The sequence below is a fragment of the Sphingobacterium sp. UME9 genome, assembly GCF_014170215.1.
GTDB classification, from domain to species: Bacteria; Bacteroidota; Bacteroidia; order Sphingobacteriales; family Sphingobacteriaceae; genus Sphingobacterium; species Sphingobacterium paramultivorum.
In genome coordinates this window covers 1-115343 of record NZ_LZZP01000010.1, presented here as the reverse complement: position 1 = coordinate 115343, position 115343 = coordinate 1, and the positions used below count along the sequence as shown (strand labels likewise).

General features: G+C 39.4%; 103 protein-coding genes and 2 tRNA genes. 43 read left to right on the top strand and 62 right to left on the bottom strand.

Features of this window, described 5'->3' with window-relative positions; all coding sequences use genetic code 11:
- Nucleotides 1-29: 29 nt before the first annotated feature.
- From A9970_RS15825 to A9970_RS15810, 4 genes are read left to right on the top strand one after another with little or no spacing between them, the layout of a single operon-like run.
- Nucleotides 30-308 carry a helix-turn-helix domain-containing protein gene (locus A9970_RS15825; RefSeq protein ID WP_182982979.1) on the top strand — a complete coding sequence of 93 codons (279 nt, stop codon included), beginning with the start codon at nucleotides 30-32 and terminating at the stop codon, nucleotides 306-308.
- Nucleotides 295-618: a hypothetical protein gene (locus tag A9970_RS15820; RefSeq protein WP_182982978.1), complete on the top strand. Its 324-nt coding sequence runs from the start codon at nucleotides 295-297 to the stop codon at nucleotides 616-618. The genes A9970_RS15825 and A9970_RS15820 overlap by 14 nt, the downstream gene beginning before the upstream one ends.
- On the top strand, nucleotides 611-1165 hold the full coding sequence (locus tag A9970_RS15815) for a BfmA/BtgA family mobilization protein (RefSeq protein WP_182982977.1): 555 nt from the start codon (nucleotides 611-613) through the stop codon (nucleotides 1163-1165). Before A9970_RS15820 ends, A9970_RS15815 begins: the two co-directional genes overlap by 8 nt.
- Before the next feature lie 5 nt (nucleotides 1166-1170).
- Nucleotides 1171-2148 carry a DUF5712 family protein gene (locus A9970_RS15810; protein WP_182982976.1) on the top strand — a complete coding sequence of 326 codons (978 nt, stop codon included), beginning with the start codon at nucleotides 1171-1173 and terminating at the stop codon, nucleotides 2146-2148.
- Nucleotides 2149-2347: 199 nt separating this feature from the next.
- On the opposite strand, the gene A9970_RS15805 is transcribed toward A9970_RS15810, so the two are convergent.
- Nucleotides 2348-2539, bottom strand: a complete 192-nt coding sequence (locus A9970_RS15805) for a hypothetical protein (RefSeq protein WP_182982975.1) — start codon at nucleotides 2537-2539, stop codon at nucleotides 2348-2350.
- A 29-nt stretch (nucleotides 2540-2568) separates the two neighbouring features.
- Nucleotides 2569-3084 carry a helix-turn-helix transcriptional regulator gene (locus tag A9970_RS15800; RefSeq protein ID WP_182982974.1) on the bottom strand — a complete coding sequence of 172 codons (516 nt, stop codon included), beginning with the start codon at nucleotides 3082-3084 and terminating at the stop codon, nucleotides 2569-2571.
- 725 nt (nucleotides 3085-3809) lie between these two features.
- Between A9970_RS15800 and A9970_RS15795 the strand changes: the two genes are divergently transcribed.
- The 3 genes from A9970_RS15795 to A9970_RS15785 are packed head-to-tail and all read left to right on the top strand — an operon-like array spanning nucleotide 3810 to nucleotide 9797.
- Entirely contained in the window at nucleotides 3810-5213 is a 1404-nt protein-coding gene (locus A9970_RS15795; RefSeq protein WP_182982973.1) for a TlpA disulfide reductase family protein, read from the top strand.
- Nucleotides 5213-8425: a SusC/RagA family TonB-linked outer membrane protein gene (locus A9970_RS15790; protein ID WP_182982972.1), complete on the top strand. Its 3213-nt coding sequence runs from the start codon at nucleotides 5213-5215 to the stop codon at nucleotides 8423-8425. The genes A9970_RS15795 and A9970_RS15790 overlap by 1 nt, the downstream gene beginning before the upstream one ends.
- A gap of 13 nt (nucleotides 8426-8438) precedes the next feature.
- On the top strand, nucleotides 8439-9797 hold the full coding sequence (locus tag A9970_RS15785; RefSeq protein ID WP_182982971.1) for a RagB/SusD family nutrient uptake outer membrane protein: 1359 nt from the start codon (nucleotides 8439-8441) through the stop codon (nucleotides 9795-9797).
- Nucleotides 9798-9856: 59 nt separating this feature from the next.
- Here A9970_RS15785 and A9970_RS15780 read toward each other — a convergent pair whose 3' ends face one another.
- The 4 genes from A9970_RS15780 to A9970_RS15765 all read right to left on the bottom strand — a co-directional run bounded on the left by A9970_RS15780 (nucleotide 9857) and on the right by A9970_RS15765 (nucleotide 13150).
- Nucleotides 9857-10240 carry a hypothetical protein gene (locus tag A9970_RS15780; protein ID WP_182982970.1) on the bottom strand — a complete coding sequence of 128 codons (384 nt, stop codon included), beginning with the start codon at nucleotides 10238-10240 and terminating at the stop codon, nucleotides 9857-9859.
- 128 nt (nucleotides 10241-10368) lie between these two features.
- A complete protein-coding gene (locus A9970_RS15775) occupies nucleotides 10369-10974 on the bottom strand; it encodes a MauE/DoxX family redox-associated membrane protein (RefSeq protein ID WP_182982969.1) in 606 nt (201 codons plus the stop codon).
- 401 nt (nucleotides 10975-11375) lie between these two features.
- Nucleotides 11376-12464 carry a hypothetical protein gene (locus tag A9970_RS15770; protein WP_182982968.1) on the bottom strand — a complete coding sequence of 363 codons (1089 nt, stop codon included), beginning with the start codon at nucleotides 12462-12464 and terminating at the stop codon, nucleotides 11376-11378.
- Nucleotides 12461-13150, bottom strand: a complete 690-nt coding sequence (locus tag A9970_RS15765) for a hypothetical protein (RefSeq protein WP_182982967.1) — start codon at nucleotides 13148-13150, stop codon at nucleotides 12461-12463. Before A9970_RS15765 ends, A9970_RS15770 begins: the two co-directional genes overlap by 4 nt.
- 426 nt (nucleotides 13151-13576) lie before the next feature.
- On the opposite strand from A9970_RS15765, the gene A9970_RS15760 reads away from it, so the two are divergent.
- Nucleotides 13577-14605, top strand: coding sequence for a hypothetical protein (locus tag A9970_RS15760; RefSeq protein WP_182982966.1), 1029 nt, complete (start codon nucleotides 13577-13579; stop codon nucleotides 14603-14605).
- Nucleotides 14606-14637: 32 nt separating this feature from the next.
- Nucleotides 14638-14919: a hypothetical protein gene (locus tag A9970_RS15755; RefSeq protein ID WP_182982965.1), complete on the top strand. Its 282-nt coding sequence runs from the start codon at nucleotides 14638-14640 to the stop codon at nucleotides 14917-14919.
- Between the two features lie 152 nt (nucleotides 14920-15071).
- Here the strand turns inward: A9970_RS15755 and A9970_RS15750 are convergent, their stop codons facing one another.
- Nucleotides 15072-15404 carry a helix-hairpin-helix domain-containing protein gene (locus tag A9970_RS15750; RefSeq protein ID WP_182982964.1) on the bottom strand — a complete coding sequence of 111 codons (333 nt, stop codon included), beginning with the start codon at nucleotides 15402-15404 and terminating at the stop codon, nucleotides 15072-15074.
- Between the two features lie 313 nt (nucleotides 15405-15717).
- Here A9970_RS15750 and A9970_RS15745 point away from each other — a divergent pair, with 313 nt between their 5' ends.
- On the top strand, nucleotides 15718-16329 hold the full coding sequence (locus A9970_RS15745; RefSeq protein WP_182982963.1) for a hypothetical protein: 612 nt from the start codon (nucleotides 15718-15720) through the stop codon (nucleotides 16327-16329).
- 86 nt (nucleotides 16330-16415) lie between these two features.
- Here A9970_RS15745 and A9970_RS15740 read toward each other — a convergent pair whose 3' ends face one another.
- Nucleotides 16416-17726 (bottom strand): site-specific integrase, encoded by a 1311-nt coding sequence (locus tag A9970_RS15740; protein ID WP_182982962.1) that lies wholly within the window; start codon nucleotides 17724-17726, stop codon nucleotides 16416-16418.
- A gap of 247 nt (nucleotides 17727-17973) precedes the next feature.
- A tRNA-Glu gene (locus A9970_RS15735) sits at nucleotides 17974-18045 on the bottom strand.
- 140 nt (nucleotides 18046-18185) lie between these two features.
- Here A9970_RS15735 and A9970_RS15730 point away from each other — a divergent pair.
- Nucleotides 18186-20702 (top strand): family 20 glycosylhydrolase, encoded by a 2517-nt coding sequence (locus tag A9970_RS15730; RefSeq protein ID WP_182982961.1) that lies wholly within the window; start codon nucleotides 18186-18188, stop codon nucleotides 20700-20702.
- Nucleotides 20703-20890: 188 nt separating this feature from the next.
- On the opposite strand, the gene A9970_RS15725 is transcribed toward A9970_RS15730, so the two are convergent.
- The 3 genes from A9970_RS15725 to A9970_RS15715 all read right to left on the bottom strand — a co-directional run bounded on the left by A9970_RS15725 (nucleotide 20891) and on the right by A9970_RS15715 (nucleotide 26761).
- A complete protein-coding gene (locus A9970_RS15725; protein WP_182982960.1) occupies nucleotides 20891-23380 on the bottom strand; it encodes a TonB-dependent receptor in 2490 nt (829 codons plus the stop codon).
- 162 nt (nucleotides 23381-23542) lie between these two features.
- Nucleotides 23543-25471: a glucosamine-6-phosphate deaminase gene (nagB, locus tag A9970_RS15720; RefSeq protein WP_182982959.1), complete on the bottom strand. Its 1929-nt coding sequence runs from the start codon at nucleotides 25469-25471 to the stop codon at nucleotides 23543-23545.
- A 141-nt stretch (nucleotides 25472-25612) separates the two neighbouring features.
- Nucleotides 25613-26761, bottom strand: a complete 1149-nt coding sequence (locus A9970_RS15715) for a methionine aminotransferase (RefSeq protein WP_182982958.1) — start codon at nucleotides 26759-26761, stop codon at nucleotides 25613-25615.
- A gap of 72 nt (nucleotides 26762-26833) precedes the next feature.
- Between A9970_RS15715 and A9970_RS15710 the strand changes: the two genes are divergently transcribed.
- Entirely contained in the window at nucleotides 26834-27517 is a 684-nt protein-coding gene (locus tag A9970_RS15710; protein ID WP_153845338.1) for a peroxiredoxin, read from the top strand.
- A gap of 154 nt (nucleotides 27518-27671) precedes the next feature.
- On the opposite strand, the gene radA is transcribed toward A9970_RS15710, so the two are convergent.
- The 3 genes from radA to A9970_RS15695 form a co-directional block, all read right to left on the bottom strand.
- Nucleotides 27672-29057, bottom strand: a complete 1386-nt coding sequence (gene radA / locus A9970_RS15705; protein ID WP_182330535.1) for a DNA repair protein RadA — start codon at nucleotides 29055-29057, stop codon at nucleotides 27672-27674.
- 233 nt (nucleotides 29058-29290) lie between these two features.
- Nucleotides 29291-30451: a dipeptidase gene (locus tag A9970_RS15700; protein WP_182982957.1), complete on the bottom strand. Its 1161-nt coding sequence runs from the start codon at nucleotides 30449-30451 to the stop codon at nucleotides 29291-29293.
- Complete coding sequence (locus A9970_RS15695) at nucleotides 30448-32172, bottom strand: serine hydrolase (RefSeq protein ID WP_182982956.1); 1725 nt, start codon at nucleotides 32170-32172, stop codon at nucleotides 30448-30450. Before A9970_RS15695 ends, A9970_RS15700 begins: the two co-directional genes overlap by 4 nt.
- A gap of 197 nt (nucleotides 32173-32369) precedes the next feature.
- On the opposite strand from A9970_RS15695, the gene xseA reads away from it, so the two are divergent.
- Nucleotides 32370-33656, top strand: coding sequence for an exodeoxyribonuclease VII large subunit (gene xseA / locus A9970_RS15690; RefSeq protein ID WP_182982955.1), 1287 nt, complete (start codon nucleotides 32370-32372; stop codon nucleotides 33654-33656).
- A gap of 42 nt (nucleotides 33657-33698) precedes the next feature.
- Nucleotides 33699-33920 carry an exodeoxyribonuclease VII small subunit gene (gene xseB, locus A9970_RS15685; protein ID WP_182982954.1) on the top strand — a complete coding sequence of 74 codons (222 nt, stop codon included), beginning with the start codon at nucleotides 33699-33701 and terminating at the stop codon, nucleotides 33918-33920.
- Here xseB and A9970_RS15680 read toward each other — a convergent pair whose 3' ends face one another.
- The 10 genes from A9970_RS15680 to purD form a co-directional block, all read right to left on the bottom strand.
- Nucleotides 33921-34298: a hypothetical protein gene (locus A9970_RS15680; RefSeq protein ID WP_182330537.1), complete on the bottom strand. Its 378-nt coding sequence runs from the start codon at nucleotides 34296-34298 to the stop codon at nucleotides 33921-33923.
- 47 nt (nucleotides 34299-34345) lie between these two features.
- A complete protein-coding gene (locus A9970_RS15675) occupies nucleotides 34346-34990 on the bottom strand; it encodes an MgtC/SapB family protein (RefSeq protein ID WP_120335676.1) in 645 nt (214 codons plus the stop codon).
- Nucleotides 34991-35075: 85 nt separating this feature from the next.
- Nucleotides 35076-35789: a pirin family protein gene (locus tag A9970_RS15670; protein WP_182982953.1), complete on the bottom strand. Its 714-nt coding sequence runs from the start codon at nucleotides 35787-35789 to the stop codon at nucleotides 35076-35078.
- A gap of 98 nt (nucleotides 35790-35887) precedes the next feature.
- Nucleotides 35888-36634, bottom strand: coding sequence for an aspartate/glutamate racemase family protein (locus tag A9970_RS15665; RefSeq protein ID WP_153845331.1), 747 nt, complete (start codon nucleotides 36632-36634; stop codon nucleotides 35888-35890).
- 56 nt (nucleotides 36635-36690) lie between these two features.
- Complete coding sequence (locus tag A9970_RS15660) at nucleotides 36691-37674, bottom strand: DUF4973 domain-containing protein (protein ID WP_153845330.1); 984 nt, start codon at nucleotides 37672-37674, stop codon at nucleotides 36691-36693.
- 15 nt (nucleotides 37675-37689) lie between these two features.
- Complete coding sequence (locus tag A9970_RS15655) at nucleotides 37690-39747, bottom strand: RagB/SusD family nutrient uptake outer membrane protein (protein WP_153845329.1); 2058 nt, start codon at nucleotides 39745-39747, stop codon at nucleotides 37690-37692.
- Nucleotides 39748-39758: 11 nt separating this feature from the next.
- On the bottom strand, nucleotides 39759-42845 hold the full coding sequence (locus A9970_RS15650; protein ID WP_259655411.1) for a TonB-dependent receptor: 3087 nt from the start codon (nucleotides 42843-42845) through the stop codon (nucleotides 39759-39761).
- Nucleotides 42846-42856: 11 nt separating this feature from the next.
- Entirely contained in the window at nucleotides 42857-44308 is a 1452-nt protein-coding gene (locus A9970_RS15645; protein WP_220801627.1) for an IPT/TIG domain-containing protein, read from the bottom strand.
- Nucleotides 44309-45049: 741 nt separating this feature from the next.
- Nucleotides 45050-45121 (bottom strand) — tRNA-Glu (locus A9970_RS15640).
- 87 nt (nucleotides 45122-45208) lie between these two features.
- The gene (purD, locus tag A9970_RS15635) at nucleotides 45209-46483 is read right to left on the bottom strand and encodes a phosphoribosylamine--glycine ligase (RefSeq protein ID WP_120335670.1); all 1275 of its coding nucleotides are present in this window, start codon (nucleotides 46481-46483) and stop codon (nucleotides 45209-45211) included.
- A gap of 123 nt (nucleotides 46484-46606) precedes the next feature.
- On the opposite strand from purD, the gene A9970_RS15630 reads away from it, so the two are divergent.
- The 7 genes from A9970_RS15630 to idi all read left to right on the top strand — a co-directional run bounded on the left by A9970_RS15630 (nucleotide 46607) and on the right by idi (nucleotide 55113).
- Entirely contained in the window at nucleotides 46607-49291 is a 2685-nt protein-coding gene (locus tag A9970_RS15630) for a carboxypeptidase-like regulatory domain-containing protein (RefSeq protein ID WP_182982952.1), read from the top strand.
- A gap of 36 nt (nucleotides 49292-49327) precedes the next feature.
- Entirely contained in the window at nucleotides 49328-50092 is a 765-nt protein-coding gene (locus A9970_RS15625) for an enoyl-CoA hydratase/isomerase family protein (protein ID WP_159730038.1), read from the top strand.
- Between the two features lie 17 nt (nucleotides 50093-50109).
- Nucleotides 50110-50793, top strand: coding sequence for a hypothetical protein (locus tag A9970_RS15620; protein WP_182982951.1), 684 nt, complete (start codon nucleotides 50110-50112; stop codon nucleotides 50791-50793).
- Nucleotides 50794-50825: 32 nt separating this feature from the next.
- A complete protein-coding gene (locus A9970_RS15615) occupies nucleotides 50826-52562 on the top strand; it encodes a phospho-sugar mutase (RefSeq protein WP_182982950.1) in 1737 nt (578 codons plus the stop codon).
- Nucleotides 52562-53104 (top strand): NUDIX hydrolase, encoded by a 543-nt coding sequence (locus tag A9970_RS15610; protein ID WP_075990475.1) that lies wholly within the window; start codon nucleotides 52562-52564, stop codon nucleotides 53102-53104. The genes A9970_RS15615 and A9970_RS15610 overlap by 1 nt, the downstream gene beginning before the upstream one ends.
- 79 nt (nucleotides 53105-53183) lie before the next feature.
- A complete protein-coding gene (locus tag A9970_RS15605) occupies nucleotides 53184-54497 on the top strand; it encodes a nicotinamide mononucleotide adenylyltransferase (RefSeq protein ID WP_182982949.1) in 1314 nt (437 codons plus the stop codon).
- Nucleotides 54498-54573: 76 nt separating this feature from the next.
- The gene (gene idi / locus A9970_RS15600) at nucleotides 54574-55113 is read left to right on the top strand and encodes an isopentenyl-diphosphate Delta-isomerase (RefSeq protein WP_159730030.1); all 540 of its coding nucleotides are present in this window, start codon (nucleotides 54574-54576) and stop codon (nucleotides 55111-55113) included.
- Between the two features lie 75 nt (nucleotides 55114-55188).
- Here the strand turns inward: idi and A9970_RS15595 are convergent, their stop codons facing one another.
- From A9970_RS15595 to gcvP, 3 genes are all read right to left on the bottom strand, one after another.
- Entirely contained in the window at nucleotides 55189-56016 is an 828-nt protein-coding gene (locus A9970_RS15595) for an N-acetylmuramoyl-L-alanine amidase (protein WP_075990472.1), read from the bottom strand.
- A gap of 208 nt (nucleotides 56017-56224) precedes the next feature.
- Entirely contained in the window at nucleotides 56225-56881 is a 657-nt protein-coding gene (locus A9970_RS15590; RefSeq protein ID WP_182982948.1) for a hypothetical protein, read from the bottom strand.
- Between the two features lie 211 nt (nucleotides 56882-57092).
- The gene (gene gcvP / locus A9970_RS15585) at nucleotides 57093-59966 is read right to left on the bottom strand and encodes an aminomethyl-transferring glycine dehydrogenase (protein ID WP_182982947.1); all 2874 of its coding nucleotides are present in this window, start codon (nucleotides 59964-59966) and stop codon (nucleotides 57093-57095) included.
- Between the two features lie 575 nt (nucleotides 59967-60541).
- Between gcvP and ctlX the strand changes: the two genes are divergently transcribed.
- Nucleotides 60542-61492, top strand: a complete 951-nt coding sequence (gene ctlX, locus A9970_RS15580; protein WP_153845317.1) for a citrulline utilization hydrolase CtlX — start codon at nucleotides 60542-60544, stop codon at nucleotides 61490-61492.
- A gap of 158 nt (nucleotides 61493-61650) precedes the next feature.
- Here the strand turns inward: ctlX and A9970_RS15575 are convergent, their stop codons facing one another.
- From A9970_RS15575 to rpmB, 7 genes are all read right to left on the bottom strand, one after another.
- Nucleotides 61651-64836: a TonB-dependent receptor gene (locus tag A9970_RS15575; protein ID WP_182982946.1), complete on the bottom strand. Its 3186-nt coding sequence runs from the start codon at nucleotides 64834-64836 to the stop codon at nucleotides 61651-61653.
- A 297-nt stretch (nucleotides 64837-65133) separates the two neighbouring features.
- A complete protein-coding gene (gene bshC / locus A9970_RS15570; RefSeq protein WP_182982945.1) occupies nucleotides 65134-66723 on the bottom strand; it encodes a bacillithiol biosynthesis cysteine-adding enzyme BshC in 1590 nt (529 codons plus the stop codon).
- Between the two features lie 363 nt (nucleotides 66724-67086).
- Nucleotides 67087-68424, bottom strand: coding sequence for a 30S ribosomal protein S12 methylthiotransferase RimO (gene rimO / locus A9970_RS15565; protein ID WP_182982944.1), 1338 nt, complete (start codon nucleotides 68422-68424; stop codon nucleotides 67087-67089).
- Between the two features lie 18 nt (nucleotides 68425-68442).
- On the bottom strand, nucleotides 68443-69405 hold the full coding sequence (gene ftsY, locus A9970_RS15560; RefSeq protein ID WP_046672598.1) for a signal recognition particle-docking protein FtsY: 963 nt from the start codon (nucleotides 69403-69405) through the stop codon (nucleotides 68443-68445).
- Between the two features lie 139 nt (nucleotides 69406-69544).
- Nucleotides 69545-69706: a DUF4295 domain-containing protein gene (locus tag A9970_RS15555; protein ID WP_153845312.1), complete on the bottom strand. Its 162-nt coding sequence runs from the start codon at nucleotides 69704-69706 to the stop codon at nucleotides 69545-69547.
- Nucleotides 69707-69757: 51 nt separating this feature from the next.
- A complete protein-coding gene (gene rpmG, locus A9970_RS15550; RefSeq protein ID WP_002998409.1) occupies nucleotides 69758-69940 on the bottom strand; it encodes a 50S ribosomal protein L33 in 183 nt (60 codons plus the stop codon).
- Nucleotides 69941-70015: 75 nt separating this feature from the next.
- Nucleotides 70016-70249, bottom strand: coding sequence for a 50S ribosomal protein L28 (gene rpmB, locus A9970_RS15545; RefSeq protein ID WP_046672597.1), 234 nt, complete (start codon nucleotides 70247-70249; stop codon nucleotides 70016-70018).
- Nucleotides 70250-70466: 217 nt separating this feature from the next.
- Here rpmB and A9970_RS15540 point away from each other — a divergent pair, with 217 nt between their 5' ends.
- The 3 genes from A9970_RS15540 (at nucleotide 70467) to A9970_RS15530 (ending at nucleotide 72157) form a co-directional block, all read left to right on the top strand.
- Nucleotides 70467-70718 (top strand): signal peptidase, encoded by a 252-nt coding sequence (locus A9970_RS15540; protein ID WP_120335659.1) that lies wholly within the window; start codon nucleotides 70467-70469, stop codon nucleotides 70716-70718.
- Nucleotides 70702-71424, top strand: coding sequence for a DNA repair protein RecO (gene recO, locus A9970_RS15535; RefSeq protein ID WP_088159768.1), 723 nt, complete (start codon nucleotides 70702-70704; stop codon nucleotides 71422-71424). The genes A9970_RS15540 and recO overlap by 17 nt, the downstream gene beginning before the upstream one ends.
- A gap of 244 nt (nucleotides 71425-71668) precedes the next feature.
- On the top strand, nucleotides 71669-72157 hold the full coding sequence (locus tag A9970_RS15530; protein ID WP_182982943.1) for a DUF805 domain-containing protein: 489 nt from the start codon (nucleotides 71669-71671) through the stop codon (nucleotides 72155-72157).
- 134 nt (nucleotides 72158-72291) lie between these two features.
- Here the strand turns inward: A9970_RS15530 and A9970_RS15525 are convergent, their stop codons facing one another.
- Both A9970_RS15525 and A9970_RS15520 read right to left on the bottom strand, forming a co-directional pair.
- Nucleotides 72292-72486 (bottom strand): quinol oxidase subunit 4, encoded by a 195-nt coding sequence (locus tag A9970_RS15525; protein WP_088163406.1) that lies wholly within the window; start codon nucleotides 72484-72486, stop codon nucleotides 72292-72294.
- A 201-nt stretch (nucleotides 72487-72687) separates the two neighbouring features.
- A complete protein-coding gene (locus A9970_RS15520) occupies nucleotides 72688-72879 on the bottom strand; it encodes a cold-shock protein (RefSeq protein ID WP_046672593.1) in 192 nt (63 codons plus the stop codon).
- 162 nt (nucleotides 72880-73041) lie between these two features.
- On the opposite strand from A9970_RS15520, the gene A9970_RS15515 reads away from it, so the two are divergent.
- The 6 genes from A9970_RS15515 to gcvT all read left to right on the top strand — a co-directional run bounded on the left by A9970_RS15515 (nucleotide 73042) and on the right by gcvT (nucleotide 77435).
- Nucleotides 73042-73758 (top strand): SIMPL domain-containing protein, encoded by a 717-nt coding sequence (locus A9970_RS15515; RefSeq protein ID WP_075990460.1) that lies wholly within the window; start codon nucleotides 73042-73044, stop codon nucleotides 73756-73758.
- Between the two features lie 2 nt (nucleotides 73759-73760).
- Nucleotides 73761-74252, top strand: a complete 492-nt coding sequence (locus A9970_RS15510; RefSeq protein WP_075990459.1) for a DUF4112 domain-containing protein — start codon at nucleotides 73761-73763, stop codon at nucleotides 74250-74252.
- A 145-nt stretch (nucleotides 74253-74397) separates the two neighbouring features.
- Nucleotides 74398-74766 (top strand): DUF4359 domain-containing protein, encoded by a 369-nt coding sequence (locus tag A9970_RS15505; RefSeq protein ID WP_075990458.1) that lies wholly within the window; start codon nucleotides 74398-74400, stop codon nucleotides 74764-74766.
- 1 nt (nucleotide 74767) lies between these two features.
- Nucleotides 74768-75460, top strand: a complete 693-nt coding sequence (locus A9970_RS15500) for a pseudouridine synthase (RefSeq protein ID WP_153845310.1) — start codon at nucleotides 74768-74770, stop codon at nucleotides 75458-75460.
- Nucleotides 75454-76272 (top strand): DUF6929 family protein, encoded by an 819-nt coding sequence (locus tag A9970_RS15495; protein WP_182982942.1) that lies wholly within the window; start codon nucleotides 75454-75456, stop codon nucleotides 76270-76272. The genes A9970_RS15500 and A9970_RS15495 overlap by 7 nt, the downstream gene beginning before the upstream one ends.
- 80 nt (nucleotides 76273-76352) lie before the next feature.
- On the top strand, nucleotides 76353-77435 hold the full coding sequence (gcvT, locus tag A9970_RS15490) for a glycine cleavage system aminomethyltransferase GcvT (protein ID WP_153845308.1): 1083 nt from the start codon (nucleotides 76353-76355) through the stop codon (nucleotides 77433-77435).
- 29 nt (nucleotides 77436-77464) lie between these two features.
- On the opposite strand, the gene A9970_RS15485 is transcribed toward gcvT, so the two are convergent.
- The 3 genes from A9970_RS15485 to A9970_RS15480 are packed head-to-tail and all read right to left on the bottom strand — an operon-like array spanning nucleotide 77465 to nucleotide 78312.
- Nucleotides 77465-77695, bottom strand: a complete 231-nt coding sequence (locus A9970_RS15485; RefSeq protein WP_182982941.1) for a DUF6358 family protein — start codon at nucleotides 77693-77695, stop codon at nucleotides 77465-77467.
- A gap of 1 nt (nucleotide 77696) precedes the next feature.
- Nucleotides 77697-77996: a hypothetical protein gene (locus tag A9970_RS28510; protein WP_046672585.1), complete on the bottom strand. Its 300-nt coding sequence runs from the start codon at nucleotides 77994-77996 to the stop codon at nucleotides 77697-77699.
- Nucleotide 77997: 1 nt separating this feature from the next.
- A complete protein-coding gene (locus A9970_RS15480; protein ID WP_182982940.1) occupies nucleotides 77998-78312 on the bottom strand; it encodes a rhodanese-like domain-containing protein in 315 nt (104 codons plus the stop codon).
- 258 nt (nucleotides 78313-78570) lie between these two features.
- Between A9970_RS15480 and A9970_RS15475 the strand changes: the two genes are divergently transcribed.
- A complete protein-coding gene (locus A9970_RS15475) occupies nucleotides 78571-79875 on the top strand; it encodes a M20/M25/M40 family metallo-hydrolase (RefSeq protein ID WP_182982939.1) in 1305 nt (434 codons plus the stop codon).
- Here the strand turns inward: A9970_RS15475 and A9970_RS15470 are convergent.
- The 8 genes from A9970_RS15470 to surE form a co-directional block, all read right to left on the bottom strand.
- Nucleotides 79872-80372: a GNAT family N-acetyltransferase gene (locus tag A9970_RS15470; RefSeq protein WP_153845305.1), complete on the bottom strand. Its 501-nt coding sequence runs from the start codon at nucleotides 80370-80372 to the stop codon at nucleotides 79872-79874. The two genes, A9970_RS15475 and A9970_RS15470, sit on opposite strands and share 4 nt — an antisense overlap.
- Complete coding sequence (locus tag A9970_RS15465) at nucleotides 80369-80947, bottom strand: thiamine diphosphokinase (RefSeq protein WP_153845304.1); 579 nt, start codon at nucleotides 80945-80947, stop codon at nucleotides 80369-80371. The genes A9970_RS15470 and A9970_RS15465 overlap by 4 nt, the downstream gene beginning before the upstream one ends.
- 9 nt (nucleotides 80948-80956) lie before the next feature.
- Nucleotides 80957-82147, bottom strand: a complete 1191-nt coding sequence (locus A9970_RS15460; protein ID WP_182982938.1) for a M20 family metallopeptidase — start codon at nucleotides 82145-82147, stop codon at nucleotides 80957-80959.
- A gap of 13 nt (nucleotides 82148-82160) precedes the next feature.
- A complete protein-coding gene (locus A9970_RS15455; protein ID WP_153845302.1) occupies nucleotides 82161-82619 on the bottom strand; it encodes an SPOR domain-containing protein in 459 nt (152 codons plus the stop codon).
- Between the two features lie 20 nt (nucleotides 82620-82639).
- Nucleotides 82640-85927, bottom strand: a complete 3288-nt coding sequence (gene secA / locus A9970_RS15450) for a preprotein translocase subunit SecA (RefSeq protein ID WP_182982937.1) — start codon at nucleotides 85925-85927, stop codon at nucleotides 82640-82642.
- A 258-nt stretch (nucleotides 85928-86185) separates the two neighbouring features.
- Nucleotides 86186-87055 (bottom strand): menaquinone biosynthesis family protein, encoded by an 870-nt coding sequence (locus A9970_RS15445; RefSeq protein WP_159730012.1) that lies wholly within the window; start codon nucleotides 87053-87055, stop codon nucleotides 86186-86188.
- 48 nt (nucleotides 87056-87103) lie between these two features.
- Complete coding sequence (locus tag A9970_RS15440) at nucleotides 87104-87364, bottom strand: hypothetical protein (protein WP_182982936.1); 261 nt, start codon at nucleotides 87362-87364, stop codon at nucleotides 87104-87106.
- Complete coding sequence (surE, locus tag A9970_RS15435) at nucleotides 87354-88154, bottom strand: 5'/3'-nucleotidase SurE (protein WP_075990445.1); 801 nt, start codon at nucleotides 88152-88154, stop codon at nucleotides 87354-87356. Before surE ends, A9970_RS15440 begins: the two co-directional genes overlap by 11 nt.
- A gap of 542 nt (nucleotides 88155-88696) precedes the next feature.
- Between surE and kduI the strand changes: the two genes are divergently transcribed.
- The 3 genes from kduI to A9970_RS15420 are packed head-to-tail and all read left to right on the top strand — an operon-like array spanning nucleotide 88697 to nucleotide 91435.
- Complete coding sequence (kduI, locus tag A9970_RS15430) at nucleotides 88697-89542, top strand: 5-dehydro-4-deoxy-D-glucuronate isomerase (RefSeq protein WP_120335649.1); 846 nt, start codon at nucleotides 88697-88699, stop codon at nucleotides 89540-89542.
- 1 nt (nucleotide 89543) lies between these two features.
- On the top strand, nucleotides 89544-90665 hold the full coding sequence (locus A9970_RS15425; protein WP_182982935.1) for a DUF4861 family protein: 1122 nt from the start codon (nucleotides 89544-89546) through the stop codon (nucleotides 90663-90665).
- 5 nt (nucleotides 90666-90670) lie between these two features.
- On the top strand, nucleotides 90671-91435 hold the full coding sequence (locus A9970_RS15420) for an SDR family oxidoreductase (RefSeq protein ID WP_182333283.1): 765 nt from the start codon (nucleotides 90671-90673) through the stop codon (nucleotides 91433-91435).
- A 26-nt stretch (nucleotides 91436-91461) separates the two neighbouring features.
- Here A9970_RS15420 and A9970_RS15415 read toward each other — a convergent pair whose 3' ends face one another.
- From A9970_RS15415 to dnaN, 10 genes are all read right to left on the bottom strand, one after another.
- On the bottom strand, nucleotides 91462-92301 hold the full coding sequence (locus A9970_RS15415) for an SUMF1/EgtB/PvdO family nonheme iron enzyme (protein WP_182982934.1): 840 nt from the start codon (nucleotides 92299-92301) through the stop codon (nucleotides 91462-91464).
- Entirely contained in the window at nucleotides 92298-93080 is a 783-nt protein-coding gene (locus A9970_RS15410) for a hypothetical protein (RefSeq protein ID WP_182982933.1), read from the bottom strand. The genes A9970_RS15415 and A9970_RS15410 overlap by 4 nt, the downstream gene beginning before the upstream one ends.
- Complete coding sequence (locus A9970_RS15405) at nucleotides 93061-93816, bottom strand: hypothetical protein (RefSeq protein ID WP_182982932.1); 756 nt, start codon at nucleotides 93814-93816, stop codon at nucleotides 93061-93063. The genes A9970_RS15410 and A9970_RS15405 overlap by 20 nt, the downstream gene beginning before the upstream one ends.
- Nucleotides 93817-94039: 223 nt before the next feature.
- Nucleotides 94040-94615: a nicotinate (nicotinamide) nucleotide adenylyltransferase gene (nadD, locus tag A9970_RS15400; protein ID WP_075990440.1), complete on the bottom strand. Its 576-nt coding sequence runs from the start codon at nucleotides 94613-94615 to the stop codon at nucleotides 94040-94042.
- Nucleotides 94616-94619: 4 nt separating this feature from the next.
- Nucleotides 94620-95189, bottom strand: a complete 570-nt coding sequence (gene gmk / locus A9970_RS15395) for a guanylate kinase (protein WP_075990439.1) — start codon at nucleotides 95187-95189, stop codon at nucleotides 94620-94622.
- Nucleotides 95190-95191: 2 nt separating this feature from the next.
- Nucleotides 95192-96067 (bottom strand): YicC/YloC family endoribonuclease, encoded by an 876-nt coding sequence (locus A9970_RS15390; protein ID WP_153845292.1) that lies wholly within the window; start codon nucleotides 96065-96067, stop codon nucleotides 95192-95194.
- Nucleotides 96068-96151: 84 nt separating this feature from the next.
- On the bottom strand, nucleotides 96152-96724 hold the full coding sequence (locus A9970_RS15385; RefSeq protein WP_182982931.1) for a CAP domain-containing protein: 573 nt from the start codon (nucleotides 96722-96724) through the stop codon (nucleotides 96152-96154).
- Nucleotides 96725-96896: 172 nt separating this feature from the next.
- Nucleotides 96897-97544, bottom strand: a complete 648-nt coding sequence (locus tag A9970_RS15380) for a DedA family protein (protein WP_153845290.1) — start codon at nucleotides 97542-97544, stop codon at nucleotides 96897-96899.
- A 27-nt stretch (nucleotides 97545-97571) separates the two neighbouring features.
- Nucleotides 97572-98234 (bottom strand): DedA family protein, encoded by a 663-nt coding sequence (locus A9970_RS15375; protein ID WP_182330560.1) that lies wholly within the window; start codon nucleotides 98232-98234, stop codon nucleotides 97572-97574.
- Nucleotides 98235-98247: 13 nt separating this feature from the next.
- Nucleotides 98248-99369: a DNA polymerase III subunit beta gene (dnaN, locus tag A9970_RS15370; protein ID WP_088159749.1), complete on the bottom strand. Its 1122-nt coding sequence runs from the start codon at nucleotides 99367-99369 to the stop codon at nucleotides 98248-98250.
- Between the two features lie 209 nt (nucleotides 99370-99578).
- On the opposite strand from dnaN, the gene A9970_RS15365 reads away from it, so the two are divergent.
- From A9970_RS15365 to A9970_RS15335, 7 genes are all read left to right on the top strand, one after another.
- Nucleotides 99579-100724, top strand: coding sequence for an ATP-binding protein (locus A9970_RS15365; RefSeq protein WP_153845288.1), 1146 nt, complete (start codon nucleotides 99579-99581; stop codon nucleotides 100722-100724).
- A gap of 6 nt (nucleotides 100725-100730) precedes the next feature.
- Nucleotides 100731-102107 (top strand): regulatory iron-sulfur-containing complex subunit RicT, encoded by a 1377-nt coding sequence (locus tag A9970_RS15360; protein WP_182330561.1) that lies wholly within the window; start codon nucleotides 100731-100733, stop codon nucleotides 102105-102107.
- A gap of 53 nt (nucleotides 102108-102160) precedes the next feature.
- On the top strand, nucleotides 102161-102631 hold the full coding sequence (locus A9970_RS15355) for a gliding motility lipoprotein GldH (RefSeq protein WP_182982930.1): 471 nt from the start codon (nucleotides 102161-102163) through the stop codon (nucleotides 102629-102631).
- Nucleotides 102628-103677, top strand: a complete 1050-nt coding sequence (gene lpxK, locus A9970_RS15350; protein WP_182982929.1) for a tetraacyldisaccharide 4'-kinase — start codon at nucleotides 102628-102630, stop codon at nucleotides 103675-103677. The genes A9970_RS15355 and lpxK overlap by 4 nt, the downstream gene beginning before the upstream one ends.
- Before the next feature lie 151 nt (nucleotides 103678-103828).
- Nucleotides 103829-104197: a hypothetical protein gene (locus tag A9970_RS15345; protein ID WP_145328250.1), complete on the top strand. Its 369-nt coding sequence runs from the start codon at nucleotides 103829-103831 to the stop codon at nucleotides 104195-104197.
- Nucleotides 104198-104501: 304 nt separating this feature from the next.
- Nucleotides 104502-104885 (top strand): hypothetical protein, encoded by a 384-nt coding sequence (locus tag A9970_RS15340; RefSeq protein WP_182982928.1) that lies wholly within the window; start codon nucleotides 104502-104504, stop codon nucleotides 104883-104885.
- Nucleotides 104886-104949: 64 nt separating this feature from the next.
- Complete coding sequence (locus tag A9970_RS15335; RefSeq protein ID WP_182982927.1) at nucleotides 104950-105357, top strand: hypothetical protein; 408 nt, start codon at nucleotides 104950-104952, stop codon at nucleotides 105355-105357.
- A 146-nt stretch (nucleotides 105358-105503) separates the two neighbouring features.
- Here the strand turns inward: A9970_RS15335 and dnaA are convergent, their stop codons facing one another.
- Together dnaA and dxs are read right to left on the bottom strand one after the other, a co-directional pair.
- Nucleotides 105504-106928, bottom strand: coding sequence for a chromosomal replication initiator protein DnaA (gene dnaA / locus A9970_RS15330; protein WP_046672557.1), 1425 nt, complete (start codon nucleotides 106926-106928; stop codon nucleotides 105504-105506).
- Nucleotides 106929-107477: 549 nt separating this feature from the next.
- Nucleotides 107478-109406, bottom strand: coding sequence for a 1-deoxy-D-xylulose-5-phosphate synthase (dxs, locus tag A9970_RS15325; RefSeq protein WP_182982926.1), 1929 nt, complete (start codon nucleotides 109404-109406; stop codon nucleotides 107478-107480).
- A 160-nt stretch (nucleotides 109407-109566) separates the two neighbouring features.
- On the opposite strand from dxs, the gene A9970_RS15320 reads away from it, so the two are divergent.
- On the top strand, nucleotides 109567-110355 hold the full coding sequence (locus tag A9970_RS15320; protein ID WP_153845282.1) for a ScpA family protein: 789 nt from the start codon (nucleotides 109567-109569) through the stop codon (nucleotides 110353-110355).
- Nucleotides 110356-110388: 33 nt separating this feature from the next.
- Here the strand turns inward: A9970_RS15320 and thiL are convergent, their stop codons facing one another.
- Both thiL and nadA read right to left on the bottom strand, forming a co-directional pair.
- Entirely contained in the window at nucleotides 110389-111441 is a 1053-nt protein-coding gene (gene thiL, locus A9970_RS15315) for a thiamine-phosphate kinase (protein WP_182982925.1), read from the bottom strand.
- 228 nt (nucleotides 111442-111669) lie between these two features.
- Nucleotides 111670-112665, bottom strand: a complete 996-nt coding sequence (nadA, locus tag A9970_RS15310; protein ID WP_182982924.1) for a quinolinate synthase NadA — start codon at nucleotides 112663-112665, stop codon at nucleotides 111670-111672.
- Nucleotides 112666-115343: the final 2678 nt, after the last annotated feature.

Here is a 115343-nt window from a genome sequence, read left to right as displayed (position 1 = left end):
GCCGGTATTGTTCACAAAATTGGTATGCTATGGTATTTGACATCCTGACAAAAGAAGACTTGCAGCAGTTCAAGAAAGAACTGTTAGAAGAGATCACACAGGTCCTAAAACGAGAAAACTCAGCTGGCAGCGGAGACAAGGAATGGCTCCGTAGCAGGGAGGTCAGAAAGAAACTGGATATATCTCCCGGAACCTTGCAGAACCTACGGATCACGGGCATCCTACCCTTTAAAAAGATCGGAGGCAGCATGTATTATCGCAGCAGTGATGTCGATAAAATGATGGAAGGAGGCAATGGCAATGGATAACTGTATGCGGGATCATTGCTTTAGTTCATATTTGGAGCAAACTACAAAAGACAGCAGGTTGCTTCCATCTCACATCGGACTCCTTGCGGCAATGTTCTATTATCACCAGAAAGAACGTCCAGGAGATTTCTTTCATTCCAGCCGTAAAAAGCTGATGCATTTTTCGCGTATAAAGTCCACTGCGACTTATCACAAATGCCTTTCCGATCTCATCCTTTATGGCTATGTGGATTACATCCCCTCCTGGCATCCGACAAAAGCCAGCAGGTTCCGGTTTATCATCTACAATAATTCCGGTGGCAATGGCTAGACAGGATGAAAACACACGGTCTGTCCGCTTCCCGGTGGAAGTCGATGGCCGTCTGGCACTGCTCTCCCGTAAACTGGGCAGAACCAAGCGGCAATTGGTGATGGAGATGGTCGATTATTTTTACAGGAGCAAGAAAGACCCCGCTGACCTGAATGATGAGGTTCTGAAAAAAGAACTCTCCAGTGGAGTAAACCGGATCCTTTCCTTTATCCGAAAACAGGAGACCGACCTATTGGTTCCCTTGTATTCCATGCTGGACGAACTTGGAGCTGTAACCAAACAGCAATCGGGTCTAATAGATCTGATTTCCGACGAACAGCAGAAATCGTCTGAATTTCTGAAAACAAATACGGAATATCTTGGAAGTCTGGATAAAGTTCTTAAAAAAATATTTTTGGGTATTAAACAGAGGCAGGAATTAAAAGATGGCTTCAGAAAGATCCTTGAACATTACATTGCCCAGCGGGAAACACTGGGCTGGCCCGTATCTGCCGCAAAAAAAGAGGAACTGGCCAGACAAGTCAGGGAAGCACTGGATAAACTTTAGCCTTTATGTATATCAATATCACGGATTCCGAAACAGGGAACAACAAGGGTAGCTGTGGTGATCTTGTCGCCTATCTGGAAAAGGAAAACCGCCTGTCCGATAATAAAAAACAGGAACACTGGTTCAATGGCGGACGGAACAACATTAAACCGCATGAAGTACGCATCGAGATCGACGGCAATATTGCCAAACTGGGCATGGAGGACAGCAAATTCTTCCTGCTCAATATCAGCCCCAGCAGAAAGGAAATCGATTTCCTGCTGGCTACTTATGGCGAAGTGGGTGCAAAAGAAAAATTAAAGGAATACGCAGCACGGATCATGGATGAATATGCCCGCAATTTTAAACGCCCCGGAATTGAAAATAGCAAAGATCTGTTATGGTTCGCCAAATTGGAAAATTACCGTTATTATAACCATAAGGATCGTGAGGTCAAGCATGGAACAAAAAAAGCGGGACAGCGCAAAGAAGGCCCACAGATGCACATACAGGTCATTGTCAGCCGAAAGGACATTTCTAACCGTATCAAACTGAGTCCACAGAACAGATCCCGGGGCAGGAATGTGGAACATTCCAAAAAACTCGGTCAGTTTGACCAGATGGCTTTTAAGCAGTGCGGCGAGACTGTCTTTGATAGGATGTTCGGTTTTGACCGAAAACTGAAAGAAACATTGCAATATGCGAATATCATGAAGAACGGTAATTCTGATCAGAAGGCGAGGCTTCACACCTTTGAAAGGCTTTTGGGAAGAGGGGCTATTCCAAAAATGGAAGAAGGCTGGACCGATAGGATACTTTCTAACCCTGTTCAGGACAGATCTACCATACTTGGGAACATATTTTCCTCATTTGCCACAAATGGTCCGGGACTTCTGGATATTCTTCTTGATCCTGTTCAGGAGTTTGGTGGTCAGGGTACACCCACTGATGAAGAAGAAAGAAAACGAAAACGCAAAAAGAAAGGCAGGGGAAAGCGAAGGTAAAAGCTTATTTCGTTAATTTGGATAGAAGTGGCATAGCAAAAGAATCCCGCAGATGTAAAGAAATTATCCGCTGGATCATTGATCCGGCTCCTCCGGACCAACGTGCTTAATTTTTTCGGTAAATGTAGGATAGATATATGGTTAACTGAATATAAACAAAAACTTATATACATTAAAGAATATAAATAGATATCTACTACTACATATTGCTGGCGATATGGATATCCATCGTCACCGCTTCTGCAAATTTACCCATGATGGCACAAAGGTCAAGGGTATAGTAAACGCCGCTACGCACGGATCCCCTGCTGGCGCCCTTGACCCAATTGTGCCATCTTGCCTTTTGGTTGCCTAAGCGATGACAATGGGAAATAGTGTTCTTTTTCGCCATAATTAAGAGAATTAAAATCGATTAGTAACCTATATTCTCGCTTTATATAAATTTGTTCTATTTTTTGTAGGGTGTGGCCAAAACTCAACAAAATCAGATTTTTGGAGTTCAGTTGATAGACTACTTCCCTTATAAGTAAGATCATATTTTCTTATAATTCGCCGTATATCTTTAATTTCCATTTCAGTTCTCGTAGTAAAGTCAGGATCTCTCATTAAGATGAATTCAATAAGATACGGAATCGAAGGAGGTTCAGACAAGATTTTGCTATATTCAATATTGTTTTTATGATAGGACTCCAACATTTTACGATAGCCAAAACTTGGTTTGACAATTGTTGTAGTCAGCTTAATAAATGGTACATTAAAAAAACTACTAGCTTTTTCAATAGAAGGTATATCAAAGTCATATTTACCTTCTTTTAAGTACTGAATCCACCTTTTAGACAGCCCTATTATATTACCAAATTCCTCCAGTGTCAGTCCACTATAGCGTACTAAGATAAATATATTGTCTCTTGTTATTGTTGCACTAAATTTTTTCATGCAACAAATTCAAAATAAAAGTAATCTAAAAAAGCGCAAATAAATTCTCTTTTTTAGATTATTATCAATATCTTTATTTCAAAGATGCAATAATATGAGATTATAATTGAATCGAACAAGAAAATAGGTTATTAATTAGACAAATAACGAACTCTCGTAGCGGATTTGGCGATTTAGCAATGCGGGTGTGGGTAATGCGTCAATTTTCCTATCTTTGGGACATATAAATTCCTAGGGTAGGGTTGGCGCTTGCTTCATCTGAGCATTGCCCATGCTTTTCGAAGTATGGAACTGAAAGTCACACCCTAGGGTGGCAAGTAAAGGTTTCGCCAAAGCCTCGCTGTAAAGATAAGCCGGCAGTCAATCCATTTTTGCTGCTTCTCTGAGAGTTCTTAGAAATAAGAGCTGATGAGAAATGTAAGTAAACAAAATAAGCACCATTGTCTACCATTGCAAAATGGCAGCAATGGTGCTTATTTTGTTTTTCGTTCAAGCAGCAAACAATTACTGCAAAATTTAGCCTGTCCACCGGAATAGCCCTACATAATACCTATTAGACAGCCTCCCCTCCGTCCCGACCGAATTCGTCATAAATTTTCCAAGGGACTGAGGAACGGCATTTCTTATAACCCTAAAAACAGACCAATTTTCATCGAAAAAAATGAACGCTAAAAGCGTAAGGGGTAAACTATGCCCCAATTTTTCGACCATAAACAGACCATATTATGATCACACTTATACTTTTAATACTCAAAGATATTTTAAAGACACAGTCTCAAAGCTGGAACCGTCCGTTAATAGTAATTACAATCCTTTTTGTTTCTATGTTTAGTTTATCGGCTCAGACGCCCCGCAAGGACAGCGGGGCCGATGGGCTCTCCAGTCTCGTTGCGCTAAAACCGGGTGATAGGATCCCGGATGCGGTATGGAACCAGCCGCTCGAACTGAACTATTTTAATGGGAAAAAGAAAACAATCAAGTTCGCCGACCTGAAAGGGAAGCTGATATTATTGGATTTTTGGTCGACAGGCTGCCCGAGCTGCATTGAAGGTATCCCCGAGATGGAGTTGATCCAACAGCGCTTTAAGGATAAGGTACAAGTTGTCATGGTCAACAGCAAGCGCAATAAGGATACGCCTGAGCGGATACATAAGCGTTTTAAAAAATATAAAGAGGATTTTAATTACACGCCTGTATTGCCGACAATACTGAATGATACCTTGTTTACATCACTTCTTCCGCATAATACTTTGCCAACGATAGGGATTATCAATCCTGCGGGGCAATTTGTCATCAATTCATACGCAAGTTCTATAACAGAGGATATTATCCAGGATTTTTTAAAAACTGGAGTGTCAAGCCGGTTTATAGAAAAATCGGAAATCCAAAATCCTAAGCGGATAAACACACTGCCTTTAGTGGATACAACGGGACTTCTATTTTGCTCGGTGATGTCCGGGTATAGGGAAAATTATCTCGGTGTGTATCCCGCTGTGTCCTACAGCAAAGGAAGCTCGCTGTTTCAGGTGGGCAATTACTTTCTGAATACCTGTTATCAGTTGGCTTTTCCTGATGCATTCAAAGAGATACAATCGAGCCTTTTTGTTTTTGATGATCGTATCAATAAGGAATTTATCGATCTCATGTACGATTTTAAAACAACAAAAGGACAGTTTTGGTATCAGCTCTACCTGCGCGATAGTGTCACACAGGATTTAGCATTCGATTATTTTAGAAATGCTTTGATTCAACGATTTAATGTTGCTGTTGAGCGAAAAAAAGGTATTGTTGCGGCATACGCACTTTCTCTGGATGTATCGCGTCCAATATGGAAAACCAAGGGCGGAATGTATATGAATAGTGTGGATAAAGGCAATGAATCTTTGATCATGCAAAATATGCCCCTAAATGGTGTGATTGGTTTTATCAGGTCTGTTTTGGACAAGCCGGTAATTTTTGAGGGTAAAAGTGCCGAACGGATTGACCTGCGTTTGCCGGGAAACTTTCTTGATCTGGCTATCAAAGAAAAGATAGCTGCGCTGGAACAGCATGGCATAACGCTTACGCCAACACAATACAATGGTGAATATCCTTATTTCTACACCGTATCTACTAAACATACGAAGTAATGAGGGTGTTGTTGACAGCGCTTTTTACAAGCGTACTGTTTTTCATGGGCAAGGCTCAGGAAAAAATTTGGGTACAGGGTACAATTGTTTCAGCAAAAGATGGCAGGGAGCTAGTGGGGGCCTCTATACGGAACAAGACCTTGCATAATCAGGCTGCAAGTTCATTGCAGGGGAAATTTGCAATTCAGGTAGGTAATCATAAAGATTCTTTAATGATCAGTTGTGTCGGTTTCGTGGATAGGACAGTGGCTGCCGAATTTTTTGAGAAGCATAAGGTACTGGCTTTAAATGCTAAGGAGATTTATTTGGAAGAGGCTATTGTCAGCACCGGTTATCAGACATTGAAAGCCAATGAGGTGACGGGGGCTATTGATGTAGTCGATAATAAAATGCTCAGTCAGCAGGTGGGAACTAACATTCTGGATAGGCTCAATAACATGACAACAGCAATTCGTTTCGACAATCAGCCGATACAAAATGCTGACCTGCAGAAACTGAATATCTCTGTTCGAGGTTTGAGTACAATTAATGGAAATCTGGATCCGCTCATTGTGCTCGACGGTTTTATCTATGAGGGGGATATCAGTAATATTGATCCGGGTAATATTGAAAGTGTCTCCATCCTGAAAGATGCTGCGGCGAGTGCAATATGGGGCGCACGCGCGGGGAACGGTGTTATCGTCATGACTTCAAAAAAGGGCGCTTTTTCCAAGGAGCAGCAGACAAAAATAACACTCTCAAATACAATAATCCTGAAGGAAAATAGCGATCTGAATAAAATCTATCAGCTCCAAAATGTGGATTTTATAGCAGTGGAGAAATATCTTTTTGATAAGGGCTATTATGATTCGGAATTGCTATACCAGCCGTATCTGGCACAGTCGCCAGTGATCGACATATTGGATAGACGCAAGCGCAACCTTATTTCTCCGGCAGATTCGGCCAGCGGTATAGCTAAACTCTTGGGGCAGAATGGAAGACAAAACTATATGGATGCTTTTTATAATGTACCATTTGTCAATCAGCACGCACTGAATATCTCGGGCGGGGGGACACGCAACTCGTATGGGTTTGGTATAGGGTATACGGGGAATAAATCCGAACTGGATGCTTTTGATAGAAAGATCAATATCCAGCTGTCCAATAGTTTCAGACCTACCGACAATTTACAGTTGGATCTCCAGGTGCTGTATACCAATCAGGATAGCAGAAAAGGCAAACCTGAATTCTCATCGTTAAGCTATAGCAGTATGCAGGCGCCATACCTTCAGTTTCTAAATAAGGATGGTGGTGAAATCCCATTTGAAAAGGAATATAGGTCCAGTTATCTGAAGGAAAACTATACAAATGGTTATCTGCCATGGGATTACTATCCACTGTCGGAATACAGATATGCAAAAGACCGACGGCAGAACAATGAATGGTTTTCGAGCCTGAACCTGAAATATAAGGTATTACCTTACTTACACCTGAATGTCGGGGGACAGATTCAGCAGCAGCGTACTGAAAATAACGAATTGAATACTTTGGAAAGTTATGAAGCACGTAAGTGGATCAATGAATTTACCATCATCGGTACGGGTACCACAGCTACAAAATATAACATTCCACTTGGTGGTATAAAACGGTACTCCGCTGCCGAGGGCAAGTCTTATACGCTACGTGGTCAAATTGATTTTAACAAATCGATTGGTCGGCATCTGTTGGTCGGCATTCTTGGTGGCGAGGTACGGGAGAACAGATCGAACACAAATTCCTATACGGCCTATGGATACAATGAACTGCCGATGTCAAGCACTTCGGTAGACTTTGTAACTCGCTTTCCAACATTGCCGGATGATGGGATGCGACGGATACCGGGAGCGCCGCAATTTTTTAAAAATGTAAATCGATTTGTATCACTTTATACCAATATAAGCGACCGGTTTATGGACCGCTATGGTCTATCTATGAGTTTGCGTAAAGACGGCGCTAATATCTTTGGTGCTTCGACCAATGATAAATGGTCGCCGCTCTGGTCCGTAGGCGGATCTTGGGACATTCATAAGGAGGCTTTCTTTAAGCTGGCCCTGTTTGATTATCTAAAATTGAGGACAACCTATGGAACCAGTGGTAACGTCGATCTACGACGGTCGCCAGATCCAATTGCCTATATCGGTTCGGCAACTTATACCAGCTATCCAATGTATCAGATAAGTACCTTGAACGATCCCTTGCTAAAATGGGAAAGAGTAGCAACCACTAACTTTGGTCTTGATTTTTCAGTAAGAAAAGGAAGATTGTCCGGGCGTATTGACTATTATATAAAGAAAGGCAAAGATCTATACGGACTGAGCGAATACGATTATACGGCATGGGGCTTACAGGGTACAGTTGTCAAGAATTTGGCAGGAATGCGGGGACAAGGTTTTGATATTGACTTAAATTCAAAGAATATAAGCGGAAAGATCAACTGGGATACGCGAACGATATTAAGCTTGAATAGGAACAAAACAACGCAATATTACAATCTGCAAAACAGCGTCACATCCTTTCTCTCGAGCGGAAATACCATCACACCGATCGTCGGTAAACCACTGAACGCATTGGCTGCTTATAAATGGATGGGGTTGAATGAATTTGGGGAAGGGCAGGGCCTGCTGGATGGTCAGCTAAGTACAAACTATACCGCCATACGCAACCAGGCTAATGCGTCGCCAGAAGGAAATGAAAGTATCGTGTATTTTGGATCCTCCAAACCGCAGGTCTTTGGGAATATAATCAATACACTGGCTTGGAAGTCTTTGATTTTTTCTTTCAACGTCAGTTTTAAGGGGGACTATTACGTCAGACGTCCTGTGACGTCCTATTTTTCATTGTTTGCTAACGGTAAGGCCTATCCAGACTTTGATCAGCGATGGCAGCAGCCTGGGGATGAGCAATATACACAGGTTCCTGGTATGAAATATCCTATAAAATCATTGTCGGATGCATTCTATCAATATGCTGATATCAATGTCTATAAAGGGGATCATTTGCGGCTGGAATATGTTTCGTTGACCTGGCAAGGTAAGTATACCGTCGGAAATCGTGCATTTAATATGGGGCTGTCGGCAAACGCGGCCAATCTAGGGGTACTATGGCGTGCAAATAAGATTGGTATCGACCCGGAATTTCCGTACCGATTAAGTCCACCAAAGACATTTTCCATCGGATTAAAAATTGATTATTGATCTAATAACGTAAATGATGAAAAGATTTCTTAACATATTGTGGCTAGGGGTAGTTGTTTTCTTCTTGTCGGCCTGTCAAAAATATTTAGAGGTACAGTCAAACTATGGTTTGGCTGTACCCAATAGCTTGGACGACTTACAAAAGCTACTGGATGATAGCCAGATCATGAATCTAAAGTTTCCTTCTTTTGGGGAAGCTTCGGCAGATAATTATTACCTGAGCCAATCCGCATATGATGCATTGATTGACTATGGTCAACAGACTTATATCTGGCAGAATGATCATATGAATTTCGGAAATGACTGGTCCTCCTCTTATAATACGATTTACAATAGCAATCTTGTGTTGGACCGTATAAAAAAGAGCAATCGAAATGAAGGTAATGCTAATCAGTATGATGCCATTTATGCTTCTGCTAAATTTTATCGGGCGAGCCAATATCTGGCTTTATTATGGACCTATTCAAAAGCCTATACCCAAGAATCAAAAACAGATATGGGTATTGTGCTGCGGAACAGTTCGGATTTTCATGAGCAATCTTATCGGTCATCCATAGCGGAGTGCTACGAAAATGTAATTACAGATCTGAAAGAATCTAGTCTTATGCTTCCTGAGAAAACCAGTCATGTCATGCGTCCCAATAAGTATGCGGCTTATGCTACATTGGCTCGTGCTTACCTATCGATGCAGGTCTACGATTCGGCCTATTATTATGTTGATTTAGCCCTAAAGTACAATGTTGACCTGCTTGATTTTAATAATTTATCGGAAGTAAAGATGACAGCTTCCTACCCATTTACGATTTTTAATAAGGAGACTTTATTTTATGCTGAATTACTAGTAAGTATCAATTTGACAAGTTCGCGCGCATTGACCGATACGCTCCTGTATCGTTCTTATGACAGTAATGATTTACGCAGGTCAGCATACTTCAAAGTAGCAGCCGATGGAACGACTACTTTCAAAGGCAGTTACGCAGGATCTTCCAAGATGTTTTCGGGAATAGCAACGGACGAGCTGTATCTTATGCGTGCGGAATGCAATGTGAGAATGGGGAATGTAGAGGCAGGAATGGCAGACTTAAACCATCTACTCGGGTATCGCTATAAAACGGGCACATTTATTCCTTATGTGCTAAAAGACAAAAGAGAAGCACTGGCTTTAATCCTAAAAGAGCGAAGAAAGGAATTGCTGTATAGGGGGCTAAGATGGATGGACCTAAAGCGGTTGAATGCAGAAGGAGGGGAGATTTCAATAACAAGAAAACTAAATGGGCAATTGATTACTTTACAGCCAAACTCCAACGCTTATGCACTTCCTCTTCCTGAAGATATTATTAGATTGACGGGAATGCAACAAAATCCGAAATAAAGAAAATGTAGATACAAATAGGGAAGGGGCAGTCCGATCGGACTACCCCTTCCTTTCATTTATCCCCTATTGATTGGGGTAAATGTAGTTGAGCTGCTGCCACCGGTTCTAGATGGGATATAGTTTCCTCCAGAAGTTGCGGTAGCGCCAAGTTGAATCTTTGCTGGATTCAGCTGATCTGAAGAATTCAGATCAGATTCATCTACTACCTGAGAGCAAGCCATAACGTTTGCACTGTTACAGTCCTCATCATTGGGCGTGGTATTCCAACGCGAGGCATCTTTAACCTGATCCTCATCTTGAGGATTACCATGGAAGTAAATAGTCACAGGAGCTAAACTTTTTCCTGCATAAGCCTCAGCACCTTTAAATGCTGAGAATCCGATAATCATGGCTCCGCCTAATATCATGTAGCCATAATTGTTTAAAAATTTGGTTAGCATATTGCTACCCTCCTTTCTGTACTGCAGGCCAGTAATTGATTAGTGATAGTGCTGGCCTGCAAACTTTTGGTAAATAATTGCCGGTACAGACCTATGTACCGATCGTATGTGGATGCCAATAAGCCTTTTTAGGGGCCACTGGCAGTATTTTGCTCCCTATAATCGTAAATGCCGTTCGGTGTATACCAGCTATCATTTGTCCGCTTAAAGTGTATGCGTCCGTATGTAATGGCTCCTATTGTCATAAAACCTATCAGGAATAATGCGATGTTTGTGTTACTGGTCAATGTATGCTCACCATATTTGGCAGCTGTGTAGTGCAATAACCATCCAGTTATCGATAGGCCAAGAATAATGAGATTAAAGATCAAATGCGTTGTCCAGGAAATATTACTGAGAAAGCTGGTACACATACAGGGTTTCCTGTCATATACATTGAGGATGCCAAGACCGATATAGATACTAAAAACGATAATCAGTATGGTCGAAACTTTCCATCCCCATCCGCGTAGCCTTGCTGATGTCAACCCCAGTAATACGCCAACACCGATTTCTATAAGCGGAAGCAGCCAATAGAGGACCGGAGCCAGATAACTGATCAGGGGCTGCTGATCAAGGGCGATCTTGAATGCACCGAGCTGCCAGAGTTTCTCCATCCCTACATATACCCAAAAAAGTATCATTGCTGCCCGGATGAACTTATATATAATGTTGCCAGTTTTATTCCCTTCCATAGCCTTTATTATTTATATTGCAGTATTTATTATTTCTTTCCCTTGTTTTATTATTTTTCCTCGTTTCAAAAACAGGGCGCCATACCTGTCCCTTCATTGGATACAGCGGCCTGCTTGAGCGTCAGCTTCTACTTTCTCGTACGCTGTAAAACAAAGGTAGTATGGAAAATAGGCCGGCGCAGGTGTAGTGAAATGGTTAATTTAGAAAGTGCACCTGCCTCTATTCGATCTAAATGAATTGTGGGATGTAATGAAGATGTATTATGCGGCAAAAAGCTGGGGAGAAAATTCTTGGGGAAACAGTCGGTTATCGCATAATTATGGCTGTTTTTGATGGGTAGAATGAACACGTTTAGGTGGTGTAGCGGTGGAATACCCCCTGTTTTTTAAATTTTTGTGTTTTATTTATTTAAGTCAGGAAACTGTCTATTCAGTTCGTCAAGCATCGTATTCAATACCTTGCGGATACGGAGAGCAGTATGAAACTCAGCGCTTTTGTCCATCCTGGTCAGGCTATGCGCAGAAAGTAAGGTGCCTTCACGTGTTTTGACGAGCCTGGAAAACACTTCGGCAACTTCTTTTTTCTCTGACGACCACATAATGTTCGCCTTAACAGATATATGCATCCAAAGTTTGAGCTCTTTGCCATTAAAATTGCTTTGAATAAATTGTTGGGGATAATCCTGCATTGTTGCTGATGGAGAGATTTTTTCATCCTCCATGTACTCGCGCATCAACTTGAGAAGGCTCCTACGGTTGCTATCATACGCAAAGTCCGGGATACAGGAGAAATGTTTTGGGAAGCGTAACAGGGCATCCATAAAGGATGGGTCTGAATTGTACAGTTCTTTCCAGCGGTTGAAGAAGCCCATGTGGTTAAAATTGAAGTTGACCATCAGAATCAAAAAGCGGTAATGCCAGTTTTTACTCTGGCGTTTGTCGTCGGCCAATTGGCGCAGTGATTCGATCATTTTGAGTAGGTAATCCTGATGTCGGTATTGAATATAGGGAATCTTGCCATTTTCAAATAGGCTGTCCATAGCAGAATGGATCTCGGTGAGATAGGCTTTCGGTATGTTTTTCTGAGCTAACCTATCCAGGATATAGGGCATATTTGCATATATATATTCATGCATCCTCAGGTAATAATGCTCCGGCAGCGGCGTACAAGGATCAATATCTTTTTTAAAGAGATGTTCGATTCGCCCAAGTAATTCTTCCAGGGCAAATAGTGCTGTAGCATTTTCAATTTTACACTCTTTACAGTAGTTGTTCAGTAAAGAGTGTAGCCGCAACAATTGCGTGTGGTATAACCGTATGGCCTGACAGGCATTATCAACTTTGATGATCTCTCGGTATGCCTCTAGCGCGAGCGCAAAATTATTATTGCAGGCCCCTGTGATTTCACAAAAAAGCTTTGGGATATCCGTGTTCTTCAGATGAACTATGGCTTCTATGAGTATTGTCAACTTTTGTAAACTTACGATCATCTATACCTCCTTTTGATATCTTTGTGGTACCATGGCCAGCCAAATATCCCGGGATGCATTTGAAGTATGAGTGAATCTCCCTCATTGGTCTGTTCATGTAGTTTGGGACCCACATTAATGGAAACCTTTTCTTCCTGCCCTTCATACCTGAATGAAAACCACAGTTCATATATGTCACAGCAAACGGGGCATTTTTGTATAACAATGGCAGGTATGCGTACAGCTTTAGCATTTGGGATATGCTGGCAATTAGCTATGATCAGCAGCATACGGATATACCAGGTACATGCAATTATCATGATGGGAAATTGGATCCCATAAAGTTTGAAAACGTTTGTTTTTCTCCAGAAAAACAGATGTGCCATCGCGCAGACAATAAAAGCTATCGGTATACCTTTCTTTACAGCGACCCAAAACGGTTGCGAGCTGATCAGTAGCTGATAAGTTAGACGGTCAAATAAAGCAATACTACTGGCCTGGATACAGACAAAAAAGATAACAAAAAGCTGCATGACGCGCTCTTGGCCTCGGATTTCCAAAAAAGGGATGAACAATACCAGAATACCGATGCTGTACAAGCACTGCTCTTGCGTCGTTGCTCCAAAAAGCCCATACAAGGTAATCGATACAGCTATTGCAATAAATACATAATTACGGCTGAATGGTATTTTCTTTATCGTCCTCATGATCTATGGTTTAAAAATCAGTGAAGTTTTACTCTTTAAATTTACCCACTATAGCACGAAATAATAGTGAATATCCCCATCATTTCAATGAAGGTCAATTTTTTACAATGAGAGCTTATTTCCTTACAACGAAAGAGGAATTTAAGACAATACAGGAATAAATTTTCATCCGGCAGGGGAATTATTTGAACCAGAGAAGGATATAAAAGCATCGATTTAAGGTAGATGAATATTGTTTAATAAATAATTGGCTAAATTTATATAACAAAAATTTCATCAATATAGGAGTTTTTAGCGGCAGTTCACCGGCAATAGGTGGCTAGGTAATGTCGGATGAACCTGATAGGCGAAAGATATACAGAAAGAAAGTATAAATCTGATAAGTATGTAAGTTTTAATAGCGTTTTTCTAAAATGTCGTTTGTACATGAAAAGTTTTAACGAGAATAAATATCTGGATAATAGAAAATTGACCGTGCAGTATCCCAATGGGATTTGGCAATTGATCGCATCCTTCGTTTTTGGGGGATTCTGTTGGTATCTGGGGTACCGTGGAGCTTTGGCGGAATGGCTTTTAGACTGGCCTGTCACCTATAGCTATCTATTTTTTGTATTGATTGTAGCGATAATTTTCTTTTATATACGATTGGTTATCGTGATATTGGACAAAAGGCAAAACTGGCTGGTTAACCCAGAAAAACGCGCCGCTAGCCAATTGTTATTTTGCTGCATATTACCATCACTTTTGCTGTTCTGGATTATAGGCCCCGATCAGCTGGCTAAGGATGAATGGCTGCTATTTCCTTTAATGGTCATATTTTGCGGCATTTTGGTTCTGAATATGTGCTATACAGTTTATTTCTATGTCGCTATTAATCAAAGGCAGAGAAAGTTTCTTTTGGAACAGAAAGAAACTATCCTGCAGCAACAGTTAAAAATGAGAAATCTTGAGGAGCAGTTCGAGTTGTTTTCTCCGGATCTAGAGGAACTGAAGGAGATTCTGGAAACAGCTGAGGAAGATAAGGACGTCGATTCTATGGATGAAATGGACTTAGTACAGGTCAAATCCATTGATGTGGAGAAGGAAGTATTCCTGCTCAATAATAAAATCCTGTCACAAAAGATATTGTACAAAGATTTAGGGATTTTTACGTTTAAAAATAGCATCGTCAGCCTTTATCTGAAAAATGCAATGAATGAAAATCTGACCTGTGGCGAGCAGCGCAGCTTAAAGGAAGTTGTAAATATTACGAAGGGCTTTGTACAGAAGATAGACCGGGATAAGGCCATACCATTGGATATGATCCAGGCTTGTCACGGGTTGAAACGGGGTAGGTTGCGTATTGTGCTCAAAATACCGTTTGAGGGGCGGTATAATTTTGAGGTATCCGATAAGATTGCAAAACATATCAGAGAATGGGTCATGTTGCAGGTACCAATAGAAAAGGAGTTATAAAATAGAATAGGTAAACCAGAAAAGCTATTTCTATGGCGACCAATAAAAAATGTAGGGAAACCGGAAAGGTGATATTTGCTTCCTGGATAGAGGCCCGCCTTGTCATGCTCGACATTAAATGGAACTACTTTTTCAAAAGGGACGAAACAGGTCGCCGCATCAAGCACAGGCAGGGACGGCCTGTACAGCGTCGGGCATATTACTGTACATATTGCAGGGGATACCACCTGACCAAATGGGAAAAATCAAATTTTAACTCCTATACCGAGAAAAAATGGAGAAGGGATAAAGGAGAAGAAAATTCAGACTTATAAAAGCTTTACCCATACCATGTTCCTTATCCCCGATTTAAACGGCCACCCTTCTTGGGGCAGCCGCTTAAGGATTAGTTTATGGGGATTGTTTGAAAAACAATATCAAATTACGCATTTCAAGGAAGTTTTCAAAACCCGAAATTAAAAGCTTTCTATGTTCCCAGCTGCTTGATGAAGCCTACAATTTCGGAAAGAGATTTGTGACCCAGTCCATCTATTTCTGCGAGCTTCTCATACGAACAGGCCATCAGTTCAGCAACCGTCATTATTCCCTGCTTCTGGAGAGCGCTCACAGTCTTTGCACTGATCTCATGCCGGAAATAGTAAAGGTCGCTTTCAAGGATCATCTCATGGATATACCCGTTGTCACCCAAGATCCGCTGCAGTTTCATGGAAAGGTTCCGAAGTGAATTGTAATCCATCTTTCGAAGATCTAGCCTAGTTTTCACACCATCCAGATAGATATCAATTTCGTATTCTTTCATGTTTTCAGACGATTTGGTTATGTATTAATGGCTAACTGTTCCGACCGTTATCCTGCTGGAAATCAACATTTAAATTAGGCTAACTTGCATAATAATACCAAATTTATTCGACCAACTGCCATTTGACCATGTTCAAGCACTTAATATGCTCGATTACTTAAACCTGTAGGCCAAATCCTCCGCAGTTTTACCGACAAAAAGATCATATGATAAAGTTCTTTATCCAGGCTATTGCAGTCCGACACTTAAACCCTCATAGATTGTAAAATCAGATTTAAATTATTTATTTTAGCCACTTAAACCATAACGAACCATGAAGAGAAACCGATTGATTATTTTATTCTTTTTCCTCCTATTGTTTGTTTCCTGCAAGAAGGAGAATTCTGGACAGCACATGACTGGCAGCCTTAAAGGTAAATGGAAGTTAACCAGCTATGAAACGACCCTGTCCACCGGCGACAAAAATGAAAACAGTATTGCCCAGAATGAGAAGTTTCCTTACGAATATCTGAGTTTTGATGGATCTGACAGCGTATCACTACGCTTGACAACCCCTTACTTTGTCAGCCCTACAGCGAATGGTACTAATTGGAATCCTCCGGGTGCAGATGTAAGTATTAAAGATGGGAGCATCCAGACCGGAGAACCTATTTATTACCGCAAATATTATTATCAGCTCGCAGGAAACCGTCTCTTGCTCAAGGAAACCGGGACATTTAATCCATCCTTATGGGTAGAGAAATGGGGAAGCCCCGCGACAGGAATTGTCGATTCTCTCGCCGATTATTACCCAAAGCTCAGGACAGATATAGACTGTTGGGATGTATCTCTTGATGGAAATTCATTAAAATTACAGCAGCAAATCAGCTATGGCGGCAAAGATAGTTTTCGGTCCAAGGTGACAATGCTTTTTTCACGAGAATAAAGAAGAACAACGATTCCGCCATAAAGGGTGGATAACATATTTTTTTAATATGGAAGCGATACACGATGTACCGCTTCCTTTTGTTGTTATGCAATATTTCTACCCTTATGGCCTGCCTTTATAAAAGTAAACGCCTGAGGGGTACATAGCTCAGCTATTTTAGCTTGATTTTCAGGGACCGGTTTATTCTCGATTTTTCTTTCCAATCTGTCCATATCGACGGCAACCCTATTGTCCAATAACTTAGCATAATGCTGTGTAGTCTTGATATCCGTATGTCCAAGCATCTTGGAAACAGTTTCTATAGGTACACTATTTGCCAATGTAACAGAAGTCGCGAACGTATGGCGTGATTTATGGAATGTGAGTTCTTTTGTTATCTCACACAAATCCGCTATTTCCTTTAGATAACTGTTCATTTTCTGGTTGCTGAGAACTGGGAGGACCATATCCTTAGCTATGCACGGCGGATAATCACGATACCGTTCAACGACTTCAAGTGCTTTGGGAAGCAGAGGAATATTCGATGAGGTTTCAGTCTTTTCCCTGCTGGTGAAGATCCAGAGTTTTCCATCCACTCCCTCGGCTATATCGGTCCATTTTAATTTCTTTACATCGGCATAAGACAGACCGGTATAGCAACAGAAGACAAAAATATCACGAACATGTGCAAGACGTGTTATTTTGAAGTCCTTTTCTTCTATCCTCCGAAGTTCCGCATCTGTCAGAAATTCCTTCTCTTTTACTTTGGCCTTGATCTTATAAAAGGCAAATGGATCGTCCGTTATCCATCTGTGCGCGATACATACCTTGATGATCTTGCGAAGGTGCTTCATGTATTTTGCTGCCGACACAGCTGAACAGCCCATGGTAGCACGCAGAAAGAATTCGTACCCTGTGACAAAAGCATGGTCAATCTTTCTGGTGTCAATATCTGCCACCCTGAATTCTTTCTCTAGGTACCCACCAACATGGGAAAAAGAAGTCTTATACCCTTTAAGCGTATTGGCCTTAAACCCATTACCCAAAAGTGCTTCCATCTGTTCGTTGTGCGCCTTGAACACATCCAGGAAATTTTTGCGTTTGATATCCTTTCCCTGAAACCTAAGTTTAAGGGACTCTGCAGTAACCTCTTCTCCTGTCGCTATCATAGCGGTATGGAGCGTACTTACTTTACTCACAAGTATATCAAGGTAACTGTTCAGGGCTTTGACAGTTTCGGTGGTACCTTTTACCCGATTGGCTTTGGAATTCCATTTTGATGGTTCACATTCACGTCCCACCGAAGTCTCCTTTGGTAGGCCGTCGACGGTAATCCGCATGTAGATCGGTTTAGGGCCGTTAACATAATTTTTTGGTTTCTTCAGATAGAAGAGCAAGGAATAATTTGTACTCATGACAACATCATTTAAGTGAAACAAATGTAGCCTTGCAACTAAAACAGATCAAGATGTTTAAATTATGAACATATTGGTAATCAAACTGTTAAATATCTTTCAGTGAGTAGTCAACTCCAAGAAAATGACTCACTGAATGACTCACTTTTTTATTGGGAATTATTATAGGTTTTGTAGATACTGAAAAACAAAAAAGCCTGCAAATGTTTAATTTGCAGGCTTTTGTATGTTTTGACTTTTAGATGTGTAGCCCGTAGGGGAATCGAACCCCTGTTTCAAGAATGAAAATCTTGCGTCCTAACCCCTAGACGAACGGGCCGTTTTCTGTTTCGGTGTGCAAATATAGAAATATTTATAAATGTGTCAAAATTTTTATCTTTTTTTTATTCATATTTTTTAAAATAGATCATAAACCCCTCTAGAATAGCTATATTTAGAGTCATTGAAAAAGTAACCAACATGACTAATTTTAAAAAAATCAAAAAACCGCTACTCTATGCCGGACTAGGCTTGGCTTTATTAAGTCAGGAAGCCTATGCCCAGAAATCGAGTGCTATCGCAGATCAACTGCAACTGACCTGGAAGGTCAAAGACGGACAGAATATCCGTAAAAATCCGGTATCCACCCTAATTTTAAAAAACAAGGGGAAAAGTGCTGTTCAACTCAACGATTGGAGCCTCTGGTTTAATTTTATTCGCTCTATTGATCCCGATAAGGTCGACAAACGTTTTGCGATAGACCACCGAAACGGAGATCTCTTTCAGGTTAGCTTTAAGAAAAATAATTTTTTATTAAATGCGCAAGACACAGTCCACATCGATTTTATCACGACTGGACTGGTCAATTATACGGATGGACCAATTGGTCTATACCTAAAAAATAATAAGACTGGGCTTGCAACAAATATTTCGGATTATGCTGCGGTTAAAATTGCTCCCCAGTCGGAAGCGGAAAAAACGGATTACTTTGCTTATAAATACGATCAAAATAAGCTGGTAGAGGGTGCAGTAGCACAGCATATCATCCCTTTACCACGCAATATCAGCATCAATAATAACGAGAAATTCAACCTATCGACAGATACAAAACTGTTTGTTGACCATGAATTTGCTAGCGAAGGAGGCTTTCTGACAGACTTCCTGAACAGCTATTCAGGCGTTAAGCTAGCAGCTTCATCCAGTCCACAAGGCGGCATTGAAATTGTCAAAGCAAACAACTTAAAGCCCGAATCCTATCACTTGACGATTGGTGCTAAAGGTATACGAATAGAGGCTTCTGATAAAGCTGGTGCATTTTATGCCATACAATCGCTAAAATCGTTGATCAATCACAGTCAATGGAATAAAGCCACAAAATCGATCACATTACCATACGCTAACATTGAAGATAGCCCGCGCTATGGTTACCGTGGATTTATGCTGGATGCTGCCCGTAATTTCCATAGCAAAGCCGAGGTTTTAAGAATATTGGATCTCATGGCTTCTTACAAGTTGAACAAGTTCCATTTCCACTTCATTGACGACGAAGGTTGGCGATTGGAAATTCCGGCCCTACCCGAATTAACGGCTATCGGAGCCAACCGTTCGGCTAATTTTGAAGATGGAAAGGCAATACAGTCTGCTTATGGATCTGGCGCTACGGCTAAACCGCATCAATTCTACAGTGTTGCTGACTATATCGAAATTTTAAAATATGCTCAGGCAAGACATATAGACGTCATACCCGAGGTAGAAACTCCTGGTCATGCCCGCGCAGCGATCAAAGCAATGCGCGCGCGTTTTGCACATTACTCAAAACTTGGTGATAAACAAAAAGCGGAGGAATTCCTGCTGGACGATGCAGAGGACAAATCTGTTTATAATTCTGCACAAAACTGGAATGACAATGTCATGAACCCTGCCCTACCTTCAACCTATCACTTCCTGAGCAAGGTGATCGATGAAATCAAAGCGATGCATGATCAAGCTGGAGTTCCATTGACAATTATCGATTTGGGAGGCGACGAGACGCCAAGTGGTGTTTGGGAAAAATCGCCCAAGGTATTGGCCTTTATGAAGGAAAATAATATCGCCAATGTACTCGATGTATGGCCACTGTATATTACCAAAATTAATACCCTTGTTCAAGAAAAAGGGTTGACGATGTCTGGATGGGAAGAAATGGGTATGCGCAATAAAGGAAAAGGCATGGTTGTAAATGCCGATCTAGGAAAATCCGGCATCCACTTGAATGTATGGAACAATCTCCCTGGCCAAGGACAGGAAGACCTCGCTTATCGATTGGCAAATGCAGGATATAAAGTTGTTTATACGAGTGCTGCAAACAACTACCTGGATATGTCTTGGGACCGTGATTTTGCTGATCCAGGACACAGTTGGGTCGGTACGGTTAATCTGAATAGAACTTATTCGTTTTCTCCTGAAAATTTCTTCATCAATCTGCGCAAGGATGACACCGGAAAAGATCTTAGACCTGAGGCATACACCAATAAAGAACAGCTTACAGCGGAAGGGAAGAAAAACCTCCTCGGTATCAAAGGCGCCTTATGGGCAGAAAAGGTATCTACTGACCAGCGTCTTGAGGAAATGATATTTCCACGTTTAATAGCGATTGCTGATCGCGCGTGGGCACCCGAACAAACCTGGGAAAAAGGAAATTCTTTTGACGAGGCCACTTATCGTAAATCGTATACCTCTTTTATCAAAAAATTAGGCGAGGATGAATTGAGAAAACTGGATAGGATAAATGGAGGCTATACCTATCGACTTCCTAAAATTGGAATCAAGAAAGAGGGTAGCCAACTCCTTATCAATACCGATTATCCCGGTTTCAAAGTCTATTACAGCGACAACGGCAGTACGCCAACATTGAAATCCAAAATAGTGAACGGTCCAATACCATTCCAAACTGGGAAAAAATACTTATTTAAAGTATTTGATGCCAAAGGACGGTCAGGTGATGTGATCAGCTATTAATTCATTGGAACGCAAAATCATAAATGCTATTGGCATTGACAATAAAAAACGCCGTATAAAATAACATCAGTCACTTCAAAAATCGACTGTTTGAACTGGCACTTAAGCTGATAATGGCAAAATAGAATAAAAATAGGGCTGTCCAACTTCTTTGGACAGCCCTTCTATTTTATATAGATGTTGTATCCTTAAAACTTATAACTCAATGAAACAGCAGCATTTCTTGGATCGATCTGATTAATAAAACCACCTCGGAAGTATGAATTCAATCCAATCTCATTGGTGATATTATTTACAAAGACTTTCGCATCAAATTTGCGCCATTTGTATCCCACCTGTGCATTTAATGTAGTATATGCTGGCATATTGAAAGGTTCTGTACCATAATATTCGCCATGTCCATTTGGGGTTAAGCTATATTCGTTGACAGGTCGGTCTCCAACATAATAAACTCCGGCACTTAAACTCAGGTTCCGAAGAGCTCCTTGATTAAATACATATTGTATCCATGCATTTGCCGTATGTTTTGGAGCGTTCATCGGTGCGGATCCATCCATATAGGAAGGTGAATTTTTATATCGTGCATCTAAATAAGCATAGCCCAACATCACAGTCAAATTTTCCAATACACGACCGTTCAACTCTGCCTCAATACCATCGCGTACCAGATCCCCTGCCTTAAAGTATAATCCTGTAGGATCATTGGTTCCGGCCTTATACTCCGCATTGGTCAAGTTAGAGGTATAAATATGAAAATAGGTTAAATTGAAACGTAACCGATTATTCAGCCAATCGGATTTAATCCCGCCCTCAAATTGTTCGGTTTTAGAAGCACCTGCAGCTGTACCATCGGTTAATGGATTCGCAGCATTCCTTAAATTCGTTGAGTTTGTATAAGACCCAAATACATTAAAATTCTCAAATGGCGTAACAATCACCCCCGCCATTGGATTCCACGCAGACTCCCTTTTATTACCGTTTGATGTGAAATCTTTTGTTGTAATTTCGGAATAACGTAAACCTAATACAGCCTTAATGTATTTATTAAATTCAATAACGTCCTGCCCCATAAATCCTATAGAAGAATAATAACTTCGTACGGGAGTTCCTGCCGTATAGGCGATTTGCTTTCCTTTTCGCTGGTTACCCAAAGAATCGACATAGACAACCTCGGATAGATCATTTACCCAATCGCCGTGAATATCAATAATATCTATAACAGAACTATTTTGATCGGCTTTTTTCAAAAGAACATTTTTCTCCAATGGACTTAATTTTCCTGCAAAAGAAGTTGTTGTCGCATCAGCAATACGATAGTCCACCCCGGCTTGAACCAAATGTTTTACTTTACCCGTATAAAGATCTTTTCCGATCAAGTCAAACTGAAAAGTTTTATTCTTGTCATCGCGCAAGCTTTTGCTCATTGAGCGCGAGAATGTATTATATTGTTTTGCATCGTCTTTAATCAATGCGGAAGAAGATGATTGGTTATCAACCTGATAAGATGACGTTGCAATAGAAGCTCTGATGCTCCAGCGATCACTCAACTCATGATTGATCTGAGCCATAAAGCTCTTCATCTCTGTATTATTATTATCGGAATTGAAGCCCAAAAACTTATTGTTCGGGATAACATATAACGCATTCACCCCTTGCGAAGGATTTAAATTGACTGCGGAATTAACCGGCGTGCGATTATCGTTAAAATAATCACCCTCCAAAGTAATTGTCGTCTTATCCGTTGGTTTCCAAGCTAAGGATGGATTTAGATAAACACGGTTGGAGGATACACTTTTGCGGTAGCTATCACTACGTTCATAAGCACCATCCATTCGAAAAGCAACGGTCTCTTTCTTATCCAGTACCGTTTGGAAATCAAAGGTTGGGCGGAATTGCCCCCAGCTTCCTGCACGAACACCAATCTCTCCAGAATTCGTGAAATTAGGGGTTTTAGTGACCACATTAATTACCCCACCAGCATTACCAATATCCGTAATAACACCCTGTGTAACCGCAGCAGACCCTTTAATCATTTGAATAGACTCCACACCTTGCATATCAACGACTCCAGATGCAGTCTGAAATTGAGAGTCCATCCGCACACCGTTCTTCAATACAGGTACCCCTCTGAAACCACGTGTTGACAAAGATTCTTTAACACCGCCATAGGAACCAAACAAGGTTACACCCGGAATATTTCTTACAGCATCCGTCAACGTAAGAATACCCTGATCTTGAATTACCTTATTGGAGATGACAGAAATACTCTGAATTTGATCCGAAGGTTTTAATGGCATACGTGTAATCATTTCCAAGCCTTTTGGCTTTTTGTTGCGTTCACCAAACACTTCTACCTCATCAATTGCCTGCTCATTGCTCACTAGGGTGATTGGATCAATAATCACTTCAGGGCTCTTCGTGCTAAAAACATAATCGATAACGGTTGTCTGGTAGCCCATGTAAGTGAATTTAATCACCGTATTTTGGTCGACGCCATGCAGTCTAAAATGACCTCTATGGTCTGTACGAACCTTTTTATCTCCGATTGAAACGGTTACTGAACTTAAGGGATTATTTTGTGTATCGACGACTTTACCTTTGACGATTCCCGAGGTTTGACCATATACTGCACCTCCGATTAAAAATGTAGAAGCAAGAGCTAGTAAGTGTTTGTCCATGTTAATAATTTTGGGTAATTATTTTTATTTATTCTAAATAATAGCGCAAAGGTATAAAAAATAACCTATTTAGAATGATTAAAAACAAAAAAGTCCTGAACCACCTCAGGCTCAGGACTTTTTTATGTCGTCAGACAGTTATTTTATAGTCAGACAATTATTCTAGTCAAATTTCCATCTTACGAACGCTTCAATAGCTTCATAATTTGCAAGACCTAATTGGTCATATAAAGCTGCGGTTTCGCTTGTACGGTCTTCAGCACGTACCCAGAATTCACGTGGATCATCTCCAGGGAATACAGGTAAATCTTTTTGAGACTGGTGTTTGAAGATGGCTAAACGTTTGCGATAAACTTCTTGTGGAGATAACGGAACGGCCATTTGGATTTCGTGGATTGGATATTCATGCCATGCTCCTCTGTATAACCATAACCAACAATCTTTGGTCCACTCATCTGTTTTGCTCAATCTGCTCAATGCTTCAAACAAGATATCGAAACATACTTTATGCGTTCCATGTGGATCCGCAAAGTCACCCGCAGCAAATACCTGATGTGGTTTTACATGGCGCAACAATTCCATTGTTTGTTGAATATCATCTTCAAAAGATACATTTTTTGAGAACTTCTGTCTATCATAGAAGGGTAGATCCTGAAAATGGATATTTTCATCGGGCAAACCAACTAAACGAGCTCCCGCGATCGCCTCACCCTTACGGATCAATGCTTTGATTTTACGGACAAGTTCAGTATCGATCTGATTTGGTTTTTTTGTTGCAAAAATTGCTCTTTCCTCATCATAAATTCGACCGATCTGAGAAGCTTCCGCCTCTGCCCCTATTTGTTTTGCTAAATCTTCAGCAAACTCCAGATAACGTACGACATCATCATCCCAAACAGCTGTATTACCACAAGTTTGGTAAGCAACATGGACATTGTGTCCTTGGTCTGCCAGACGAATAAATGTACCCCCCATCGAGATGACATCATCATCAGGGTGTGGAGAAAATACAATTACATTTTTCTTCGCTGGATTGGCACGCTCAGGACGTTGTGAATCGTCAACATTGGGTTTACCTCCTGGCCATCCCGTGATCGTATGCTGAAGTTCGTTGAATATACGGATGTTGATATTATATGCCGGACCGGTCTCTGTAACCAACTTGGCCATCCCGTGTGCATTATAATCCTCGTCGGTAAGTTTCAGAATTGGTTTTTTGATCTCCAAAGCTAACCAAACGACTGCTTTTTTAATTAACGAAGGTGTCCAGGTAACATCTTCTGCCAACCAAGGAAGATCAAAACGTGTCAACAATGAAGCAGCAGCTTCATCAAGAATAAATTCAACGTTATCTGATAATTGAAGATAAGTTGCAGGAATCTCTGAGGAGATTTCACCTTCAACTGCTTTTTTAATGATCTCAGCCTTTGTTTCGGTCCAAGCCATTAAAATAATCTCTCTTGCTTTGAAGATTGTACCTACGCCCATGGTAATCGCTTTTGTTGGTACATTTTCTTTTCCACCAAAAGCACGGGAAGCATCGCGACGAGTCAAATCGTCCAACGTTACTACACGTGTACCTGAGTTAGGTGCAGAACCTGGCTCATTGAATCCGATATGGCCTGTACGGCCAATACCTAATAATTGAATATCTAAACCTCCTGCTGCTGTAATCTTCTGTTCGTAAGCCTCACAGAATGCATTTACTTGATCAGAAGCTAAGGTACCATCTGGAATATTTACATTGGCCGGATCAATATCTACGTGTTCGAACAAGTTTTTGTTCATAAAGGTCACATAGCTCTGATCAGCATCAGGTTGCATCGGGTAGTATTCGTCAAGATTGAAGGTAATCACGTTCTTAAAGCTTAAACCTTCTTCTTTATGCAAACGAATCAATTCTTGATAGACTTTTACCGGTGTGGCACCGGTAGCAAGGCCCAGAACAGCTTTCTCACCTTTCTCTTGCTTTGCACGAATAATTTCAGCAATACGATTTGCAACGTTTTTCGAAGCTGAATTTTGATCTGGATAGACGCTCACAGGGACTTTTTCGAAGCGCGTTTCTTCCAATAAATTTAATCTAGCCATTTTATGGGTATGTTGATAAACGTGAATTACAAATTTATAAAATTAGTACCTCAAGTTGAAGTAAAATTTTAATAAAGTGGTTCTTTCTTAGCGATATTTTAAATAAAACCTTTTAGCTATTCTTTTAGGTCAATAATACGATTATACCTTATTCAAAATCTCAACGGCTTTTAATAGCGTTTCATCCTTTTTAGCGAAACAGACCCGCAAAACTTGTTGATTTGTCGCTTCTTTATAGAACGCTGAAAGTGGGATTGTTGCAATTTTGTGTTGTCTAGTTAACGAACAAGCAAATTCAAATTCCTTCTCCTGACTGATAGCACTATAATCTATATTAAGGAAATAAGTTCCTTCGCAAGGAAGAATCTTAAACCGGGATTCCCTTAATCCATCCTTCAACAAATTCCTTTTCCGCTCAAAAAAATCCGATAGGCCTTTGACATAGCTTATATCCTCCAGATATGCTGCGATAGCGAATTGCATGGGTGTATTTACGCTAAATACATTGAATTGATGTACTTTTCTAAATTCTTGAGTTAATTGCGGCGGGGCAATGCAATAGCCAATCTTCCAACCCGTGGTATGCAATAACTTTCCAAAGGAAGCAATAACAAAACTTCGCTCCCGCAAGGTGGGTATTTCCAGTACCGATTGCGGCGAAACACCATCGAAAACAATATGCTCGTATACTTCATCACTCAACAACAGTGCGGTGGTACTTGCCAGCAAATCCCCAAGTTTAATCAGTTCTTCTCGACCCAGTACTTTGCCTGTTGGATTATTTGGATTATTGATGATGATTAAGCGGGTTTTGGAATTAATTAACGTAGCTACGTAATCCCAGTCAATCTGAAAATCAGGAGCCAATAATCGCACGGGAACAACCTTACCGCCAAATAATTCGATAGTTGGCGCATAACAATCGTATGCCGGTTCAAAGATAATAACCTCATCTTGTGGTCTAACAACTGTGGCAATAGCTGTAAAAATTGCTTGCGTACCGCCAGATGTCACAGTAAGCTCCGCTGTTGCATCAACCGCCACGTCATAAACTTCACGATATTTTTTAGCGATAGTATCACGTAATGCCTGTGCTCCAATCATTGGCGCGTATTGGTTATGTCCCTGTTCCATTGTCTTAGAAACCAATTGAACCAACTTCGGATCTGTCTCAAAGTCAGGAAAACCTTGCGACAGATTTAAAGCTTGCTGCTCGTTAGCAAGCATCGTCATTTTGGTAAAGATCGTCGTGCCGACATGTGGAAGTTTAGAAGTTAGGTTGAAGTTCATTTTTTGACATTTTATTAATCTACTAAATTAGTGGATTTTCTTATATTTGTAAATATATATAAGAATAATAACATGATAAAATACATCACACTACTTTTTTTAGTTCTGCCATTCTTTGGTTCTGCACAAAAAAAAGAACTTACCAAAGAGGAGTATATTGCCCGTGTCAAAGCTTCTCCAGATTCAATCTCGACATTGGTTGACTTGCGTAGAGTTGGAGGTTATGACCCTGTATACCCCGAGCTTCAGGCGCTTTATAATACCTTGAGTAAAAATGTCAAGAATTCAAGTGAAGGAAAAGAGTTTCAAGATTACTTAAATACATTGGAAACGGTTCAAATTGGAAAAATAGCGCCAGCGTTTACGCAAAATGATACCACTGGTACCCCTGTAAAGCTTTCGGACTTTAAAGGAAAGTATGTTCTCCTTGATTTTTGGGCATCTTGGTGTCCGGATTGTCGTGTCGAAAGCCCAGATCTTGTAAAAACATACCAACAATTTAAAGGTGAAAACTTTGAAATATTGGGTATATCCTTTGATAAGGATCGCAATTCTTGGATTAAAGCCATCCATGCAGATAAATTGCACTGGCGTCATGTTTCGGATCTCAAACGTTGGCAAAATGATGTCGGAACATTATACGGCGTAAAATCTATTCCACAGAATGTACTGATCGATCCCAATGGGAAAATCGTCGCCAAGAATTTACATGGTGATGCTTTACGCGCGAAATTGAAAGAAGTCTTGAAAAAGTAAACTATAGACGATCCATAAAAAAGACCATGTTTTAGTAAAAGCATGGTCTTTTTTATTTTTATTCTTTGGAAAACGCCATTTTTCTGAAAAAATCTATATTAAGATGATCCCAGTAAATTAGGATATTAAACGATTGATTGCCCCTTTTTCTCGCTTAGCCAAACAAAGCACTGAAGATGTCCTCCAATTTGGCAACCGGACGAATGGCAATATTATATTTTTTAGCATCCAATCCTTTGGTATTGAATTTAGAAATAAAAATACCATCAAAGCCCAGCTTCTCGGCCTCCTGTATACGCTGTTCAATGCGATTTACGGCCCTTATCTCGCCCGATAAACCAACCTCACCGGCAAAAGTCAGATTGGATCGAATCGCGATATCTTGTTGTGAAGAAATAATTGCAACAACAACAGCCAAATCGATCGCAGGATCTTCAACACGCAACCCACCGGCAATATTCAAAAACACGTCCTGTGCACTTAACCTAAAACCAAAGCGTTTCTCTAAAACAGCCAGCAGCATGTTTAATCGCTTCGTATCGTAACCTGTAGAAGAGCGCTGAGCAGTTCCAAACGCCGAATTACTCACCAGAGCCTGTACTTCAATCATCATAGGGCGCACTCCTTCGAGCATCGCCGCAATGGAAACGCCACTAACAGGTTCATCGCGCTGGGAAATCATAATCTCCGAAGGATTTGACACCTCCCTCAATCCCGAGCCCTGCATTTCATAAATACCCAGTTCTGAAGCAGATCCAAAACGATTTTTTACGGCCCGTAAAATCCGGTATACATGATGACGATCACCCTCGAATTGAAGCACCGTATCCACCATATGTTCTAAAACCTTGGGACCTGCAATAGACCCGTCCTTGGTAATATGCCCTACAATAAAAACTGGTGTACTGGTTTCCTTTGCAAACCGCAGCAATTCTGCAGTACATTCGCGTACCTGAGAAACCGACCCTGGCGCCGATTCAATTTGTGAGGAATGTAAAGTCTGTATAGAATCTATTACAATGACATTGGGCTGCACCGTCTCGATCTGCTTGAAAATATTTTGAGTAGATGTCTCGGTAAGGATATAACAATTTGCTTTAGAAGATTGTGACAATCGCTCTGCCCGCATCTTAATTTGCTGTTCACTTTCTTCCCCAGAAATATAAAGTGTCTTGACTTGTGGGATCGATAAAGCGAGCTGTAACATCAACGTAGACTTCCCAATACCGGGTTCACCTCCGATAAGTACCAATGATCCCGGAACAATACCACCACCAAGAACCCGATTAAACTCCTGATCTGGAGTCAATATCCGTAATTCATCCTGATAGACAATTTCGTGGATGATGGCAGCTTTATTCGCTCTTTTCGTACTTCCGCCTGTGGTGGAACTACGCCATTCGGGCACTTTTGAGCTCGCTTTTTCGACGACTTCCTCAACAAAACTATTCCATTGCTTGCAAGAAGGGCATTGCCCCATCCATTTGGGAGACTCGTAGCCACAGTTTTGACAGAAATATGCTGATTTTGATTTTGCCATGCTACGAAATTACAAATTTATAGCTGTTAAAAGCGTAATATCATGCCCCGTACGTATTATATTACCCAAGATATTACGGAAGGACTGATCAGCCTTTCCATAATGTTACTCCTATGGCGGCTTAAGTCAATACAAAGTATTACTATATACCGCATCACTACTTTAGTAATACCTCAACAATACTGCATGTATACTGGAACCTCACTGAAAAGCCTTAAAAAAAACCGAAGTGTTTATTCTTCATTTTCTTTTAAGATCCGCAAGAAATTTTGTCCCATGATCTTCGCAACATCCGTTTTTGTATAACCTCTCTCCAACAGCGCTTTGGTCAGTAGTGGAAATTTAGAAACATCTTCCAGACCTTGGGGTGAGGATTCTATGCCATCGAAGTCCGAGCCTACAGCAACGTGATCAATACCCACTTTTTTGACCAAATAGTCGATATGATCCAATAATTTCGACAGGGGAGCATCGGCTTGCCGTTGAAGTTCTTTTGGCAACTTTTCATACATAGACCAAGTACTCAATTTTGTATCCCCGTTATCACCAAATTTACCCACATACAAATCCTTAAGCCTTGTTTCATAGGCTGGATCCAAAAAACCTGAATAAAAATTGACACCAACAACGCCCCCATTTTTTTTCAGCGCCTCCAATTGTGCATCTTTCAGATTGCGGAAATGTGGACATAATTCATAGGCGTTGCTATGGGAAACCAAGATCGGTTTGGTCGTTATCGCCAGCACATCATAGAAAGTCTGCTCTCCTCCATGCGACAGATCAACCATCATCCCTAATTCGTTCATCTTCTGGATAATTGCTCGACCTTTTGCCGTCAACCCTTTATCCTTGGGATTCATACGACCTGATTCCATTGCAGCACAACTCGCCCAAGACAAATTGTAGTTCCAGGTCAAAGTGAGGTATTTGGCACCACGCTCATAGAGTCGCATTAAATGATCAACACTTCCCTCAATCATATTTCCGCCTTCAACCCCAATCAAAGCGACTATTTTTCCCGTTTTTAAGATTGAATCGATATCACGTGAAGATTTTGCCAAACTTATTTTATCGGTATTTGCTGCAATCATCTTTTCCAATGCATCTATCTGGTCATTGGCGTGCTTAAATGCCCCAGATTTCCACTTCGCATCATCGGACCACACAGCAAATACCTGCACATCGACACCTCCCTCCCGCAGTCGCGGTAAATCAGTAGATCCCGTACTTATTCGCTGACCAATATTTTTCCCCTGGAAAATGGATTCGTAAATCACATCATTGTGTCCGTCGACGACCACCAAATCTTGGTGTATCTGTTTATAGTCTTGACTATATCCAACATTGTTGAGTGTTGTCATTGCTAGTCCAAGTAATAGCAGGCCTTTTATCATTTTTGACTTTCATTGATCGTTTCATAAATAGCGTCCTGAATCCTGCTCCTGATATTCAGATCCAACAGCCTAGTACTCACCTGAGGATGTACGCGATTAGACAAAAAGATATAGATCAGTTGATTTTGTGGATCAATCCAGATACATGTTCCTGTATAGCCTGTATGACCAAAGACCGAGCTATTCGCTAACTTAGATGGATATTCATTTTTCGGATTTGGATCCCAACGGTCAAAACCTAAGCCCCGGCGACTGCTTGTCGATTGCCTGGAGGTAAATAAATCTATTGTTTCGGTTTTAAAGTAGCGCTCTCCCCCGTACTCTCCTCTATTCAATAACAGTTGACCATAGATTGCCAAATCATTTGCTGTAGCAAATAATCCAGCATGCCCGGCAATACCGCCAGCCATTGCCGCACCCTGATCGTGGACATAGCCTTCTAGCAATGTTTTCCGAAAAGAGGTATCCTGCTCGGTAGGAACGATTTCATCCTTTGCAAAACGCTGACGGGGAAGGTAACCAGCACGCGTCATCCCCAATGGCCTGTAAAAGTTCTCCTGCACATAATCTTGCAGAGGTTCAGCGGTCTGATGTTCTGCAACTTCTTTCATCACGTACATACTGATATCACTATACACATAATTTCCAGTGGGTTTTACAGGTGATTTTAGCATCTCGGGCCACATGACATCGCGGTAATAATTGTTGAGAATATAGCTATTGTCGGCCATTTTCACTTGATGGTTATCATCGCGCGCTGAAACAACGTCTCCAACTTTCAGATATTTATAGAAGGGAATAAAAGGTGTAAATCCTGCTTCATGCAACATCACGGAACGAAGCTTGATATCCTTTTTATTGGTATACTTTGCCTGCCATAGGTAATATCCCATGGTACTATCCAAATTAATAATATTCCGCTCGGTAAGACGCATAATTACAGGAGTAGTACCGGCAATCTTACTGACAGATGCGAGATCAAAAATATCAGTTGTTTTTGTGGGAATATCTTTGGAATATGTGTGAAATCCGTAAGATTTCTCCAAGAGTACTTGTCCGTCTTTCACGATCATCACAACAGCTCCCGGTGTTGCTTGCTTATCGATGGCTTCTTGTGCAATGGCATCAATTTTCTTCGTCAATTTGGTCAGGTTCAGATTAGAACTTGATGCAGCGCCATATTGCAGCCTTGTCTGTGTGGTTTTGACATGACCGGCGGTTATAGGAATCCCACCAAAAATAGACATTGCCATCTGACGCTGTCCAATCTCTGAAAAAGGAGCAAGTAATTCGATCAAATCAGACTGTGGATGCTCCGATAAACTCTTTTTGCTCTTTTCATTTTCAAAAAAATGACAAAGGATAACTTTTTTATTGTTTAATACGGCCTGCTTCAACTGTGCTAGACAATCTGCATCTAAGTCATCTTCCTTTCCAGCCACAATAATGGTGTTATAATATTTGATGTCCTCATCAAATTTATTAAAATCAAAGATTTTGGTGTTTGCATAGCGGGCCAACTGTTCTGTGAACATCGCATATTTTGCAGCGTTAGGAACGACAACTGCAATACGAAGTTGATCCAGGTTTTCTAAAGGTAGCAACTGATCGAGGTTATTAAACAGTATCGTTTCGTTCTTAATCGTAGACTTATATTGAGCAAACAGGGGGCTAATACAGAACAAACCTGCAAATAAAGCCCCAAAAAATCGTTTTTTCATTCTGCTTTTATCGTTTTTTAGGTTCTATCAAATAAAAATACGAATTAAATAACGAAGGAATATGCTCGCTCGAAAAAAAATCAATTTTGTTACTCTACTTGACGATGTGAGTTAATAAAATTCTTTCATCCTTTGGCCATAGCCTATTCAACCATCCCCCGATTGCATCATGAAGGTTTTTTCTGTAAGTTTGACTAATGCCAGAATTGATTCAAGATAAAACAATATTTTCCTTGCTGGAAGTCAGCCGCAGTATCCAAAAGACACTTGCGGAGCGGTATAAGAGTTTGTACTGGATCAAAGCCGAAATGAACAAGCTCAATCATTATACGCATTCTGGCCACTGTTACCCTGAACTGGTTGAAAAACAGGATGGTAAAATTGTCGCTGAAATTCGGTCCATCTTATGGAAAGCTGATTACAATCGTATCAACAACAATTTTCTTAAAGTCGCCCAAGAACCTTTGCGAGAAGGGATTACGATGTTATTTCAGGCAAGTATTTCCTATGACCCCATGTACGGATTAAGTTTGCGCATTGTTGATATTGATCCGACTTTTACCTTAGGTGAACTTGAAAAGGAGAAGTTAGACAGTATTCGAAAGCTGAAAGCAGAGGGCATATATGAGTCCAATAAATTATTGGGCTTTCCGGTGGTTCCCAAAAGATTGGCGATTATTTCAGTAGAAACAAGTAAGGGACTTTCTGATTTTTACAAAATTATTAATCAAAACCCATGGGGTTACCGCATAGAATGTACGCTCTTTCCGGCATTATTACAAGGAGACAAGTCAGTACCTTCTATTATCAATCAGCTTGCAGTTATTGCTGAAAAAATCGACACGTACGATGTCGTCGCCATCATACGTGGAGGGGGTGGTGAGGTTGGGCTTTCCAGTTATAACAACTACTTATTGGCACGTGCTATCGCTATCTTCCCAATCCCTGTATTGACGGGCATTGGACATTCAACGAATTACACGGTTAGCGAAATGGTCGCCTATAAAAACGCGATCACTCCCAGTGAGCTAGCCGATTTTCTGATTCAGAAGTTTCATAATTTTGCTATTCCGGTTGATAAGGCTGCGGAAAGTATACAGCAACTCATTCTTACCCGATTTAAAGAAGAGCGCAATGTACTATCTCAGCTCGCAACGCATATACAATGGATCGGGAAGAGAGAAATTCAGTCCTCGAGGGCGGCCATTCAGCAATTTCAACATGAGCTGAACTCCTTGATAAAATTACGGCTTTACGAGCACAAAACGGCTTTGGCCCATACCGAACGAATTATTCAGCTATCTGATCCAATTAGGCTATTGAAACAAGGTTTTTCTATTACTAAGGTTAACGGAAAACTACTGCAGTCGGTGACACAAGTGTCTCCAGGGGATGTGATACAGACGATACTCGAATATGGCGAACTTACCAGTACTGTAACGGATAAATCGCCGACAGAAGGTTTGGATGCGGACCAGGCTTAATTTGGCCATCGGTACACAAAATTTTAAAGAAAGCATATCATAATGGAACAGAATTATACCTATACAGACGCCTTTAACGAGTTGCAAACAATCGTAAGGGAAATTGAAAATGGCACAACAAATATTGATGAGCTCGCAGGAAAAATCAAGAGGGCTTCCAACCTCATTCAAGTGTGCAAAGCCAAGTTAACAGCGACAGAGGACGAGGTAAACAGTTTATTACAGAAAATATCCCCTACTCAGGAAACGGATGATGACGAATAGTTAAACCAAACGACAAGGCACATCAAGATCCTCGGTAAAATAATAACTGGCACATAAGCGGTGGTAACCATCTGCTATGATAAGTTTCCCGTTTGCCCGAACCAACAGAATTGGAGATAGCTTTTCTTTCTTCTTGATCTTTCTTAGATTTTCCTTGACGTGGCAATTGGTATCAGGAAGTAGCGGAAGTGCACTAGCCCGCAAAATATCCTTGGATTTCTTTTTTATCGTAGTTGCTCCTCTAAGTTTGTCAACAAAAGCCTTACATTCTTCCGGAACAAATAAAAGCTCCAAATAATCGTAAGCTGCGGGGAAGTCATGTTCCTGGGGATCCGCTAACCAAAAAGCCTGTCCTTTTTCAATTTTAACTGTACTCATAATATAGATATCATTTCCTAATACATTTCAGCTCATCCTAAAGCTTGCTAATATTGATAAGCCACGACCTGCCTATCACGGCGCACTGTTTCTACAAACTCCCGATGTTTGGTCACATTTCCCGTCAATCGCCATATGGTATTCAAACTTTCTTTGTTATAGCGTTGACTTACAATGACTGCCTTAAAACCCATCCGTCTGATTAACTGCTCGGTATGTTCAAAATCTGCCTCAGATGAGGTCTGCAGTTCATAGTCTTTTATTTTGTGATAATTGTCAATATAGGTTTGTAAATACGTTAACAATGCCAAAATCGCCAAAACCAACCCTACACCAATAAACGCTAAAAATATATATCCGGCACCAACACACATGCCCAAGGAAGCTGCAGCCCAAATTGTCGTAGCGGTCGTTATACCACTTACTTTATTGTCTTCTTTGAAAATCACACCTGCTCCTAGGAAACCGATACCAGTAATAATGTTTGCCGCCAATCGATCTGGATTTGCCAATCCAATTTTTAATGAAAGAATAGTAAAAAGACAAGATCCAAAACTCACCAATATAAACGTCCTCAAACCCGCGGATTTATTGCGATATTCACGTTCAATCCCAATCAGCAGACCTATTAAGACTGATAACATAATAAGTAAAACGTCACGCGATTCGAAAGGTTGTAATAGGTTATCCATGAGTTTATTTCTTCTTCATCCAATTTAAGAAAAATAGGGAGATCTATCAAATGATCTCCCTATTAAAGAATAGCTTTTCTTCGACCTAATACATTGGTACTTCAATTAGCAGTAATGATGTATCATAGTAAGCTTCAATCGCTATTTTTTCTGTTTCGTATAAACCAATGGCATCCCTTCTTGAAAGCATTTCATTTGCTACAGCGATCTTTCCTTCCAAAACAAAAAGATAAAGCCCATTTTGCTCCGAATGAACAGTATACTCTATCTTTTTACCCGCCTCTATGTCTGCCAAGTTAAAATATGCATCCTGATGTATATGTACCGCGTTGTGATCCATTTTATCCGGTGAAACAATCGTTGCAAATTTATTGTGCCGATCTAATTGAAGGTAGGATTTCTGATCGTATCTGGGCTCCAACCCTATTTCGTTGGGGATTACCCAAATTTGTAGAAATTTAACAAGATCCTTCTGATCGCTATTAAACTCGGCGTGCTGCACCCCAGTACCTGCAGACATGATCTGCACATCTCCTGTTTGGATCGTACGGCCATTGCCCATACTATCCTGATGTGCCAGTGCCCCCTCCAGTGGTATGCTAACAATTTCCATATTGTCGTGTCCATGCCGATCAAAACCTTGACCACCTTCCACCTGATCATCATTCAATACCCTCAGGGCACCAAAATTCATCCTTTCGGGATCAAGATACTGTCCAAAACTGAATGAATGCGCACTTTTCAGCCAGCCGAAATCGACGTGGCCACGATCACTTTCCCGATGTATAATCTTTTGCATGTTGTCCTCCTTACTGCATAAGCTTCTAACTATCGAGGACAAAACCCATACCAACAGGAATATAAACCCAAAATCTGACAATTTGTCAAAAGAGAGGACTATAGTGGCTTTAATTTATCTGGAGCAAGCGAATGAACGAGTGCACGTGCGAGAATTCTATTCGGGTCTATGACAATCATCCCATTGTAATCCCGTTCAGGGATAGCCAAAGGTAACTCTGCACAACCCAAAATAATGACCTGCGCTCCTTTCTTTTTCAGATCATCCATGACCAACAATAGATCTTCCCTTGCTTTATTCGCGATCGGTACCGGTTGGGCCTTTATTCCATAATCCTCATCATAGATTGCATTATTTACCTTCTCTTGCTGCGATCCTTCTGGCTCGACAACAACGAAACCTTTTCGAATAAATGCTTCCCGATATAAACTGCAGATCTGCTCTCCTGCGGTAGACAAAATCCCGACTGTCGTGTCGGGATAGTTTTCGTCTACAAATCGGACAGTCTCATAGACGATATGCAATAGCTTCAACGTGCTCCCCATACGAGCCATCTCATCTTGAACAACAGAAAAAATCGGTTCTGCATGTGCCGTATTGGACGGAATCGCCGCAATGGTCGCTCCGGCCATTTCAAGTTGTCTTAAAATTGCAGCGATAGCCTTACCGGGATTTACATTGGATTTATCCAATAAATACGCTGTTCGGTCAGAGATCAAATTTGGACATGAGAATAACAAGAGCGGCAAGTGTTCCTGATCGGATCTTGCCGCCGTCTCATCTATAATTTTCTTCGTAATATCCAAGCCGCCATAAGGGCCTAGTCCACCTACTATTCCAATCATAAAACTATTTTTATATCATAGATATAACCAATAGTCTTACAAATGGTTTGTAGAAATTACCATTCTATGGACTGATCTTCGTCAGGAATCTGCGTATTCAATTGCCGTTCCAAGATCAATGAGCCCGAAACCTTGAACTTAATAGCTGTCGTAGAGACCAAGGTATAATCCGTAAATTCATAATCCACATTATTTACCGTAATATAACGATGCAATAGGTAAGGACGTACAGCATCCATCTGTTCCGAAACAGTATAACTTGCATCTTTTTTAACAGTAAATTTCATATTTGGATTTTCAGCCCGAAATGTAACCCCACCAGTTTCATTGAACGTTGCAAAGACCTTATAATTCTTCCTGTCTTTACGATCTTCATCAATGTTCCCTGCATAAAAGAAAACTGTATTTTCATCAACTACATAGCTTCTTATTTGGCTCTTGACAATCGGAGTCTCACTTTCATGCCCATCCATAACGACTTTTAAGGCTGTGCCACTGTAAGTTCCTGAATAATTATTGAAAGGATTTATACGCAGCAATGCTTTCTTATAATATTTTCGAGGGTTTATTTTGTATTTAGCAGCAGGATCCTCCAAAATCGTCAATGGAAGCACCCATTTTTCGGCCATATCAATTCCTTTTAACGAAAAATCGATAGCCATTAATGCGGTGTTCTCCCCCGACTTTATATTTACGGTCTCAGGGATAGAAAAATACGTATTATTCAACTGCTTGTAATAGAAATCTTCTCTGGTCTGAAAACGTTCATAATTCAATATGCCCAATGTATCGGGATCCACCGCAACACGTACTGAAAGATCCGTATTATTTGTGGTCGATCCACTCACTTCCAACGGCTGTAGAAATGTAGTTTTTTGCCCTTCTTTATACCGGACATAAATATTTGCGACACCCTCATTTTCCAGAGGGGCTTTAAATGAAACGTAATGTTCAAATTGTTCCTCTTTCCATTCATCGTTGCATGCATAGCATGCACATAATACTATCAGGAAAAAAAGCTGTATAGATGACTTTTTCATAAATTGCATAGTTGATTAATCATTATAAGTCCAACCAGGGTTTTGTGTTAAATTCTTATTGCGTTTGAGCTCTGTATGACTAATTGGCCAAAACCACATTTTATCCGCGAAGGTCGTTTTCAATGTCCAGATCGCAACAGGTTGATAAAAAAGATCGCGTTCCTTTTCGTTCATCAAGACGTTACAGCCATAAACCGGCAAAGCTTCTTCAACCGGAGCATCCATCCAACGACGTAAATCATAATAACGTTGTCCCTCACCCATCAGCTCTATAAAACGTTCACGCTTTATTGTATTACGCAATTCATTCTTATTTCCATATACACTCGCCGAAAAATCAGGAACTCCACCTCTGATGCGAACAGGCTGAATACCTTTTTTAATTTCAGCTACATCACGGCTTATCGTATAACTTCCTCCACGCCAAGATGGAATCGTAAAAGAACCACTTAATTCATTTAATGCTTCGGCATACATCAGTAATATATCGGCATAACGGATCGCGGGTTCTGCCTTTGGAACGATACGCGATCCAACACCACCTTCATAGGTATCACTTGGGTGGACAAACTTTTTAACACCAAAACCCGTACGCAACCAATAACCATTAGCAGAGTTAAAGCCATTACCTTTTGGATCGGCACTATAATAAAAAACTTGTTTATTACGATTTTCTTCTTTAGTCTCATTCAGCAGCGTCCAGAAACTTCCGTTATAAGCAACTGAAGCATAAAACCGTGGCTCACGATTCGCATATTGTAAAGAAACTCCAGTACGCAGAGGCCGGTATTTTTTCGCATTATAATCATCCTGAGTAACATATCCCGTACTTCTATTGGATCCATTACCACGTCCTATTTCTTTATCCTTGCCAGGTACATCTGTCCCATCATTCATATAATAGGCATCGACTAGTTTCTGTGTAAGTCCATGTGTATTCCATCCTGTTGCAGAACGTGGTAACTGATGGATAACCATTTGGTCAATCCCCTCATTGGGCTGGTTACTACCACGTGTAAATATAAGCTCAGGATTACCTGAGGCAGATAAAGTACCGTCAAAGACCTGCGCGTATGATTTTGTTGGATCAATATTTGCCCATCCTTCAGGCCAGTTTTTACCTGAAAAATCATGATCCTCAGGTGGTTTTACTGTTGCATCATCCCCTGTTTCCTGAAAGGGTGCTGTATAAAGTTTGTATACTCCCAATTCGATCACATCTCGGGCAGCAGCAGCAGCCTTCGCCCATTTCTCTTCTTTAAAGTCGACAGACAACAATCGTTTTCCTTGTTTGTCTACCAATAGTGCAGCATAGCCGGAATTATTACCATTGGCCAACGGACTTGCAGCATAGAGCAGTACTTTAGCACGTGCCGCCAATGCAGCACCAACAGTTGGTCGAGCCGAACCGTCCTGCCCGCGCTTCATACCTAAGGATTCCATTTCTTTAGCAGCCTGTAACAACTCATCACTTATATAGGTTGCACATTCCTCATAGGTGCTTCGGGGAATTGCCAGATCGTCATAACTATCGGTATAATCCAGCCCTTCATCTGGTAACAATGGAACCGGGCCGTATTTACGGAGCAATAACCAGTAAAGATAAGCTCTTGCGAAACGTGCTTGTCCGCGATAATCTGAAATTTCAGTTGCAGACATTTCAGTGTTCATATATATGTTCTGAATAAAAGTCGAGGCATTACGAATACCAAAATAGCATTGCGTCCATGTGCCTTGTTTATCTGCTTCAGTATATTCTCCCATCTTGAACATATTATAGGACAACTCATTTTTCGATGGATCGTATACTTTATCTCGATCACCATAGTACATATCATCCGCAAAACAATGCGGCGTCAAGCCTTTACTCGCTACATCCGCATTCTCACCAACAAATTGCTGAAATACTTCGGCCAACCATTGCTCCGAGTACACTTTACTTTTAAATGTCTTCTCTATTGTAAGACGATCCTTAAAATATTGATCGGACTTTAAGTAATCTTTTTTGCAGGATGAGAATATACTTATTCCCAATACAAGCATCATGGCTATGTTTAGTTTCTTTCTTTGCATCTTAATAAGTTTTATAGGTTGACATTGATGCCAAACGTAAACGATTTAGGCAAGGGATAATCTTCTCCTCGTGGTGATGCCAGCTCAGGATCCCAAAGCTTGAATTTCGACCAGGTTAGCAGATTACTTCCAACCAAGAAAATACGAATGCTATTGGTTTTGATTCTGTTGGTAAGTTCTTTTGGTAAGGTGTAACCTATATCCAATGTCTTGAGACGGATATATTGGCCATTACGTAGCCAAAAAGTTGACTCCCTAAAATTATTCGGATTCTCACCATAACTCAATCTTGGATAAGAAGCATTGGGGTTTTCTGTTGAGGGGTCACCCGATATGTCCGCAGATATCCAACGGTTATCTCCCATTACTCCCTTCAGCACTTGTCCCCATTCACCTTCACTAAACGCATATACTGTCTTCCCATAGGTAAAGAACGTGGACTTCCCAGCGCCCTGGAAGTGAACGCTAATATCCAAACTCTTCCAGCTCACAGATGTACCGATACCATAGACAAGATTTGGCCGCCGTGTAGCTCCGATCGCTACACGGTCACCGTCATCTATGATACCGTCACCGTTGACATCTTTATATTTAATATCTCCAGGCTGATAAGTTCCGAATATTTGTTTCGGACTATTCCGTATATCATCATAGTCTTTAAATAACCCTAATGCTATAAGTCCCTTCGCCTGATCCACCCGATAGCCTTTCTGATTTTGATAACCATATACATTATTTTCTTCATCAATTTCCGTGATTGTATTTTTACTAAACGTAACGTTGCTGCGTGCAGTCACATTCACTTCGCCAATCTTTTGTCTATATTCAAGACGTCCATCAAAACCTTCAGATTTTACAGCCCCCACATTTGCACTTGGCACACTCCTAAGTCCAACCATGATTGGCAGGTAATTTCTTGCCATATAGATCCCCGTCCGTTCCTCATTGAAGAAGTCTAAATTCGCAACAATCTTATCTTTAAGCAAGGCGACGTCAAAGCCTAAATTTCTTTTTGTGGCCATCTCCCAGGTAACATTTGGCGAAGCGACCTGTGTATACTGCATTCCAGTGAAGTAACGGTTAGATCCATAATCCGCCCATTGATAACCATTGTTTGCGATCTCTCCGATGGTATATAGGTAAGGAAATCTCACACCACCAGCCAACTGATCATTACCGACTCTTCCCCAAGAATAACGAACCTTGAACATATTCAACCAGGAGACATTATTTTTCACAAAAGGCTCCTCTCCGATGTTCCAGGCTGCTGAAAACGCAGGAAAAAATCCATATTGTTTGCCTGGAGCAAAGTTTTCTGAACCGTTATACCCAAAATTAAAATCAGCTATATAACGCGATTTCCAATTATAGGTCAGTCTTCCCGCGAGACCTTGGTTTCTTCTTGCAATCCCATTTTTAATATCATCGCCAAGATCGACCGTCCGAATAAGGGCATCACGTGTAAAGCGGGCAACTGCACCAATATTATGATCACCAATACTGCGGTCATAATTGAACATCATATCATAAAACTCACGGCGTTCACCGCTAGCAGTACTCGACTGATACAATTCGTGCGGATCAGAAATATGGGTAAATACTAGATTTCCATTTTCATCCCGCGCACGTTCTGCCCGCCATTGTTCAGGCCATTTACGACGAGAAATGCTATTATCATTGTTGGTATCATAACCTATAATTCCCCTAAATCGTAATCCCTTGGTTATGAAATCAAAATTTTGCTCAATAGAAATGTTCGTCTGTATCTTATTTTGCCAATTCTCATTATACCCCGTCTGTGTAGCGATAACCCAAGGGTTTGTCTGATTTCCTGTTCCAATTGCTGGAACATAACCATTTGAATACATGACAGGTGTACGAATTGGAGAATACCCAAATAATACACCCCAAAAGTCATTATCTCCCAAGCCTGGGCTATTCCTTTTATTGAGGGAGCCTGCAACGCCAATTTTCAAAACGGTGCTTTTGGTCACGTTAATATCGGTATTCAACCGGTAGTTATATCTTTTGTAATTTGCATTCGTATTGTAATCGTTCCGCAATGTTTCATCCGTCTTGTACATTCCGCCTTCATCAATATAACTTCCGGACAAAAAATAACGCGCAGTAGACCCTCCCCCGGTCATATTCAGATTTGCCCGGTAAGTCATCGCTCCATCTTTGAGTAACAGATCCTTCCAGTTGACATTAGGATAAAGATCTGGATCCAATCCCAAACGTAATATTTCCAATTCTTCTGGTTGATAGATTGGTGCAAAGTTTCGCGTAATGCGCGCTTCGTTTAGGAGATTGGCATACGTAACACCATCTTCAAATTCAGGTGTAATGGTACGGGTATTATAAATATTCTCATCTTTAAAATTGATATTAATCTTACCGTCTTTCCCTCGCTTCGTGGTAATTAGTATAACACCATTAGCCCCTCGAGAACCATAGATTGCAGTAACAGCAGCATCCTTTAACACCGTAAAAGTCTCAATATCTTCAATATTTATGTCATTAATATCACGTTCGATATTGTCAACCAATATAAGAGCAGAAGAGCCGCCCCCAAATGTGGATATCCCCCGAATCCAGAATTCGGAAATATTTTTTCCCGGTTGGCCCGACTGTCCCATAGCAAATACCCCCGGCACGTTACCCGCCAATGCATTCGACAGACTTGAGGTTGGGTTTCCTTTCATGGTGTTTACATCAACACTACTTGTTGCGGCTGTCGATGTGAGCCTCTTTTGTGTACCGGTCCCTGTCACAACGACCTCTTCGAGCACACTGGTCTCTGATTCCTTCAATGTCACATTGATGACATGACCATCCTTTATTAATATTTCTTGTTTTACATAACCTACAGAAGAGAACACGAGCGTCTTGTAACGTTCTACTTTAATCTTAAAGTTACCCTTATTATCCGTTGTCGTCCCAAGTCCGGGAGCATCCTTTATGGAAATGCTGACACCAACAACTGGCGCCTTTTTAGCATCAGCAACGACACCTGTTACTTCTAGAATATCCTGTGCTAATACACCGAAAGAGCAACACAGAAGTAACAAACATGTTAGTAATATTTTATTCATCATCTTTTCTCAGGTTAATCTTGGTTATTTTCATCCATTTCTTCAAATGCTATTTTGCGGATTCGCCTATTCTCGCGGTCGCCAATATAAAAAGCTCCTTCTTTCTCATTGTAAGCGATACCCGACGGACGGTCAAATCTTGCTTCCTCTCTCAAATCACCATTGACGTAACCATATGGATTTGCATTTAAACTTGAACTGCCACGACCAGCAAAAGTAGTTACAGCCCCCTCCGGTGTAAGCACACGGATCGCATGATTATTAAGATCTGTAAAATAAAAGTCATACTGATCTGGCTTACCTGTTTCTGCATAGGCTTGATTTTTCACAAACACCCCCTGGTAAGGCTGATTGACGCGAGCGGAGGAACCGACACCATCTTTGTATCCCGATTCTCTGACTTTTCCACAAACAAGATAAGGCTGGTTAAAACGCTTCTTTTCCCAATTATAATCGGCACGCATAATGTAGCCCTGGTTGATAACCAAGATATAAGCATAGTTTCCACTTGGATGAATCAACGCCCGGTACTCCCATTCCGGATCCTGAATGACATATAGAAACTCTGCCTTAGTCGTTTTATCTGTGAAATATTGATTTAAGTCGAAACGGTAAAACTCGCCCTTCGCGTAGCTATTAAAGTACATTTCACCATTGACCGGATGAACAGATGCTCCGTTACATTGTCTACTTCTTGTCAATACCTCTTTATCCAGGAAATTCCTAGCACGCGAAAATAACAAAGTGGATTCATCATTTTCTCCCCCACGATCCTGGGCCACAATCATATAGTTACCATCCAAAGAAAAGTCAAGGCTCCGTGGACGATCGAAATCCGAACGTTTTTTAGTAATTGTGCTATCCTCAAAATTAACTAGATAAAGTCCATTGTTACCATCGAAGGTCATCCAAAGGTGTTTCGGATTTAAAGGATCAAACTTCATAAAAGAAGAAAGCCAAAAACCACTTGCCATCTGATTTTGGTCCGCATCTTTAAACTTTCCATCTTTCCAAGGCTCATCGCCACGAGCATTTCTATAACCAGCCAAGGTTGATACAACAAGCTTACGCCGATAATCAAAATTTGATTCTGCCTTTCCGATGATAGGTCTTGTCTCCCCCCCAACACGCACCTCAATATCACCTTTGAAGGCCTGTTTTGGCACAAGACAGTAAAGTGATTCCCCCAAAGCATTAATGACGACAGCCTTCTTCCCGCCGATAAAAACGGCTACATTTTTTGGATCGTTTCCAAAGTTTTTTCCATAGATCACAAGCCGTTGCCCCATCCCCCCTGATTTTGGAGTGAAGTCCGAGACAACCACAGGTTTAGAAGGATCAAACGGCACACCTTCCGGAATGCTGCCAAGATTGTCATTCTTACAGCTCCCAATACCCAAAATAAGCACCATAATGGGCCAAATCACCCGATTTAGAAGCCAACTATTAGTCGCTATTTGTTTCATTCTCATAAGGTTTTTTTAATTGGTTAGAATTTATTCTATAAACATTACTATATCATCACCAACGAATCCCAGACTTATTGATTTTGTGATATATCCATTAAAATTGCGTCAGCATAACAGCTATTTTAGGAGGTAATTTTAGGACGAACGGATCGATGCCCGCCCTATTATTAGGCGAACGCTTTGTTTTAATTTCCACATAATTGGTTATTTTTATTTAAAGCTAAATGGTATTAGCTATCTTAAGCTAAAAAAAAGACTTTATGACAATTGCTTCAAAGTCTTCCGGTTTTCAAAATTACTTTTCTACTTATTTTCTATTTTAAACTCACAATAGCTATCGACCTTAATCCTTTTTCATTTCGACGATTTGTCTACTCTTCTTTTTACCGAGAAAATGAATGGATAAATTCTATCTTGACTTTCTAAATGCTTCTCTAAGGTTTTCTTTCTATAATTGATTACTCAAATTTAGGGATTGTAAAGATTCTGATACTATAGAATTATCTCAATAAACTGCTTATTTGTATCACAGCAAATAAAGATGACCACATATTTGCGTACACGCCACTTCTCAGATATTATTTTGAAAAAAGGTTAGCATGTGAAAAGCATTTTGCTTTGGCTGACTGGAGAATTAGCCAGCTATTCGGAGATCTTATGGATCAAGCCGCATTATTTGCTGCTCGCTTGGGTTCAAACAAAAAAACCTGCAAAAATATTTGCAGGTTTTATCTTTTGTAGCCCGTAGGGGAATCGAACCCCTGTTTCAAGAATGAAAATCTTGCGTCCTAACCCCTAGACGAACGGGCCTTTTATGCAACTCCAATAACATTGTTGTTTTTGGAGTTGCAAATATAGATCTTAAAATCAGTATTCCAAAAAAAAATTAAATATTTTTTAAATAAGGTCGAAACCGATATCTCTTCTGAAGTATTTCCCTTCAAAATATATCCTTCCAGCATCTGCAGTTGCCTGTTGAAGGGCTTCAAACAGCGTATCTTGCAATGTGGTAACAGCAATTACACGTCCGCCTGCAGTAACAATTTTACCATCCACCTCCTTCGTTCCTGCTTGAAATACGATGGATTCTTTAACATTTTCAATATTGGCGATCTCTTTTCCCGACTCGTAATCTCCAGGATAACCTCCCGCAACCAACATGACCGTTACGGCTGTTTTAGGAGATACCGTATACGAACGTTGATCCAAATTGCCTTGTGCAACACCTTCCAGTAAATCCAATAGATCCGATTCAATACGTGGCAATACGGATTCAGTCTCCGGATCCCCCATACGAACATTATACTCGATGACATAAGGTTCCCCTTCCACATTCATCAAACCGATAAAAATAAATCCTTTATACGGAATACCATCTTTTTTAAGTCCTTCAACTGTCGGTCTGATAATACGCTCTTCTACTTTATTTAAAAATGTCTCATCGGCAAAAGGAACCGGAGATATCGATCCCATACCACCCGTGTTTAGGCCTGTATCACCTTCCCCAATACGTTTATAATCTTTTGCAGAAGGAAGCACTTTATATGAATTACCATCTGTCAAAACAAAAACAGACAATTCAATTCCTTTTAAGAATTCTTCAACAACCACAACTCGGCTAGCTTCTCCAAACTTTGAATCTGCAATCATCGCTTTTAGCTCAGCTTTAGCATCTTCCAGCGTCTCACAGATCAACACTCCTTTGCCTGCAGCTAAACCATCAGCCTTAAGCACAATCGGCAATTTTTGCGTTTCAAGGTAAGCCAATCCATCTTCCAACGATGTTGCATCAAACGATCTTGAAGCGGCCGTAGGTACGCCATGGCGATCCATAAATTGCTTTGAAAAATCTTTTGAGCCCTCCAATTGAGCCCCCTCCTGTTGTGGCCCTATTACCGGGATATTTTTTAAATCTTCCCGATTTAAAAAATAATCATGAATACCTTTTACCAAAGGCTCTTCGGGACCGACGAGCACCATTTGCACGTTATTCTCCAAAACGAAGGAAGCAATAGCAGCAAAGTCAGTAACTTTAATATTTACATTCTGACCATACGCACCTGTTCCAGCATTTCCTGGAGCAATAAACAATTGATCTAAACGTGGACTTTTCGACAACTTATAGGCGAAGGCGGATTCACGACCTCCTGAACCGATTATTAGGATATTCATAACACAAAGATATTTTTTTTATGCTAATTTTAAGGTATCAGATCGTTTAAAATGAGACTAATATTTTGATTTATAAATTGATTAAAGGAAAATATTTTCTAATTTTCATAAAACATTAGTCATATGTACGCTAAATTACTGCTGTTAGTAAATTGCCTCCTATTCGCTTTGTTGGCGTCGGCCCAAATCGATCAGACGTTGCAGAAACTGGATACTTACCATGCACAGCACATCAGGGAAAAAATCTATCTCCATTTGGACAAAAATGATTATTCGGCTGGAGAAACCATCTGGTTTAAACTATACTGCACCACCGCCCCTTTTAATTATTTGAGCAACATTAGTAAAATTGCTAATGTAGAATTGATTTCTCCAACCAATAAGATCATTAAAAGTATCAAAATTCCAATTACACTCGGTCTAAGTATAGGCGACTTCAATCTGCCGGACACCTTGGAAGAAGGCTCCTACCGCGTTAGATCATTTACCAGATGGATGCAAAATGACTCTGTAGCCAATTTCTATGAACGCGTTATTCCGATCACAAATGGCCGATCCGATAATATCATGACGAGAAGTGAATTGGTCAAAAACGGAACAGAAAACGTGTTCCAGATTAATCTCAAAACCATTCAGGGAGCCCCGCTGATTAATAACAGCATCAGTTATACCCTACAACCGAACAACAATAAAGAAAAATCCGGCCGATTAAAATCGAATGATAATGGAACAATAGCTTTGGAATTGAAAGATGACTTTAAAGGCGGAACACTGTCTCTACAATTTCTTTCTTTGGATAAAAGACGTATTCTCAAAAGTTTTATTATCCCCGATCCAAACAGCCAAAATAGCATTCAAATTTTTCCCGAAAGTGGCGAACTGATCAACAACATATTATCCAAAACAGGGTTCAAAATCCTTACTCCTGCTGGATTGGGAAAAAAAGCGAAAATAACCGTGGTGGAAGAAAATCAAACGACTATTGCAGACTTTGAAACAAATTCACTGGGTATGGGAAGTATCCCACTCGTCTTACAGACGGGAAAAAAATACGTCGCTACAGCCCTTTTCGAAGATGGGTCTTCAACAAGTGCTTCTTTACCCCCTGTACAAAATTCCGGATATGTTCTAACAGTAAATTCAGTACTAAAGGATAAGATTGCAGCACAACTTTCCGCTACTGCAGACTTGGTCAATGGCAAAGATATTTATCTGGTCGCCCAATACAATGGCCTTGTACTTCATGCCGCTAAGCAGAAATTAAATGGAACGGAGATCCTATTCAATATCCCTAAAAAAAACCTACCTTCTGGAGTTTTACAATTATCCATCTTAACAGAACAAATGGTTCCTATAGCAGAAAGATTGGTGTTTAATTACAATACGACATCGACCTTACTTCCTGTCTCCGTAGAACTCAACAAATCCAGCTTCACAACACGCGATAAAGTGATGGCAAATCTTTCCGTCAAATATGACGATAGTGACACCACTAGGTTTGCTGCGCTCTCCGCATCAGTGGTAAACCTCAGCAAGGTTGATTCCACGACAGATCGCTATTATTCATCTATTGTCTCGGAGCTACTATTGAAATCTGATCTTCGCGGCTTTATTGAACGCCCCAATTATTACTTTGAGGATTTAACAAACATTAAACTGACTGAACTGGACAATCTTATGTTGATCCAAGGTTGGCGAAAGTTGGACTGGAAGAATTACACCAGTACATCAACAACTTCGTTCCTTCCTGAAAAAGGACTTACCATAGCTGGGACAATCAAGAAAACGGCCCGAAAGGCTGTGGTTCCAAATGCCAAAGTAACGCTGATACCGACGAGCAATATGTTGCTGAGTGTAGATACGCTGACAGACAATAATGGCCGATTTTCATTTGACGAACTTTTATTTGCAGACAGTGTCAAGTTTATTGTGACAGGTGATGGCCCTAAGGAGAAAAAAAGAGTTGATATTGTTATAGACAACCCGCTCACCCCCCTTCCAAATACGAGTAAAGATCAACCCTTGCTGGTTAACGACATCAATACCACGCTGCTTACACAACTGAAAAATAGCCAACAATTCCTTGGCGAATTGGAAGCTGCGGGCATAATCCAAAAGAGCATTCGGTTGGAAGAGGTACAGGTCAATAGAGTAAGAACAAATAAAGCTGACAAGAACTCCAGAAACCTCAATGGACCAGGAAATGCCGATCAGGTCATTTCGGCCGAAGACCTTTCCACTTGTACGACACTGGAGCAGTGTCTTGCGGGTCGATTAGTTGGTGTCATGTTTCGAAATGGTGTCCCTTACAGCACAAGATCCATGGGGTTAAATGGCGGAAGTCCCATGCAAATTGTTCTTGATGGGATGTATATTGAAGCTGATCAAATTGATATGATCAATGTCGCCGATATTGCTAGTATTGAGGTTCTCCGTAGCATAGGCAACACGGCCATATACGGCAGCTACGGAGGCAACGGTGTTATCGTTATTACCAGTAAATCGGGAGATGCCATCTCCTCATCTTATACCCCTACAGGAATTCTAACGATCACGCCAAAAGGGCTATATGTACCCCGAACCTTTTTCAAGCCCCAATATGATGCAACAATCCAACATAAGCTTACACGCGATCTACGGACAACAATCGCATGGGAACCAAATCTGATTACGCAGAAAGAAGGAAAAACACATTTCGATTTCTTTACCTCTGACGAACCTGGGACTTACAAACTCACCGTTGAGGGAATAAGCATGGATGGAAAAATTGCTCATCTTGAGTATTTAATAGAGGTAAAACCACAATAGCAGTGCAAACAAATCGTTAAATTTAAAGACAAGGTTATGGAACATATTAAAACCAAAATAGAAGATCATATTTTAAGTATTTTCCTCGACAGGGGAAAGTCAAATGCCATCGACACACAGCTATTGAAGGAACTGATAGACACTTTAGAATCTTCCCAGCAAAATGAAGCCATTTATGGTGCAATATTGATTGGCAAGGAAAACTTTTTTAGCGCAGGACTCGATCTAATTACCTTATTCCAATACGATGAAGAACAGATTCGGGAATTCTGGAATTTATTCTTGGAGGCGACATCGTTACTGGCCGCTTTTCCAAAACCAATAGTTGCCGCAATATCTGGTCATAGCCCTGCTGGGGGCTGCGTACTGGCGCTATGCTGCGATTATCGCATTATGGCCGAAGGGAATTTTGTGATTGGCCTTAACGAGATTCCAGTCGGATTAATCGTCCCCGAAAGTATATTTCAGCTTTACGCATTTTGGATCGGAAAACGGAATGCTTATCAGAATTTGCTCGAAGGTAAATTGCTTTCTCCTGTAGATGCAAAAACACAGGGTCTTATCGATGACATTGTTCCCGCTAATATACTCTTCAATACCGCAACAAAAAAAATAAAACAGATCACGCAGTTCAACCAAAAGACCTGGCAGACATCCAAATTGAACTTCCGAAAGGAAATAATCCTTAAATTGCGCGAGAATAGAGAAGAGACAATCCAGCGCATCCTCGAACAATGGTGGCTTCCGTCAACGCGCTCTATTCTAAAGTCAATCATTGAAAACTTGACTTCAAAGAAGTAATATTAAACAAAATCATCATGAGAAATCTCTTTTTCTTTATTCTTATTTGTCTCACTGCAAGCACGATCTCCTGCAGAAATAGTAAAAAAGAAGATAAGGCTGTAAAAATCGTACAGGATTCAATTCCTGTGGATACCCTACAAAAACGTGACACGACTGAAAAGGAAGTAAAGAAAGAGAACTCCGAAACGCTGGAGGAGGTACTGGAGAAACTTGCCAAGGCATATTCAGAACAGGACAGTAAAACAATAAATTCCTATATACATCCCAAATTGGGAATTTATATTATTTATCGTCCGGGCGCGCTAGACTCTTATGTACACCAAAACAGTTTTAATTTTTCTAAACCCGTGCCAGAGTACCATTCTTATGAAAAGTTAACGTACAAGGGCCCATTGAAGGCCGGAAAACTACCTATTTTTGATTGTGGTACGATGAAGTGGGATAAAGCCGGATTCTATTATGATAAAAAGTCCCGCCCCAATGAATTATCTCAAACAGCAAAGTTCATGAATGAAATTCTTGACGCCAAAATTAATAACACTGAATTACAGCGACTAAGAAATATAGAATCCAGAAGTTATAGAGCCATTATGACCTCTAATGAACATGAAGAGCCCTTTGTTTTTCATGTGACAAAAGAGGGAGAAAAATGGTATATTACAGTCATAGACCGCGCTTATGCCGGATGTGATGCTTAATATGTTGTACATTTTAGCCAAACTTAACGATAATGAAAAATTTAGATAAAGACATACAAAAGAAAATCGAAGATTGGTTAACCCCAAGTTATGATGAAGGAACTCGAAAGGCAGTTCAGGATTTAATCGACAATAATGAGGAGACAGAACTTACAGATTCTTTTTACAAGGATCTTGAGTTTGGAACCGGTGGCTTAAGGGGCATTATGGGTGTCGGCTCCAATCGTATGAATAAGTATACAATCGGCAAAGCCACGCAAGGATTAGCCAACTATCTAAAGAAACAGTTCCCAGATCAGGAGATTAAAGTAGCGGTATCTTATGATAGCCGCAACAATTCGCAGGCTTTTGGCCAGCTGGTTGCGAACGTGTTTGCGGCCAACGGCATCAAGGTACATCTGTTCACCGCATTGCGCCCGACCCCAGTGTTGTCGTTTGCCATCCGTCATTTCGGCTGTCAGAGCGGTGTTATGCTAACGGCTTCACATAACCCAAAGGAATATAATGGCTATAAGGCTTACTGGAACGATGGCTGCCAGCTTACTGCACCTCATGATAAAAATGTAATCGATGAAGTAAATGCAATCAGTTCAGTTAGTGCTATTAAATTTGACGGGAATACGCAAAACATCATTCCTGTCGGGGAAGAAATCGATCAGCTCTATATCAATGCCAATAAAACGTTAAGTATTCATCCGGAAGCGGTAAGGGCTCAAAAAAACTTGAAAATTGTTTTTTCGCCGATACATGGCACTGGAATTACCATTGTTCCTAAAATGCTAGAAGCCTGGGGATTTGAAAATGTTTCAGTCGTTGCTGAACAGGCCACACCTGATGGCAACTTTCCAACGGTAATCTATCCAAACCCCGAAGAGGAAGATGCAATGGCCTTAGCAAAGAAAAAAGGGGAAGAAATTGATGCTGACCTTGTATTGGCGACAGATCCCGATGCCGATCGTGTAGGAATCGCCGTAAAAAATAATAAGGGACAGTTTCAACTACTCAATGGTAATCAGATCGGCAGTTTATTGATATACTATGTCCTCAGTGCAAAAAGTGAACTAAAACAATTCGGATCGAATCCATATATTGTAAAAACTATCGTAACCAGTAATTTACAAGCCGATATCGCAGATCACTATGGTGTAACGCATTATGAAACACTTACAGGCTTCAAATATATTGGTGAATTGATTACTAATCTAGGTGATTCAGCACAATATCTTGTGGGCGGCGAGGAAAGCTATGGTTTCTTGGTCGGCGATCTAGTGCGTGACAAGGACGCTCCAAACGCTTGTGCTTTCCTAGCCGAAATGACCGCCTATTTCAAAACAAAAGGAAAAACAGTTTACGAAGTTCTATTAGATATCTACAAAGAATTTGGCTGTTATCAAGAAAAGCTAATTTCCCTAACTAAAAAAGGAAAGGCTGGTGCCGAAGAAATTCAAGCCATGATGAATGGCTTACGTCATAATCTACCAACCATACTCGGTGGAATAAAAGTCAAAGAAATCAGGGACTATCAGCTTTCCCAAATCACAGATATGAGTACAGGGGAGCGAAGAGCGATCGCGTTACCTAAATCTGATGTGTTACAATTTATAACAGTAGATGGCGATGTGATTTCTGCTAGACCATCGGGAACGGAACCCAAGATTAAATTTTACTGTTCTGTAAAAGAAAGCTTAAAGGATACCGCTGATTATTTCGATGTGCAAACTATTTTGGAAGAGAAGGTTGACCGTATGATGAAAGATATTGTAAGCTAATGGAAAAATGGAAACTACTATCCTCTGAATATATCTGTAAAGAGCCTTGGGCCACACTGCGCAGAGATACCTGTGAGCTTCCGGATGGACGGATCAATGACCATTATTACGTACTGGAGTATCCAGATTGGGTAAATATGATCGGAATTACTGAGCAGAACGAACTTCTGGTCATTAAGCAATACCGCCATGGAGCAGGCATTATTTCATTGGAGATTCCCGCAGGGACAACAGAAGCAGGAGAAGACCCTAAAAATGCTGCTGTGCGTGAAATGCTTGAAGAAACAGGCTATCAATTTGATCAGATTGAAGAAATCGCCACGCTTTATGCCAACCCGGCGACAAGTGGCAATATTACCTATACCTACTTGATGACGGGGGGTAAAAAAGTTCAGGAACAGGCATTAGATGAACATGAAGAAATCGATGTTTATCGTATACCGCTTGAAGAAGCAAAAAGCATGTTGCTGGACAACAAATTCAGTCAGGCACTACATGCTAGTGCGCTATTCTATGCTTTCAACAAATTAGGCTTGTTATAAAACAAGCCTAATTTTATTCTGTTTTTTTCATTCATACTTTTAATTTTCACTAGCATGTTGATTTTTGTACCTTTGCATCATGGCAAGAGAAATTTTTGAAACCAAGCGAAAGGCCCTGAAAATAAATCTAAACCCAGAGATTTATGGAACCTTTGCAGAGATCGGTGCTGGACAGGAAGTCGCACGTAACTTTTTCAACGCAGGAGCAGCATCAGGCACAATTGCTAAAACAATGTCAGCTTACGACATGGCTTTCAGTGATGCGATTTATGGTGAAGAGGCTGATGGTCGATATGTCAGCAGAACACGTTTAAAGAAAATGCTCTCCCATGAATTCAATCTTCTTACCCAACGACTTCATGGCGATAAATACTGCAACAAAAAATTCTTTGCCTTTGCAGATACCGTAACAACCCTCAATTTCACCAAGACAAATGAACCTCACGGCTGGATCGGACTTCGCTTCCAACATGAAGTTGGAGGCCCGACAAATGATATCATTGTCCATGTAAGACTGCTAGACAGCGACAACCAATTGCAACAAAAAGTTCTAGGTATAATTGGTGTAAACCTATTATTTGCGGCTTATTATTACACAGATAATGTGCAGACCATGATCGAATCATTGGTCGATAACCTTTCTGTTGGTTCCGTTGAGATTGACCTGGTTAAATTAAACGGGCCTCTATTTGAAAACGTCAACCAACGCCTAATCAACTTATACCTGATTGCAAAAGGATTTGCTAAAGCCGCAATATTCCAGCCTGATGGTAAAGCGGTGCAAATCAAAGATTATCTGTACAAAAAGAACATTATTTTACTTCGTACCAAATACCGTCAGAAATCCCTTCCTAACTTTGATCTCTTCAATCTTGCCGTTGAACAGTTCAAAAAAAATACGGGTGCAACCGACACAGACACCATTGTATTAATTGAGGTCCTGATGGGAAATGTATTGGAAGATACGCATGAAATTACAGGTGAAGACCTGCAAGAATTTGCTTCTAGAGCTGACGAACTATGTGCGACAGGCAATAATATTATCGTTAGCAACTTTAGAAGAAATAATCATTTAGCAGAGTTTATAAGCAACTTTAAGCCTAAAAACATTGGAATTGCAACCAACGTTTACAATTTAAAGAACATTTTCAATTCAGATAATTATAATAAAGAGTTATACACCAATGAACTCCTTTCCTATATCTCGGGAATGTTCAATAAAAATGTGAAACTCTACGCATATCCTTATCTCTTGAAAAAAGAAAATAAGATTATTACGACGCACAATATGCCGGTTTCTGAAGAAGCCAAACCTTTATTTGAATTCTTAATTAAAAACGGATATATCATAGATATTGAAAATTACGATGAGAAATTTGTAAAAACCGTATAAGCAGATCGTCTCCAAAATTTTAATTTATTATATAGCCCAATTTTCTTAAATTGGGCTATATTTATTTTTGTGCCTTATGAAGCAAGAAAATGTAATACTGGTTGACAGCAATGACAGGATGATTGGCAGCATGGAGAAATATGAAGCCCATGAAAAGGGTTTATTGCACCGTGCTTTTAGTGTATTTTTGTTCAATGACCAAGATGAATTGCTCCTGCAACAAAGAGCATTAAGTAAATACCACTGTGGCGGACTTTGGACCAATAGCTGCTGCTCGCATCAGCGCCTGGAAGAAAGTAACGTAGGCGCCGCCAAAAGGCGCTTAATGGAAGAATTAGGGATTACAGCTACAGCTCTTCAAGATGTCTTCTCGTTCGTTTATAAAGCTCAATTTGACAACGGACTTACGGAGCATGAATTCGATTATGTCTTATTCGGAAAATTTAATGGGACTCCAGAAATTAACGAAGAAGAAGTTGCCGCAACAAAATACATGAATCAACGGGAAATTCAAAATGAAATACAACACTCACCCGAGCAGTTTACCCCCTGGTTCAAACTAATCTATCAACGTGCGTTTGATACTTACTTTAGTATATATAAAAACAAATTATAACAATCTTATACCGTGCAAAAAAAGATCCTGCCTTTTAAAAAGCAGGATCTTTTTTGTCTTTAGTTTAGCGAATCGCTATAAGAATTTTTTATAGATGGAATACAGAATTTTAAGATCATTCTCACTCATGAACGCCGTATTTACGTCCTGCTGAATGTAGTGAATCTTAAATGCTTTTATTGCCGCATCGAGATTACTTACATCGTAACCGATGATACGTAATGCCATTTTTGGGTTAAAGTCTGCTGGAGGCATCTCTAAATAGTCCTCATACCAAAAGCCGAATCCTTGATCAGCTAGTTTTTTCCATGGGAAACGTGACGGATCATTTTTTCGGGTTGGTGCCAAATCCATATGTCCAATAAAATTTGCCTGCGGGATTCTATAGGTCGTTTTTAAATAAGTCAACAACTGCGTCAAGGCGTTTATCTGGGCATCAGTCCAAGGATCAGTAGTCCCATTATTGTCGAGCTCAATGCCAATGGAAGAAGAATTGAGGTCCGTATCATTGCCCCATTTCCCCAAGCCCGCATGATGTGCACGATAGAGGTCATTGACCATCTGCACTACTTTTCCATCCCGACCAACCACGTAATGGGAGCTTACACCTGCTTTCGCGGAATGAAATGTACGGATGGTCTGTCCCAAAGAATCCTGTGCTGTATGATGAATGACAACAAAATTTGGTTTACGGATGCCAAAATTAATCGAGGCGATCCATTGTTGTTCTTTGACATTCACCTTCTCCAATTGACCGGTGACAGGCGATTGTTTATAGAGTTTTGAAAATTCTTTTGCTTGCTTCTTATATACCTTTTCAGTCTTCGCGTATTTCCCTCCCGCACAGGAAGCCAATAATGCTGTTGCGACACAAAGATTGATGGAAAATTTTAGTATCTTCATATTGAAATGTTTCAGCACAAACTAAGGCAAATTTGCCAACAAAAGCAAATTTATTAGCTTCGTCCTATAGTTCGACATAATTTCCAAATATCCTTTTCTTATACATTGCGGAACAAGGCCGCCTGCTTTTAAAAAAAGCCCAAACCAATGTTTGAGCCTTTCCCGTGTCAACTATGCATTTCCTGCTTAACTGAAATTACATTTTTTATTATTTTAATGCGCTTAGGTTCAATTTTGCCAAAAACCCTTTCAGCTCGTCGAGGCTATACCCATTCCCCCGAAGGGTAATTAGATAGCGGTCTTTCTCGAGATAACTTATTTCGGAGCTTTTTGCCATTGAGCCTTCCACTCCTTTGCTATCTGTTGTTTTTGCTCGTTTACCTTCAAATTCGCCAGTTTTTTCTATTTCAGTATCTGTAATTTTCTCTGAATCTACCATGAAGCCCATTTGCGCCAAACCCACGATTGCCGAAGCGGTCTCGCCCGCGCCATCAATGATATTGACTTTAATTTCCTTCTGGTTATCGACGGTATAAGTCGCCTCTCCAGATACAACTTCTGCCCCGTACATTGATCCGCCAGAATAGGAAATTCTTTTTAAACCATCTAAGCTTTCCGGTAAAAAAGCTTTCAACTCTTCCGAACTTAAAGGTTTCTCGGATTTAAGTTTGGCTTGAAGGTCTTCCAATTTTTTTGCTCCATCACTCAGATTACCCAAGTTGGATACTCCTTTAACCACATCCGAAATCCCAGTCTCTTTCTCCTTAGCATCTTCGCCGCCTTCACTGGATTTGCTGTTGCCGCAGCTCGCGACCAAAAGGCCCAGTCCTAAGAGAACAGGCATTACTTTCCATTGTCTTTTCATGATTATCAGTTTTAATTAAAACGCTAAAAAGAACAAAATAATATAATTAATCTAAATTTTAAAATCTGTTTGCATACGATCTTTAGACCTTAAAGCGCGACCTAAATTTCTATCTGTCACTTGTTTTACTCAGGTACTGCCGAATGGGACTGCGCTACACAAAAAAAGGCCTCTATACGAGTATAGAGGCCTTCCGTTATAACTACCGAGATTATGCTTCGGCGTATTCTTCAATTGAAGGGCACGAACAAATCAATATACGGTCACCTTGAGAGTCGTTCACACGACCTACTGAAGGCCAGAATTTACGTTCTCTTACATACTCCAATGGGTATGCGGCAGTTTGACGACTGTAAGGTCTGTCCCACTCATCTGCTGTTACAACCGAAGCTGTATGTGGTGCATGTTTCAGTACATTGTTAGCTTGGTCCACGTCTCCTGCTTCAACCGCAGCGATCTCTCCACGGATAGCAACTAATGCATCACAGAAACGATCCAATTCAGCCTTAGACTCCGATTCAGTAGGCTCAACCATCAATGTTCCTGCAACAGGGAAAGAAACCGTCGGTGCGTGGAAACCATAATCCATCAAACGTTTTGCAATATCTGCAACCTCTATACCAAAGTTTTTGAATCCACGGCAATCTAAGATCATTTCGTGTGCACAACGTCCGTTAGTACCTGAATAAAGTACCGGATACGCATTTTCTAAACGTGCTTTAATATAGTTTGCATTTAATATTGCTGTTCTTGTCGCATTTGTCAAGCCTTCACCACCCATCATTGAAATATAAGCATGGGAAATAAGCAAGATCGATGCTGAACCAAATGGAGCTGCAGAAACAGCAGAGATACCCTCTTCACCAGAAGTCGAAACCACTTCGTGGTTAGGTAAGAAAGGAACTAAGTGTTTCGCAACACCGATAGGTCCCATACCTGGACCTCCACCACCGTGAGGAATACAGAATGTTTTATGGAGGTTCAAGTGACAAACATCGGCACCAATATGCCCTGGGCTTGTCAATCCAACCTGTGCATTCATGTTCGCACCGTCCATATAAACCTGACCGCCGTTTGCATGAACAATTTCACAGACTTCAATGATTGACTCTTCAAATACACCATGTGTAGAAGGATAAGTCACCATCAGTGAGTTCAAGTTTGCTGCATGTTCAGTCGCTTTTGCTCTTAAATCTGGAATATCGATATTTCCTAATTCATCACATTTCACAACGACCACTTTTAAGCCAGCCATAGAAGCAGAAGCCGGGTTGGTTCCGTGTGCAGAAGCAGGGATCAAACAGATATTACGTCCATGATCACCACGACTCTCATGGTAAGCACGGATAACCATCAGACCAGCATACTCACCTTGTGCTCCTGAATTTGGTTGGAAACTCATCTTCGCAAAACCGGTAATTTCAGACAACCAATCGTTCAATTCACCGATCATTTGCATATATCCAGAAGTTTGATCTGTCGGAGCAAATGGATGCAAACCGCCAAATCTCGCCCAAGTAACTGGCACCATTTCAGCTGTAGCATTCAATTTCATCGTACATGAGCCCAATGGAATCATCGAGTGGCAAAGCGATAAATCTTTTGCTTCCAACGATTTGATATAGCGCAACATCTCATGCTCAGAATGATAGCTATTAAAGTTTGGATGTGTTAAGTAAGCAGAAGTACGTACTAAATCGGCAGGAATTGAAGAACCTAAATTCTCTTCTAATGCATCGAAATCTACGTCATTCAATGTTTTACCTTGAATTTTAGCAAATACTTTGACAATCGTTTTAATATCTTCGTATGTAGTTGTTTCGTCGATAGCAATTGAAACTTCCGAACCATTATAATAGAAGTTTAATTCGTTATTTAATGCTTCAGATTTCAAAGCACCAGCATGAGCACCTAAGCCTACACGTAGTGTATCAAAATAAGCTGCATTCAATTGCGTATAACCCAAGGACTGTAATGCTTGATCCAACAGATTGGCCAAAGCATTGATACGTGATGCTATATTTTTGATTCCTTCTGGGCCATGGTACACGGCATAGAAAGAAGCCATAATCGCTAAAAGAGCTTGTGCAGTACAAATGTTTGAAGAAGCTTTATCACGGCGGATATGTTGTTCACGAGTCTGCAAAGCCATACGCAATGCATACTTTCCATTTGAATCGGAAGTAACACCAATAATACGACCAGGGATATTACGCTTAAAGCTGTCGCGTGTCGCAAAATATGCTGCATGAGGACCACCAAAGCCCATCGGTACGCCAAAACGTTGTGAATTACCAACAACAACATCTGCACCCCATTCTCCTGGAGGCGTTAGCAATGCTAAACTCATCAAATCTGCCGCAGCACACACGGTAATATTTTTACTGTGAGCTGTAGCTGCAAATGATTTATAATCAACAATTGATCCATCAGCCGCCGGATATTGAACAAATGCAGCAAATACATCGTCTGTCAATTCTGATTCAGCAATAGACGCAATTTTAAGCTCGATACCAAAAGACAAGGCACGGGTCTTCAATACATCAACCGTCTGCGCATAGGCATTGTCCGACACCAAGAATACATTAGCATCTTTATTTTTCCGAGCTGAATAAAGCATAAACATGGCTTCAGCTGCAGCCGTAGCTTCATCTAACAAAGAAGCATTTGCAATTTCTAAACCTGTGAAGTCACAAATTACAGTCTGGAAGTTCAATAAAGCTTGTAACCTACCTTGTGCGATCTCCGCCTGATAAGGTGTATACTGCGTATACCATCCTGGGTTTTCAAATACATTTCGTTGAATTACGCCCGGAAGGATTACATCGTAGTAACCTTGACCAATAAAAGATTTAAAAACTTTATTTTTCTCAGCGATTTCCGCAATACGCTTTAAATAGGCTACCTCAGACAATGCTTTAGGAAGATTTAAAGGTTTTGGAGCACGAATTTGAGAAGGGACCGTTTGGTCAATAAGTTGGTCAATTGACGAAACGCCTAATTTAGCCAACATTTCATTCGCTTCAACTGGACTTGGGCCATTGTGGCGACTTTCGAATTTTTCTTGGAAGTGTATATTGCTCATGTGTGCAAAAAGTTAACGCTTATAGATAGTTAGCGACATAATAATTAGGCAATTAACTCTCTTATAAACAGTCGTTTTTTGGATGAGCAAAGATAGCAAAATAAATGACTGAAAACGAAGCAAAAAAGTGGATAAAAAGTCAGTTTTACTGAGCTACTGAAATGCAATCGATTGTCTTTGTCAATTAATTTTTGGAATAAACTCAAACATACAGATTGTTCATTATAAATATAACAAACAATACAACAATCGCTTGCTACAATTTTAAAAAAATACAGGGTTATCTGTTATTTCACCTACACATTTCTTTCATTACTTCACTATTCTTTTTTGCAATGCCAATGAATTTTCAATAAATTAGTATATGTACCAATTGTAAAGTGACTTCGAAATAACGATATACACTTTTTTGCTAAGAACAACTGATATCAAGGGTATTTTGCTATCAGGAATCTTAACAAAGAAAACATTATCCAGCTAGGGAAGCATCTCTTTTGACAAATGTAAATTATCACAAAAAACGAATATCATTTCTTTTTAACGAATATAAAACAGCGAAGTAACGATTATAAACCATGAGAAAACAGGTAACAGACAGCGTTCTTTTAGTAAGACCCTCTGTCTTCCGTAAAAATGAACAGACTGCGGTCAACAATTTCTTCCAAAAGGATATCGAAAATCTCAGTATAGAAGAAGTCAACAAAGAAGCGCAAGGAGAGTTTGACGCGCTAGTAAATGAATTGAAGTCACATGGAATTTTGGTGACTGTCATTCAGGACGACGAGAAATCAGAAAGCCCCGACAGTATATTCCCCAATAATATTGTCTCCTTTCATCAGGATGGAAAAATAATTTTCTATCCTATGTTTGCTCCCAATCGTCGAAAAGAACATTTATTGGATTTCGAAGGTCCATTGAAGCAAAACGGTTATTATGTAAAACTAACCAAGGATCTCAGTGAAGCCGAAAACAATAAGCAATATTTGGAGGGCACTGGCGCACTTGTCTTGGACCGCGCTCACCGTGTAGCCTACTGTGCCTTATCGGAAAGGGCAGACCGGGATATGCTCGACGAATACTGCAGGACTGAAAACTACACACCTGTTGTATTTCACGCCTTCCAAACTGTCAATGGAGAGCGGAGACCTATCTATCACACCAATGTGGTGCTAGCCGTAGGCGAAGACTTTGCCATCTTATGCCCACAGGCAATCGATAATCAGGCTGAGCTCCAAACCCTACTGAAGAGTCTAAAAGATACAGGCAAAGAGATCATTGAAATCAATGAGAACCAACTCGAATCTTTTGCAGCAAACTGCCTCCAGGTGAGAAATAAATATGGCAATCGTTTTATTGTCCTAAGCAATCAGGCTTTATCTTCATTGACTTTATACCAAACAGCGCAATTAGAAAAGCATGGTAAAATCATCCATCAAGACCTACATGTTATCGAGACATGTGGTGGTGGAAGTGTACGTCACATGATGGCTGAAGTTTTTCTTCCGAAAGAAAACATACTGAGCTAGCCCCAAGCATAATGATGCAGTTAGGCTGCTCTTTTTAAAATAAGCCTATTTTACCTAATCAGGCTTTTTAATAGACAAATAAAAATGCCCCTTGGAGCCATTGCTCTCAGGGGCATTATCTTTTCTAAAACAATCTAATTCCTATTTCTCCAGTCAATTTAGAACGAATACCTCAAACCTAATTGGAATTGGTAAGGATTCCCTGAAGGCGATACAATACCAGAGTTGTTCAATCTATAATTGAACTGTTGCTTAACAGGGTCGAATGCAGGAATTTCGGGATTTCCATTTGCTGCCGCTGTTTTTGATACAGCATACAACGATTGATTACCTAAAGATTCATTGACTCCCCAAGTTTTCTTAAAGAGATTCGCAACATTGAACACGTCTGCTGAAAGCTCTAAAGCATGTGTTTTGTAAAGGTTGAATTTTTTAGCTATTCTTAAATCAATCAAACCATAAAAGCTATTGATACCGCCATTTCTTTCGGCCATCTTACCTTCGTACTTTTTAATATAATCTTTCAGACTTTGACTGGCTTCACCATTCGCCAACAATGCATTCATGGCATCAGCCAAAGCCTTTGGTGTATTTGTACTATTGGGATCGAAAATAAAGGCTAAATCATTCGAATTGGATACAAAATCGCCATTGATATTACCTCCAGCAAGCAAGCTGTAGCGTGTTCCACCAATTCCCGAATAACGAACCCCTACACTGACACCATAAAATGTAGGTAGTGTACCATAAATAACAATTTTATTTCGGAATTGATTATTCGAATAACTCATCTTACTCAAATCTCTTGGATCATCTTTTACCGCCAGGGATAGGGTCGCTGTATTGGCAACATTTCCATTGTAGGATGTGTTATCTTTCGCATCGTTCCACGTGTAGCTTACAGAAATCGATCCGTCTTTGTAGTATTGATAACTCGCGTCCAATACAACTGCAAACTGATTTACTTTTCCCTCAGAGTTTAGTTCTAACACGCGTCCAAACTTATTGGAAATCCTTCCCTGTTTCCAATCTGGAACACCATTGACAATAGCCGTCGCCGGTACGAATACCCCACGATTATCTTCATTCGCCAATCTAAAGAACGGATCTTGAACCATATTACGATCAACATACATGTAGTTGTTGCGTCCTAGATTCATATATCCTGAAAGACTCGCTTTTAACTTTTCGGTAAAGAAATGCGTGTAAGATACATTGGCCTTGTACACCACTGGTATTTTCGCATCAGCTCCATAGGTGTTGATTGTTGGCACTTGAAATTGTGCCAGGGTTGGCGTTGTTGACGGATCATTTCTGTACCCCACAAAATTAGGTGTAGGCACATCGTTACCACGAACATCCACTGTCGCAAAATGCTTCCCATCAAAAGTTAAATTATTGATGGTCATATAATTATTAATATCAGATGCAAAGATACCTGCCCCTACACGGAAAAAATCTTTTCGCTCTTCATTCACATCCCAAGTCATCTGGAAACGAGGCTGTACAACAAAAGATTTCAACTTGTGATCTGTACGCACCCCCACTTCTTTCAGCAATTCTTCATTCAGTGGAGAGGTTGGATAATGACCATAATCCAATCGTAGTCCCGCAACCAAATCCAATCCTTTCGCTAATTTGGTCTGCAACTGTCCATACGCACCAGCATTAAATATCTTACCGATCACAGTTGGATCGGCCACCAAAGGGACCTCCCGGTAAAATGCATAAGGTTTTAGGTTTGCAAAATTTTGCAATGCCGTATTGTTCGCATCGTCCCTAAAATGAAAACGTCCGTTGACTTCACTTCCGTAAATCGAATTTGCATGTGTATACATCAAATCCACACCAAACGTGTAATTGATATTATCTGTACTGTAATAAAGGTTATTGACCAACTGTACGACATTATTCTTAAAGGACTCCTGTGCAAACCGGTGACCGCCTAATTGAATATTGGTCGACAAATTACTTCCGTCAATGGTAGAAACCACATTCTCTACAATGGCACGGGGAATATTTTGACTAGGCAACATATCTCCAGGACTACTTTTTTGAAAAGTATAAAGGTGTTGCAATTTAAGTTCATTGGTAAGCTTTGGGGAAATGGAAGTACGTAAAGTTGCTAAAAAACTGTTATCAATATTCTTGTCATTTCCGTATGATTCATATAAATTGATGGCGGTATTATCCTCTAGACCAAGCTTATTGAGGTCACTTGTAAAGTTATTCCGTATTGTCAATAAGTTCTTTTCATTGATCTGCCAATCTATACGACCAAATATGGCATCAGAATTTCGTTTCTTATCGAAAGAACCATATTGCCTATCATTACTCAATCCATATTTTTCACGTCCTATACGGATATACTCATCTAGGGTCGATTGTGTAACATTGAAACGCTTTTCATCTGCTGGCGAATTGATATCGGCGATAATCAAGGGGCGGGCATCGCGTTGATGATCCCAAGCTACAAAATAATGCAACTTGTCTTTAATGATGGGACCGCCTAATGTAAATCCATATTGATAAGTAGAGAAATCATTGCTTCGTTTATTTCCTCTAATATCGTATGGGCTAGACAACCAATCGGCCCTTGAATAAAGCCATGCGCTTCCGTGCGTTTGATTTGTTCCTTGTTTGGTTACCGCACTGACTGTTCCTCCTCCTGCTCTTCCATAAGTCACATCATATTGGTTGGTGACCACTTTAAATTCACGAACGGCTTCTATTGAAATGGAGAACGGAGCACCACTACGACTGGTTGTTGAACCTGCAGAAGTCGGGTTTTTGGCATTCATACCATCAATCGTAAAATTAGTAGAGGAACCCAACTGACCACCGATATTATCTCCTTTACTCAAAGGAGACAGGTCCATCAGCGAAGTAAAATTCCGACCGTTGACAGGCAATTTCGCAATATCCTTGGCTGTAACCGCTGTAGCAGCACCTAGATTTTCTATTTTGTTCTTTAGGGTACTTATTCCTGTTAATTCAACCGTTTCTAATACATTTGAAGTATTTTGGATAGGAATCTTCAGGCGGACCATATCGCCTTGATTTAAATTAAATCCCGAACGCACTTGTTCGCCATAGCCTATATAAGTTACTTTGATTGTGTAGGGGCCGCCTAAAGGCAACTCCTTAAAGTTGAAATCGCCATTTGCATTGGTCGAAGTCTTCGTTGTGAAACCCGTTGATTCATTACGTACTTCAATTGAAGCTCCGTGAACTCCTTTATCATTTTCGTCCGTAATCTTGCCGGAAAACCCGGCTTGGGTCGTTTGGGCGTACAAACCTGTTCCAAGCGCAATGGCACATGTTGTGAGTAAAAATTCTTTCATTTAGTTGTTGGTTGTGATAATGAAAGCAAAACTACACTGGAACTGTTAACAGGAGCTAAACGAAATATTATGAAATTATAAACAAAGCATTTTAAAATATATATTAATAAAAATGAAAGCGCTTTTGAAAAAAACAAGGCAATATCGGAACATGCAACAAAAGCATTTTAAATAGGGATAGAAATAGACCGTATCTGCAAAAAGTCTACATGATTCGTAAAAACCAACAGAAATGATCCGAACCGAAGGTCTTTCTTGCGAATAACATCACAAAAAAAGTCAGCCGAAGCTGACTTTCTAGTACAAAATTGTAAACTTAAAATCCAATGGATTAAAGTATTTGTAAAGATCCCTAAATAGGTTATCTCCGTATTTGACATAGAGTAACGCGAAATTTTCAGACCTTTCCTGTAGTCCTCCGCCAGGAAAGAGCTTTTCCTTCACATTATCAATATCCGTTAAAGCATGTTGATGATTTCGCTTTTCGGCTTTCATCAGCTTTTTCTCTAAATTATTGATCGCTTTTTTTAACCGCGCTTTTACGGCTTCGGTACTAGGACCCAAACTTGGATCTATTTTATGAGTTCGTAACCTTATCTTACCAAAAATAGCGTTCAGCTCCATCCATTCGTCATTGAGATTCAGACGTTCTTTAGTATGGCGTCGAACATATTCTTTTTTCAGCACTTCTGCCGGACGAAAGATACTCTTAAACGTTAGATCAACGCGAAATAATTTAGCCGCAATGTTGTCCTCTGTTATCATCGCTGAATTGCGAGGTATCAAAATTGGAAAATCTACCTGATATTGGTCAAAGTTAGACTTCAATTGCATCCAGTAGACCATTTCGGCGCCACCACCAATATAAGCAAGATTGGGAAGTATAATTTCTTGATACATCGGACGCATAACCACATTTGGACTGAAACGCTCTGGATAATGATCAATCTCATGTTCAAGCTCAGCCTTCGTAAAATAAATATTCTGGTGCAATACTTCGTATCGACCATCCGCAGCGAGCACCAAGCGCTCCCTAAAGTCATCCGTCAAATAAAAGAAATTAATCTCTCGAGCATGCACTTGGGTGGAGAAACCGTTTGATTCCAACTCTTCCGATCGCGCTGTTATTGCCTTAAAGCTTTTTTCAGATAAGATATCTTCCTTAATAATTGGCTTGAACAGTTCCTTCAATTCCCGGTCATCCGCATCGACGATCAAAAGACCGTAAGACTTAAACAACTCATTGACCATATACCGTGTTGCATCTGCTAATCGATCATGGTTCAAATAGGCTTCTTCCACAATTCGTGTAAGTTTAGTCGAATTTTCGGAAAGCCCTAAAATATTTGTGTACTGCTTCACAGCATCAACGATTGTTGCTGTATCCATTCGCCCGGTAGCAGAAACTGCAGGCGTATCCCAACTAATTTTCTTACCGAAGACTTTCGTATGGTTGATTTCTTCAAAATCATGATCTTCGGTCGCCATCCAATATACAGGAACAAAATTTTTATCGGGGTGTTTGCTCTTCAAATCTTCCGACAAACGTATTGCCGTCATGATTTTAAAAATAAAATACAAAGGTCCGGTAAAAATATTGAGCTGATGTCCCGTCGTGATGGTATAAGAATTCTGGTCGAGCAACAACTCTATATTGGCAGCTACAGCAGGAGAATCCTTTAATAGCTCGCCATATTGATTTTTAAGACGCTCAACAAGAATCTCCCGGTGTTCAAATTTCTTCTTTTCGTTCAATTGCTTTTCAAAACCAGCCCAAGTAGGCCAGTTTCCAACAAAAGATTTTAAGGCTTCATCATGCGCCAAATAAGCCAATAAAGTCTTAGAGAAGCTATTTGTTTCACTATATTCAATATAAGTTGCCTTCATCTGCAAATTTTATTAATTATTCTCTATTCTTAATTGATAACGAAAATCCCCCAAAGCAAGCTGACATGGCAGTCCATCTTTTTCGCTAAATAGAACCTATTTTCAATTTTAATCAGAAGGATGATTCACCATTAAACGACAGGCTTTCTTGAATCTGATTTTAAACGGCTATAGATTGTTTAAAATGGGGATTGTACGCTTACAAATGTATCTAGTTTGCGTCGACAAAATAGTGAATTTTCACAAAAAGCTTGTCCCGCTTTTAAATTATATCATTTTACTGACAATTGTCTAGAAACAAACGGGCCTCCTTTGAATAAAGGAGGCCCGTTTGTTTCTATTATCATCTATAAGCTTTTAAACTTATTTCCTTACAATCTCACCATATAGATCGAAATCTTCAGCTCGGTCGATTTTTACCTGAACAAAATCACCAATACGTGCATAAGAATCTGCAGCAGGAATCAAAACTTCATTGTCAACTTCTGGAGAATCGTATTCTGTGCGGCCAATAAAGTAATCGCCGTCTACCCGATCAACCAATACTTTATACGTATTGCCCACTTTGGACTGATTGATATCATACGAAATACCTTGCTGTACTTCCATGATAGCTTCCACACGCTCTTCTTTTACTTCCTGTGGCACATTATCCTCTAGCGAATGTGCGTGCGTCTTTTCTTCATGAGAATAGGTAAAACAGCCTAACCTGTCAAAACGGGTCTCTTCAACCCAATCCAACATCTCCTGGAAATCCTGTTCAGTTTCACCTGGATAACCACAAATTAATGTCGTACGCAAGGCGATATCTGGAACTTTGTCACGTATTGCGTTGACAAGATCGATCTGTTTCTGTTTCGTTGTACCTCTTCGCATAGACTTCAACATCGGATCAGATATATGTTGCAATGGCATATCCAAGTAATTACAGATATTTGAACGTTCATTCATGGCGTCCAAAATATCCATTGGGAAACCCGAAGGATAGGCATACTGCAGTCTGATCCATTCGATACCATCAACATCTGACAAATGGCGCATTAAATCAGAAAGATTGCGCTTTCCATAGATATCTAAGCCATAATAGGTCAGGTCTTGTGCAATCAGAATCAATTCTTTCGTGCCATTCGACGCGAGAAATTTTGCTTCTTTCACAAGATCGTCAATGGATTTGGAAACGTGTTTACCGCGCATCAAGGGAATTGCACAAAAAGAGCAGGGACGGTTACATCCTTCAGCAATCTTAAAGTAAGAAAAATGCGAAGGTGTTGTCAATAAGCGTTCGCCCAACAATTCATGCCGATAATCAGCACCAATGGATGACAATAGCTCCGGTAAATCATTCGTACCGAAAAAGGCATCAACATTGGGGATTTCAGACTGCAGCTCTGGTTTATATCGTTCAGAAAGACAGCCTGTAACGATCACTTTATTGATTTTACCCTGATCTTTTAGATCCGAATATTGTAAGATCGCATCAATTGATTCCTGTTTGGCATTATCAATAAAACCGCAGGTATTGATGACAACAATATCATTCTCCTGTATATTGGATGCTTCATGCACGACTTCCATCTGATTGCCCTTTAACTGGCCCATCAGGACTTCACTATCGTGAATATTTTTCGAACAGCCCAAGGTCACCACATTGACACGTGGTTTATTGATCAAAGGCGCTGGTTTCGCGTATTTTGTCTTCATATGATTAGAAGGTAGACTCTATTTGAAAAGGGAGTCCACAAATTCCTTTTTGTTAAACAACTGAAGATCACCTATTTTCTCTCCTACACCAATGTATTTCACCGGGATCTTAAATTGATCAGATATACCAATAACCACCCCACCCTTAGCCGTTCCATCGAGTTTAGTCAATGCTAAGGCATTCACATCCGTTGCCTGCGTAAACTGCGTACATTGCTCAATGGCATTTTGTCCTGTCGATGCATCCAAGACCAACAAGATTTCATGTGGTGCACCTGGAACAACCTTCTGCATCACATTTTTGATCTTCGTGAGCTCATTCATGAGGCCAACCTTATTGTGCAAACGGCCTGCGGTATCAATGATACACACATCTTCACCATTTGCCACTGCCGATTTCACGGTATCATAGGCCACTGAAGCAGGATCCGAGCCCATTGCCTGAGCGACAACACGCACGCCAACACGCTCACCCCATAATTTAAGTTGATCAACAGCAGCTGCCCGAAAGGTATCCGCTGCCCCCAATACAACTTTGCTTCCAGCTTGTTTCAGCTGATGAGCCAGTTTGCCAATGGTCGTTGTTTTGCCAACCCCATTAACACCTACAACCATAATGACATATGGTTTATGATCGCCATAATTGAAATTCTCGAAATCAGCACTATTGTTCTCTGCCAGTAGCGTTTGAATTTCCTCTTTCAGGAGATTGTTTAGCTCAGAAGTAGAAACGTACTTATCGCGGGCAACACGGGCTTGTATGCGATCAATGATTTTTAAGGTAGTTGTAACCCCAACATCAGAAGTAACCAAAACTTCTTCCAGATTATCCAGCACATCGTCATCTACTGTTGACTTACCAACGACAGCTTTTGTAATCTTGGAAAGAAAGCCTTCTTTTGTTTTTTCCAAACCTTTATCTAAGGCCTGTTCTTCTTCTTGTGTTTGTGGTTTTTTCTTAAAAAAATCAAATAATCCCATGGAGTGTAGTAGTGAAAATTGATGTTCAAATATAAACAAATGTCCGCAACAAAAAAAGCCCTTTCGGTAGGATACCAAAACGGCTATTTTTATCGAATTCTTTTTAAAGAAAAACTTTAAAAAAGGAAAATGCTACTAGTTATTTTTGAGCTGCTGCAACTGCGTCTTTCACTTTATCGTTGTGAACCATACCTTCTTTGAAAGTATACGCGCCAGTTTTTGCAGATTTAGTAGTAATAATAACCTTTGTAAATTCTTTACCGCCACCTTTTTGTAACGATGCAACTGCTTTCTTTGCCATGGTATATTAATATTTTACTTAGCTTCTCTTTCAAGTGCTAAGATGTGTGACTTACTTAATTTCTTTATGAACAGTAACTTTTCTCAATACTGGGTTGAATTTTTTCAATTCCAAACGCTCAGTTGTGTTCTTTTTGTTTTTAGTAGTGATGTAACGAGACATTCCCGGAAGACCACTTTCTTTGTGTTCAGTACATTCTAAGATAACTTGTACTCTATTTCCTTTTTTAGCCATTGTTTTACTTTATTTTGATCCTATTATAGGATTGAAATTCATGAATAATCTTAATGTAACAGGCGCGACAATCAATTAGATTGACCCTTTAACGATAAATTTATTGATCGCTGCTGTAATCCCGTTCTTGTTGATAGTCTTGATAGCAGAAGTAGATACTTTTAACGTAATCCAACGATCTTCTTCTGGAATGTAAAAACGTTTCGTTTGTAAATTTGGATAGAATTTACGTTTAGTTTTAACGTTTGAGTGAGAAACGTTATTTCCTGTTAACGCCGCTTTGCCTGTTAAATCACAAATTCTTGACATGATATTATTTTTTTGTTGTCTTTATTACAATATGTTAATCCTTTGCACTCTCTGCAAAGAGTTTGCAAATATCTATATTTTTTTTTGGATAAGCAACAAGATAATTGGAATTATTTTTAAAAATAGTTCTACATAGGAATGGTAAGGGCAAAAATAAAGGATTTTATTGTATTATATTTGCTCTGTAAAGAAAAATAGTTTTCAACAATTCACATTTATGAACAAATATCTTCGCAAAGGCTTAAGGGAAATAATCATCGGTGTCGTACTTGTAATCTTGGGATATTATCTCATGGAACAGCGCTCCAATTGGTATAAACTCGCTATGCTTGTCGGAGTTATTGCATTTAGTATCGGTGTCCTGACTTTAATCTATCGCATGATTCGTAAGGTAGACCGAAATGCCATTATTGAGATGCGTGAAGAATCGCATAAAAAAGATAAAGAAGGAGATGCTGAACAAAACTAGGGGTATAGTCTTAAAAACAACCAACTATTCGGAAAGTAGCCTTGTGGCACAGCTATACACCGAACAGTTTGGCATGCAATCCTATCTCATTACTGGCGCAAGGAAGCCTAAAGCAAAGATCAAGGCCAATATCCTTCAACCCTTACATTTATTGGAAATTGTCGCTACACATAAAGATAATGGTTCATTACAGCGGATCTCCGAAGCTCGTCAAGTCCCTGTTTTGCAAGAAATTCCTTATGATATTGTCAAAAGCTCGCTCGCTCTTTTTCTAAATGAAATACTCTATAAAATTCTGAAGGAACAAGAAACTGACCATTATCTTTTTGAATTCATCCACCAATCTATCCGTTGGCTGGATGAAACGCATTTAAATCTGGCCAATTTTCACCTTGTTTTTCTAATCAAGCTAACCCGTTTTCTCGGGTTTTATCCAGCTGAATCTAAGCAGGCCCATCCTTATTTTAATCTTCATGAAGCTACCTTCTCAAATAGCCTTCCTGAACATCCACTTGTATTACAGGAACCACATACGTCTATTTTCAGAAATTTAATCGAATCCGAATATTCGAATTGCGACCGCATCAAAATGAGCAGTTCTGATCGTCAATTCCTATTGGAAAAAGTACTCGACTTCTATCGTCTGCACCGTACAAATTTTAAAGAAATAAAATCACTCTATATACTCGAGGAAATTTTTAGATAAGCCACAACAGCTTTACCGTTCGAAAGCTAATTCCATTGGGCCGTCAGGTCCAACGTAGCGGATGAACGTGGCGCAAAATGAATATATATCCCTCCGATCAAACCCAGCAACTGTAGCTCTGCCAAACACTTACCCTTTTATAATAATTGTTCTCTCAGATAAATTCTTGGTACATTTATTGTAACAAAGTTGAAATAACATTTGGTTTACTAACATCATTTTCACCTAAAAAACTCTTAAAGATATGGAACTTAAAGAAAACTTTTTAAAGGTTGTTCGAGACAACTATGCCAACTTTGAAGGAAGAGCCCGCCGAAAGGAATATTGGATGTTTTTCCTTGCAAATCTTATCATTAGCGCAGTATTTGGAATACTGGGACAAATTGCAAGCTTATTTACGTATGTCTCAGGCTTAGTAAGTTTAGCTTTACTAATTCCAGGGATAGCCGTTACGGTCCGAAGACTGCACGACACCAATAAATCGGGCTGGTTTATATTAGTCGCCTTGATTCCATTTATTGGTTGGATCTATCTGCTTTACTTATTGGTATTGGAAGGTGACAAAGGTCCAAATCAATACGGCCCTGACCCCAAAGCCCTGGAGAATGAAACGAATCATCCTTTTACTCAAAGCCAAGATCCTTTTGGTTCTTCTCGGCCACAGGATCCATTCGGAAGTTCGCAACCTTCGAATCCTGCGCCACCAGCACCCGATAAAGATCCCTTTGCTTAAGGATAACCCATATAAAAAGCGCTTTCACAAAATTGTGAAAGCGCTTTTTATTTAAATTCTATTTTTGATCTTTTCCGACCAATTAACGAAAATTCACAGCCCCAAGAATTGATAACGGATTTGATTCTCTAGAATTAATATCTATTCTTTTTCTTTTGTTGCCCGGGAGCAAAATCACGAGCAGACTGCTCTCCGTAGTATTTTTTAGCCTGACCTGGCGGCATTTTTTTCGGACCTCGGCCATGGCTGTGGCCATGATGGGTGGAATAACATGCCGACATGGAAACTGCTATTACAACAGAAAGAACCAATAATAAAGTGCGTTTCATCTTAATCTCCATATTTTAAACACTTCATTACAATTATCAGTCCAAAATGTTTAACCGACCATAACAACCGCCCCCGCGCTTACTCTTTGGAATTGCCAATGCTAAAGGATAATATTGATCCTGGCTCATGAAATATAACTGCATAAAAAAGCCCATGCTGTTCGCATAGGCCTTTTCACAATAAATATATCTTCAATCTAATTAGATAACTCTTACATTTACCGCATTAAGACCTTTACGGCCTTGTTCAACTTCGTAAGATACATTGTCATTCTCACGAACTTTGTCTACTAATCCAGAAACGTGAACAAAAATTTCGCTCTCGCCTGAGTTAGGGATGATGAAACCGAAACCTTTGGTCTCATTAAAGAATTTTACTTTACCTTCTTGCATGGCACTATATTATTAATTTCCCTAAAGGTATAGAAATAAAATCAAAAATCTTAACCTTTTTATTTTTTTTATCCGTTAAACTTTTTCATCAACTTTGGCTCCAATCTTGTAGCAAAGCGATAATAGCAATCGTATTATTATAAAAACTTTAAGACAAAAAACATGAAAAAAATACTTTTAGGACTTGCCTTTTTAGGTTTGATGACTCAATTAAACGCGCAACAAATGGTTAATAAAGAATTTGTATCCACGGTAGGCCGTGCAGAAGAGGAAGTAACTCCCGATATCATCTACATCGATGTGACACTGAAAGAGTTTTATGAGAATGGTAACACCAAGAAAAAAGCTGCAATAGACAAATTAGAAAAGGATCTATTTGATTCGGCAACAAAAGCTGGTGTCAAAAAAGAGGATTTTACCATCCAGAATATCTGGAGTTATAACGTTCCGGATAAAAAGAAAAAAGATACAGACATTCTACTTTCGAGACAGTACCGTATCAAGGTAACCAACTTGAATAATTTGGATCAATTACTAGATGGAGTCGACAAAGCAGGGATCCAAAGCACTTATATCAGTGAATATGACTATTCGAAGAAAAAAGAACTGGAAAAAAGTTTAAAAACCAAAGCAGTATTGGATGCCAAAGCTAATGCACAGATTCTAGCAGAAGCAGCAGGTCAAAAAATTGGCAAAGCTATCGTATTATCTGAAACACCGCAACAAATTATATTTGGCGTTCAACCGATGATGCGTAACGCGATGTATAAAGGCGCCATGGCCGAAGCTGCAGATAGTGCTGCTGGCAATGGGCTTGATTTAAATATCAGACCGATGAAAGTAACGAGTGAGATCAGCGCTTCGTTCGAGTTATTGTAATCATGCACAGAGAAAAAACTCCAGCAGATAAATTAAAACAAATTGACCAAGATTTCGGTTGGATCGACCGAATATCTTGGTTAATGGATAATCAGTTTAAAATTGGAGGATTTCGGTTTGGCTTAGATCCGCTGTTAAATCTTATTCCCCTAGGAGGAGCAATAGCGGGTTTTGGAACATCACTAGTCTTAGTAATAGCCATGTGGCGTAATGGCGCCAGCCCCAAGCTCGTTATACGCATGCTCCTTAATATTTCCCTGGATGCAATTCTTGGTAGCATTCCTTTCCTCGGAAACCTGCTCGATTTTTTTAGCAAAGCCAACGAAAAGAATATCAAATTACTGAGACAACATTATTATGAAGGAAAACATACGGGTTCGGGTATCGGAATCGTCATCAGTATCCTGATTGTCTTTTTCTTACTCATCGCTGTTACATTGTATCTTATTTGGACATTATTCTCCTGGGCTTTTTCGCTGCTAAATGGTATCTAATGCCAGCAACTCCCGTCATTCTCCCACTAAAATAGAATCCTTGGTATTTCTGGGGAAACAATGACCTATATCTAATATCTATTTAATAATTTTGATGTCGATAGTCATCCCGTTATGGCATCCAAAACTTAATCTCGAATTTAAAATGAGTAAAAAAAGAATATTTGCACTGATTTTGATCGTCGTCATGCTGGCCGCAATTTTGACTAACCCCAGCAAAGAGGAACATGAAAAAATTGTACGTGCGAAAGCTGAACAGCTATTGAAAAGCCAGCTTCATGCAAAAGATCAGGAATTTTTCGGATTGGGGATGCAGCTTTTTGGCAACGACATTGTCGATAGATTTATTCAAACTTCGGTCGTGGTAGACAACTACTATTTGTTTTCCTTGACAAAAATAAAATGGCAGGGCACCGAACAGATCATAGGCGGAGGAGCCTTCAAACATATTTGGCTAAGCCCAAAAATTGATGAAAAAGCAGATGAAATTATTGCTGCATTGAAAAAGATCTAATATGCCTTTAGAAATACTTTACGAAGACGAATCCATCGTTGCAATCAATAAACCGCATGGACTATTGGTACACCGATCTTCTATTGCGCGCGATGCTTCAGAGTTTGCGCTACAGCTACTTCGGGACCAACTAGGAAAAACAGTTTATCCCGCACATCGTTTGGACAGGAAGACTGGAGGCATACTGCTATTTTCGCTAAATAAGGAGACTGACCAATATTTACAAAAAAGTTTTCAGGAGCGTAAGGTCGACAAAAAATACCTCGCCGTCCTCAGGGGCTTCGCGCCAGCAGAAGGTCTGATTGATTATCCCTTAAAAAGGGACGATGGTACGGTTCAGGAAGCGCAAACATCTTTTCGTTTACTTGCTCAAAGCGAGCTGGCAGTTCCCTTCGGAAAATTTCCGACATCGCGATATAGTCTCGTCGAAGCCAATCCAATTACAGGTCGGATGCATCAGTTACGTCGACATTTTGCTCATATCTTCCATCCTATTATCGGCGATCGCCCGCACGGATGCAACAAACAAAATAAGTTCTGGAAAGAAACGTACCAAATGGATACCATGCTATTACATGCATCAGAGCTGACCTTTAAACATCCTTTATCAGGCGAAGACGTTCATATCAAATCTGCCCTACAACCAGATTTTGTGCGAGTATTGGAAATATTAAACCTCAACGAAGTATGTTAAAGTTAATTCTCGAAGCCTTTATCAGCATATCCGGTATTACTGCAGCTTCTGGCATTGTCTATCAGGATAGGCAGATCCATATCGTTTCTGACAATAGCAATTACCTCTATAGCTATAATCTCACAGACCAGAAGTTGTCTAAAACGGTACTCCGGCAGTCTGATCCGATGGAAAACATTGCTAAAGCAGCTAAAATGGATTTGGAGTCGATCACTTTCGATGGTAACCGCTACTATCTCTACGGTTCGGGATCTACACAAAATAGAAACAGCCGTTTTATTTGGGACGGCAAAACAGTCCTTCAGGAAGACTACAGTAAAATCTATTCTTCCTTAATGGAAAAATTCAGTATTTCCAAAGAAGACTTCAATATTGAAGGCGTTGTTCATTTAAAAGATAAGATCTTATTTTTTAACCGGGGAAATGGTCCTAAAGGCACAAATGCCATTTTAGAGTATCACCCGCTTTCTCCTAACCGGTCTCGTTGTATCCCGATTGAACTACCCAAGCTAAATGGCATACCGACAGGCTTCTCAGATGCAACTCTGGTTGGAAATGAAATCTATTTTATCGCTACCGCCGAAGACGCAAAATCGACTTATCTGGATGGAGAAATCGGTGGTTCCCTTCTTGGAAAAATACCTTCAGATCTTTCTGGTAAACCCGAGACATTCGAAATTCCTGAAAAGCATAAATTTGAAGGAATCACCTTGAAAGAGGAGACGGCCCAAGGTCTAGTTTTCCTGCTGTGTGAGGATACCGATAGCGAAGATGATAATATGACCATCTATTCACTCCAGGTAAGCAATTAAATCGATTGTTCTAAAATGGATTCACAGTGAGGAATCACGTATATTTTATTAAATTTGTAGCTGATTAAAACTTAATTTTTATGTTAAAAAATACTGCCCTTTCGGAGACGCACATTGCTTTAGGAGCAAAAATGGTTCCCTTTGCAGGCTTCAACATGCCCGTACAATACACAGGCATCAATGATGAGCACGAAACAGTTCGCACAGGTGTAGGAGTTTTTGATGTAAGCCACATGGGTGAATTCATCCTAAAAGGTGAAAAAGCCCTGGATCTACTTCAAAAAATCTCTTCCAATGATGTGTCAAAATTATACGATGGCAAAGTTCAATATGCTTATATCCCCAATGAAACTGGCGGTGTAGTTGATGACTTCCTAACATACCGTATAGACGATAAGACATATTTTTTGGTTGTGAATGCGTCAAATATTGAGAAAGATTGGAACTGGATCTCCAAGTACAATACAGATGGTGTAGAGATGAAGAATATCTCGGATCAAACCTCTTTATTTGCGGTACAAGGTCCTAAGGCTGCGGATGCACTTCAATCGCTTACAGATATCGAATTAGCTCCAATGGAATACTACACCTTCGCAAAAGGTACATTTGCAGGTGTAGAGAATGTGTTGGTCTCTGCAACAGGATATACTGGCGCTGGAGGTTTTGAAATCTATGTGGCCAATGAAGATGCCCAAAAAGTGTGGGATGCTGTTTTTGAAGCAGGTAAAGCTTATGGAATCAAACCAATTGGTTTAGGTGCCCGTGATACTTTACGTCTAGAAATGGGTTTCTGCCTGTACGGAAATGATATCGACGATAATACATCTCCTTTAGAAGGCGGTTTAGGCTGGGTAACGAAGTTTACAAAAGACTTTGTGAATTCTGCGGCGCTTAAAGCGGAAAAAGAAGCTGGTCTAAAGAAAAAGCTTGTTGGTTTCGAGATGATTGACAGAGGCATTCCTCGTCATGATTACGAAATCGTCGATGCTGATGGAAATGTAATTGGACGTGTTACTTCAGGTACGCAATCACCAACATTGAAAAAATCAATCGGTTTAGGTTATGTGGATACAGCCTTTTCAAAAGACGGCACCGAGATCTTCATTCTGATCCGTAATCAAAAAATAAAAGCAAAAGTAACAAAACCACCATTTGTGAAGTAATAAAAAAAGCCTGCTTAAAGCAGGCTTTTTTACTTCTTCTTTTGTTTTGTAGTAGGTTGCTGTTTATCGCTTTCTTTTTGTTGAATAAGCGATCGAACTCGTTTGCTTAAAACAACGCGGAGGTAGATCAAAACCACCAAAAAGGCGATGGATAATCCCGTTACCAACATGTTGCCGGCCTTATACCCTTCAAAACCACTGTAAACTAAAAATACAATAGCCAAACTCAACACTATATTTAGAAAAAAATACTTTAACATATTACTTTTTTATTAATCCCAATACCCGTTGTCTCCATCCTCCAAAGAAATAGAATGCCCCCCCAACAATGTTTAATAAAACGATCGTCAAAGCCATCAGCATCCTTTCTGTGTTAGAAATTGTCCTCGAAAGCATGATTTCCCGTAGAACCAATATTACCCATAGGAGAGACAATAAAATGGAAAGGCTACCTAATATAGGGAATATACCAAGGTTAAATAATCGCGCTAAAATAGCTACGCTATAAAAAGCAAGACTAAACAAGAAAGCTTGCTTAGTCTGATGCTCCAAATTCTTCATCTTAATAAACGTCTAACTCTGGATCGATTTCCTCTTTCCAAGCTAAAATTCCGCCTTTTAAGTTTGCAAGATTGTCAAAACCCTGTTGTTCCAATAACATAATCGCCTGTGCAGAACGTTTTCCAGAACGGCATTGTACGATAACAGGTTTATCTTTCGCAATCTTATCAGCTTCGATCAATATACCTGAAAGTGGAATGTTCAATCCATTTAAATTTGATACTTCATACTCAAAGGATTCACGAACGTCTATCAACTGAAAATCTTCTTTGTTATCGATTTTATCCTTTAATTCTTGTACAGATACTTCTTTCATTTTCAAACTATTTAATATTCAAATATACTACATTTTTTCCGAAAGTGTTCGCTTTCATGGATGCTCAAAATCAGTCATTGTTCGTGAGAATAGCATAAAATATACCTCAATTTTTAGTGTATTAACGGCGTTAGAAATGCTAGAGGGGTTTTCCCTATCTTCGCATCATTTTGTCTGGATCATTTTAGGAAGTTTTTTGCATGCCCAATTCGCTTGTAGAATTTTCCTTATCTTCACCCCGACTTTACTAAGCTTTATATGAATTCAATACCTAAAATTATACTGTCTGTATCTTTACTAGCACTCTCGGCAGTAACTTATGGACAGCAAGTCATTTCCGCACAGGAACGCCAAGATGTGAGCCGCATACTCAATACCTTAGCCGCCGACGATATGCGCGGTAGGTCTGCGCTGACAAAAGACATCGAACCAGCAGCAGATTTTATCGCTGCTGAAATGAAGAGAATAGGCCTTACCCCCTACGCAGAACAAAATTATAGGCAAACATTCCAATTGGATAAAATCTCTCCGGTAAGCAAATCCGCAACCATCAATAAGCAGATTATTCCAGCTGACCATATTATTTCACTTGGAAATCACGTGGATTTACAGTGGGATAATCAAAGTAGCCTTAACATCGTCGAAATAAAATCGGGCGATGATTTTGCGAAAGTATTTAGAGAACATTCACTAGCCAAAGAAAATACACTTGTCTTGGTAGATCCTTCCTTTGAAAGCTATTTTGTACGTTTTGGTCAAATGCTCAACGCTCCAAAATTTATAGAGGAATCCACCAAACAAAAACCATCGATTGTCTACCTTTTGACAGCGGAAAAGCCCAAAACATTTCAAATTCATATTGAACGGAAACTTCAAAATTTCCCCTTGTTTAATGTGGCGGGAATCATCCCCGGAAAAAGTAAACCGAACGAATACATTATCTTTTCGGGACATTACGATCACATTGGCATCCTTCCGGCAGTCGGCCAAGATTCTATTGCCAATGGCGCCGATGACGATGCCTCGGGCGTAACAGCTATGTTGACCCTGGCAGATTACTACAAAAAACAGAATAAAAATGAAAGGACCCTTATTTTTGTCGCCTTTACCGCTGAAGAGCTTGGCATGTATGGCTCAAAATATTTTTCCAACCATATCAATGCGGACCAGGTAGTCGCGATGATCAATATGGAAATGATTGGAAAAGATTCAAAATTCGGCCCCAATACAGTGTATATTACGGGATATGATCAATCCAATCTTGGTGAATTGATGCAGGAGAATCTGAAAAATACAACCTTCAAATTCTACCCAGATCCTTATACTAAACAGAATCTGTTTTACCGTAGTGACAATGCAGTATTAGCGGCTAAGGGAGTTCCGGCACATTCGTTCTCAACCTCTCAAATGGATAAGGATGAATACTACCACACCGTAAAAGATGAGGTATCTACGCTAAACGTTCAGAACATTATTTCCAGTATAGAAGCGATCGCGATAGGTACCTCGGGAATTGTAGAAGGCAGACAAACACCTTCCCGCGTCGAAAAACTAAAAGATTAAGAAACAGCCGAAGCTTTTACTTTCCTTTGCATGACATAATCGTTTAGCACATAGTCATAATAAGGAATATCAATAGTTTCAATGACCTCAAAGCCCTGCTTTAAATAGAAATGGTAAGCAGGGTTATTTCTATTTACATTCAGTTCAAGAATACCTTTACCTTTTAGCAATGTTTTTTCTGCAGCGAAGTCTATCAGCGCCTTTCCGAAACCTTTTCCTTGAACATTAGGCATCAAGTAGATCTTTTCAATACGGACGCGATCTTCAAGAGTTCTCAAGGCTATAAATCCCTGTCCGATACCATCTTCTTTCAAAACATAAAAAAATTGGCCATTAACCATGCTTTCTGCAAGTCCTTCAACGGTATAGCTTTTTTCCAGCATAAAGTCTATCTGATCCTGCGAAAGTATCTCTCCATAAGTAACTGGCCAAATAATATGAGCCATATTTGAAATGCTTCTGATATCGCTTTGTTCTGCCAATTCTATTGTTATCATGCGATCTTTTCTCCTATTAAAATGTATTTTACATGGGAAAATTTAAGGGCAAATAGGCCGTCTTTTTCCATTTCGTATTCGTTGTCACCAATCTTAATCAAGCCTTCGTGTGTATTTTTTTCATCAGCATCAAGTCCCTCAATTCGGATCCTTTCCCCTGCCGGCTTCCATTTGGTGAATCCCGTTGTCACAAAACAATAGCGAACCCCATTCGTGATAAGGACAACATTAATCTGCTCAAGATAGGGCTCGTAATACGCCACATCAAGCTGATCGGTCAAGATATTCACCGCTTTATAATGATGTGCTATAAGGTATTCAATAGCTGTCCTTAGAAAAGCATTCTTATAGGAAATTACCTTCAGATTCTCCTGTGACGCGTTAATGGTATTTTTTGTAAAAACAATATCGAACTTATACCCTCGTGCATCCAGTAAATCCATTGTTCCTTCTTCGATTACAATGGTTGGGCTCCATTCCAGTAGCTGGCCCAAATCCTCTTCATCAATAAGGAAAAGATCTTCAATCAGTAATGCGGGTTCCTGATTTTCGCGGACAATATGATGAGATGACATAGGTTCTATTTAATAACCGAGCCTACGCAAGGTAATGTATGCCATCAATCCCGTACTGATCTCCAACGAGCTTTCGTCCACATCAAAGGTAGGCGTATGAACAGCTGAAGAGATCCCTCGCGCTGCGTTACCTGTACCCAAACGATAGAAACAAGCATTAATTTCTTGTGAATAATAGGAAAAATCCTCCGCGGCAGGCCATAGATCTAAGTCTACAACATTTTCCTTACCGAGATATTCTTCTGCAAAAGTCCGTGCACTTTTAGTCAATTGAGGTTCGTTTATTAAAAAAGGATATCCCTTACGGACCTCAAATTCACAAATTGCCCCCATACTTTCAGCAATGCCGACAGCAATTTTTACCATTCTTTCATGCGCCTCAGCACGCCACTCCTCGTCAAATGTGCGAAATGTACCTTCCAGATATACCTGATCAGGAATAATATTTGTCGCTCCATTGGCTATAATCTTTCCAAAAGATAACACCGTTGGGGTACGTGGATCTGCAAATCGACTAGCGATCTGTTGCAAAGCGGTAATGATCTGTGCTGTAATAACAATTGGATCAATGTTTTGATGCGGATGTGCACCATGCCCGCCCCTGCCTTTGACTGTCATAAACAGTTCATCGCAGGAAGCCATATATTTTCCCTCACGGAAACCAACCTTGCCTACCTCAATAAAGGGCATCACATGCTGTCCTATAATAGCCGAAGGCGCAGGATTCTGCAAAGCGCCCGCTTTGATCATTAGGGAAGCTCCTCCCGGCAAGCGCTCCTCGCCAGGCTGGAAGATCAATTTGATCGTTCCTCCAAATTCGGCTTTCAGGCTATTTAATATTTTAGCTGTCCCCAAAAGAGAAGAGGTATGTACATCATGGCCACAGGCATGCATCACTCCTGGGTTCTTGGACCCATATGAACGGCCCTCCACTTCCTGAATTGGTAAAGCATCCATATCTGCCCGTAACGCAATAACTTCATCTGATGGTAGGTCACCTTTGATTAAAGCGACAATGCCCGTATCAGCTTTAGCCTCATAAGGAATTCCCAATTCATCCAATTGCGCTTTTACAAATGCCGAGGTATTGTATTCTTCGAAGGAAAGTTCAGGATTCTGATGAAGATGTCTACGATTGGAAACCGTATCTTCAAAATATTGATGAGCTAAGGCCAGGACTTTTTCTTTCGTACTTGCCATAAGGTTGATTGATTTATTGATATACAAAAACGTTCTCTGAAAAAACAAAGACGTTGCTAAAATATTGACGTAACTCGCGCATGAAGGCATTTGCCTCAGAGCGACTTCTAAAATCTCCTACCTTAACGCGATAATTAGGTTCATCATAGGTGATATAGGTATCAATATCTTTATACATGCTTCGGAAACGTGTCTGCTCCGAAAATGCCTGATTCCGGTTAGATCCAGCGAAGATCTGTACGCGGAATCCCCTTACTTTGACCCGTGTTGCCGCTGAGCGGACGATAGGTTTGGAAGGGACTACTGTCGTTTTGCTTTCGACAGGATTGATCCCCATAGCTGCCCTGAAATTTTGAAGCTGTGTAATCAATGAATCTTTGGTTACAATTACTCCACCTTTTTCTTGTGCGTTCACCTGAACTAGCGCAAACAACACAAGTGCATGTATGAAAATCAATCCTCTCTTCAGCATAGTTTAACCTTTCTTATCGATTAGTTATTTGCGCCGTGGCAATTTTTATATTTTTTTCCTGAACCACAAGGACATTCGTCATTGCGTCCCACAGTATTCTCGTTACGAACAGGTTCTTTTGCACCCTCATTCACATCCTCCTCACTCACACCTGTAGGCGAAGCCAATTCAGCTTTACTTTCAACAGTTTTCACTGGCGCCTGCTGTACTTGTCTAGCTTGCATAGAAGTCGGTTCTTGACCTGGAATCTCTCCTTTGAAAATAAAGCTAATGACATCTTTATTCATGGAAGCCAACATCGATTTAAACAAATCAAAGGCCTCCATTTTATAAATGATAATCGGATCCTTTTGTTCATAAACAGCATTTTGAACGGATTGTTTCAAATCATCCATTTCACGCAAGTGCTCTTTCCAAGCCTCGTCGATTAATGCTAATACGATTCCTTTTTCAAAAGATTTGAAAACTTCTTTACCGTTACTTTCGATTGCTTTTTTCAAATTCGCCGAAACCTGAATGCCACGGATACCATCAGTAAATGGAATAACGACATTTTCGACAATTTGACCTCTTTCCGCATACACATTATTCAATACAGGAACTGTCAAAGCGCCAACGGCTTCAATTTTATGGTGGTAAGCATTAATTGCATGCTCAAATAGACGATCGGTCAAGCCTTCAATTTTACCCTGTGCAAACTCTTCTGCTGTAATTTCTGGTGTGATCGCAAAAATACGGATTACTTCGATTTGGAAATCTTCATAATTACCTTGTTCTTTTGCTTCAACGACAATTTCTTCGGCAACATCAAAAATCATGTTGTTCAAATCCACATCCAAACGTTCTCCAAACAAAGCGTTTTTACGCTTCGAATAGATTACAGTACGTTGTGAATTCATGACATCATCGTATTCCAATAGACGTTTACGAATACCAAAGTTATTCTCCTCCACTTTACGCTGTGCACGTTCGATGGATTTAGTCAACATACTATGTTGCATTACTTCACCTTCTTCAACACCCATTTTCACCATGATGTTAGAGATTCTCTCTGAAGCAAATAAACGCATCAAGTTATCTTCCAAAGAAACGAAGAATTGCGAAGAACCTGGGTCTCCCTGACGACCTGCACGACCACGTAACTGACGGTCAACACGACGAGATTCGTGTCTTTCGGTACCGATAATTGCAAGACCGCCAGCATTTTTAACTTCTTCGGTCAATTTAATATCCGTACCACGACCAGCCATGTTCGTCGCGATGGTTACTTGTCCTGGACGTCCAGCTTCAGCTACGATATCAGCTTCTTTTTGGTGTAACTTCGCATTTAATACGTTATGTTTGATCTTACGTAATTGAAGCATACGGCTCAATAACTCCGAAATTTCAACCGATGTCGTACCGACCAATACTGGACGTCCCGCATCTGTCAATCGTTGAATTTCTTCAGCTACTGCATTGTATTTTTCGCGTGCCGTACGATAAATCAGATCTTGACGGTCATCGCGTTGTGCAACACGATTCGTCGGAATTTCGACCACATCAAGTTTGTAAATTTCCCAAAGCTCACCGGCCTCTGTAGACGCTGTACCTGTCATACCCGAAAGCTTGTGGTACATACGGAAGTAATTTTGCAGTGTAATCGTTGCGTAAGTTTGTGTTGCATCTTCTACTTTCACATTCTCCTTTGCTTCGATCGCCTGGTGCAAACCATCTGAGTAACGACGGCCGTCCATGATACGACCTGTTTGCTCATCAACAATTTTCACTTTACCTTCATCAACGATATATTCAACATCATTTTCAAACAAGGTATATGCTTTTAAAAGCTGGTTAATCGAGTGGATACGTTCTGCTTTAATTGAATAATCGCGTAACATATCTTCCTTCTGAGCGGCCTTTTCTTCCAAAGTCAAAGAAGACTTTTCAATTTCAGCGATCTCAGTACCAACATCAGGTAAAATAAAGAATGAAGGATCCTCACCTGTTGCTGTAATCAACTCAATACCTTTTTCTGTCAATTCTACTTGATTATTCTTTTCATCAATCACAAAATAAAGTTCTGCATCTACTTTAGGCATATTTTTATTTTGCTCTTGCATATAGTAGTTTTCTACTTTTTGTAAGATAGAACGATTAGCACCTTCGCTTAAGAACTTGATTAATGCCTTATTTTTAGGTAAACCTCTATAAGCTCTTAATAATGCCAAACCTCCGCCTTCAACATCAGAATCTCCTGCCGCCAACGCTTTTTTAGCATCATTCAAGACTGTATTGATGTAAGCTTTCTGTACGTGCACCAAACGTTCGATACGCGGTTTTAATTGGTAGAATTCGTGTTGATCGCCACGAGGAATCGGACCTGAGATAATTAATGGTGTACGTGCATCATCGATCAATACAGAGTCAACCTCATCGACCATGGCAAAGTGTAATTTTCCTTGCACCAATGCGTCCGGAGTCTGAACCATATTATCACGTAGATAATCGAAGCCAAACTCATTATTCGTACCATATACGATATCCGATTGATAAGCTTTACGACGTTGCGGGGAATTTGGTTGATGTTTATCGATACAGTCAACAGATAGCCCATGGAACTCAAATAACGGTGCATTCCACTCCGAGTCACGACGAGCAAGGTAATCATTCACCGTTACGATGTGTACTCCTTGACCAGAAAGAGCATTTAGATAGGTCGGTAATGTTCCTACCAACGTTTTACCCTCACCTGTTGCCATCTCGGCAATTTTACCACTATGCAAGACAATACCACCGATTAACTGGACGTCATAGTGTACCATGTTCCAAGTGACCTCAGTACCTGCTGCCATCCATTTGTTTTTCCAAATCGCTTTATCACCATTGATGATAACGTTTGATTTGTAAACAGCCAATTCTCTGTCGAAATCGCTAGCAGTAACTTCTAATTCTTCGTTTTCTGTCAAACGTCTTGAAGTTTCTTTTACCACGGCAAATGCCTCAGGCAAAATATCCTTCAATACCTCTTCCAACTTCTTGTCACGGTCTTTGGACAATTTGTCCACTTGCTCGTAAATAGAAGTTTTCTTTGCCATATCGTCCTCGTCTTGATCCGCTTCTTTTTTAAGCGTATCAATTTCTTGGTCAATATCTGCTAGGTAATTTTTAATTCTTTCTTTGAAATCAACGGTCTTGGCACGTAACTCGTCATTGGTTAGATTTGAAAGCTTCTCATATTCAGCTTTGATTTGGTCTACCACAGGCTGAATTCCCTTGATATCTCTCTCGGATTTACTTCCAAATAATTTACTTAAAAACTTTAACATAATTTTTTTTCTATCTCAACTTAAGATTTTGTACAATAATGACTCCAAAGTAAAATTGCAGACAATTTGACACTAATCGGGCAAATTTAGTTATTAGATATGATATCTAACAGCTTACATCCATTTTTTTTACGTTATTTTTATTGAAAATGTCAGTTCCTTTCAGCCAGTAAGAATCCTATATATATTTATCCCCTTTTATGCTACCTTTACGTGAAGTTTTTCTGGGTAATATATGGCCTCTAAACCGTCAGCTGATTATGATAAAAACAGCTTTTGGTCTGATTGCGGAATGAATCCCATTTCCTGAGCCTTTTCAAACATTCTCGTAATCGCATCACGTCCTTCAAGCCCCAATTCTACTGAATATTTATTGACATAAAGTTCAATATGCTTGTACATCACCTCTTCACTCATTTCCTGTGCATGCGCTCGAATAAATTCAAGTCCAGATTTCGGATTGGCAAATGCGAATTCTACACTTTCCTTTAAAATTGTATTCAATGTTTCCTTCACTTCTTTTGGCAAACTACGTTTTACGACAATTCCTCCAAGAGGAATCGGAAATTTTGTCGTCTTCTCCCAGTACTCGCCCAGATCCACGACTTTATGCAGTCCTTTTTCGGCATAGGTGAACCTATTTTCATGAATAATCAATCCCAAATCAATGGATCCATCAAGTAAGGCTCCCTCAATATCCGAAAAAACAAGTTCCACTTTATTTTTTAATTCGGGGAATGCCAAGCTTAATAAAAAGTTAGCGGTTGTATACTTTCCTGGATACCCGACTTTCAATTGATCAAATCCCTCCAGGCTCTCAGCTCTTTCTAATTTTTGCTGAAGTAATTTCGCTAATTTCGGATCCTTCGTAATCAGCATAGGCCCTACACCAAATCCTAAAGCACTACCTGCATCGAGCAGCTCATAATCTTCAACCGCGTAGGCAAAGGCATGATAGCTCAGCTTGGTGATGTCAAGATCGCCTTGAAAAGCTTTCAAGTTCAAGGTCTCCACATCTTGATATTCCACCTCAAAATCCAGTCCTTTGGTATCTATCTTATGATGAATCAATGCATCAAAAATAAATGTATCGTTTGGACACGGAGAAAATCCTAATGTTAATTTCATGTTGTACAAAATTTTTCCCATCCATCAGATGGGATTTATGAATTTTAATCAAACCGTAATTCTATGCGTTATCAGGTAAAGTATCATTGCAAAAAAAGTACTGGCAATAATTCCTTTTCCGAGATGATCATTCCCCGATCGATACGCAAAACGTAAAAGCACTAAATTAACCAATATGGCTATGGTATAGATAGCCATGGGTTTCTCGGGTAAAAAATGAAGTTCAAGATCCGTAAAACGTACTAAAATATGAGCCAATACTGGAGATACAGTACCGATACCCAATCCTATCCAGAGATTATTTTTCACGTTTATCGTCTCCCCTTGTATTTCCCAGATGATCAAAGCTCCATGAATTCAATTCTGGAATAGCGTGATGTGCAGTCATATCGAACTGTGTCGGAACGACAGATACATAACCATTGGCCAATGCAAAACTATCGGTATCTTCCCCCCTGTCCTGCAAGACAAATTTACCCGTTGTCCAATAATAATCGCGATTGTGTGGATCAATACGTTCATCAAATTCTTCTACCCAATGCCCTCCAGCCTGTCTACAAATTTTAATACCCTTAAAACCTGCTGTTTGCGGAAAATTAACATTCAGCAATGTGTTTTTAGGGAGACCATTCGCCAGCACCTGCTCGGCAATAGAAATCACGTACGGTCTGCAATAGCTAAAATCCGCATCGTGGGAAAAGTTATCGAGCGAAAAACCAACAGAAGGAATCCCTTCAATAGCCCCTTCTACCGCAGCAGACATCGTACCGGAATACAAAACATTGATTGAATTGTTGAGCCCATGATTGATTCCCGAGACGCATATATCTGGCTTTTGCCCTTTAAAAACTTTATTCACCGCAAGTTTCACACAATCTACCGGTGTTCCTGAACACTGATACATTTCAACCCCTTCATATAAATTGATTTTATCCAAACGTAGCGGTCTACCAAGTGTAATGGCATGCCCCATTCCAGATTGCGCCGAATCAGGAGCAACGACAACTACATTTCCGATTTTCTGCATCTCCTCTAACAACACCTTAATCCCCGGCGCTGTGATACCGTCGTCATTAACAACTAAAATATTGGGTTTCATATGTAAATAATTTCTTTTTTAAAGGCCTTTACAGCATACCCAGCTATTTCTATCCCTGTTTGTGCTTTTAGAACCGGGTATTTCTTTTTAACCATATACGAAGTTAGTAAATCTGAAACCGAGATGTAAATAATATTGACACAACAGGCAATTATTATCTGTAAAAGGTTGCTCATTAGGACATGACAAACAGCATAAACGACTGTGGAAACAGGAGTTCAAACGAACACAGGGAAGCTGCAAGGGAGCGATGAGTTTAGGTGCAGCAAACGAAGATGAGATTGTAATCAAGTTATACGTTTTAACAGTGCTTGTTCAGTACTCGTTCAGTGATTGTTCAGTGATTGCTCAGTAACGACTGAATAAATACTGATTAATCACTGTTTAAACATCGATTAAATATTGTTATTAGGTATAATTTGGTAGGGGTATGATTTACCACCGATCACTACGACATCGTTTGCGTAAGATTGTGTCGTTATTGACAAATATTAGCCCTAAATTTAGCATTCAAACAGACAAACAAAGATAATAATTCAGTTATGAGCATTAATTTTGAATCCCGTTATGCAATAGGGCCAAAGGAATACAAAACTTTAGATACACAAGGGTTAAGGGAAAATTTTCTAATTGAAACAGTTTTTGAAGCAGACAAAATTAATTTTGTCTATACCCACTATGATCGCTATATGGCTGGTGGAGCAATGCCTGTAAGCTCAAAAATCAAATTAGATACCATTCCCGCATTATTAAAAGAACCTTACTTCCTTTCTAGAAGAGAGTTGGGTATTATCAATGTCGGTGGGAACGGTCAAGTTGAAGTTGACGGCATAACTTATGATCTCAATACCAAAGAAGCCCTTTATATCGGACAGGGTGCTCAAGAGGTTTATTTTTCAAGCAAGGACGCCGCACAGCCCGCAAAATTCTATTTAAACTCTACACCTGCACATTGCAGCTACCCAACTAAAAAGGTAACGAAAGAAGATGCAAATAAAATAGAATTGGGTTCATTAGAAACAGCTAACCACCGTACGATCAACCAGATGTTATTGAACAAAGTGGTACAAACCTGCCAATTACAGATGGGAATGACCGAGTTAAAACCGGGCTCTGTATGGAATACCATGCCATCTCATACCCACGATCGTCGTATGGAAGTCTATTTCTATTTTGAATTACCAGAGGGACAGGCGGTATCACATTTTATGGGCCCCATCGATGAGACCCGCCATATTTGGATGCACAACGATCAGGCTGTAATTTCTCCACCATGGTCAATTCACTCCGGAGCTGGAACTTCCAATTATACCTTTATATGGGGGATGGCGGGTGAAAATTTAGATTATGACGATATGGACAAATGTGCCATCACAGAATTGAAGTAATATGAAAAAAACACTCGTATTGAGTTTAGCGCTAGGACTTTCAACACTTGCTTTTGCGCAGAACAACAAAACCATTACTGTAAACAACTCTTCCGCTAGCGCAAGAACAGAGTTGATCAGTATCCCTTATACAACATTCGAGAAACACTTTGACTTGAAAAACAGTGTATTTACGATTGTGGATAAGGACAAAAAGGAACTGGCCTATCAACTTGAAAAACTAGGAAAACCGACGGCAAAAAATATTTTAATCCAAATAACCGTTGCTCCTAAAAGTTCAACAACCTTCGGGGTAAATGGGAATAAACCTACAACTATTGCTTCCAAGACCTATGCAAGATACGTCCCTGAACGCAAAGATGACTTTGCATGGGAAAACGATATTGCAGCGTTTAGAGCCTATGGAAAGGCTTTAGAAGGTAGCTCTGAGGACGCACAGGGTTTTGACTTCTGGGCAAAACGTAGCAATGACCTTGTTGTTGACGAATGGTATAAAACCGGGGATTATCATGCCGATCATGGCAAAGGCTTAGATTATTATTCCGTCGGACAAACCTTGGGCGTTGGCGATGCAACTCCGTTTATTGACGAACAGGTTGTTTACCATAAGCATTATCGCCAATACGAGGTATTGGACAACGGTCCGCTGCGCTCCACATTCAAACTTATCTATGAACCGGAGAATGTAAAGGGTCAGCAGCTACAGGTTGAAAAGACCGTTTCCCTAGATGCTGGGAGTCAATTGAACAAAATAAGCTATTCCATCAAAAATGCAACCTCTGCCTCTACGCCAATTGTTGTGGGGATCGCTAAAAGAAAAGAGGAAAAGCCTCAAATTCTAAATGATGTAAAGAATGGTATTTTAGCGTATTGGGAACCTGCAGAAGGAGATAAAATTACAGGAACAGCGGTTATCCTACCAAAAGTAAAATATATATTCAAAGATAGTCCAAAACAATTTTTACTGGCAACCACCGTCAAAAATGATAAACCGCTGGTTTATTTTGCGGGTGCTGCGTTCAATAAAGCGGGTAAAATAGGTAGTTTTGAGCAATGGCAGTCTTATGTAAAAACATTTAAAAATAATTTAGATCAACCGTTAACAATAAAATATTCAAAATAATGTCCATACTGCAATCTTTTGACTTAAGTGGGAAAGTAGCCTTGGTAACAGGCTGCAAAAGAGGAATTGGCAAGGCAATTGCCGAAGCATTGGCTGAAGCCGGAGCAGATATTATCGGCGTTTCAGCGTCATTGGAACCTGAAGGCTCTGCAGTAGAAAAATCCGTTAAAGCATTAGGTAAAAATTTCTATGCCTATCAGTGTGATTTCTCTAAAAGGACAGAACTTTACAAATTTATCGAAAAAGTAAAATCAGCGCACCCGACGATTGACATCCTGTTTAACAATGCCGGAAATATCCTTCGTAAACCTGCTGCCGAGCATCCGGATGAATATTGGGATGAAATTATCGAGATCAATCAAAATGCGCAATTTATATTGACTCGTGAAATCGGAAAGGACATGATTTCACGTGGAACTGGAAAGATCGTATTTACAGCATCTTTATTAACTTTCCAAGGTGGTATCAATGTTCCGGGATATGCCGCTTCAAAAGGAGCTGTAGGATCTATGGTAAAGGCTTTTGCGAATGAGTGGGCTTCCAAAGGTGTCAACGTAAATGGATTTGCTCCAGGATATATCGCCACGGATAATACCGAGGCACTTAGGGACGACCCTGAACGTTCTAAGTCCATTTTGGACCGTATACCGGCAGGTCGCTGGGGAACTCCAGAAGACTTTAAGGGGCCAGCTGTATTCCTCGCTTCAAAAGCTTCTGATTATGTACATGGAACTATCCTTACCGTGGATGGTGGCTGGATGGGAAGATAACAATCAACCTCTAAGATGAGTTTGTTTTAAAAGTCTTTATCCGAAGGGGTAAAGACTTTTTTTACAATTCTAAATCCCAGATTGCTAAAAGATGCATTGGGACTAACTGAACCTATATATACTGTATTGAAAGCAGCACAGCTATTTTTACTACACCACCAGGAGCCCCCTCGGGCATGTGCAATAGAGCGATCCCCATCTCTTTCAAGCTTTCCAGTACAAAATTCAAAGACATTCCCAAAGATGTCATAAAGCCCCCATGGATTGGGTTTGAATTTTCCGACAGGAGAAGTATACAGATAACCATCTGAATAATCAGGTTTCAAATGATCTCTTCCATGCCATACATTTGCATATTCACCCATATTCTCTTTACTGAAACCTGCAAAATAATAACCTTCGCTACCAGCTCTTGCCGCCACCTCCCATTCGTCAAAAGAGGGCAATCTACAGTTTGCCCATGTACAATATACCAGCACATCCTTATAGGAAATGCAGGTAACAGGATGATCCATCTTAGCCTCAATGCCGCCACGACTTACACCATTCGGAAAGCGCCAATAGGCTGTACTATCCTGTAGCCAACGAAACTCCGCCAAGCCAGGCTCAAAGACCATGGCATTATGGTAGCGTTCTGCTAATGTTTTATAGCCTGTTGCTTGAACGAATTTCTCAAATTCAGCATTTGTCAGCTCAAACTTAGCGATCCAAAACGATTCAATTTGCACAACTCTTTTTGGATTGTCTAGACTGCCTGTATCACCCAAATGATAGTCTCCGGCCGGAATCTGGATAAAGTTTCCAGCTTGGGCTTCACATTGGAGATGCAAAACAATCAATCCTATCAAATAGAGTAACCTTCTCATTCTCCTTGCCGTTTGTTATAATATGCTTGTGCTGTTTCAATAATATACTGTTCATTTGCCTCGGAAAAATCCATCCAGCTCTCATAGTTTGTATCCGGACCGTAGAGTTTCTGATATATTTTCGACTGTTTAAAATCGGATAATTCTCCCTTGTTTAAAAGCAACAAAAGTGTTGTCAATATGTCTTTGTCCCGCCGGTTATTCTGGTAAAAATCAATTAGAAAAGGAATACTTTCCCAAGCGTTCATCTCCAAAATCGCCGACTTATAATTTAGGCCCATTTCATTCGTTTTGCCAGATAGCTCCCGGATGAAAGTCAAAACCTGAGCCTTATTTTTTTTCATATAGGAGATTTGCCGTTCACTCCAAAAGACACCGTTGTAAACAAAAAGCAACTGACCGAATATCTTTTTCTGGGGGTCATTTACAAACATCCGTTCCGCACAGGCCTGACTAAATATTTCTGGATAAATCATCGTATACGTGAATTTTTCCTCAGCAGTCAAAGTATTAAAATCACGAGCAGGTATTCCAGCATCATAATCCGTCAATGCTTCGTCAGGAAGGGTCTTTAAACGTTTATCGATTAAAAATTGAATCTTTTTTGTGCTAAAAGGGGGAATACTATTTTTTTCACGGAAGGCATAATAAGAAGAGTCCTGAGGCCGAGGATCCCCCCATGCAACATCCATATTTTCCTGTGCACTAACGACGGTCCCCCCTAATCCCAAATACAGGAATACTAAAAATCCAACTGCACTACTTGCTTTTTTTCTCATCGTAATATTTCAGCGCCCGACTAAAGATCAGGGCCTCATTTTCTTTATTGTAATTTAGATAGGAGTAATAATTGCTATTTTCTCCATATAACTTTTTAAAAGACGTAGACTTTATAAATTCACTATATTCACCACGTTTCATCAGCAACATCAATAAGGTCAGGGCATCTTTGTCTTTCGGTGTCTTCTTGGCATACTCAATAATAAAAGGAATCATTTGCCAGCCGTTTAGCTCCACTAGGGCATGCTTATAATTTACCCCCATCCGTTTGCTTCGGATAACAGATTCCTGAATAAGTTTGATTACTGAATCCCTATTCTCCTGCAAAAAATCAGTCTGTCTTTGTGACCAGGACGATTCATTAAAACCGTCCAATAATGTACCAAAGATTTTTTTGTCGATCTGCGTTTGGTATTCAGGTATAGCGCAATTCTGTGCATATAGTTCTGCGTGAATCATGGTATAGGTAAACTTTTCGCGCAGGGATAGCTTTTTAAAATCAGTAGCCGAAATTGCATTTGTTCCAGCATCGGTCGTTTCTTTATCTTCTTCGGGGATTATTTTTGCGATTAACGCTTTTACTTTGTCCAATCCATAGGGCGGGATGGTCATTTTGTTCCGCATTTCGATAGCAGCAGGATCCATAAAAAGACTCTCGTCATCCTCTGGATTCGTTTGTGCAAAAACACCTGCCCAACACAGGAAAGAAATAAAAAATAAAAGTCCCCTTTTCATATCGTATGATTTAATATCTTTTAAAAATAAAGAAATTACTGCTACAAAAATTATTCCTCTTTATTTTATAGGGCTCCCTTTCGCCCTGATCTGCCTTTTCCTAATTGCAATGATTTCTAAATACAATAATTCCTTTTTGTAATGAATACCCTCTGCTCCTAACAAAAAATCCCCGGATTTAATAAAACCCAGGGATACTATATTTCTTTTACTTTTGTCTATATCAAGAATATAAACCTTTCTTATCGATAAACTCTATCACCTTTTGCGGTACAAAAAATTGAATATTTTTATTTTCCTTGATTGCCTTTCGCAAAAAGGTAGAAGACAATTCCATCAATGGTGTAGCTGTGATGGTGATTGAAGGATGATCCTTAAGCTTTCCACCATCATATCCAGGACGTGGATAGACATAAATCTGGTAGTCGCGTAAGATAATATCCGCATTTTTCCATTTTTCCAAAGATTCCAAACTATCTTCTCCCATGAGCAGCACAAATTCACGATTGGGATATTTTGCTTTTAAATGGGTGAGCGTATCTATCGTATATGACGGTATTGGTAAATGGAATTCAATATCTGTTACCCGCAGGTGTTCAGCACCCTCCAAAGCCAGATTTAACATCTCCAGACGATCGTAGGGATCTGCCAATGTAGATTTCTTCTTAAATGGATTTTGAGGAGAGACCACAAACCAAACTTCATCTAATTCAGTAAAACTGGCCATATAATTAGCGATGATCAGGTGCCCTATGTGCACCGGATTAAAAGAACCAAAATACAAACCAATTTTTCGCATGGACTTATTTATTGATAAATCCCATAACAATTTCTTCAGCTTCGGCACATGCAGTAGCTAAATCAAAGTTATTCAATATGACATCAAATTTATTAGCATAGGTAAGTTCCAGTTCAGCCTTGGCAAAACGTTCTTTCAATTTTTCTTCTGAATCCGTTCCACGTCCTGTCAAACGCTCCTTAAGCACCTCCAATGATGGTGGTTGTACGAAAATAGAAATTGCCTGTTCTGGGAATTTTGATTTCAGACGTAATCCACCAACAACATCGATATCAAATATAACATGTTTACCTTCTTTCCAAATACGTTCAATTTCTGAACGCAAAGTACCATAGAAAGTCCCTGAATATACTTCTTCAAATTCGATAAACTCCTGTTTGGCGACCTTATGTAGGAACTCCTCCTTTGACATAAAATAATAATCTTTTCCGTCTACTTCCTGTCCTCTGGGGTCACGGGTACTCGCAGAAATGGAAAACTCTATTTTATCGCCATGTTTACTTAAAAGATCTCTTACTATTGTTGTTTTACCCGCTCCTGATGGGGCCGAGAATATAATTAATTTACCGCTCATCCTTATAATACGTTGAGCAATTGCTCTTTTATTTTTTCTAATTCTTCTTTCATTCTAACCACAATCTGTTGGATTCCGGCATGATTGGCTTTAGAACCAAGGGTATTGATTTCTCTACCCATTTCTTGTGAAATAAAACCTAATTTTTTACCATTTGAATCGGCGGAATCAAACGCTTTTAAAAAGTAGTTGCAATGGGCGCGCAATCTCACTTTCTCCTCAGTCACATCCAATTTGTCGATGTAATAAACCAGTTCCTGCTCAAATCGATTTTGATCGACATTTTCTTTACCAACCGTATCATTCAAAAATTGCTCGATACGCTGTCTGATCAAAGGTATACGTTCTACTTCCAAAGCCTCTACCTCAGCAAGGTAAACTAAAATAAGCTCAGCCCGCTTTTTTAAGTCTCCAGCAAGTACATTTCCCTCATCTTCACGAAATGTATTAAAACGTTTGACGGCATCATAAAAAGCATCCATCAATACTTTAGACTCCTCGTCATCAACCGAATCATCATTGTTCGAGATTACCTCAGGCATATTTAATGCGAGTTCAAACAGGTTGACATTCGTATCGTTGAGCTCTACAGCGATCTGCTGCAATTGACTATAATATTTTTTGAGTAAATCAGCATTAATGGAAGACGCCTTCGCAGTTTGATCCGTGTATTCAACCGTTACATTCATGTTAACTTTACCACGTTCAATAAGTTTGCTACTTTCAGTACGCAGGGTCAATTCTTTGTCCGAAACAACTTTGGGCAAACGAAGATTTAATTCAAGGAATTTTGAATTTAAGGACTTTATTTCGACACTATATTTAACTTTACCGTTATCAGCGGAAGCTGTGCCATATCCTGTCATGGATTTTATCATATGCAAAGGTATGACTTTTCAGGAAAAATTAAATACACTGTATTGATTAATTGCTGATACTCGCCAAATTACCTTTCTTTTTATTTACCAATCGTGTTTGGCAATGATAACAACTAAGTAACTTTCATAAGGTTTGGCACCTTTGCATTCAACATAACCAATCCCAATATCATATAGCGAAGCGTTCCAATGATCCATGCCCAGTAAATGGGTACGATGATGATAACCCGGAGCTTCCTTTCCAATAATTAAGGCCTTAATGCCAGCGGTAGCACTGGCTCGGTTGGCGGCAATGGACTCAAAATTGTTGGTGTTTCGTTTTGACAGCCATGCCGGATTAAGCTGATATCCTGCTTCGTCAATGAAATAATTAGGTCCATACCCCTCAGGTGAGACATGGTCAAAATAAGAACGTTTAGCCATATCTTTTGCTCGATAAACCGCAACCTCGGCCAACTGCTTATTCCAATTGAGTTTGGTTCGTTTAATCTTCTGCAGATTAAAAAGCTTCAGCTCCTTCTTATACTTTTCGGGATTTACGCGAATTTTGTTCAATAGCTCATAGGCCTCGATGGCTTGATTATGATCGACAACCACACGTTGTGCAAAAATAGACTGTGTAAAAAGCAGGGTAAATGCTAAAACCAAATAGTTCATACGTGAATAATCTCTTCTTCAATGACCTTACGAAATATCCAGACGATCTTGTCCGCTTCACTTAATTTAACCGCGTACAAACTACATTTTGCGCACAGTATCTGTACTTTCTCAATAGGGATATTTCGTATCAATCCTTTAACCTTAAAAGACCGTATTTAGTATGTAACGTTTAATCTTTTTTTGTTTTTTTCGCAGACAAAAACTGTATAAGCATGGGTATTAAGCTAATAAAGATAACCGCCAAAATAACAAGGGAAAAATTATGCTTAAAAAATGGCAGCTGTCCAAAATAATAGCCAGCCATAATAAATAATGAAACCCATAATATCCCCCCTAGTATATTATATTTTCCGAAGACCACATAGGGCATTTTGCCAATACCTGCTACAAATGGTGCAAAAGTCCTTACAATCGGTACAAATCGGGCATAAACAATAGTCTTTGTTCCATGTTTAGCATAGAAATCTTGTGTTTTTTGCAGATAAGTTGGCTTAAATATTCTTGATCCTGGCTTAAAAACACGGATTCCAACATATTTGCCAATTTCATAATTCACAAAATCTCCGGAGATAGCGGCAAAAATAAGAATGACTATAAATATAGGTAAGGAAAGCTGACAATCTGGGCGGGCAATTATTGCCCCCAAGGCAAATAAAACTGAGTCACCAGGAAGGAATGGTGTAACAACAAATCCTGTTTCCGCAAAGATGATTAAAAACAAAATCAGATAGGTCCAATTTTCATAACTATTGATCAGTTGCAAAAGATGCTGATCGATATGCAATATAAAATCAATAAGCTGTGAAATGATTTCCATTTTTTTGATCTATAAAAAAAGGGAATCTTATTGGACCCCCTTTTTAGTTTTTATCTTTTCTTTTATAAGCTCGAAGATTATTGGTAATATGGATATAAAAATAATAATCAATACAACCTTCGAGAAGTTATCTCTTATAATAGGAATATTTCCTAAAAAATATCCCGCGAGGGTTATACCACCAACCCACAAGACAGCACCCACGACATTATAGGTAATGAAAGTACCATAATTCATCCTTCCAATACCTCCAACGAAAGGTGCCAAGGTACGTACGATTGGTACAAATCGAGCGATAACGATTGTTTTACTGCCATATTTCTCATAAAACGAATGAGTCTTGGCAATTTGCTCATCTTTGACTACCTGCTTACCAAAGAGCTTAAATCTTGTTAGGCGCATACCAAAATGCTTACCGATAGCATAGTTTAAGGAATCCCCAGAAACCGCGGCTACCAATAAAATGAAAATCATCAACCATACGTTAAGATCATTTGGTTGTGCGGCGAGCATGCCCGCTGCAAACAATAAAGAATCTCCTGGTAAAAAGGGCATCACAACCACTCCTGTTTCTACAAAAATAATAAGAAACAGAATAAGGTACGTCCAAGTCTGATAATCATTGACTATTTCAACCAAATGTTTATCAATATGGAGAATAAAGTCTATAAGATGCGTAATTAGTTCCAAATCGTGACGAAGATTAAGCGTTGTTTAACATAACAGGCATCACCAACATCAAAATATCTTCATGATCTTCAGATACGGCCGGAATCAATAAACCGGCACGATTTGGCGTACTCATCTCCAAAACAACTTCTTCACTCTCTAAGTTATTTAACATCTCCACTAGGAACTTGGCGTTAAAACCGATTTCCATATCATCCCCTTCAAATTGACAGGACAAGCGTTCATGCGCTTCATTAGAGAAATCTAAATCTTCTGCAGAGATATGCAATTCACTTCCTGAGATCTTCAGACGAACCTGATGTGTCGTTTTATTAGCGAAAATCACCACCCGTCTCAAGGTATTTAAAAACAATAATCGATCTACGGTCAACTTGTTCGGGTTGACCTGAGGGATTACAGCAGCATAATCTGGGTAACGTTCATCAATTAAACGACAGATCAAATTAATATTACCAAAGCTAAAGAACGCATTGGTTTGATTATATTCTATCGATACTGTAACATCATCGGATGGTAGCGATGATTTGAGCAGTGAAAGTGCCTTTTTCGGCAAAATAAGGGATGCTGGTTTCTCAGCACCGATATCAGTTCTCGAATAACGCACCAACTTGTGCGCATCAGTAGAGACAAAAGTCACATTCTTTTCAGCTAATTGCACCAAAACACCAGACATCGCAGGTCTCAATTCGTCGTTACTGACAGCAAAGATCGTTTTACTGATCGCTTCTGACAAAATAGGAGCTGGCATCTGAATAACTGACCCGTTATCGATTGAAGGAATTTTAGGGAAATCGTCGGCATTTTCTCCACTCAACTTATATTTTCCATCACCTGCACTGATCTCAATAGCCAAGGTATTCATATCTACTGAAAATGCTACTGGCTGATCTGGTAAGGTTTTTAACGTCTCGATCAAAATCTTCGAAGGCATGGCTACTCTTCCCTCTTCTTTTGCTTCGATCTGTAAAGAAGTAACCATACTTGTTTGCAGATCCGTAGCAGAAATAGTCAAGTTATTGTCTTTTATTTCAAAAAGAAAGTTTTCCAAGATAGGCAAAACAGTACTTGTACTGGATGCGCCATTGATAGCTTGTAACTGCTTTAATAAAATTGATGTTGATACAATGAATCTCATTTCCTGAATACTAATTATTATGTGCAATAATACACAAATTAATCAATATTTTTCAGTTTTACAGGCCGCTTTCTTTCCACATAAAGAGATTTTGATCGCTCAAATAAGCAATTGTATTTCAATTAATAAGCACAGCGCCAAAAGTATAGAAAGCAAATTCGGCCCGATAAATCACAATATTTATTACATTTGTATAATAGCAGTAGTGTATGCAGTTTAAAGAGATCATTGGGCACAAAGACATCAAGGAACATTTAGTTCGCACGGTTCATGAAAATCGTGTGAGTCATGCGCAATTATTTCTTGGTCCAGAGGGCTCCGGCAGCCTTGCATTAGCCTATGCTTATGCACAGTTTTTGAATTGTGAAAACCGACAGTCAGCCGACAGTTGTGGCGAATGCCCCTCCTGTCGAAAATATAATAAGCTGATCCATCCCGATCTCCACATGTCCTATCCTTTCATAGCCAAACATAAGGAAGATACGGCAACCGATTATGCGGACAGCTGGCGAAAATCTTTTTTATCCAATCCATACATGGGATTGGAATATTGGCGTAATCAATTGGATGCGGACAACAAACAAGTCAATATCAATATTGCCGAGGCGCATGGTATCATCAAAAAATTAAGCCTAAAGTCCTTTGAAGCTGAATATAAGGTTTTAATTATGTGGCTTCCCGAATACCTGGACACACAAGGCAATGCGCTCTTAAAGTTAATCGAAGAACCACCCGAAAAAACGCTCTTTATTCTGGTTGCAGAAAATCAGGACAAAATATTAAATACAATCATATCACGTACGCAATTGGTCAAAATAAAGAAGTTGGATCACACAGAGATCGCACAACATCTAAAAAGCGTACATCATCTTTCGGATCAAGAATCAGCTGAAATTGCTTTTATTGCGGATGGAAACCTACAAGAAGCAATGAATCAAATCCAGTCGCAAACAAATAATCATTTTGGCATTTTAGTCAATTGGTTACGTTTCATTGTTTCAGATGCGGGAACCAATATGATCTCTTTAGTGGAAGAAGAGCTCTCAAAAATGGGGCGAGAAAACCAAAAAAGCTTTCTTTTTTATGCAATTAATATGATGCGTCAAATTATATTAATCAAAGAAGGGCTTTCCAGCTTAGTATTCTTACCGGCCAAAGAATTGGATTTTGTTCAAAAATTTGCTGTACACTATACCGTTGAACAAATTGAAGCAACAATAAATCTATTTGAGGAAACACATTATTTTGTAGAAAGAAATGCAAATCCCAAAATATTATTTTTAGATTTATCTTTGCAGTTAACATTAATATACAAGTACAAAACGTTTCCGAAAGGAACTCAATATATAATATAGAAAACTATGGGATGTGGCAGTTGCTCATCCGGCGGAGGTTGCGGTACTACCACGGCAAATGGTACACCGGCAGGATGTCAGAATAATGGCTCTTGCATGACTAGCGGATGTAATAAATTAGATGTATATGACTGGCTTTCCGATATGGATATGCCTTCAAACTATAAACCATTTAATATCGTCGAAGTACGATTTAAGGGATCACGAAAAGATTTCTTTATTAATGTAGACAATACCTACCTTGAAATGGGGGAGATGGTCGTTGTAGAACCTTCTACTGGTGGCTATGATGTCGGGCATGTCTCCTTAACAGGTGAATTGGTCAGACTACAATTAAAAAAGAACAATGTTACCCCAGAAATGGTAACTAAAAAAATCTATCGGAAGCCCAATGAAATGGATGCAGAGAAGTATAACGCAGCAAAAGATCTCGAATGGGAAACTATGCACAAAGCACGTAAACTGGCTTTGGACCTGGGTTTGTCCATGAAGATTTCTGATGTTGACTACCAGGGTGATAAAACCAAGGCTACCTTCTACTACACTGCTGAGGGCCGCGTGGATTTCCGTGAGCTTATCAAAAAAATGGCTGAAGCTTTCAGAATACGCATTGAAATGCGCCAGATAGGTATGCGACAAGAAGCTAGCCGCCTCGGTGGAATCGGCTCCTGTGGTCGCGAACTTTGCTGTTCAACCTGGTTAACGGATTTCAAAACGGTTTCTACATCGGCAGCACGTTATCAAAATCTTTCTTTGAATACGTTAAAGTTAGCGGGACAATGCGGAAAATTAAAATGCTGTCTCAATTATGAATTGGATAGTTACATGGATGCTTTAAAAGACATCCCGAATAATATCGACCGCATCGAAACGCTAAAAGGAGTTGCTTATCTTCAAAAGACCGATATTTTCAAGAAAATGATGTGGTTCTCTTTTCCTGGAGCCGAAAATTGGATCGCCATTCCCGTTCAACAAGTCAAAGAGTTTGTCGAAATGAATAAGCAGGGGATCAAACCGGAAGCAATTTCGAGTGCAGTAGATAACGATGAAGTCAGAGAAGAGAAAAATATCAATTACGATTACGAAAATGTAGTCGGACAGGATAGCTTAACTCGACTTGATGATCGGAATAAAAGAAAGAAAAAAAGAAAATCCAAAAGCAGTACTGTCAAACCTGAAAGTAAGGCTGGACAAAAAACTGAGAAGTCCGAACAAAGTACACCTAGACAAAGTGCTAAACCTCAGATTTCGACCGATGCTGGAGCTCCAAGCGCGAATAAAGAAAATAAAGAAGGATCTAATAACAGACCCAAAAAGCGTTTCAATCGCCATCGGAATAAAAACAAAGGTAATAACAACAATGCTGCACCGAAAGCAGAATAAAAAAAAATATGCCTAATTTTAACCCATTAGGCATATTCTTTTTATAAATAAACATGAAACTCAAAAGCTCTCCTTTCCTTATTGGTTTGTTATGTATTGGCATAGGGTGTTCTTGTGACCAAACTTTTGTCATAAATGAAAATAAACCCATTGATAATAAAGCTTGGCTGAATACATCACCGCCTAGTTTTCAATTTCATATCGGCGACAAGACCAAACGATATGATGTATTGATGGATGTCCGTCATACACCGGAATTTGCTTTTTCCAATCTTTTTGTACTTATTTACCAACGAGGCCCAGGTAAAAAGCAATATACTTTTCGTAAAGAAATAAAAATGGCCAGATCGGATGGAAAATGGATAGGAAAATCCTCCGGTAGCTTGTATAACAATCAATCCATCATCCATAAAGATTACCTATTTCCGGATACAGGAATTTATACGATTTCCATCGAACAGAACATGAAAGAAAATCCGTTGAAAGAAATCACAGACGTAGGGTTAACCGTTGTTCCAAAATGATACGCTTATTACGATATCTATTATTTCCTTTTACCATCATCTATGCCCTTGTAGTGTGGATAAGAAATAGATTATATGATCTTAAGCTGCTTCCCTCGCGGTCTTTCGACATTCCAACTGTTGTCATAGGAAATCTTGCCGTAGGTGGAACAGGAAAAAGTCCAATGACTGAACTTGTGGTCTCTAGCCTTAAAGGTCATTTTAAAACGGCAATACTCAGTCGAGGATACGGACGTAGCTCCAAAGGGTTTTATCTGGTACAGACGGATTCATCGGCTATGGACGTCGGTGACGAGCCCTTACAGTTCAAAAATAAATTTCCGGCTATCACTGTTGCGGTTTGTGAAGATCGCTGTACGGGAGTAGAAAAACTTCAATCAGATCATCAACTGATTATTTTGGATGATGCCTATCAACATCGGAAATTATCGCCGCTTTTCAATATTCTATTGTTTGATTTTCTATCATTTGCTAGTCCAATGTTTGTTTTTCCTACAGGAAACTTTAGGGATCTCCTTATGGAGGCCAAACGCGCACAGATCATAGCAATTACGAAATGTCCTATTGATCTTTCTACCAAAGAAAAAAAACGGATAGAAAACAAAATCAGGTATTATAACAAAGAAGCTTTAATTATTTTTAGCTATATCGACTATCTTGAACCCATCAATAGTAAAGGAAGTCTAATCGATATCAAAGGCAAAGACATTATTTTGGTTACGGGTATTGCTAAACCTAAGCCCTTAGTGGATTATCTCCAAAACAAAGCCAATTCAATCCAACACATTTCCTTTGAAGATCATCATTCTTTTACTGAATCGGATATCAATCAAATTGCAAAATCTTACCACAATCTGGCAAGTAGCAACAAAATAGTATTGACAACAGAAAAGGACTTTCAGCGATTAAAACCTTTTAAACAGCAATTTACTGCAATTGATTTGGCTTATCTGCCAATTGGTCTTCAATTTCACGACCCCATCCAACAGGAAATATTCCATAAAAGGCTATATGATGCAGTGGATCAAAGTGTTAATCAACCTTAAATTTTGTTAATATCAGATGCTATACTAAACTTTTTCATCAAATTTATATTCTATATGTAAACAGAGAATCTCAAAAGTTTTCGCTCTGTCTATAATGAACAAATTGAGTGTATACCCGATATTCGGCACTCATGATATAAACTATACAAAGATGAAAAAGAAAATTTTAATGGCAGTAGCTTGTCTATTTTTAAGTGCTACAGGAGTTTTTGCCCAACAACGTCAGCAACGTAGTCCTGAAGAACAAGCTAAAATGCGCGTAGAGCATTTAGACAAATTATTAAGCCTCAATCAAACGCAAAAAGATTCGATCTATAACCTTACATTAAGTCAGGCTCAACAACGGGCTGCACTTAGAAATGATGGTGGAGATCGAAAAGCGAGTATGGAAAAATTTAAACAGCTTCAGGAAATACAAACAACCAAAATTAAATCATGGCTTACTCCTGACCAAGCTAAGCTATTTGACGAACAGCAAGAAAAAATGAAAGAAAGAATGTCTAAACGTTCCGACAATTAAATAAAGCTATCTTAGAAAAGGCCTTGTAAAAAAACAAGGCCTTTTTTATTTCACGTTCAGTTTTATTCTGATGCTGTCATCACAATTAAGCTCGTCTAACTTTATCGATACTGTTAACAGAGCAATAACGCCGATATCATCATTTTTTGTATTTCACACCATATATCAAAACCCATATTTCCATGAATTACAGTTAGTTAATGTTAAAACTTTGTTAAAGTAACATAGTTGATACAATATAAACATCCCTTTCATAGTTTTTATAGGAAGATCGTTTACTTGTAACTTTTTAAATACAATAGATATGAAAAAGCTAATTTTAACAGGAATAGGATTTTGCTTAACTCTCAGCCTAACGTTTGCACAACAGCATAGTCCCGAGGATGCCGCTGCTAAAGCAACGACTGAACTTGTACAGAAACTACATCTGAATGATGAGCAAAAAACTGTGGTATCAACCATTCTATTGGATCAGGTAAAAGCAGAGCAGACAATAGTAAAAGATAGTGGGTCTTCTGCTCAAACGAAAAGCGAAGCACTTCATAAGCTACAGACTGAAGTAGATACCAAAGTCAGTCAATTACTTACCGAAGATCAGAAATCCCTTTATCAAAAAATCATAACTGAAAGACCAGCTAAAGCCGTGCCGACTACAGCTCAGCCTACCAAAACTGAATCCGGTCAATAATCAACAACAAAGTAAAATTAGGTAGTAGAAAAACATTAAATAATTTCATCTAAAATTGAACATCATGAAAAAGTTATTTTTAGCAGGCATAGGTTTCTTCCTAGCGATGGGCCTAACAATTGCACAACAAACAACTCCTGAAGAAAATGCAACAAAGGTGGTGACTGAGTTAGTCACAAAGCTGACATTAAATGACGAGCAGAAAACTGCAGTATCAACAATCGTATTGGATCAAGAAAAGGCTATAGCGGCTGTCATTCAGGATTCCACGACTAAAGCTGACGTCAAAAAGGAGAATATTGCCAAAATACAGGGTGAATCAGATACTAAAATAGCACAATTGCTAACAGATGAACAAAAAGTTGCTTATCAGAAATATGTTACTGAGCGACCTCCCGTAAACATTCCGGCAACGCAAGAAACAACAGAACAAAAAGAATCCGGTAACGGACAGAGCAATCAACAACAATAATCATTCGAGAACGAATGAAAAGCCTCTGGACATGCAGTGCATGTCCAGAGGCTTTTTTATGCCTTACAGCGTCTTAAATACATCAAAAAAGGGCTGACCAAAGTAATATGGACAGCCCTTTTTGTTTTTACTTACTGTAATTGATATTAAGATTTCAATTTTTTCATAATATCACTTACATAAGTCTTAAATTTCTTGTCAGTTTCAATTAAATCCTCTACGGTTTGACATGCATAAATGACTGTCGAGTGGTCTCTTCCTCCGAAGAATGCTCCGATCGATTTTAGTGAAGATTTGGTATGGGCTTTTGCTAAATACATCGAAATTTGCCTGGCCTGCACGATTTCACGCTTCCTCACTTTCGACTTTACCATATCTACAGGAACTTCAAAATATTCACAAACTAATTTCTGAATAAAGTCCATTGAAATTTCCTTATGGGTATTCTTCACAAAATTCTTCAACATCGATTTTGCTAAGCCCAAATCAATCTCTTTCTTGTTCAATGTAGACTGAGCCAATAATGAAACCATGGCTCCTTCCAACTCACGAACACTATTATCGATTTGTGTTGCGACATATTCCACTACATTTTCAGGTAAATCAATACCATCAGAATACATCTTCTTCTTCAAAATTGCCATTCTCGTCTCAAGATCAGGAATTTGAATATCTGCAGATAATCCCCATTTAAAACGACTAAGCAAACGTTCCTCCAAACCAGCTAAATCCTTAGGCGCTTTGTCTGAAGTTAAAATAATCTGCTTTCCAGATTGATGCAAATGATTAAAAATATGGAAGAAAATATCCTGTGTTTTTTCTTTACCAGCAAAATTGTGCACATCATCCATAATGATGACATCCATTGCTTGATAAAAGTTAACGAAGTCATTGATCGTGTTATTTTTCAATGAATCCACAAACTGTTGACAGAATTTTTCACAAGACACATAAATGACCAATTTATCGGGAAGATTTCTTTTGATTTCATTTCCGATTGCTTGGGCAAGGTGTGTCTTTCCCAAACCAACATCACCATAAATCATCAAAGGGTTGAATGAAGTACCACCTGGTTTATTCGCTACAGCATAACCTGCAGAGCGAGCAAGACGGTTACATTCACCTTCGATAAAATTTTCGAATGTATAGTTTTGATTCAATTGCGGATCAACCTGCAATTTTTTCAATCCAGGAATAACAAACGGATTTTTGATATCCCTATTTAAAGATACCGGCACAGGGATAGATTGCCTTTTCCCTTCTGCTCCATTGCCATTCGATGGAAGATTAGTCGTATAAGGATGAGAAGCTGAAGACTTCTCTACTACAATATTGTATTCCAATCTACCTTGCTCTCCTAAGAATTTCTTTACGGTCTTGCGAAGAATTCCTACATAGTGTTCTTCCAGCCACTCATAAAAAAATAAGCTAGGCACTTGAATAGTCAAAACGTCACCCTCCAAACGGACTGCTTTCACAGGTTCAAACCAGGTCTTGAAACTTTGTGCTGGTATATTATCTTTGATAATCGAAAGACAATTATTCCAGACACTTGAATACGTTTTTTCCATTCTAAAATTGTTAATAAGTTGATTTACAATACGCGACAAAAAATATGTTGATAACTTTCTCTGAGAACGAAGATGACAAAAAAAAATCAGCTAAAAAACTAAAATATAAAATAATTGATAAGATGCTATATATCAGATTTTTACCATGTAAAATTGTGGAAAACTAGCGCTAAAATTGATCTCTAAAAATAATTATTAACATTCCAAATTTATTTCAAAAAAAAGAACAAAAAAAGTAGCAAACTTACTACCTATCAGTCTTTAAGGTCTAAATCTAAATTAACCAAAATAATAGCTAATTACAATCTTTAGTTCATATATTTTTAATATTAAATTTATAAGAATTTAAAGCCAACTTAACATCATTGTCAGAGGACTATTAAAGTTATTTATGCATAACCATAAAAGAAAAATCAGTGCAAATTATATCTCAGAAAAAAACAAATTGTAACAGATGAGATTAATTGTAAACTTAAACATACGCACACTTGACAAACAAAAAAGGAGGTCCATATGGATCTCCTTTTTTGTTTGTCAAATATATAACTCTTATCCGACCATTGAACTGGTCAATTTTCCATTACAAAGTTTTTTAGCTTCTGCTATGATCGCATTCGCATCGTAGTGCGCATTCTTCCACTGTGCATTTTGTTCAGCATGTTCAATGATCTTATCCGGAATACCCAAACGAACAACCTGGCTATGATATCCGTGATCGGCCATAAATTCCAATACAGCCGAACCTATGCCCCCTTGTAAACTTCCATCCTCAACCGTGATAATTTTACCAAACTTCTGAAAGACCTGATGGAGCAAGGCTTCATCCAATGGTTTAGCAAATCGAAGATCATAATGCGCTGGATGTATTCCCAATTCATTTAACTGCTGTACCGCTTTAACAGCTTCATTTCCTATCGCTCCAAAACTTAAGATAGCAAGCTCCTCTCCTGCTGTTATAAGACGTCCCTTTCCTATTTCTATTTCTGTAAATGGACGACGCCAATCCGGCATAACGCCATTTCCTCTCGGGTATCTGATAACAAAAGGACCTTTATTAGGCAACTGTGCAGTAAACATCAAATTTCGCAGTTCCTCTTCGTTCATCGGAGCAGAAACTGTCATGTTTGGGACGCATCGCATAAACGCTATATCATAAGCACCATGATGTGTAGCGCCATCTGCACCGACCACTCCCGCACGATCCAAACAGAAAACAACATTTAGATTTTGTAATGCAACATCATGGATTACTTGATCATAAGCGCGTTGCATAAAAGACGAATAGATATTACAAAACGGTAATAATCCCTGTGTTGCGAGTCCTGCACTGAACGTAACCGCATGCTGCTCAGCAATACCAACGTCAAATGCGCGGTCAGGCATAGCTTTCATCATAATGTTCATAGAAGAACCAGAAGGCATTGCAGGCGTTATACCCACAATCTTATCATTTTCTTCCGCAAGCTCAACTAAAGTATGTCCAAAAACATCTTGAAATTTAGGCGCTACCGGTTTATCATTCGAAGACTTCTTGATCTCACCCGTAATTTTATCGAATAAACCTGGAGCATGCCATTTCGTCTGATCTTTTTCAGCTAACGCAAAGCCTTTACCTTTGATGGTGACGGCATGCAATAATTTAGGGCCTGGTATATGTTTAAGGTCTTCAAGGGTCTTGGCTAATTTCTTGACATCATGCCCATCAACCGGTCCAAAATATCTAAAATTTAAAGATTCAAAGAGATTGGCATTTTTTAACAAAGTTCCCTTTATGCTTTTTTCCAGTTTTTTGGCAATACCAAGTGCATTTGGACCAACTTCCGAAATCTTGGTTAATACAGCTGCAATATCGTCTCTAAAACGATTATATCGTTTTGAGGTTGTAATACTTGTCAAATACTCCTTCAATGCACCTACATTAGGATCAATGGACATGCAGTTATCATTCAGAATAACCAAAAGGTTGGATTTGGAAATACCGGCATGATTCAATGCTTCAAATGCCATTCCACCAGTCAACGCACCATCACCAATAACCGCGATATGCTGACGATCCTTTTCGCCTTTTATTTGGGAAGCGACCGCCATACCTAATGCTGCAGAAATAGATGTTGATGAGTGCCCAACGCCAAATGCATCGTATTTAGATTCAAAACGGTTAGGAAACCCAGAAATTCCGTTCTCAATTCGATTTGTATGAAATATATCGCGACGCCCCGTTAGGATTTTATGCCCATAAGCCTGATGACCTACATCCCAGATCAATTGATCGTATGGGGTATTCATTACGTAATGTAATGCCACCGTTAACTCGACGACTCCCAAACTTGCTGCAAAGTGACCACCATTAACCGAAACCTGATCAATAATAAATTGACGTAATTCCTGACTCAACTGTTCTAATTGGTCTTCCTTTAGCTTTTTAAGATCAGAGGGATCGTTTATTTTACTTAATAGTTCTCCAGCCTCAAACTGCATAGTACTGCTATTTACATGATATGTTCGTACAAAGTAACGACAATTTTATTTAATCTTTAAAATTAAATCGCATTTACATATTGGGGTACAACAAATAAAATAATGAATAGTTTGTATCGAAGTTATTCCAAAAGATTTTATATGTAAATTTGTATAAGATATGCAAGTAGAAGAAGGCTACGAAATCAAGCTTCCTCAATTTGAGGGACCTTTTGATTTATTATTATTTTTTATCGAACGGGATGAACTAAATATCCACGATATACCGATTTCAAAGATTACAGATGATTTTTTATCGTATGTGAGCCAAATGCAGGCGCTCAATATGGAAATGGCAAGCGAGTTTATCTTTGTTGCTTCGACACTGATGCGTATTAAAGCTAAAATGCTCTTGCCTCGTCTAGATCTAGACGAAAATGAGAATGAAATCGATCTTAGAGAAGATCTTGTTCAAAAACTTATTCTCTATAAGCAATTTAAAGAAACCTGTGAAGATTTGAGAGCCTTGGAAGAGGATCGTCTCAAACTATACAACCGAGGCAACATACGCTATGATATCCAACAGAGACTTAAATTAGATTCTACCGGAGAAAATTTGGATAGCTTCGACCTTTATAGTCTAATGATGATTTACGAGCAAATGATGTATCAATTCCGTAATCGTCCCCCTGAAGTAACACATACAGTTGTCAAATATCCATACACCATTGAACAACAGAAGAAAGCAATAGCCGAACTAATTGAAATCAATAAAAAATTGGATTTTCAAGAAATTCTTAAAAACTCAGAAAATAAAATACAATTTGTCTATAACTTTTTAGCAATTCTTGAAATGCTGCAACAGAGATTATTACAGATCGAAGTGGGCTTAGGCTATAACAATTTCAATGTAGGTGAAAGAGATCCAAATGAGGCGGAGGAACTCCGGCTTGAAGAGCAAGAAGCATAAAAAAAGACCTGTCTCGAACAGGTCTTTTTCGTATCAATCTTTTTTCTTAAAAGCATTCCAACCTTGGGCTGTTATCGGATAAAGATTCCCAGATTTGGAAATCATCTCACAACCTTCGGATCTTGGCGTCATATAACCAATAATGCTGATATCAGGTAAGTTTTTGATTTTATCATGATCAGCCTGAGCTATTGTAAACAGTAGTTCATAATCTTCACCGCCATTAAGTGCAGCTACGGTTGGATCAATGCCAAATTCCCGCCCTGTATCATAAGTCATCTGATCCAATGGAATCTTTTCTTCATATAATCTGCAACCTTTGTCAGATTGTCTGCAAATATGTAGAATTTCTGATGCAAGCCCGTCTGAAATATCCATCATCGCTGTGGGCTTGATCCCTAGCTTGGCAAATAATTCAACAATATCTTTCCGGGCTTCAGGTTTCAATTGACGTTCAACGATATAATCCTTTCCCTCTAAATCAGGCTGTACATTGGGATTTTCTAAATAGATATCCTTTTCACGCTCCAAGAGTTGTAAGCCCATATAAGCTGCCCCTAGATCACCAGACACACACAAGAGATCACCTTCCTGCGCACCACTACGATAAACGATCTGATCTGCATCAGCATGACCAATGCTTGTCACAGAAATAACCAAACCCTGGGCTGAAGCCGAAGTGTCTCCCCCAATTAGGTCAACATTATATTTCTTACAGGCAATCAAAGCTCCCTGATAAATCTCTTCTACAGCTTCCAATGGAAATTTTGAGGACAGACCTATTGAAAAGGTAATTTGCGAAGCCATTCCATTCATCGCGTAAATATCGCTCAAATTGACCTGAACAGCTTTGTAACCTAGATGTTTTAACGGAACATATCTAAGATCAAAATGTATCCCTTCCAACAGTAGATCAGTAGATATCAAGGTTTTCTTACCTCCAAAATCTAGAACAGCAGCATCATCGCCAATCCCTTTAATTGTGGATTTTTCTGTTAATTCTACAGCTTTTTTTATATAATCAATCAAACCGAACTCACCCATTTCTTCCAAATTAGTTCGCTCGGTGTTATCAAAATCAAACATGCTAAAAAGTTTAAAAGTTTAATATAGATAATGCCAGCTGATAATCATCTTCCAAAGATTTATTTGGATGGCATTACAAAATAAGTATTACTATAAGACCAATGACTCCCCTGCTCATACATTGGACTCTTTCATTGAACTACATATAAACAGCTCAACGAAATCATTATTGATCATTGAAAACCAATCAGTTATTGTCTTGGTTATGATCAAAAATTATGCAGATTTCTATAAGCCTAAACTTGCCGATATTTCCAACATACGTTCAATAGGACGCTGGGCTCGGAGAATAACATCCTCGGGAAGAAGGATTTCGGGCGATTCATACGTCAGACAGTTATATAGTTTCTCAAGCGTATTAAGCTTCATATGCGGGCAATCATTACATGCACAGGCATTATTAGGAGGTGCAGGAATAAAAGTCTTATGTGGACTTGCTTTTTGCATTTGGTAGAGAATACCTGATTCTGTAGCAACAATATAAGCTTGGGCCGTATCTGTCTGGGTAAATTTAAGCATGCCGGCAGTCGATCCCACATAATCTGCTATCGCCAGTATATGATCTTCACATTCCGGATGGGCAATAAACTTAGCCTCCGGGTGCTCGCTTTTCAAACGATCAATTTTATCTTGAGAAAAAATTTCATGGACCATACATGCACCGTTCCAAAGCACAAGATCTCGTCCTGTTTTCTTTTTAACGTATGCTCCGAGATTACGATCCGGGCCAAAAATGATTTTCTGACCCACTGGCAGGCTCTCTACGATCTGAACAGCGTTACTAGAGGTACATACAATATCGGAAAGCGCTTTCAATTCCGCTGTACAGTTTACATAAGTGATGACCAAATGATCAGGATATTGTTCCTTAAATTTAGCGAAAAGATGCGGAGGGCAAGAATCTGACAGCGAACAACCTGCTTTGGCATCTGGCAAAAGAACCTTCTTTGTCGGTGAAAGTATTTTAGCCGTCTCAGCCATGAAATGTACTCCAGCAAAAACAATTACATCTGCATCAGTTTTCGCAGCTTCCTGGGATAAGCCAAGGCTATCTCCTATATAATCTGCTATATCTTGAATTTCAGACTCTTGATAATAGTGAGCCAAGATGACAGCGTTCTTTTCTTTCTTTAATCGTTGGATCTCTTTAATCAAATCCAGTGAGGGATCAATCGGAGCATCGATATAACCTTTTGCTTGAAGCTCATAATTTACAATTTCCATGCGAGTAGTTTCAACTTTTATGAACAGCAAAAATAAGCATTGTTAGATATATAAAAGTCAATTAAAAGCAAATTAATCAGGTCATGGTAATATACCTCTTGCTTGAATGTGCCCCATTATTAGATAATAACAAATAAAACACTGATATAAAACGTATTATTAATCAGTAACAGATTACAACGGATTTGCCAGGTCCAGCTTATTGGGTAAAGTCAGTTTGCAAATTTGATCGAACAACTGCACCTATTGCCCAATTCCATGATCTTGCAGAACTGACAGCTAAATACCTATTTCAAAATACAAATCAACCGTTTATAAGTATTAATAGTTAAATTAGTTTTTATAAAGTTTAATCAGACAATATTACGCCCATATAAACTCTTTTAGACTTGAATATTTAGGAAACTATTAGAACTATTCTTTTATACCAAAAGCTGAAAGGGTTTATTTCACATTATTTCTATCTTCGAAAATCAGTTTCATCCACATCCAACCTTCATAGCCTAAGGAACGTTTTTAGGCATATTACAAAACAATGAAAAATATAGCACAAAAGGAAGCTTTATTTATTAACATTTCAGATTAAAAAACGTTTTTGAGCTCGTATAGGAGAGATTAATGGATTCTGGATTGATGTATAATTTTATATTAAATTCTCAGCGGGTTCATTCGGTAAATTTTAAGGGAATTGTGTATGCATCCAACACTGAAACCGTATAAATAGCAACGAATAAAAAACAAACGCTCTTACAATCGTGTATAGCTTATTTTGTCATTACGGTCTTTATATATGTCATTCTAATTGCAAATATTTGAAGTTTATATATTCGCCATTTACCAACTTATACAGCAACGAAGGCTAGAATGGGGCCAAAACCAATTATCCTAAATCAAAATTGGTCATAGATAATCAATAGAAGGCGATAATTTCTAGAATAAATGCTTTTAGAATTGCATATAAAAATAATAGCAGCTTGTAAAAATGAATATAGGACTGTAGCAAGGGTAAACTCACGCTGATTCGGGGTCAATAGCGTTGAATTAAATAGTTCAAAATAAACCCAATAAGAATTGGATATTTATAAAAAAATATAAAAGAATAGAGTAGAAGGGAATCTAGAAGAGAATAGTTCGCGGAAATTGAAATATCCGACTAAATAACGGCTACAGAATCCAAAATAAAGCGGATGAGAATTAAATATTGACTACTGTAATCGAGGATAGTGTATTTATTTAATTCTAAGAGGGTTTAATAAAATTTTTGCAATTTAATTTCACAAAATTCAAAAGCAATAATAAATACAACTTAAATAAAATCAATTATACCCAGTATCTGGATAGGAATCGAGTAAATAGCTCCCCTCGACAGCTCAATATAACAGAATCGGACTGTATATCCCGCTAGACTGAGCATCTGGCAATCATTATCGCATAAATTACAAAAACTCAGCACATGTAAGTTACAAGATATTAATTAATATAAAGAGAAAGATAAACTTGTTACAGATTATAAATTTTCAATTTTATATTTAATTTAATGAATTAAAACGCTTCATACTCAAATATATAGATAATATTAAAAGAAAACACTAAATATGCGACTGACAAAGCACTTTCAAAACAATTTAGTCGCTTAGAATTAAATATTCGAAACAAATAGCGAATCAAGTCAATATATTCGACCTATAAGAGCTTTATTTTAGAAAAATACACCCTGAGAATGATCTAAAAAAATACTAAAGAACAATAATCCACAATATTCGAATGTCATTGATCTAAATTTGGATAATTCCGACATCTAATGAATGTTGGGCTGCAAATATAGTAAGATTGTTTGTTCTACAATAAATTATTTAAAGAAATTATTTGCAATCCAAAACTATAAACAAGCTAATCTTCGAATTCACGCTAGATCGTAAAAAATTCACTATTTAAACGCATAGAATGCGGTAAAAAGTATTGAAAACGAATTTTTAAAAAATATCCAATTTTAAACGGGTTTATTTTTAAATAATCGCCTTTAGATTCTGTTCAAAATTTAATGCTGTCAAAATCAAATGGATATTTTAGCCAAATCCGAATACAATCGCCTAGATCCAGGAATAAAAAATCCCAATAACCAAATCCGTTACAATTTTCATTTTGAAAAATTTCGCATTCCAATTTTAACTTGTTGACAAAGCCATATTCAAATATTTTTGAGTATGATTAGCAAATATCCAAACCTAAAACGACTTAAAATCCAAATAATAAAATCAACTAAATTGCCTTTTTCAAAGAAATTTTCAAAGCAAAAATTAGTAGCTATTAGAATTCAATAAAAGAATTTATCTGGTTAAAAGCCAAAAATATTGAAATCTCATAGCACCCAAACGAGAATTAAACCTTTTCTTCATCGATTTCTATCAGTTACAATCCAATTAAATTGAAATAAGACCCTACAAGGGAAAATATTCAAGTATAAAACAGCTTAAACGAATTTTTCCTTGAAAAAATTATAAATAACGCGCTGAAACTACATTAAATCCATATGTAAAAAAAAATAAAATAAATATCCAATCCTAAAGCGCTTTAAAAGCCAATAGGAAATTAAAAAAATAATATAAGCTCAATTAGAATTAAATATTTCAATAGGGGACTCTATAATTCCCAGATATTGAAATCTAACGGCCTCTAAT

Bases quoted from the DNA above. Each gene is read 5' to 3' on its own strand.
- A9970_RS15825 (WP_182982979.1), top strand. From the start codon at position 30: ATGGTATTTGACATCCTGACAAAAGAAGACTTGCAGCAGTTCAAGAAA.
- A9970_RS15820 (WP_182982978.1), top strand. From the start codon at position 295: ATGGCAATGGATAACTGTATGCGGGATCATTGCTTTAGTTCATATTTG.
- A9970_RS15815 (WP_182982977.1), top strand. From the start codon at position 611: ATGGCTAGACAGGATGAAAACACACGGTCTGTCCGCTTCCCGGTGGAA.
- A9970_RS15810 (WP_182982976.1), top strand. From the start codon at position 1,171: ATGTATATCAATATCACGGATTCCGAAACAGGGAACAACAAGGGTAGC.
- A9970_RS15805 (WP_182982975.1), bottom strand. From the start codon at position 2,539: ATGGCGAAAAAGAACACTATTTCCCATTGTCATCGCTTAGGCAACCAA.
- A9970_RS15800 (WP_182982974.1), bottom strand. From the start codon at position 3,084: ATGAAAAAATTTAGTGCAACAATAACAAGAGACAATATATTTATCTTA.
- A9970_RS15795 (WP_182982973.1), top strand. From the start codon at position 3,810: ATGATCACACTTATACTTTTAATACTCAAAGATATTTTAAAGACACAG.
- A9970_RS15790 (WP_182982972.1), top strand. From the start codon at position 5,213: ATGAGGGTGTTGTTGACAGCGCTTTTTACAAGCGTACTGTTTTTCATG.
- A9970_RS15785 (WP_182982971.1), top strand. From the start codon at position 8,439: ATGATGAAAAGATTTCTTAACATATTGTGGCTAGGGGTAGTTGTTTTC.
- A9970_RS15780 (WP_182982970.1), bottom strand. From the start codon at position 10,240: ATGCTAACCAAATTTTTAAACAATTATGGCTACATGATATTAGGCGGA.
- A9970_RS15775 (WP_182982969.1), bottom strand. From the start codon at position 10,974: ATGGAAGGGAATAAAACTGGCAACATTATATATAAGTTCATCCGGGCA.
- A9970_RS15770 (WP_182982968.1), bottom strand. From the start codon at position 12,464: ATGATCGTAAGTTTACAAAAGTTGACAATACTCATAGAAGCCATAGTT.
- A9970_RS15765 (WP_182982967.1), bottom strand. From the start codon at position 13,150: ATGAGGACGATAAAGAAAATACCATTCAGCCGTAATTATGTATTTATT.
- A9970_RS15760 (WP_182982966.1), top strand. From the start codon at position 13,577: ATGAAAAGTTTTAACGAGAATAAATATCTGGATAATAGAAAATTGACC.
- A9970_RS15755 (WP_182982965.1), top strand. From the start codon at position 14,638: ATGGCGACCAATAAAAAATGTAGGGAAACCGGAAAGGTGATATTTGCT.
- A9970_RS15750 (WP_182982964.1), bottom strand. From the start codon at position 15,404: ATGAAAGAATACGAAATTGATATCTATCTGGATGGTGTGAAAACTAGG.
- A9970_RS15745 (WP_182982963.1), top strand. From the start codon at position 15,718: ATGAAGAGAAACCGATTGATTATTTTATTCTTTTTCCTCCTATTGTTT.
- A9970_RS15740 (WP_182982962.1), bottom strand. From the start codon at position 17,726: ATGAGTACAAATTATTCCTTGCTCTTCTATCTGAAGAAACCAAAAAAT.
- A9970_RS15730 (WP_182982961.1), top strand. From the start codon at position 18,186: ATGACTAATTTTAAAAAAATCAAAAAACCGCTACTCTATGCCGGACTA.
- A9970_RS15725 (WP_182982960.1), bottom strand. From the start codon at position 23,380: ATGGACAAACACTTACTAGCTCTTGCTTCTACATTTTTAATCGGAGGT.
- nagB (WP_182982959.1), bottom strand. From the start codon at position 25,471: ATGGCTAGATTAAATTTATTGGAAGAAACGCGCTTCGAAAAAGTCCCT.
- A9970_RS15715 (WP_182982958.1), bottom strand. From the start codon at position 26,761: ATGAACTTCAACCTAACTTCTAAACTTCCACATGTCGGCACGACGATC.
- A9970_RS15710 (WP_153845338.1), top strand. From the start codon at position 26,834: ATGATAAAATACATCACACTACTTTTTTTAGTTCTGCCATTCTTTGGT.
- radA (WP_182330535.1), bottom strand. From the start codon at position 29,057: ATGGCAAAATCAAAATCAGCATATTTCTGTCAAAACTGTGGCTACGAG.
- A9970_RS15700 (WP_182982957.1), bottom strand. From the start codon at position 30,451: ATGATAAAAGGCCTGCTATTACTTGGACTAGCAATGACAACACTCAAC.
- A9970_RS15695 (WP_182982956.1), bottom strand. From the start codon at position 32,172: ATGAAAAAACGATTTTTTGGGGCTTTATTTGCAGGTTTGTTCTGTATT.
- xseA (WP_182982955.1), top strand. From the start codon at position 32,370: ATGCCAGAATTGATTCAAGATAAAACAATATTTTCCTTGCTGGAAGTC.
- xseB (WP_182982954.1), top strand. From the start codon at position 33,699: ATGGAACAGAATTATACCTATACAGACGCCTTTAACGAGTTGCAAACA.
- A9970_RS15680 (WP_182330537.1), bottom strand. From the start codon at position 34,298: ATGAGTACAGTTAAAATTGAAAAAGGACAGGCTTTTTGGTTAGCGGAT.
- A9970_RS15675 (WP_120335676.1), bottom strand. From the start codon at position 34,990: ATGGATAACCTATTACAACCTTTCGAATCGCGTGACGTTTTACTTATT.
- A9970_RS15670 (WP_182982953.1), bottom strand. From the start codon at position 35,789: ATGCAAAAGATTATACATCGGGAAAGTGATCGTGGCCACGTCGATTTC.
- A9970_RS15665 (WP_153845331.1), bottom strand. From the start codon at position 36,634: ATGATTGGAATAGTAGGTGGACTAGGCCCTTATGGCGGCTTGGATATT.
- A9970_RS15660 (WP_153845330.1), bottom strand. From the start codon at position 37,674: ATGAAAAAGTCATCTATACAGCTTTTTTTCCTGATAGTATTATGTGCA.
- A9970_RS15655 (WP_153845329.1), bottom strand. From the start codon at position 39,747: ATGCAAAGAAAGAAACTAAACATAGCCATGATGCTTGTATTGGGAATA.
- A9970_RS15650 (WP_259655411.1), bottom strand. From the start codon at position 42,845: ATGATGAATAAAATATTACTAACATGTTTGTTACTTCTGTGTTGCTCT.
- A9970_RS15645 (WP_220801627.1), bottom strand. From the start codon at position 44,308: ATGAAACAAATAGCGACTAATAGTTGGCTTCTAAATCGGGTGATTTGG.
- purD (WP_120335670.1), bottom strand. From the start codon at position 46,483: ATGAATATCCTAATAATCGGTTCAGGAGGTCGTGAATCCGCCTTCGCC.
- A9970_RS15630 (WP_182982952.1), top strand. From the start codon at position 46,607: ATGTACGCTAAATTACTGCTGTTAGTAAATTGCCTCCTATTCGCTTTG.
- A9970_RS15625 (WP_159730038.1), top strand. From the start codon at position 49,328: ATGGAACATATTAAAACCAAAATAGAAGATCATATTTTAAGTATTTTC.
- A9970_RS15620 (WP_182982951.1), top strand. From the start codon at position 50,110: ATGAGAAATCTCTTTTTCTTTATTCTTATTTGTCTCACTGCAAGCACG.
- A9970_RS15615 (WP_182982950.1), top strand. From the start codon at position 50,826: ATGAAAAATTTAGATAAAGACATACAAAAGAAAATCGAAGATTGGTTA.
- A9970_RS15610 (WP_075990475.1), top strand. From the start codon at position 52,562: ATGGAAAAATGGAAACTACTATCCTCTGAATATATCTGTAAAGAGCCT.
- A9970_RS15605 (WP_182982949.1), top strand. From the start codon at position 53,184: ATGGCAAGAGAAATTTTTGAAACCAAGCGAAAGGCCCTGAAAATAAAT.
- idi (WP_159730030.1), top strand. From the start codon at position 54,574: ATGAAGCAAGAAAATGTAATACTGGTTGACAGCAATGACAGGATGATT.
- A9970_RS15595 (WP_075990472.1), bottom strand. From the start codon at position 56,016: ATGAAGATACTAAAATTTTCCATCAATCTTTGTGTCGCAACAGCATTA.
- A9970_RS15590 (WP_182982948.1), bottom strand. From the start codon at position 56,881: ATGAAAAGACAATGGAAAGTAATGCCTGTTCTCTTAGGACTGGGCCTT.
- gcvP (WP_182982947.1), bottom strand. From the start codon at position 59,966: ATGAGCAATATACACTTCCAAGAAAAATTCGAAAGTCGCCACAATGGC.
- ctlX (WP_153845317.1), top strand. From the start codon at position 60,542: ATGAGAAAACAGGTAACAGACAGCGTTCTTTTAGTAAGACCCTCTGTC.
- A9970_RS15575 (WP_182982946.1), bottom strand. From the start codon at position 64,836: ATGAAAGAATTTTTACTCACAACATGTGCCATTGCGCTTGGAACAGGT.
- bshC (WP_182982945.1), bottom strand. From the start codon at position 66,723: ATGAAGGCAACTTATATTGAATATAGTGAAACAAATAGCTTCTCTAAG.
- rimO (WP_182982944.1), bottom strand. From the start codon at position 68,424: ATGAAGACAAAATACGCGAAACCAGCGCCTTTGATCAATAAACCACGT.
- ftsY (WP_046672598.1), bottom strand. From the start codon at position 69,405: ATGGGATTATTTGATTTTTTTAAGAAAAAACCACAAACACAAGAAGAA.
- A9970_RS15555 (WP_153845312.1), bottom strand. From the start codon at position 69,706: ATGGCAAAGAAAGCAGTTGCATCGTTACAAAAAGGTGGCGGTAAAGAA.
- rpmG (WP_002998409.1), bottom strand. From the start codon at position 69,940: ATGGCTAAAAAAGGAAATAGAGTACAAGTTATCTTAGAATGTACTGAA.
- rpmB (WP_046672597.1), bottom strand. From the start codon at position 70,249: ATGTCAAGAATTTGTGATTTAACAGGCAAAGCGGCGTTAACAGGAAAT.
- A9970_RS15540 (WP_120335659.1), top strand. From the start codon at position 70,467: ATGAACAAATATCTTCGCAAAGGCTTAAGGGAAATAATCATCGGTGTC.
- recO (WP_088159768.1), top strand. From the start codon at position 70,702: ATGCTGAACAAAACTAGGGGTATAGTCTTAAAAACAACCAACTATTCG.
- A9970_RS15530 (WP_182982943.1), top strand. From the start codon at position 71,669: ATGGAACTTAAAGAAAACTTTTTAAAGGTTGTTCGAGACAACTATGCC.
- A9970_RS15525 (WP_088163406.1), bottom strand. From the start codon at position 72,486: ATGAAACGCACTTTATTATTGGTTCTTTCTGTTGTAATAGCAGTTTCC.
- A9970_RS15520 (WP_046672593.1), bottom strand. From the start codon at position 72,879: ATGCAAGAAGGTAAAGTAAAATTCTTTAATGAGACCAAAGGTTTCGGT.
- A9970_RS15515 (WP_075990460.1), top strand. From the start codon at position 73,042: ATGAAAAAAATACTTTTAGGACTTGCCTTTTTAGGTTTGATGACTCAA.
- A9970_RS15510 (WP_075990459.1), top strand. From the start codon at position 73,761: ATGCACAGAGAAAAAACTCCAGCAGATAAATTAAAACAAATTGACCAA.
- A9970_RS15505 (WP_075990458.1), top strand. From the start codon at position 74,398: ATGAGTAAAAAAAGAATATTTGCACTGATTTTGATCGTCGTCATGCTG.
- A9970_RS15500 (WP_153845310.1), top strand. From the start codon at position 74,768: ATGCCTTTAGAAATACTTTACGAAGACGAATCCATCGTTGCAATCAAT.
- A9970_RS15495 (WP_182982942.1), top strand. From the start codon at position 75,454: ATGTTAAAGTTAATTCTCGAAGCCTTTATCAGCATATCCGGTATTACT.
- gcvT (WP_153845308.1), top strand. From the start codon at position 76,353: ATGTTAAAAAATACTGCCCTTTCGGAGACGCACATTGCTTTAGGAGCA.
- A9970_RS15485 (WP_182982941.1), bottom strand. From the start codon at position 77,695: ATGTTAAAGTATTTTTTTCTAAATATAGTGTTGAGTTTGGCTATTGTA.
- A9970_RS28510 (WP_046672585.1), bottom strand. From the start codon at position 77,996: ATGAAGAATTTGGAGCATCAGACTAAGCAAGCTTTCTTGTTTAGTCTT.
- A9970_RS15480 (WP_182982940.1), bottom strand. From the start codon at position 78,312: ATGAAAGAAGTATCTGTACAAGAATTAAAGGATAAAATCGATAACAAA.
- A9970_RS15475 (WP_182982939.1), top strand. From the start codon at position 78,571: ATGAATTCAATACCTAAAATTATACTGTCTGTATCTTTACTAGCACTC.
- A9970_RS15470 (WP_153845305.1), bottom strand. From the start codon at position 80,372: ATGATAACAATAGAATTGGCAGAACAAAGCGATATCAGAAGCATTTCA.
- A9970_RS15465 (WP_153845304.1), bottom strand. From the start codon at position 80,947: ATGTCATCTCATCATATTGTCCGCGAAAATCAGGAACCCGCATTACTG.
- A9970_RS15460 (WP_182982938.1), bottom strand. From the start codon at position 82,147: ATGGCAAGTACGAAAGAAAAAGTCCTGGCCTTAGCTCATCAATATTTT.
- A9970_RS15455 (WP_153845302.1), bottom strand. From the start codon at position 82,619: ATGCTGAAGAGAGGATTGATTTTCATACATGCACTTGTGTTGTTTGCG.
- secA (WP_182982937.1), bottom strand. From the start codon at position 85,927: ATGTTAAAGTTTTTAAGTAAATTATTTGGAAGTAAATCCGAGAGAGAT.
- A9970_RS15445 (WP_159730012.1), bottom strand. From the start codon at position 87,055: ATGAAATTAACATTAGGATTTTCTCCGTGTCCAAACGATACATTTATT.
- surE (WP_075990445.1), bottom strand. From the start codon at position 88,154: ATGAAACCCAATATTTTAGTTGTTAATGACGACGGTATCACAGCGCCG.
- kduI (WP_120335649.1), top strand. From the start codon at position 88,697: ATGAGCATTAATTTTGAATCCCGTTATGCAATAGGGCCAAAGGAATAC.
- A9970_RS15425 (WP_182982935.1), top strand. From the start codon at position 89,544: ATGAAAAAAACACTCGTATTGAGTTTAGCGCTAGGACTTTCAACACTT.
- A9970_RS15415 (WP_182982934.1), bottom strand. From the start codon at position 92,301: ATGAGAAGGTTACTCTATTTGATAGGATTGATTGTTTTGCATCTCCAA.
- A9970_RS15410 (WP_182982933.1), bottom strand. From the start codon at position 93,080: ATGAGAAAAAAAGCAAGTAGTGCAGTTGGATTTTTAGTATTCCTGTAT.
- A9970_RS15405 (WP_182982932.1), bottom strand. From the start codon at position 93,816: ATGAAAAGGGGACTTTTATTTTTTATTTCTTTCCTGTGTTGGGCAGGT.
- nadD (WP_075990440.1), bottom strand. From the start codon at position 94,615: ATGCGAAAAATTGGTTTGTATTTTGGTTCTTTTAATCCGGTGCACATA.
- gmk (WP_075990439.1), bottom strand. From the start codon at position 95,189: ATGAGCGGTAAATTAATTATATTCTCGGCCCCATCAGGAGCGGGTAAA.
- A9970_RS15390 (WP_153845292.1), bottom strand. From the start codon at position 96,067: ATGATAAAATCCATGACAGGATATGGCACAGCTTCCGCTGATAACGGT.
- A9970_RS15385 (WP_182982931.1), bottom strand. From the start codon at position 96,724: ATGAACTATTTGGTTTTAGCATTTACCCTGCTTTTTACACAGTCTATT.
- A9970_RS15380 (WP_153845290.1), bottom strand. From the start codon at position 97,544: ATGGAAATCATTTCACAGCTTATTGATTTTATATTGCATATCGATCAG.
- dnaN (WP_088159749.1), bottom strand. From the start codon at position 99,369: ATGAGATTCATTGTATCAACATCAATTTTATTAAAGCAGTTACAAGCT.
- A9970_RS15365 (WP_153845288.1), top strand. From the start codon at position 99,579: ATGCAGTTTAAAGAGATCATTGGGCACAAAGACATCAAGGAACATTTA.
- A9970_RS15360 (WP_182330561.1), top strand. From the start codon at position 100,731: ATGGGATGTGGCAGTTGCTCATCCGGCGGAGGTTGCGGTACTACCACG.
- A9970_RS15355 (WP_182982930.1), top strand. From the start codon at position 102,161: ATGAAACTCAAAAGCTCTCCTTTCCTTATTGGTTTGTTATGTATTGGC.
- lpxK (WP_182982929.1), top strand. From the start codon at position 102,628: ATGATACGCTTATTACGATATCTATTATTTCCTTTTACCATCATCTAT.
- A9970_RS15345 (WP_145328250.1), top strand. From the start codon at position 103,829: ATGAAAAAGAAAATTTTAATGGCAGTAGCTTGTCTATTTTTAAGTGCT.
- A9970_RS15340 (WP_182982928.1), top strand. From the start codon at position 104,502: ATGAAAAAGCTAATTTTAACAGGAATAGGATTTTGCTTAACTCTCAGC.
- A9970_RS15335 (WP_182982927.1), top strand. From the start codon at position 104,950: ATGAAAAAGTTATTTTTAGCAGGCATAGGTTTCTTCCTAGCGATGGGC.
- dnaA (WP_046672557.1), bottom strand. From the start codon at position 106,928: ATGGAAAAAACGTATTCAAGTGTCTGGAATAATTGTCTTTCGATTATC.
- dxs (WP_182982926.1), bottom strand. From the start codon at position 109,406: ATGCAGTTTGAGGCTGGAGAACTATTAAGTAAAATAAACGATCCCTCT.
- A9970_RS15320 (WP_153845282.1), top strand. From the start codon at position 109,567: ATGCAAGTAGAAGAAGGCTACGAAATCAAGCTTCCTCAATTTGAGGGA.
- thiL (WP_182982925.1), bottom strand. From the start codon at position 111,441: ATGTTTGATTTTGATAACACCGAGCGAACTAATTTGGAAGAAATGGGT.
- nadA (WP_182982924.1), bottom strand. From the start codon at position 112,665: ATGGAAATTGTAAATTATGAGCTTCAAGCAAAAGGTTATATCGATGCT.